Below are 115,343 nucleotides of genomic sequence, written 5' to 3' on the forward strand. Positions count from 1 at the left end.
CACCACTTCCGGCATTTCGCCGCGCTTGAGCTCGATCACCACGCGCATGCCGGACTTGTCCGACTCGTCGCGCAGGTCGGAAATGCCTTCGATCTGCTTGTCGCGTACCAGTTCGGCAATACGCTCCAGCAGGCGCGACTTGTTCACCTGGTAAGGAATCTCGTCGACGATGATGGCCTGACGATCACCCTTGCCGATGTCTTCAAAGTGAGTGCGGGCGCGCATGATGACGCGGCCGCGACCGGTGCGGTAGCCCTCTTTCACCCCGGCGGTGCCGTAGATGATGCCTGCTGTCGGGAAATCCGGTGCCGGAATGATGTCGATCAATTCGTCGATGGTCATTTCCGGGTTGGCCAGCAGCGCCAGGCAGCCATCCACCACTTCGGTGAGGTTGTGCGGCGGAATATTGGTAGCCATGCCCACGGCAATGCCGGAGGAGCCGTTGATCAGCAGATTGGGAATCTTGGCCGGCAGGATCAGTGGTTCGTGTTCGGAGCCATCGTAGTTCGGCCCGAAATCCACGGTTTCCTTGTCGATATCAGCCAGCAGTTCGTGCGCAATGCGCGCCATGCGAATTTCGGTGTAACGCATGGCAGCGGCACTGTCGCCATCCACCGAACCGAAGTTGCCCTGGCCGTCCACCAGCGGATAACGCAGGCTGAAGTCCTGCGCCATGCGCACGATGGTGTCGTAAACCGCCGAGTCACCGTGCGGGTGGTATTTACCAATGACATCGCCCACGATACGCGCGGATTTCTTGTATGCACGGTTCCAGTCGTTGGAAAGTTCGTGCATGGCAAACAGCACACGACGATGTACCGGTTTGAGGCCATCACGCACATCGGGAAGTGCACGGCCCACGATCACGCTCATGGCGTAATCGAGGTAGGAGCGGCGCATTTCCTCTTCGAGGCTGATTGGGATCGTTTCCTTGGCGAAAAGCTGATCTGTCATGGGTAAATGGCTATCTTTTCAGGAATCAAAAATAAGCTTTGATTCTACCACGTCCACCCCGTCAGCGCATGTCTTGTCGTGCGGGCGCACCCCGCCCCACGCTGCCTGCACAAGCCTTTGCTGCGGACAACCATGCCATCCCCTTGCCACTCAGTGACTTAGCACGCACAAGCAATGCCAGGCAGCCTGCAAGGACACCTGCCCCTGCCTTGTCGACCGACCCTGCAATAAGAAAAACGGGTCACCATGCAGCATGGCAACCCGTTTGGCAGTACCGGACATAGCGTGCCTAGCTGGATTGGTGCCCGCTACCGAATTCCCAGCTCATCGCCCAGGCGTAGAATGCAATCAGCATCATCACATTCAGCATCAGGCTGAACAGGATAAACAGCATGGGCATGAACATCAGCGAACCGTAGTGCATGATCACCGCAGCCAGAAAATAATGCAGCGGCGCAGCCACCAGCAAATAGGCCATGGAAATCCCGGTCAGCAGAATCTTCTCTACAATCGGCTTGTTCAGAATGTTGAAAGTGAGGCTGTGTATCCACGGCACCAGGAAAGTCAGGATCAACACCGTTTCCAGGCAGGTATGGTGATATTCCGGGAGAGAATGCGTAAAACCTGCCGGATACAGCGCGAAGAACAGGCAAGCACTGCCATGCACGATGACAATCAGTCGTAGCACATAGCGCATGGGTGTGTTTTCCTTGTTGATCAGGAAAGACAGCACCAGCAGCACCACGCAAGCCACGCAATTGAGCCACCACTGCCAGTAACTGGGTACCGAGGCAGACAACTCCAGCCACGGCAAGTAAACCATGGGATGAAGTGGCCAGCCATTAATGGCCTGACTGGATAGATCAGCAGGTAAGCCGGTAAAGGCCACCGCCCAAGCTGTCATCAACTGCCAGAACTGCATGACCTGCGGCAAAAATGCCAGCAAAAGCAGGTCAAACACCAATGGCATGCCGATGATCTCCACCCAGCGCACGCGGGTAAAACGCTCGGTACGCATGGCACGGTGGCTCTGGATGACACCACCGGCATAGCCGGTGCTGCGCATCGCATTGAGCAAGTCCGCACGCTGCTTGAGACTCATGGCAGGTCCCAGAACACGGAAGCCGAACCACCTGAGCGCTGGTAATACGTGCCGTGGTAGTAATCCACCGTGGCATGCACGCCCCAATGCGGGCCAATCCACTCTTTCCAGCCCAGGCTGTAGTACTGGCTGTCAAATATCTGCTGCGAGGCGCTGTTACCGACCGGCATATAACCTTCACTGCCGGAGTTCACCGACAGCACGATTTGACGCCAGCGGTCGCGACCATAGGTGACGGCACCGTAGCCCTGGGTGGAAATGACGCTGCCCGGATTGCTCAGGTTGCGGTGAATACCGCCTTCGACCACCCACGGGCCATCAAAGTAATAGATCAGGCCAACGGTATAGACCCGGTCACTGTAACCCTGGCGGTTGTCGTTGTAGGCAAAGCCGAAGGTGGACACCAGATTGCGATCGGCCAGCCATTTGCGATTAATGGCCGCGCCGTAGTGCTTGTCAGCCCAGAAAGTACCGGCACTGCTCTTGCCAAACTCCAGACGACCAAACCAGTCCTGGTTGATGTCATGATTCCAGCCGCCATTGAATGCCGTGCCGCTTTCACCGAAGCGATGGTCATTCTGCACGATCCAGTCAAATACATTGGCAGTATCGGTCTGCCATACGCCGGAGACAAAGGCACTGTTCCAGTCGCCATTGCCACCGCTGACATGATGACCGCCACCGCCCACTTCAATGCTGCGGCTCATGGAATACGGGCCAGCCACTTCCGGTGCCACAGCTGCCTCAGCTACCTCTGGCGCAGCAGCAGCCGGAGCTGCTGCAGTTTCGGCCGCAGCCGGGGTGGCTTCGGCAGCGGGCATGGCGTCTTCCGCCATAACCAGCGGACTGCTCAATACGCTGGCAAGCAGCAAGGCATAGTGTTGTTGTTTGAGTTTCATCATTCCCCTCACTGAGAAGTACCTGTAATCGGTAGATAGTCGATTTGCAAATCTTTGCCGGACTGCGCGGTAATGCGCCAGTCGGTGGCGGTTTCTTCAATACGCGCAGCACCTGCCGTCACTTGCGGCTTGCCGCTGACGCCAGCCTTGGGCAGCAACCAGCTCTGATCGGCCAGTGATTGCGGATTGTTCGCCTGAATGCGCAGGCGCCCATCGCTGGCACCGGCCAGCGGACGGGTTTTCCATGTAGTCAGTTCGCGTTGCGACAGGAAGCGCGCCAGTCCGGTCATGGTATACCAGCGGAACTTGCCACTGCCGTGCAATGCAGCCGTCTGGGCCAGCCACTTGGCAGCAGCATCCTGGAAGAAATACACACCGGGCGGGTGGAAATACACCAGGCGCGCCTCACCTCTATCCACCACAAACTGCGTCATGGCTTGCAACCATGCCTGCATGCGTGGCTGTCCGTAGTTGTTGCGCACACCTTCTTCAAACGAGGCCACCGCGCCATCAGCCGACACCGGGAAGGACCATGGACGACCATGCATGTCGGATGGGTCGATAAAGGAACGGGTCGGTCCCATCGACAGATTGGCCACCTGGTAATAAGCAATCACGCCATGCTTGCGCAGCCAGTCGGTCACCCAGCCCGGCTGGTTGCCGTTGGGGGCGGAGTACTCAGTCAGCGGCTGATGAATGACGTTTTCCAGATCCTGCTTGTTATGCTCCAGATAGGGGGTCCACTCGGCCCCGTTATGCTCGTTGATATTGAAGGCAAAGTAGTTGTGTGCCCAGCCGCCATGCGCACCAATCTCGTTACCCATACCCTTGAGACGACTGACCAGCGCCTGCGCCTTGGAGTTGTTGGCCAGGTCCATGCCCATGTGATCGCCTGGGCGATTGGTATCCGGACCGGTAGTAAAGTGAATGGAGTACGGGCCCTGCTTGAGGAAGCCGATTTTCTCCAGCATGTCGATATAGGGCAATGCATTGGCCGCATCGACGTGCCAGTTCATCACCAGGCCACCAATGCCGTCCGGCACCGCGGACAAGCGCGGCAGATGCAGCACCTGTCCATTGAAAAAGGACATGAAGGAATGCAGCCACAGGCCATCGGTTCGCACTGCCAGGTAACCTACCGGCAGATTGACGAACAAGACCTTGCCTTTGCCGTAGTCACGCAAACCAGCCAATACCGAACCGTCGCGCCCTTCAGCCATCAGCTTGCCTGGAAAGCTGCCGCGCGTTTCAAAATAGCTGAAAGCGGCATTGTCATAGCCATAGGTGGTGGCCTGCAGCCAGCCATTGCCACTGGCAGTATAAGGCTGGAAACGGCCAGGAGCGATGGCCAGATCACTGATGGTGGACGGCGGAACCAGCAGCAAGTCGTTGTGAATCATGCTCTTGCCGCGCTCGCGGAACAGCAGGTACTCCACGCCAACCAGGCGGGTCAGTTCAGCACGCTCGAGGAAACGGCCATCTGCATTTTCGGTGGCCGCGTCATAGTTCAGCCACAGTGCACCACCCTGGCGGACATAATCCTCCAGCACACCACCCAGGGCGGATGTGACGTGACGGTGAATACTGTCCGGCAACACCACACCACGAATTTGTGCACGTTGCGCTGCATCCAGCGCCACAAAGTCGGCAGCGCGCATGGGCGTCATCAGCACACCGCTTTCTGCGGCGGCATCTTGCCAGGTCAGCACGTATTTCCGCGAGGGCTCCGCATCGGGCAGCAACAACACAATACCCGCATCCGGTACTGGCGTATTGCGGATACGTTGCCAATGCCACGCCAGACTGGCCAACAAGGCCAGTACCAGCAGCAGCACAAACCAGACCCATTTGGGCCATTGCTGTACTTTCATCAAACCTTACTTCCCCTCTTGCTCTTCCAGACTGAAACGCTGTTCCAATCCCTGAAAAATAGCCTCTTCCAGCACATTCCAGCGCCGTCCGAGTCGCGATGGCGCCGCACGCTCCCACCATTGCCGCGCCACATCATCCCGCTGGTTTTTAAGCACCGCCAGGGTCAACAGGCCCCAGGCAAAATCCAGCTTCTTCTCATCCTGCATCAGCCAAGGCCGACCTTCGGCACTCAACCATTCATCCAGACCGGGCTGCCCCGATGGCAAGCGCATGCCAGCCATCAGTGGAAACAACTGCGCTGCGCTACGCGGGTAAAACGCCGCAGCTGGCTCGCCATGGGTAGCAGTACGCCAGGCATGCCGATGGGAATTCCAGAACACCCGCACCACGGCACGCTCCAACTGGTCGGCCTGCTGACAACCAAGCCCTGCATAGCGGCAATCATCGCGCAGCGCTTCCAGCACTTCGGTGTTATCCATCAGATAACCCAGATCCGCCCCGCGCGCGTAATAAAACACACCACTGGCAGCCCGCAGACGCAGCAGCGCCTTCCTGGCTTTGCGCAGCGATTGCTGCAGATTCAGGCTCATGTTTTCCGGTGCGCCATATACCCGATACAACAAGGACAGCCACAAAGCCATGGTGGAGTCATCGGCATCCGCATTGGCAAAACGGCGCCATTCCCCGTTTTTCCCTCTGATAAAACGGGGGAAGCTGCCGTTGGTTTCCTGCCGTGGCTGTAGCCAGGCAATCCATGCGGTGGCAACCGGACGCATATCCAGGCCCAGCTCGTCAGCTGCCAGCAAGGCCTTCATGGCGAAATACGGGTCGACCACACCACCTTCATGTTGCAAGTGGATGGCACCGTCTTCCAGCTGGTACCGCTGCAAATCCAGACTGGCTTCAGCCATGGCAGCTGCAGACCATAGCGACAAGGACAGACCCAGCCATGAAAGCCGCTTACGCCAGATCCGCACGTTCATGACGGATTGCGCCGCGGGTACGCGCCCACACTGTGCCATGCACCAGCATGGGTAGCTTAAGTCGGATGGAACTGGAAGAAATGCTGACCGGGCTGTGCATGCTGCCCAGCACGCAACGGCTGCCGATATAAACAAAACGCTCAGCCACAATCGGCCCCAGCAGCAAGCAGTCATTCAGGCAGGAAACCGACATATCGGACACCATGGCACCCTCAACGGTCACGGCATTACCGATATGGATGTTGCCACTGGCCTTGATACTGCCCTGGATGTAACAACCATGACCGATCTTCAAGGTGCCATGCACCACCAGATGGCCACGAATCACCGTGTCATCCGGAATGGTGAGATTGCCTTCCACCACCACCCGCTGGATGTCGTCGTTGAAGAACACGGTATGCTCCAGGGCCGTGATGTCGAACTCACGGTACGGACCCATCGGCATCACCATTTGCCAGGATAGACCCATGCGGATGACCGGCGCCTGAATGCGCTGGAAGCTGGCCGGGCCGGCGAAGCACATTTCTTTGTGCGCCACCATCCGTCCAAACAAGGTGGCATTGCGGCCGATCAGCATGTGATGGGCACTTGCCCAGCGCACGACCGAGTTATGATCACCCAGAATCAGATCACCCTCAGCCAGCAAGCTACGCAAAATAACCCCACCATGTGTTTCCACATTGCCGGCGCAATACACTTCCTTGAGAAAGCTGAAATCGGACGGAATAACCAATCCGGCCGTCGACAGCACTTCTTCCTCGACATTTTTTTCCAGCAATACACTCCAGGATGCCAGTCGGGCATTCCAGTAGCCTTGCAACTGGTTCAGCAGGTCGTGACTTTCCAGGTATTTGCGATAGTTTTCGGCAAATACATTGGACGAACCGGTATGCAGCCGATTAATACCCAGCGAGGTGACGTCAGTCTTGCGGATCAACTCCAGCAAGGCGGGCAACAAGGGCAGCAACATCAACAGCAATACGACTACAGCAAACAGCAATACCATCATTTGGCCTGCCCCCGATAACGCTTGGTCTTGTCCCAGTGCAGGTTTTGCGTCTTGCGGAAGGGCTCGATGATGAATTGCAGGATGGTGGCTTGCGAAATGGTCACCAGGCTGACAATAAAACCAAAAATGGAGAACGGCAGAATGCGCAGGCGGTTGCCGCTGCCATCCAGATAGCAGGCCGTGCCGATTTCAAAAAACGCGGCAAAGTTACCCATCGCGCTGTAACACACCAGACCCAGGATCAGGAAGAAACCGGGCGACGGCAACACGCTGTCGAAGTAGAACAGGATCAGCGTGATCAGCCAGCCCAGTAACAGAAACGGGGACATGGCATAAGTGCCCAGCAACAACAGGCCATCCGATTTTTCTCGGAACGGTACACCCTTGGTGCGCAGCAAACGGCCCACGTGGCGCGCCAGCGCCTGATTGTGGCCACGCGTCCAGCGCATCAGCTGACGGATACGCACCGGCCAGCTTTCCGGGACTTCTTCATAGCATTCGGAGCGGTTGGTATAGGCTGTCAGCCAGCCACCAATCAGCAGCCGGTAGGTCAAATCCGTATCTTCCGCCAGCACGTCATCATGCCAGCCGCCCACGCTTTCCAGCGCAGCAACACGAATGCCACCCACGGTGCCACCATATTGCGGCACCAGCTTCATGTTCATCCGCGCTTGCTGGTCTACCTGATAGCCGCCTGCCCGCTCCATGTCCAGCAAGCGAGTCAGCATATTGGCACCGGCATTGAGCGGTACCACCCGCCCCATCACCGCACCGACTTCCGGGTCGAAAAACGGTGCTACCAATTGTTTGAGCAAGCCGCGGCCCGGCACATAGTCGGCATCGAACACGATGAAAATATCGGTATCGATCATGGCCGTAGCATCTTTCAGCGCAGCGGCCTTGCCCGGTTTGCCGGAGGTGCGGTGAAACGGACGGATGATGTCAGGGCGACGTGCGGCAATCTGGTCGATGATTTCGCGCGTGCCATCCGTGGAACGGTCGTTGACCGGCATGATGATCATGCGACCATCCGGATAGTCCGACTCCAGCAGTGCCTCCATCGCATCGGCAATTACCGCTTCTTCGTTATGTGCGGCAATGAATACCGTCACCCGCGGCCATTCAGCTGTTTCAATATCCAGATATGGATGGCGCTGCTTGCCGAACAGACGGTTGAGAGTGAAGGCCATGTGTCGCACGGCATACACCATGATGAAGGCCACAATTACGTACAGAATGACGGCCAGGATGCGCAGAAACCACAGCGCAGGCGCAGAACGCTGGCCATGGTGTGGCGGGTCCTCCTCCGCGGTGGCACTGTTTTTGTCATCCTTGATCTGCTGTTCAATCACCGCCTGGGTGCGGCTCAGCGCAGCTTCACTGGTCGCGCCTTTTACCTGGACCGCCGGGCTGTGACGTTGCGCAGCAGGAACGCTGGCGTCCGCAGGCAAATCCGCCGCCTCTTCAATGGGCAGCGCCGCCAAGGCGGCGGCCGACTGGCTATTGGTTGCCGATGCGGGTTTGACAGACTTGGCGGCCTGCACCCCCATGCTGGCACCCAGCAACAATGTAAGCAGCAAGGTACGCACATTGCGGCCCGGCTTGTGTTCAGCTCGCAGTGGCAAGGGTCGCCTCCGCAGCCATTTCATGCCGCAACTGCGGCAGCGACACCAGAATGCTGGCAATGCGTCGCCCGGCAGAACCATCACCATACGGGCTATGTGCCTGCGACATATTGGCGTACACCATGGCGTCATCGAGCAGTTCGCTGGCGCAACGCACGATGTTCTCGGCTTCGGTGCCCACCAGGCGTGCCACACCGGCGGCCAGGGCTTCGGGGCGCTCGGTGGTGTCACGCGTGACCAGTACCGGCTTGCCCAGTGCTGGTGCTTCTTCCTGAATGCCGCCGGAGTCGGTGATGATCAGATGGCAACGATTCATCAGATAGACAAAAGGCAGGTACTCCTGCGGATCGATCAGATGAATATTGGAAACGCGAGACAATAGTTCGAACACCGGTTTGCGTACATTCGGGTTCAGATGCACCGGATAAACGATATCCACGTCCGGATAGCGCTGTGCAAGTTTCAGCAGGCCGTTGCAGAAGCTGGCAAATTTGTCGCCGAAATTCTCGCGGCGATGGCCGGTCACCAGAATCATGCGCGCATCTGCACGGATAAAGGAAAAACTCTCTTCCATACCGGCGCGCAGATCAGCATTTTTTTGCAGCTTTTCCACCGCCAGTTTCAGGGTGTCAACCACACTGTTACCGGTGATGAAAATACGCGACGGGTCGATTTTTTCTGCGTACAGGTTGCGGCAGGATTCTTCGGTCGGCGCAAAGTAGAAGCTGGTCAGCGTGTCGGTTACACGACGGTTCATTTCTTCCGGCCACGGCGAATACAGATCGCCGGTGCGCAGCCCTGCCTCGACGTGACCAATCGGCACCTTGCGATAGAACGCAGCCAGGCTGGCACCAAGCGTAGTGGCGGTATCGCCATGCACCAGTACCACATCGGGCCGTTCCTGCTCTAGCACCTTGTCGATACCTTCAATCAGCCGCGCAGTCAACGAAGCCAGACTTTGCCCCTGCTGCATCAGCTGCAGGTCGAAGTCCGGCTTGACCTCAAAGAAGTCCAGCACCTGATCCAGCATTTCCCGATGCTGTCCCGTCACACAAACCCGCGATTCAATATTGGGAAAAGTTTCCAATGCCTGAATCACCGGCACCATTTTTACGGCTTCCGGCCGTGTACCGAATACTGTCAAAACCTTGATCATGCGACTACCCCGTTTGCATAAATCTTCATCTACCCACATTGCGCACCTAACCTTTGCAATTGCTTGTGTTGTGCACTGAAACTGCCTGCCATCCCGACCTTGAAGGTCCATGATCGCTACCACCCTGTTCTGCTTCCGTATTGTTGTTGAGCAAACATCGTGCCCGTAAGTCGCGGAATCCAGCCGGGGTGGCTTATGTTTTTCTGTATTTTATTCGCAGACTGGCGAAATGATCTAAATAAAAATTAAACTCAACATGTTATTTAAAATAGACAGCTTTATTTAAATAGCCATTGAAATTTGCACATTTTTTTGCGGAAGCTAATGTAGCGCATGACAAGCGTATTTACAATGAAATTTGAATGCATCTTAAACAAAAAACAAGTAAATTGCTGTTTAAGCCATCAGATTGCCCCGCTCACCACTCGTTAGCTAGTCACGTTTCAGCAAAAATACCGCAGCCTAAGGCCACAACATGATGTCTTGATGACGCGTGGCTGACTCTGCACCCCACCAACACCCTCACCGCCACTGAAGCACGACGGATTGCTGACCTTATCAGGCAATAGCTGACGGTTTTTGTCAGCCATGCCTCATGCCTGCATTTGGCATGAATCAGTCAGTCTGTAAGCAAAAATGCAGCCTGACTGGCATAGTCCGTCCGAATGCTCTTTACTGAAGGTAAACGATCGTCACAAATAATCAGGACAGGTGGAGCACGCCATGCAATTTCTCGACAATATCAGTCTGACCCGCAAGTTTCTGGTCAACTTCCTGCTTAGTGGCGGAGTATTGATCGCGGCCATTGTGTTTTGTATCTGGCAAATCAGGGCGGTAGGAGCCGAAACGCATGAAATTGCCCAGGACTGGCTGCCCTCTGTGCAGTCGGTTGGTGAAATCAGCCAGTTGCGCTTGCGTTACCGGGTACGCAGCCTGGAATACATGCTGCCAAACAGCCCGGAAGAACGCGCCAAGATGGAAAAATCCATGTCCGAGCTGGATCAGCAATTACAAGCCGCCTTCAAACGCTACGAAACGCTGATCAACTCGGATGCGGAAAAAGCCGCCTACCAGCAAGCCGTATCCGCAGCAGGGGCGTATCGCGACGCGGTGAATCAGGCTGTACAGCTCATGAAGGACGGGCATGAAGACGAGGCGCAGGGCTTGCGCAAAGGCGACTGGGTGAAGAAGGCCAACAGCTTGCGTGACCTGACCGATGCACTGATCAAGCTGAATGCTGAAGGCGCGGCCAAGGCAGCCAGCCGGGCAGATGCTGATGTCAAATCCGGCATAGCCGGTGGCATATTGGCACTGATTGTTGGCGTCATCCTGTCTCTGGCCTTGTCGCTGCTGGTGGCGCGGCGCATTGCCGGCCGTCTCGACAACACCGTGGCGGCCGCAAGGCGCATTGCCGATGGTGACTTGCGCGGCAGTCTGCCGCCAGCCAGCAGTGATGAAGTTGGCAAGCTGATCGTGGCGATGGGCAATATGCAAAGCGCCCTGCGCGACGCCATGCAGGACTCGCGCCGCAATGCCGAGGTATTACTGGAATCCTCGCGCCAGCTCAACCGCTCGGTACAGCAAATGGAGCAATCGGCCAGCCTGCAAAGTGAAGCCGCCTCCACCATTGCCGCCAATACCGAACAACTGACGGTATCCATCAACCATGTGGCCAATGGCACCAGTGAAGCGGCGAGCCTGAGCAGCGAGTCCGACCAGCAGGCAGCCAACGGACTGGAGGCATTGCGCGCGCTTGGCAGCCAGATCAACGACATTTCCCTGGTGGTGGGCAATGCAGCGGAGCGGATTGCCCTGCTGCAAACCGAATCAGCCAAGATTTCATCCATCGTTGCCGTCATCAAGGACATTGCCGACCAGACCAATCTGCTGGCACTGAATGCCGCGATCGAAGCCGCCCGCGCCGGTGAACAAGGACGAGGCTTTGCCGTGGTGGCTGATGAAGTGCGCAAGCTGTCCGAGCGCACCGCGCAATCCAGCAATGAAATCATCGTGATGGTGAATGCCATTCAGCAATCCACCCGTGATGTGGTGCAGGGTGTTGACCAGGGGGTGGATCTGATCACTACCAGCGTCAGCAACGCCCATGCCGCAGGTGATACGGTTGCCACGCTGCGCGACAGCGCACGCCATGTGGCTGGCATTGTCAACGAGCTGAATACCGCCCTGCACGAACAGGCTGCTGCGGCAACCGAAGTGGCACAAAAAGTGGAAACCATCGTGCAGCATGCCGAAGAAGCCAGCGCCACCGCGCACAGCACTGCACAATCCGCCGATGCGGTTGAAAAAATCGCCACCGACATGGAAAAGCTGGTAGCCCGCTTCCAGGTGTGACCGGGCACAAAAAAGGCCACGCATCTTGCGTGGCCTGTTGACTTTAAATCCCGAAACCTCACTACTCCTTGAACATGGCCTTGATGCCACGCAGGGCCTGACGAATGCGCGCCTCGTTTTCGATCAGTGCAAAACGCACGTATTCATCACCCTGATCACCAAAGCCGATGCCGGGGGATACGCATACCTTGGCCTTTTCCAGCATCAGCCGGGCGAACTCCAGCGAACCCAGCGCACGCCATTGCTCCGGAATGCGCGCCCAGATATACATGGACGCCTTGGGGCATTCCACTTCCCAGCCGATTTCGTTCAAGCCCTTTACCAGTACATCGCGACGCTGCTGGTATTTGGCGGCGATGTCACGCACGCATTGCTGATCGCCTTCCAGCGCGGCAATGGCGGCCACTTGCAGTGGGGTGAAGGTGCCGTAATCGTGGTAGCTCTTCATCCTTGCCAGTGCGGCCACCAGGTCAGGGTTACCCACCATGAAACCGATGCGCCAGCCTGCCATATTGTAGCTTTTGCTGAGGGTGAAGAATTCGACGGCAATGTCCTTGGCACCCGGCACCTGCATGATGGACGGGGCTTTCCAGCCATCGAACACAATGTCGGCATAAGCCAGGTCGTGCACCACAAAAATGTCGTGCTTCTTGGCCAGTGCAATCACTTTTTCGAAGAAATCCAGCTCCACGCACTGCGCAGTGGGATTCGACGGAAAACCCAGCACCATCATCTTGGGCTTGGGGTAGCTGCCACGGATGGCCTTTTCCAGCTCGGCAAAAAAGTCGATGCCCGGCACCAGCGGCACCGAGCGGATTTGCGCCCCGGCAATCACCGCGCCGTAAATGTGGATGGGGTAACTCGGGTCCGGCACCAGTACGGTATCGCCACCATCCAGTGTGGCCAGCATCAGGTGGGCCAGGCCCTCCTTGGAGCCGATGGTGACAATCGCTTCGCTGTTGGGGTCGATGTCCACCGCATAGCGGTCCTTGTACCAGCGCGAAATGGCGCGACGCAGGCGTGGGATGCCCTTGGACGCGGAATAACCGTGGGTATCGGGGCGCTGCGACACTTCGTTGAGCTTGGCCACAATATGCGGCGGGGTGGCACCATCGGGGTTGCCCATGCTCAGGTCGATGATGTCCTCGCCGCGCTGCCTGGCAGCCAGTTTCAGTTCGGCGGTGATATTGAAAACGTAGGGAGGAAGACGATCGATGCGCGCAAAGCGGCGCTTGCCTGCAGAAGAAGCCATGTGAGCCTTTCACGTAAGCGCCCGGAACCGTCCGAGCGACGTTGCCCATGATGGGCAGAGACGATCCTAGTCCCGCCTGCTGCGATGCACAAGGATTTTTTGCCGTCGGCATTATTCTTGACAAGGCACTACTGGCAGCGCTGCAATGCGCACTTGCGTCCCCGCACCATGAAGCCTGGCTTATCCATGACAGACAAAACCGGCCTGGATCGCATCGATCTGAAAATTCTCGACATCCTGCAACGTGATGGCCGCCTGTCCTTCCAGCGCCTGTCCGAGCAGGTAAACCTGACCCCGCGCCCTTGCCTGGAACGGGTACGCCGTCTGGAAAAGGCCGGCATCATCAAGGGCTACAGCGCCATCATCAAGCTGCCGCACAGCACACCACCGCTGGTGATTCTGGCGCAGGTCACCCTGGCCGACCACCTTGTTTCCCAGCAAGCCTTCATTGCGGAAATCCAGCGCACCCCGCAGGTGCAGGATGGCTGGATGGTGAGTGGCACGGTGGATTTCCTGTTGCGCATTGCTTGCCAGCATATTGACGAATACCGCCAGCTGGCCGACGCCTGGCTGGCCAGTACGGCGTTTCGTATCGAGAAAATCCTCACCACTACCGAGCTCCAAACCATCAAGCGCGACGGTCGCAGCCTGGATACGGTGCCAGCACCTTCAGAAGCGTAAAGACAGGCAGGTGAGCCCTCCGTCCATCTTGCGGATTTCGCTGGTATCGGTCTGGATGATGGGCAAGTCCAGCTGCTGCAGCTGGCGCAAGGTATGCGGATAACCGCTGGGGGTGATCAGGGTGTCGTTGATCCACATGGTGTTGCCGGCGTATTCCTCGGCCGGGTCCAGCACGATATGGCGAAAATCACGGAAAGCCGGCTCATCCACAGCGGCCGCCGACAGCAGCACGGTATTGCGCCCCACATAATTCACCACCGATTTCAGATGCAGGCCAGACGCCACCGGCACCGCCCGCACGCTATAGCCGAACTTTTCCACTTCGCGGGCAAAGCGGCTGATACCGGCCTCATTGGTGCGGCTGGACAGGCCGATGAAAAAGCGCTTGTCCACCATCAGCACATCGCCGCCATCCATGTGCTCGCCCTCTCCCAGCCACACCGCGTGGCGAAAACGCGATACCAGCGGGGCGATGCTATGCACCTCGCCACGCCGGGCCGCCGCACCCGGGTGGGTGATGATGGCCAGCTCCGGCATCATCACCGCCACGTCTTCCACGAAATGGGCGTCGGGGAAATCCGGCAAGGCGGGCAGCGTGGTCACGGTCAGGCCCAGTTGCAGCAGGATGTCGATGTATTCGCGAAACTGCTGCCGGGTAAGTGCGGCATCCGGCACCCCGAGGCTGACCGTGGTCAGCCCGGCGGCAACGGTGTCGGCAGGCAGGCGGGTAATGGCATGAGTGAAGTACATGGCGAGTGCTCCGGTAATGGGCTGACAGGACAGGCGCTGCCTGTCTTCTTGCCCCCATTCTAGGCAGATCGTCATGCAAAAACGGTTGATATGCGGCCATCTCGCAGCCGAACTGCGCTGTGTTACCGCACTGGCGCAGCCTGGTCGGTCCAGGCCAGAATCTGGCGCGCGCAGCCTTCATCCGTCACCAGCCCGGACAGCCACTGTCCGTGCAACACAGCCAGAATGGCAGCTGCCTTGGCTTCACCACCGGCAAAGGCAATCACCGGCCGTTGCGGTGCATGCTGCAAAGCCAGGCTGGTGACACGTTGCTGGATATCGGCCTGGGCCAGCTGGCCCTGCTTGTCGATGGGGCGACCGATGATTTCTGCCACCGCATTTTGTGCCATCAGGGCGCTGACCTCGGCCGAGGTGAGAAAGCCGTCTTCTTGCAAGGCACAGTGTTCGCCAATGGTACCAATGCCGATGAAGGCCACATCTGCCTGGGCGGCCAAGCCTTCCACCACATGATAAAGCCGGTGGTTGCACCACAAGCTGCGGTCGGTTGCGCTATCGGCATACAGGGGGGCAGGCAGCAGGAAATACTTGCTCTGGGTTTTTTGCGAGGCGGGCAAGGCCACGTCGTAGCGGTTGGACGAACCGTCATGCGCAATGGTGCCGATCAAGGACACCAGGCGGTGTTGCGGGCAATCCAGCGGCGGCATTTCGTCGATGATGGCCTTGAGGGTACGGCCCGAACCCAGCGCCACCACCATGGGTTTGTCCTGGGTGAGATAGCGCTGGAAGATTTGCGCTCCGGCCGCCGCCAGCTTGTGTTGTAGCTCTGCAGGTGAATCCATGTCTTTGGGCACCACTTCGCACAGTGTCAGCCCGAAGCGTTGCTGCAAGGCAGCCGCCAGTTCCAGGCAATCGGCCACCGGGTGTTGCACCGACACCTTGACCAGACCGCCCTCCACTGCCGATGCCAGCAGGCGTTGTGCCACCTGGCGCGACACATTCAGCTGCTCGGCCACTTCGTTCTGGTTCTTGCCCGCCACGTAATACAGCCAGGCCGCGCGTGCCGCCTGATCCAGCTTGTCTTGTTTGGCCATCTCCCCTCCTGCCGTTTTCTGTCGGGCCCAGCCCTTGCTGTGTGGCGTTGTACCACCGCCCCCGCCCCCGGCGTCAAGCACCGCGTGATGACCTGCCCTGTTCCCGGCGGCCGGCAAATGACGCAACAAGCGGCGGAATACTGCGCTATACGTGCAACTTTCAAGCCTGCCTTGGCGATGCGTACTTATATGCAATGCAGCAAAAAATCTTGGCAAATCATGGTGCTATGCAGCATTTAACAGTTTTTACAAAAAGCGCTTGACAGTAAATTTCAAATTATCGAATATTTGCCCACAACAAGGGCATTTGCTCCAAAAGCAAAACATCAAGCCTGCAACGGAGACAACACAGTGAAACTCGCCAACAAGACGGCCATCCTCACCGGGGCTGCCAGCGGCATCGGCATTGCCGTCGCCCGCCGTTATCTGCAAGAAGGTGCCAGCTGCCTGCTGGTGGACCTGAAACTCAATGACGCCTTACAGGCATTGGCTGCCGATCATCCCGATCAGGTCGCGCTCTTGTCTGCCGACGTCACCCGGCGCGAAGACATCGCCGCCATTGTCAGCACTGCCGTACAGCACTTTGGCGGCATCGACATCCTGTATAACAACGCCGCCATCTTCGACATGCACCCGCTGCTGGACGAGTCCTGGGACAGCTTCGACCGGCTGTTCGCAGTCAACGTCAAGGGCATGTTCTTCCTGCTACAAGCCGTGGCGCGGCAGATGGTGGCGCAAGGCCGTGGCGGCAAGATCATCAATCTGTCCTCCCAGGCAGGTCGCCGTGGTGAAGCGCTGGTGGCCCACTATTGTGCCACCAAGGCCGCCGTGATCAGCTATACCCAGTCTGCCGCCCTGGCACTGGCGCCGCATGGCATCAACGTGAACGGCATTGCCCCGGGCGTGGTGGACACCCCGATGTGGAAGGATGTCGACGCGCTGTTTGCCCGCTACGAAGGCCGTCAACCCGGCGAGAAAAAACGTCTGGTCGGCGAAGCCGTGCCGCTGGGCCGCATGGGCCTGCCGGAAGACCTGACCGGTGCTGCCTTGTTCCTGGCTTCGGCCGATTCTGACTACATCACCGCCCAGACGCTGAACGTGGACGGTGGCAACTGGATGAGCTGAGCACACCCGCCCGGCCATCCTGAGATTTCCGTCCGCTTGCGGACTTTCCCCCGCTGTAGTGCAACCTTGCTGTACTGAAAAAATAAAGAGGAGACAGACATCATGCATCAGCAATACCAACGCCCGTCCCGTATGCGCCAGATCGTCCTTGCCGGCAGCCTGGCCCTGGCGTCCTTGTCCGCCAGCGCCGCCACCACGCTCACCATTGCCGCGCTCAACAACCCGGACATGATCGAGCTGAAGAAACTGGCACCGGCGTTCGAACAGCAAAACCCGGACATCAAACTCAACTGGGTGGTGCTGGAAGAAAACGTGCTGCGCCAGCGCGTCACCACCGACATTGCCACCAATAGCGGCAAGTTCGACGTGATGATGATTGGCACTTACGAAGCGCCCATCTGGGCCAAAAAGGGCTGGCTGTACCCGATGGACAAACTGTCCGCCGACTACGACCTGAACGACGTGGTGAAAACCGCGCGTGACGGCCTGTCCTACGGCGGCAAGCTGTACGCGCTGCCCTTCTATGTAGAAAGCTCGATGACGTTCTACCGCAAGGACCTGTTCAGCAAGCTGGGCCTGACCATGCCGGAAAAGCCGACCTACACCCAGATTGCCGACTACGCCAAGGCCTTGAAGGAAAAAGGTGGCGTGTATGGCATCTGTCTGCGCGGCAAGGCGGGCTGGGGCGAGAACATGGCTTTCCTGTCCACCCTGATCAACACCAATGGCGGCCGCTGGTTTGACGAAAAATGGCACCCCACCATCGACAGCCCGGAATGGAAAAAATCAGTCGGCTTCTATGTGGACCTGCTGCAGAAATACGGCCCGCCCGGTGCCAGCACCAACGGCTTTAACGAAAACCTGACGCTGTTTGCCAGCGGCAAGTGCGGCATGTGGATTGACGCCACCGTGGCGGCCGGCATGCTGTTCAACCCCAAGGAATCGCAAGTGGCCGACAAGGTGGGCTTTGCCATGGCTCCCACCGGTGTAACGCCCAAGGGCAGCAGCTGGTTGTGGTCGTGGTCGCTGGCCATTCCCAAATCGTCCAAGCAGGAAGCCGCTGCCAAGCAGTTTGTGCAATGGGCCACGTCCAAGGACTACATCAAGCTGGTCGCCAAGGACCTGGGCTGGACTTCCGTTCCGCCGGGCACCCGCATCTCCACTTACAAGCAGCCGGAATACCAGAAGGCCGCACCGTTTGCCAGCTTTGTGCTGAATGCCATCCAGTCGGCCAACCCCAACGATGCCACGCTGAAAAAAGTGCCGTATAGCGGCATCCAGTTTGTCGGCATTCCGGAGTTCCAGTCCTTTGGCACCGTGGTGGGTCAGTCCATCTCCGGCGCACTGGCTGGCAATACCACCGTGGATGCGGCGCTGAAGGCCGGTCAGGCTGCGGCCAACCGCGCCGTGGTGCAAGGTGGTTACCAGAAGTAAGTGCCTGACAATCAGGCAGGTGGCCCCATCCCCTGCCTGATTCATCCCGCCTGTTTTACCCGTTTGCTGGAGCAGTATTGATGAACTCACCCACCCGCGAGGCACTGCCCGCTGTTGACAGCGGCAGGCCACATGCCGCAAGCACAGCCGCGCCTGCACGCAAATCCGTCTGGGCACAGCGCTTCTTGCTGTCCCCTGCCGTCCTCAGCCTGTTGTTGTGGTCGGTCGTCCCCTTGCTGATGACCATCTATTTCTCGGTCACCCGTTACAACCTGCTCAGTCCGGATGAATCCGGCTTTGTCGGGCTGGATAACTACCGCTTTTTATGGAGCGACCCGTCCTTCCTGCCGTCAATCTTCAACACCCTGCTGCTGACCGGCGCGGTGCTGCTGATTTCTGTGGTGGGCGGCGTGTTGCTGGCGGTGCTGTTCGACCAGGAATTCTTTGGCCGTGGCATCGCCCGGCTGCTGGTGATTGCCCCCTTCTTTGTCATGCCCACCGTCAGTGCGCTGATCTGGAAGAACATGCTGCTGCACCCGGTATACGGCTTGCTGGCCGCTGCCATGCATGCACTGGGCCTGCAGCCCATCGACTGGCTGGGCCAGTACCCGATGTTTTCCATCATCATGATTGTCAGCTGGCAATGGCTACCGTTTGCCTTCCTGATTCTGCTGACCGCCATCCAGTCACTGGACCCGGAACAGAAAGAAGCCGCGCAGATTGACGGTGCCGGCCCCTTCTCCATGTTCTTTTACATCGTACTGCCGCACCTCAAGCGTGCCATCGGCGTGGTGGTGATGATTGAAACCATCTTTTTACTGTCGATTTTCGCCGAAATCTACACCACCACAGCGGGCGGTCCGGGTACGGCCACCACCACCCTGTCCTTCCTGATCTACTCCATGGGTCTGCAACAGTTTGACGTGGGCATGGCATCCACCGGCGGCATTCTGGCCGTGGTACTGGCCAATATCGTGTCGGTATTCCTGGTGCGCATGCTGGCCAGCAACCTCAAAGGGGAGAACGAGCAATGAGCGTCGCCCACAGCCGCCTGCGTTATGGCATCACCACTGCCGTGGCCTGGAGCCTGGCCATCCTGGTGTTCTTCCCCATCTTCTGGATGATGATCACCGCCTTCAAGACCGAAGAGCAGGCCTACCAGCTGAGCGTGATTTTCCAGCCCACGCTGCAAAGCTTCCGCGAGGTGTTTGCCCGCAGCGACTACCTGTCCTTTGCCGGCAACTCCATCGCCATCTCGCTGGGTGTCACCGTGCTCAGCCTGCTGCTGGCCATTCCGGCGGCCTACAGCATGGCCTTCTTCCCCGGTCCGCGTACCCAGAAAATCCTGCTGTGGATGATGTCCACCAAGATGATGCCGTCGGTGGGCGTGCTGCTGCCGGTGTATCTGCTGTGGAAGAACAGCGGGCTCTTGGATACCGTCAGCGGGCTGATCATCATCTATACGCTGATCAACCTGCCCATCGCGGTGTGGATGGCCTTTACCTACTTCTGCGAAGTGCCGAAGGAAATCCTGGAAGCCGCGCGCATTGACGGTGCCAATACCTGGCAGGAAATCATCCACCTGTTGCTGCCGATGTCCTTGCCGGGCCTGGCTTCCACCGGCCTGCTGCTGTTGATCCTGTCCTGGAACGAGGCCTTCTGGAGTATCAACCTGTCCAGCTCGCATGCCGCGCCGCTGACCGTGTTCATTGCTTCCTACTCCAGCCCGGAAGGCTTGTTCTGGGCCAAGCTGTCCGCCGCCTCCCTGCTGGCTGTCGCGCCCATCATGGTGCTGGGCTGGCTGGCACAAAAGCAGCTGGTCCGCGGCCTTACCTTTGGAGCGGTCAAGTGAGCCAGACCTTCACCCATCTGATCAGCGACTGCGACGGCGTACTGCTGGACACCGAAGCCATTGCCTTTGAAGTATTGCAACGCGAACTGGCCGCCAGCCTGCCCGGCATCGACGTGGCTGCCGCCATCCTGCCGCGCCTTGGCCTGACGCTGGATGCGCTGCTGGCCGATATTGCCCGTCATCACCCCTTGTCCTTGTCGGCGTCAGACATCGAGCAACTGCGTGACACGGTGGAAGGCGAAGTGGCCGAACGCCTGCAACTGATACCCGGCGTGGCCGCTGCCATGGCCGCCGTGCCGCTGCCGCGTGCGGTAGTCAGCAATAGCGCAGGCCACCGGGTACGTGCCGCGCTGGACAAGACCGGCCTGGCACCGCTGTTTGCGGGCAGGGTGTTCTGTGCCGACGAAGTGGGCGCAGCCAAGCCGGACCCGGCGCTGTATCTGGCCGCCAGCCAGGCCTTTGGCGTCGCTCCGCAGCACTGCCTGGTGGTGGAAGACAGCGTCACCGGCGTGCGCGCTGCGGTGGCCGCAGGCATGACGGTGCTGGGTTTTACCGGTGCCGGCCATGTAGCCGACGGCCAGGCCGACAAACTGCTGGCCTGCGGGGCCTGCACCACTTTTGATGACATGCAGCGCCTGCCCGAGCTGGTAGCCCTGCTGTGCCAACACCACAAACAATGACAAAAGCGGCGACCCCAGCCGCCCGAGGAGAATGAATATGGCAAGCGTCAACCTGCGTAATGTCAGCAAGCGCTATGGCGACAACCCGGAAGTGATGCGCGACATCAACCTGGATATTCAGGATGGTGAATTCGTGGTGTTTGTCGGGCCCAGCGGCTGCGGCAAGTCCACCCTGCTACGCATGATTGCCGGGCTGGAAGACATCAGCGGCGGTGATTTGCTGATTGGTGACGACCGCATGAATGCCGTGCCGCCCGCCAAGCGCGGCATCGCCATGGTGTTTCAGTCCTATGCGCTCTACCCGCATATGAGCTTGTACGACAATATGGCCTTCGGCCTGAAATTGGCTGGCAAATCCAAAAGCGAGATCGACGCTGCCGTACGCAAGGCTGCCAGCATCCTGCATATCGACCATCTGCTGGACCGCAAGCCCAAGGCCCTGTCCGGCGGCCAGCGCCAGCGTGTGGCCATTGGCCGCGCCATCACCCGCGAGCCCAAGGTTTTCCTGTTTGACGAACCACTGTCCAATCTGGACGCCGCACTGCGGGTGAAGATGCGGCTGGAGTTCTCCCGCCTGCATCAGGACCTGAAAACCACCATGATCTACGTCACCCACGACCAGGTGGAAGCCATGACGCTGGCCGACAAGATCGTAGTGCTGTCTGCCGGACGCATCGAGCAGGTGGGCAGCCCGAAAACCCTGTACCACCACCCGGCTAACCGCTTTGTGGCGGGCTTTATCGGCTCGCCCAAGATGAACTTTATCGACGGCACCGTCAGCGCCATCGACACAGAAACCGTCACCGTGCAGATCAACAACGGCGGCCTGCAACAGGTGTGCGTGGCAGCACGTGGCATCCAGCCCGGCGACAAGGTCAGCATTGGCGTACGACCGGAATACCTGCAACTGGACAGCGACCATCCGGTCATCAAGGCCACCGTCAGCACCGTGGAGGGACTGGGTGACTTCTCTTACATCTATGCCGCTTCGGCAAGTGCCGAGGAGCCGCTGATCAGCCGTATTCCGGATGCACTGGAAGTAGCCAATGGCAGCCAGGTCGGCTTTTCCATCAAGCCGCACCACTGCCATCTGTTCGACAGTCAGGGCGAGGCCATGCCGCGCACCGCGCCGCCGACACAACACTGATTGCAAGCATTGCAGCCCCCGCACCGCCCTTGCCCGCACGGCAGGGGTGCGGGGACGGCTGCGCCCTGAACTAGCCAAACACAGGAAGCACAGATCATGACTTCATCCCGACAACAACCCGGCTGGCTACATATCGGTGCCGGTTCCTTCCATCGCGCCCATCAAGCCTGGTATCTGGACCAACTGGCCAAACAGGGTCAACCCGCCTGGAAACTGGCGCTGGGTAATATCCGCGCCGACATGTCGCCGCTGCTGGAGCAACTGGCCGCGCAAAACGGCGTGTACACGCTGGAAACCATCTCCCCGGCCGGTGAGCACCGTTACGAAGAAATTCACGCCATTCAGGCCGTCATCCCCTGGGATGCCCGGTTATCTGCGCTGATTGCCGCCGGTGCAGACAGCAATACGCGGGTGATTTCCTTCACCGTAACCGAAGGTGGCTATTATCTGGACCAGCACTTGCAGCTGGACACCGCCAATGCCGATCTGGCGGCTGATCTGCAAGGCGGCCTCAATACCATTTACGGTGCGATTGCCGCCATCCTGCGTACCCGCATGGCGGATAGTGGCGCGCCGGTCACCCTGCTCAACTGCGACAACCTGCGTCATAACGGCGAGCGTTTTCACAGCGGGCTGAAGCAGTTTCTGCAATTGCGCGGCGAAACCGGTTTGCTCGCCTGGGTGGACAGCCATACCAGCAGCCCCAACTGCATGGTGGACCGCATCACCCCGCGCCCCACGCCGGAAGTTGTCGCGCGGGTACAGGCAGCCACTGGCAAGCACGACCCCTGCGCCATCATGGGCGAGTCCTTCATCCAGTGGGTGGTAGAGGACAACTTCATTGCCGGTCGCCCGGCGCTGGAGGCGGTAGGCGTGGAAATGGTGGAATCGGTACTGCCGTATGAGGAAGCCAAAATCCGTATTCTCAACGCCAGCCACAGCTGCATTGCCTGGGCCGGAACCCTGATCGGCCTGTCCAGCATTGATGAAAGCACGGCGGTACCGTCCATCCGCCAGATGGCGTTTGACTACGTCACCCAGGATGTCATCCCCTGCCTCTCGCCCAGCCCGCTCGATCTGGCCACCTACCGCGACACCGTGCTGGAGCGCTTTGGCAACCCGCACATCCGCGACAGCAATCAGCGCGTGGCGGCAGATGGATTCTCCAAAGTACCCGGTTTCATCGCCCCCACGCTGCAGCAAACCGTCGCCCGCGGTGCGGTGCCGGAAGCCACCTGCATGTTGCCCGCACTGTTCTTCCGCTTCCTGCAACGCTGGCAAGCCAATACACTGCCATACGCTTATCAGGACGGTATCATGGACGCCGCAGCCTGCCGCCAGATGCTGGCCGCGCCCGATCCGGTAGCCGCCTTCTGCGCCGACCCCATGCTATGGGGCAGCCTTGCCGGTACAGCCCAACTGGAAACCCCACTGCGCGCCGCACTGCTACGGGTAGACCAGTGGCTGGCCAGCACACAGGCGGGCTGATTCGGATAATCCGCTGGAGAGAGCGATGTATCTTGGAATTGATCTGGGCACCTCGGAAGTCAAGGTTGTCCTGCTGGATGAGGCTGGCAGCCTGCTGGCTGTTGCCGGGGAAAGCCTGAGCGTGACGCGACCACGGCCTGGCTGGTCCGAACAGCAGCCGGAAGACTGGTGGCAGGCCACCGGCAAGGCCATTGCCAAGCTGCGTGACAAGGCTGGTGCTGCCTTTGCCCAGGTACGCGCCATCGGCCTGTCCGGCCAGATGCATGGCGCAGTGCTGCTGGATGAGCACGACCGGGTCTTGCGCCCAGCCATCCTGTGGAATGACTTGCGCAGCGTGGCCGAATGTCAGGCACTCACAACGGCCGCACCGCGTCTGCACCAACTGGCTGGAAACCTGGCCATGCCAGGCTTTACCGCGCCCAAGCTGTTGTGGGTGGCCCGCCACGAGCCGGAGCTGTTTGCCGCCACCGCTACCGTACTGCTACCCAAGGACTACCTGCGCCTGCGCATGACCGGGGCCAAGGTGTGCGATACCTCGGATGCCTCCGGCACCTTGTGGCTGGATGTAGCCGAACGTGACTGGTCGGACGAATTGCTGGCCGCCTCCGGCATGCGCCGCAATCAGATGCCGCGACTGGTGGAGGGCCTGCAAGCTGCGGGCAGCCTGCTGCCGGAAGTCGCCGCCGCCTGGGGGCTGGGTGATAGCGTCATCGTGGCTGGTGGTGCCGGAGATGGCGCAGCCAGTGCAGTGGGTATTGGTGCGGTGGAACCGGGCGATGGTTTTTTGTCGCTGGGCACTTCCGGCGTGATGTTTGTGGTGGACGACAGCTTCCGCCCCAATCCGGCCTCGGCCCTGCACACCTTTTGCCATGCGCTGCCCGGCCGCTGGAACCAGATGAGCGTGATGCTGGCGGCCGCCAGTTGCCTGCGCTGGTTCTGCAAGCTCACCAGCGTGGACGAAGCCAGCCTGTTGCAGGAAATCGAAGCCATGCCAGACGATGCCCGCGCCAGTGCGCCGGTATTTCTGCCCTATCTGTCCGGTGAGCGCACTCCGCACAACGACCCCTTTGCGCCCGGTGTGTTCTGGGGCCTGACCCAGGCACACGACCGCGCTGCGCTGGGCTATGCAGTGCTGGAGGGCGTCAGCTTCGGCATGGTGGACGGGCTGGACGCGCTGCGTGCCGCCGGTAGCCAGGTCAGCCGGCTGTCGCTGGTGGGCGGTGGTGCACGCAGCCCGTTCTGGGCGCAACTGCTGGCAGATGCCTTGCAACTGGACATTGTCACCCATGTGGGCAGCGAGGCCGGTGGCGCACTGGGTGCCGCCCGGCTGGGCTGGCTGGCAGTGGGCGGTGACATCGCTACCGTCTGCACCCGTCCGCCGGTGCAGGCTATCTATCAGCCGGACAGTGCCCGCCATCAGGCGCTGCAGGCACGCCTGCAATTATTCCGTGACATTTACCGGAGCCGACCGGCTCCGCACCAAGAGGCCTGAGCATGAATTTGCTGGCACAACTCAAGCAATACACCACCGTGGTGGCCGATACCGAAAAACTGGCGCAGTGGCTGCAAGCGCTGCCAAACGATTGAGTCAGGAGAACAACATGTTTCTGGTTTGTGGAGAAGCGCTGTTCGACTTTTTTGTCGATCAGCCCGCCAGCGCCGGCAGCTGGCCACAACTGCGTTATCAGGCGGTGCCGGGCGGCTCGCCCTTTAATGTCGCCATCGGTCTTGCACGGCTGGGTCAGCGCGCAGCCCTGTTCAGCGGCGTTTCAGAGGATTTTCTTGGCCGTCAGCTGTTGACTGTGCTGGAGCAAGAAGGGGTGGATTGCAGCCACCTGCAACACCGCCAGCTGCCCACCACACTGGCGCTGGTGGGGCTGGATGCGGCAGGCAAGCCGCAATACAGCTTTTATGGTGACAAGGCACCGGAAGCCAGCCTGAGCCTTGCCGACTTACCGCAGCTGGACGACACAGTGCGGGGCATTCATGTCGGCTCCTATGCCTTGGTGAGCCACCCTACCGGTGACAGCCTGCAACAGCTGGTGGCACGGGAAAGCGGCAAACGGCTGATCAGCCTGGACCCGAACATCCGGCTGAACGTGGAGCCGGATCTGAACCGCTGGCGCAGCGTGCTGGACTTTCATGCCCGCCATGCCCATCTGATCAAGGTGAGTGACGAAGACTTGCAGCTGCTCTATCCCGACCTGCCGGTAGAAGAAGCCGCACGCCGTTGGCTGGGTGGGCAATGCAGCCTGATTATCCTGACCCGTGGAGGCGATGGCGTCAGCGTGTTCAGCCCGCGCCATGGCGAATGGTCCTTGCCCGCTCAGCCAGTTGATGTAGTGGATAGCGTGGGCGCGGGCGACACCTTCCAGGCTGCCTTGCTATGCCATCTGGCCGAACAGAATCTTGCCAGTCCGGCCGCGCTGGCCAGCCTGGATCAAGTTCAAATCAACGCCCTGCTACAATTTGCCATTCGCGCTGCCGCCATTACCTGCTCGCGTCGCGGGCCGGATTTGCCACGACGTAGCGAACTGATCTGATCAACACCGGGCAGGACAGAGGCATCAAGCTGTCACTGCGTCAGCAAATCATCCAGCTTGCCATTGTTCAATAGCTGCATATAGGCATTGTTCATTCTGTTCAATGCCGCTTTTTTTTGCATGCTTTTAAGAAAAGCCACATGCAAGGGGTCAATGACTACCGGCTGTGGCAATATACTGACGCTACTCTTGTCGATCTGGCCATTCATATATTTGCTCAGCACATAGTCCACCCCTTGCTTGCCTGTTCCTACCAGAATTGCGTCCACGCGCCCAGCCAGCAATTTGCGCATACGGCTTAATTGATCCGGATCACGGTCTATTGTAATTTTTCCGCTTGCAATCGCATTATCAATTTCATCACGGTAGCTGGATCCAGCCCCAGCCCCGATCACCTTGCCATACAAATCATCAACGCGATGATAATCAAACTCCTTGCCCTTCTTCACCACCAACACCACATTAGCCTGATAAAACGGCATGCTATAATCAAAATTATCAGCCCGCTTGCTATTCCAGGATATATTGGCCACACCACCAGCACCCACCTCAGCCAGATGAATGGCTCTTTTCCATGGATACAATTTGATGACATATTTATCACCAGTTACCATGGAGATTCTTCGCAGCAATTCCGGAAAAATACCTTTTTGTTCGCCACCTTCCATATAGGACACAGGCGCAAATTGATCACTGCCAAATATAAGCAGCTCTTCCGCCCCTGCGTGCCGCATGAAAAACAGGCACAACAATAATAAGTATTTGTTAAACGTGTTTAACCGAACCATTTATCCCTCACAACATGCCCAGTTATCAGAAACCGATAAGCGGTCATCCCACAATACAACTGCAATACCATGCAATCATCAGAATAAATAAGCATCGGCAAAAGACAAGACTCCTCCTTTCCAAGGCGGCAAATATGACAAAATCACCATTTATGAATTGAATTTTTGCAAAGAAAACCCTCACGTCATGCAAGGTGCGACTGTCAGCAGGGCGGATGGCATGACCTGCCCAACCAGGCGTAGTCATGCCAGCAGGCGCACAAGCCGACCCAGGCAAAACTGCCTCCCTACTCTGGGCTAGCCGGACATTCCCCGGAAGGATTATTTCTTATCGTTATATATCCGGGTATATTACGCACTCACCCTTACAAGCGGAGCGCCCGATGAAAGCAAGGCTGATTGCCATTTCCCTGTGCAGCATGCTGCTGGCAGGACATACCCTGGCCGGGGAAATCACCGTTTCTGCCGCAGCCAGCCTGACCAATGCCTTCAAGGATATTGCCCAGGGCTTTGAAGCGAAAAACCCGGGCAGCAAGGTCAACTTCAACTTTGCCGCCTCCGGCGCGCTATTGCAGCAAATGGCCAAGGGAGCGCCGGTGGATGTGTTTGCCTCCGCCGACCAGGAAACCATGGATAGTGCGGTCAAACAGAAACTGGTGAATAACGCCGACCGCAAAGACTTTGCCCGCAATGCACTGGTGCTGATTGTGCCTGCCGACAGCAAGCTGAAACTGCATCAGTTGTCCGACCTGCAACAAGCGGCCATCAAACACGTGGCGCTCGGGGTGCCTGCCAGCGTGCCGGTAGGCCGCTATGCCAAGCGCGCGCTTGAAAACGCCCATCTGTGGCCAGCGGTGGAAGCCAAGGTCATCAATACACAGAACGTACGCCAATCGCTGGACTACGTAGCCCGTGGCGAGGTGGAAGCCGGTTTTGTTTATCAGACCGACGCCGCCATCATGCCGGACAAGGTGAAAGTGGCGTTCAGCGTGCCGCTGGATGAAACCATCAGCTACCCGGTAGCACGCACCAGCACAGCAGCCAATGCTGCCGAAGCACAACGCTTTGTCACCTATCTGTTGTCTCCTGCCGCCCAGGCCATTCTGGCCCGCTACGGATTCAGCAAGCCCTGATCATGACTGACTGGATGAATGACCCGGCCTGGACCGCATTGGGCCTGTCACTGCGGGTGGCGGGCTGCGCCACTGTGCTTAACCTGCTGCTGGGCGTGGGCGTGGGCTTGCTGCTGGCGCGTGGCCGCTTCCCCGGCCGCAATCTGCTGGACACCCTGCTGACCCTGCCCATGGTGATGCCGCCCACCGTGCTGGGTTATTACCTGCTCACCCTCTTGGGCCGACGCGGCCCGCTGGGCGGTTGGCTGCAAGCACAGTTTGGCATCAACCTGATTTTCACCTGGCAAGGCGCGGTGATTGCCGCCGCGCTGGTGGCCTTTCCCCTGGTGTACAAACCGGCACGGGCGGCATTTGAAGCAGTGGACGGCCAGCTGGAACAAGCCGGACGGGTGCTGGGCATCTCGGAAATCGGCATTTTCTTTCGCATCACCCTGCCGCTGGCCTGGCGCGGCATTCTTGCCGGATTACTGTTGGCCTTTGCCCGCGCACTGGGTGAATTCGGTGCCACGCTGATGGTGGCGGGCAGCATTCCCGGCAAGACACAAACCCTGTCCGTCGCCATTTACGAAGCGGTACAGGCCGGACAGGATGACAGCGCCAATCGCCTGGTATTGGTGACATCAGCAGTCTGTGTACTGGTGTTGCTGCTGGCGGGCAAGCTGGCACCGGGCCGGATAGCGGAGCGCTGACATGACAACACCCCGCTTTGATCTTGCCATTCGTCACACCCTGCACAGTGGCCAGCGCAGTTTCTCGCTGGACATCGCATTGCAAAGCAGCTGCCAGCAACTGGTGGTGTACGGCCCCTCCGGCGCAGGCAAGAGCCTGCTGCTCAAGGCCATTGCCGGCCTGCATCGTCCTGATTCCGGACATATCCGGCTGGATGGCCGCTGCCTGTTCGACAGCGCAGATGGCATCTGCCTGAGTCCACAGCAACGGCAGCTGGGCTATCTGTTTCAGGACTACGCGCTGTTTCCGCACCTGAGCGTGCGGCAGAACATCGGCTTTGGCCTGCAGCGCGGCTGGCTCAATCCCGGACGCCGCCGCCAGCTAGCAGCGGTGGATTACTGGCTGGAAGCTTTCGGTCTGCAAACGCTGGCCGATCAACTACCAGCCACCCTGTCCGGCGGCCAGCGTCAGCGTACCGCCCTGGCCCGCGCCCTGGTAGCCCAGCCGCGTGCGCTACTGCTGGACGAACCCTTCTCGGCGCTGGACCCGGCCTTGCGCCTGCAATTGCGCGGCGAGCTGGCCGAGCTGCTGCAACGGCTGTCCATTCCCATGCTGCTGATCACCCACGACGCCGCCGACGTACGGGCCTTTGGCCAGCAAACCCTTTACCTGCAGGAGGGGCGACTGTGCCAGCCGCCGGCCAAGCTGATGGAGACTGCCCATGGATGAAGTGCAGCAGCAGGCCTTCCGTCTGCTGACCCGTGCCGTACTGGGCGTGCTGCGCAATGCACAGGACGGTGAGCTACCGCTCTTCGCCTGGACACTGGGCCTGCCGCAAGCGGACTTGCTTGAGGTGCTGTACGCCTGCGCACCGGAGCTTGGCCATATGGAAGCCTTGCCGGACGTGCAATACCAGCAGCTGCTGTCTCAGCGCCCGCCACTGCATCAAGCACTGCTGGACATGCTGCTGACCAACCGTTCGGCCGCAGAGAATGCGCAGCACGGACGCTGGCTGGCACATGCGCTGGCGGTGGCCAGCCTGGGCAGCCGCTATCTGTGGCAGGACCTGGGCTTGAGCAGCCATCGCGAGCTTAAGCAGCTGCTGCAGTTCTATTTGTACCCGCTGTTTGCCCGCAATCAGGCCGACATCAAGTGGAAACGCTTTCTGTATGCCGAACTGGGCGAGCAACTGGGCCATCCCGGCCTGAAACCACCGGAATGCGGCCGCGATCACCGTCACGCAGCCTGCCTGCCGGTTTTGCCCGGACAACAGAGATGAAACAACAGGACATCACCCTGCAAGGCGCATTGTGGCTGAACCTGGCCGGAGAGAAATTCGGCAGCCCGCAACATCTGGCCTTGCTTGCGCAAATCGATGTCTGCGGCTCCATCAGTCAGGCAGCACGCGACATCAGGCTGAGCTACAAAGCAGCATGGGACGCCATCGACCACATGAATAACCTGGCAGGTGAACCACTGGTGGAGCGTCTGTCCGGTGGCAAGGGTGGTGGCGGTACCCGGCTGACCGCACGCGGGCGTCAGCTGGTGGAGAACTATCAGATCATCGAGCGGGAACATCAACAGTTCCTGCGTAACCTGCAGCGTCAGGCCAGCGGCATGGCGGATGATCTGCTGCTTTTGGGAGGCATGAGCATGAAAACCAGCGCACGCAATCAGTTTCTGGGCAAGGTGGTGGCCATCAAGACCGGCGCGGTGAATGACGAAGTGGAACTGGAAATCACCGATGGCCTGCGGCTGGTGGCAGTTGTCACCCACGACAGCGTAGCCAGCCTGGGACTGGAAGCTGGCGTGACGGCCTATGCGCTGATCAAGGCATCTTCGGTGATTGTCGGCACCGAGGATGACGACATCCGCCTGTCGGCACGCAACCAGCTACGCGGCACGGTGAGCCGGCTGATTCCGGGCGCGGTCAATAGTGAAGTGGTGATCGAAATTGCTGCCGGGGTCAGCATTGCCGCCATCATTACCAATGGCAGTGCAATGGAGATGGGCTTGCAGACGGGGAGCCGCGCCACCGCCATTTTCAAGGCATCCAGTGTAATTCTGGGCGTGCCGGGCTAGGCTACGCGTACTGATGTAAAACAAAAGTCCCATGCCATCACAGCATGGGACTTTGCATGAGCAGAAAACCGGAAGTCAGACTTCCCAGTATTCCTTTTCCCGCCCGCAGGAACCCGGATTGAGCTTTTCATGCAGACGGCGCAATTGCTCTGCCTCGCCACGTACGCGGAACCAGCTGCCCTCTTCCTCCGCACGTTCTTCCAGCACCTGGCAGTGGCTGTAGATTTCGCCACGCAGTTGCTGAGCCGACCACGGCAGCAGGATTTCATCATCAGTCAGGTCTTGCTGAAAGAAGGCGACAATACGGGCGCGCAAGGCGGACACATCTTCCGGACGACGCGCACTCATCACCACGCAACCGGGGTAACGCTGTTCCAGCTCGGCACGCCAGCCGTTTTCATCCGCCACATGATCGATCTTGTTGAATACGCGGATACGCGGCACCTCATCGGCACCGATTTCATGCAGTACGGTATCGGTTACTTCCAGCTGGCGTTCGAAACCGGGGTCACTGGCATCAATCACATGCAGTAGCAGGCCGGCATCCAGCGCCTCTTCCAGCGTGGATTTGAACGATGCCACCAGGCCGTGCGGCAGGTTCTTGATAAAACCGACGGTATCGCTCACCAGCACGCGTGGCACGCTTTCCGGGTAGATGGCACGCACCGTGGTATCCAGCGTGGCAAACAGCTTGTTGGCCACCAGCACTGCGCTGCCGGTGAGCGCCCGCATCAGTGTGGATTTGCCGGCATTGGTGTAACCCACCAGCGACACCCCGGCCAGGCCCTGCCCTTGACGTTCCAGTCGGCGTGAACGCTGGGTCTTGCGCTCCAGCTCCATGGCCGTGATTTCGCGTTGCAACTCGGCAATGCGGTCGCGCACCTTGCGACGGTCCAGCTCAGTGTGCGATTCACCCGAGCCGCGCCCACCCATGCCGCTACGCTGACGGCCTTGCGGGCCAGCCAGCTTGGCTGCCTCGCGCAGGCGGGGTGCCATATAACCCAGGCGGGCAATTTCCACCTGCGCCTTGGCCGCACGCGAGCGGGCATTGCGATGGAAAATCTCCAGAATCACCATGGTGCGGTCCATCACTTCGCAACCGACAGCCAGCTCCAGGTTGCGTGCCTGTGACGGGGAAATTTCGTGATCCACCAGCAGCACGTCAATGTCTATCGCAGATGGGTCCAGCTGCGGCGGTGCATCGTCCAGTTCGTCAGCCCGCAAGCCGCGATTGACATACATGTGGATTTCTTCCAGCTTGCCCACCCCCAGATAAGCGGTACGGTCAAAGCCGTTACGCTTCTGGACAAAGGTATGCACCACCTGAAAACCCAGGGTTTTGGCCAGTTCGCTCAGTTCAGCCAATGAGGAGGCGAACTCGACATCGCTGACTTCCGGCAATTGCACCGACGCCACAATGGCGTATCTGGGTTTTTCTTTGACTTCTGTTTCTTCCATGAGCTGATTGCTTCACTTTACTTTGGCTGGCGAGCCCGGATTTTACCCGTAAATGCCCGCGCCCGCCGCCCAGATTGCAGCAAGCTTGACCCTGCAGGCTGACCGGCAGATACTGCGCAGCCTCTGGCGGCTTTACTGCCGCTTCAATCACCCTTCATCTGTCTGTCCCACTCATGCCATTCACCTCTCTGGGCCTGCAAGCCGCGCTGGCCGATTCTGCCGCCGCACAAGGCTATTCCACCCCCACGGCCATCCAGCGCGCTGCCATTCCGCTCATCCTGCAAGGTAGCGATATACTGGCCACCGCCCAGACCGGTTCTGGCAAGACCGCAGCATACTGCCTGCCGCTACTGCAGCAATGGTTGTGCGACCACACGACAGCCCGCCGCCAGCTGCGCGGGCTGATTCTGCTGCCCACGCGCGAACTGGCCATCCAGGTGGGCAATACCCTGCGTGAGCTGGCAGAAAGCCTGCCACGTCAACCCAAGGTGGTGGTGGCTTATGGCGGCGTATCCATCAACCCGCAGATGATGGCGCTGCGTGGCGGTGCCGACATGGTGGTGGCCACACCGGGCCGTTTACTGGATTTGCTACAGCAAAACGCCCTGCGCCTGACCACGGTCAGCACGCTGGTGCTGGACGAGGCGGACCGGCTGCTGGAACAGGGTTTTGCTGCCGAAGTCAGCCAGTTACTGGCGCTATTGCCACCTTACCGGCAGAACCTGCTGCTCTCCGCCACCTTCCCGCCCAAGCTGCGCAGCCTGGCAGAAACCCTGCTCAGGCAGCCGCAACGCATTGACATACCGCACAGCCCGGATAGCACACCCGCAATCCGGCAGCGGGCCATCGAGGTGGATACCGCCCGCCGTACCATGCTGCTGCGTCACCTGCTGCAAAACGAAAACCCGGAGCGGGTGCTGGTGTTTGTGGCCAGCCGCCACACAGCGGACCATGTCTGCAACAAACTGCAACAGGCTGGCGTGCGCGCAGCAGCCTTGCACAGTGACTGCAGTCAGAGCCAGCGCGGCCAGGCGCTGGCGGATTTCAAGACGGCACATCTGCAAGTGCTGGTAGCCACTGATGTGGCGGCGCGCGGCATCGATATTGCCCACCTGCCCATGGTGGTCAACTACGACCTGCCGCGCTCGCCAGCCGATTACACCCATCGCATTGGCCGCACCGGCCGCGCCGGTGCCAGCGGCGTGGCCATCAGCTTTGTCTGTGCCTACAGTGCGGCGCATTTCCGGCTGATCGAGAAACGCCAGCAGCAACAAGTTCCGCGCGAGCGCGTGGCAGGATTCGAACCGCAGGACCCGGTTGCCAACACACCTCTGCAAGACGGCAACGGCGGCATCAAGGGCAAGCGCATGAGCAAGAAGGACAAGCTGCGCGCAGCCCAGGCGGCCCAACCCGGAAACCAGCCCTGAAACCAGCCCCGGTCGGGGCTGCAATCAATCTGCAATGACAATTGAGTTTGCGATTTCCGTCATGTTAATATCATGAAGCCGCTACGAAAATCGCCAGCTCCACCCCTCTGAATCAGGTGCGGCCAGGCCGGCAAACACTTCTCCCCTCATCGCAGCACAGCACAGTACGCCGGTATTGGAGCGCTGATTGAAAAAGACTTTCGCCAGCAGTCTGGTCTTGCGCATGTGCGGATTGATTCTGCTATCCATCCTGGTTTTTGCCTTTGGCTGCTATCACCTGATCGTACAGCGCACCGTCGACAGCCTGGCCCAGTCGGAAATGCAGATTTCCGCCCAGCAATTGCAGTCGCGCACCCAGCATTTGCTGTCCAGCGTGCAGGACACCTTGCGCGCCAGCCAGTCCTGGGGCCGCAACAGCGCCTGGAACGGCCAGACGGAATGGCTGGCGGCCAATCGTCACGAGTTGCAGCGCTTCAATGATTTCTTTTTCCCCATCATCGAAAACCATGCCGAAATCGCCTCGGTCAACATGGCGCATCAGTCCGGGCGCGAAATCCTGCTGCTGCATGATGCCAACGGCGGCTGGACCAACCGCATCAGCGACCCGGCACACTGGGGACGTACCACCTACTGGTTTTTCTGGGACCGGCAACGCAGGCTGATCCGCAGCGAAACACGGCAGCAGGATTACGATGCCAGAACCCGCCCCTGGTTTCAGGGAGCCATGTCCGCCACCGATGACGGTGCCATTGTGTGGACCAAGCCCTATACCTTCTATACCACACGCCAGATCGGGCTTACCGTATCCACCCGCTGGACAGCCAGTGACGGCAGCCGCTTCGTGATAGGCCATGATGTCAACCTCAGCAGCCTGTCGCGGTTGGCCGGCAGCTTGCCTTCGGAGCACGCCAAAACCCTGGCCCTGCTGGATGAACAAGGCCGCTTGCTGGCCCTGCCCTATGCCGATGGACAATTGCAACCGGGCGAGCAACTCCACCCGCTGGCCACGGTGAACAACGGCCCGCTGTCACATGCTTATCCGCACTGGCTATTACGCAGTCAGCTGGCAGGCCAAGCCAGCCGCTTCACGGCAGAGGGACAGGAATGGTTCAGCCTGTTCCAGCCCATGACGCTAGACAAGCAAACCTGGTGGATCGCCGTGCTTGCTCCGGAGTCCTCTTTCCTCCCCGGCACGGCCAGTGACGTGATTCTGCTGGTGCTGATCAGCACTGCCGCACTGATTTGCGCCGGCATGGTGGCGCTGCGCATGGCGCAGCGCTTTGCCCGGCCACTGGAGTTATTGGCACAAGGCAGTGTGCGCTTTGGCCAACTGGAACTGCAACAGCCAGTCAGTCCGGATGCCTTGCAAGCCCCCTGGCTGGAAGTGCGCCAGCTGGCTGCTGCGCAAGAGCAAATGCGTCAGCAATTGCTGGTCAAGACTTCCGAACTGCAACAGGCCCGCGCCGAACTGGAACAAAAAGTGACAGCGCGCACCAGCGACCTGCAACATCAGGTGGCCCTGGTGGAAGCCTTGCTGGACACCATCCCCAACCCCATTTTCTACAAGGGTGCCGACACCCGGTTTATCGGCTGCAATCAGGCGTATGAACAAGCCTTTGGCATTGACCGCAGCAACTTCATCGGCAAGCGTGTGCTGGAGCTGGATTACCTGCCCGCTAGTTCCCGCCAGTTATTCCAGCAAGAGGACGAAGCGGTCATCACCAACTGCAGCCGCGTATCCCGCGAAGAACAACTGCGTTTTGCCGATGGCAAGCTGCATCACGTACTGTATTCGGTGACCGGTTTTCGCCATGAGGACAACACCCCAGGCGGGCTGATAGGCGTGATTGTTGACGTCAGCGCCATCAAGGATGCCGAACAGGAAGCCCGCACCGCCCGTCACCAAGCTGAAGCGGCCACCCGCGCCAAAGCCGACTTCCTGGCCAATATGAGTCATGAAATCCGCACCCCGATGAATGCGGTCATTGGCATGACTCAGCTTGCGCTGCAAACCCAGCTTGCCCCCCAGCAGCGCAACTATCTGGAGAAGGTGAATACCGCGGCCAACGGACTACTTGGCCTGATCAACGACATTCTGGATTTTTCCAAAATAGAAGCCGGGAAACTCAGCTGCGAGCAAACCGAATTTACGCTGGAAGAAGTCATTACCCGGGTTGCCGACCTGATGGCACTACGTGTACGCGACAAGGGGCTGGAGCTGTTGTTTGACATCGACAGCAAGGTTCCTGCCCAACTGATAGGCGACCCACTGCGCCTGGGGCAGGTACTGAACAATCTGGTGGGCAATGCCGTCAAGTTTACCGACTCCGGCGAAGTCACCCTGAGCGTCCGGCTGGAGCGGGAAGAGCAAGACAAGCTGACCCTGCACTTTGCGGTCAGCGATACCGGTATTGGCATGAGTGCAGCACAACAGGATGGCATTTTTCAGGCCTTTTCCCAGGCGGACAGCTCTACCACCCGCCGCTACGGCGGCACCGGCCTTGGGCTGAGCATCAGCAAGCACATCGTGCAACTGATGGATGGTGACATCACCGTCAGCAGCCAGCCAGGCCATGGAAGCTGCTTCAGCTTTACCTGCCAGTTTGGCAAGGCCAGTGCCAAGCAGGCTGCGCCAAGTACGCTGCCGGACATCCGCGGCATGCGCGCACTGGTGGTGGATGACAATGCCGCCGCCCGCGAAGTATTTGTCCACATGCTGCAAGCCCTGCAACTGGAAGCTGCGTCGGTGGACAGCGGCATGGCTGCCTTGCAGGCCTTGCAACAGGCTCAGGATGCAGGCCTGCCCTATCAGCTGGTGCTGATCGACTGGAAAATGCCCGGCATGGACGGCGTGGACACCCTCCGCCATATCCAGGCCAATGAAAACCTGCCCACACCGGTATGCCTGCTGGCCACCGCACACGATTGCGACAGCCTGAGCCAGGCGCTGGGCAATACCAAGGTTGACGGCATTTTCAACAAGCCCACCACCTTCTCCACCCTGCTGGATGCCATTCATACCGCCTGCCGCCATCAGCCTGCCTTACAGGCTGGCAGCAACACGCCGCGGCTGGATCTGGCGCAGTTGCGACAGCTACTGCAAGGGGCACAGGTTTTGCTGGTGGAAGACAACCAGACCAATCAGGAAGTGGCACTGGAATTACTGCGCCAGGTCGGGATACAGGCAGACCTGGCCGAAGACGGAGCCCAAGCCGTGGCAATGGCCGCCACCAAGGACTACGCACTCATCCTGATGGACTGCCAGATGCCGGTGATGGATGGCCTTGAAGCCACCCGCCAGTTACGTCTGGACGAGCGCCACAATAACAGCAAGATCGTCGCCATGACCGCCAATGTCATGGAAGGTGAAGAACAACGCTGCCTGGATGCCGGCATGGACGACTACATTGCCAAACCCATCGACATCCAGGTGTTTTATGCCACTCTGGTGCGCCACTTGCGCCCCGGCATGCCGCACAGCCTGCCCGGCAAGCTGGCCTTGCCCGGCAACAAACATGGCAGCGATGTCATTCTGAACCGCGAGCTCGCCCTGCTGCGCATGGGTGGGGACACCACCTTGTACCAGCGACTGCTGCATCGTTTCCGCGAACGGGAAAGCGATGCCTGCCAGCGGCTGCAACAAGCCTTGCAACGGGCAGATACCGATGGCGCCCGCCGCATCGTTCACAACCTCAAGGGCCTGGCTGGCAATCTGGGGGCTGAAGCACTGGCCGCAGCCTGCCGGCACGCTGAATACCATCTGGACAGCGACATCGACAGCCGCAACCAGGCCATCAGCCGGGTAGAACAGCAACTGCAGGCCCTGCTGGCACAGCTGGAACAGGAACAGACGGCAGCACCTGCCATTTCACCGGACGGGCATGACAGCGTCCGGGCACTGCTGGACACGCTGGAACAACAGCTGCGTGTCGATGATATCCGCGCCAGTAAAACTGCGGCCGAATTGTTCCGTAGCCTGGCCGATCACGCAGCCGCCGACGACGCGCAGCAACTATCGCGCCTGGCGGGTCAATATGAATACGAAGCCGCCTTGCAGCAGCTGGCCCAGCTGACTGCACGACTACAAGCAAGCTGACCATGCAAGCCAACCGAAAGCTCATTGCCCATGGCTGATCTCAGACAACGTCAAAGCATACTGATTGCCGACGACGTACCGGACAACATCGAATTGCTGGCCGCCATCCTGGAAGACGAATACACCATCAAGGTGGCTCCCAATGGTGAAAAAGCCCTCAAGATTGCTTATTCCGACACCCCGCCGGACCTGATCCTGCTGGATGTGATGATGCCCGGCCTGAGCGGGCATGAAGTGTGCCGCAGGCTGAAGTCCAACCCGGACCGTCAGCATATTCCGGTCATCTTTGTCACCGCCATGTGCTCGGTGGAAGATGAAAAGCTGGGGCTGGAAATCGGCGCGGTGGACTACATCACCAAGCCCATCAGCCCGCCGGTGGTCAAGGCCCGGGTACGCACCCATCTGGCGCTGTACGACCAGACCCGCGAACTGGAGCGCATGGTGGCCCAGCGCACCAACGAGCTACTGAGCTCGCGTCAGCAAATCATCCAGCGCCTGGGACGTGCGGCCGAGTTCAAGGATAACGAAACAGGCAATCATGTTATCCGCATGGCACACGCTACCCGGCTGATCGCCGAAGTGGCGGGCATGGGCAGCAAGGCGCAGGAAATCCTGCAATTGGCGGCACCCATGCACGATATCGGCAAGATCGGCATTCCGGACCACATCCTGCTCAAGCCGGGCAAACTGAATGCTGAAGAATGGCAGCTGATGAAACAGCACCCGCAAATGGGGGCGGACATCATTGGCAGCCACGATGACGAACTGCTGCAAACCGCCGGCATCATTGCACTGAGCCATCACGAACGCTGGGATGGCAGTGGCTATCCGTATGGCCTTCGCGGCGAGGCCATTCCGCTAGCCGGTCGTATTGTGGCCATTGCCGATGTGTTTGACGCCCTGTTGTCGGCCCGTCCCTACAAAAAAGCCCTGCCGCTCTCCGAGGCGCTGGACTATATGTACAGCCAGTCCGGCGCGCACTTCGACCCGCAATTGATTGAAGCCTTCCGCAAGGCATTGCCGGAAATCCTGCGGATTCGTGCCAACTATGCCGACGACGAGGGTCAGGGCAACTGAGTGCTGCCGGTTTTCGTGCAGGCAGAAAAACAAAACCCCCGGCTAGCGGGGGTTTTCTTTGGGATTGCTGTGTCCGGGCTTACAGCTTGAACTGCGATACCAGGGTACGCAAATCGCCACCGCGGCGTGACAGATCCTGAATGATACTGAGGATGCGCTGCACATTTTCGTCGCTCTCCAGCGCCTTGGCGTTGATACGCTCGGCACTTTGCGCCATCACCGTAGTAGCCGTGCTCTGTTCCTTGGTGGAACTGGTGATTTCCGACATGCGGCTGGCAATATCCTGCGTGCTGGCCTTGATGCGACCAACCTTCTCGGCCGCTTCACGCGACATCGCCACGCCAGTGGCAACACGCTCGTTGGTCTTGCTGGTATGGCCGATCGCCACTTCGGTCTGGCTCATCACGCTATTGATCATCTGCGCGATTTCCACCGTGGCCGATGCTGTGCGCTCGGCCAGCTTGCGCACTTCATCCGCCACTACGGCAAAGCCACGACCTTGTTCACCGGCACGTGCCGCCTCAATGGCTGCATTCAGTGCCAGCAGGTTGGTCTGGTCTGCAATGTCACGAATCACTGCCACAATGCCGCGAATCTGTTCGGAATGCGAAGACAGGTCGCCCATGGCACTTTGCAGGGCATCCACCGTCTGCACGATGGACTGCACTTCGCGCGCCACCTGCTCCATGGCCTGGTAAGAGTCTTCCGAGTTTTCACGGGTACTGGCCACCAGCACTTCGGTTTCACCGGCATTGTCCGCAATGTGATTGATGCTGACGGTGATCTCTTCAATCGTCGCAGCCGTGGCAGACAGCTCGTTGGACTGCACGCGGGAATCCGAGGCAATGCTTTCAGCGGCCTGATGCAGGGCGGCGGTATCGCGCGCCAGTGCTTCGGCATCGTTGCGCACCGACACGAACATGCCATGCAGCTTGTGCACAAAGGCATTGAAGGCTTCGGCGATCTGGCCGACTTCATCCTGCGAGCGTACCGGCAGGTGCAGGGTCAGGTCGCCATCGCCGCTGGCTACGTTACGCATGGCGTCGCGCAGTTCGGTCAGGCCGGACAGCATGCGGGCCACACCGATGGTTGCCAGCAAGGCCACCACCACCACACCAGCAATCAACACGGCTATCATCAGTTCAATCAGGTGAGTGACCGATACGGTTGCCGCAGCCACCGGCACCACCACGCCCAGCAGCCAGCCGGTCTTCCCAACCGGGTACAAGGCAGTCATGCTCGCCTCGCCATTCAGGCTGATGGTTTGCAAAGTGCCGTCCTTGCTGACACTGTTCAGATCAAAGCCCGGCATTACTTCGTTGATTTTCTTCATGCCCGAATCCTTGACCGGATGGGCAATCACCGAACCGTCACCGGTAATCAGGAAGGCAAAGCCATCGCCCGGCAGCTTGGAGGACACCACTTCGTCCGCGACGCGTGCCAGGGAAACGTCACCACCGGCCACGGCAAGCAGTTGACCATCTTTGCGCAGCGCCTTGGCAAAGGTGATGATGGGCTTCTTGGTGGCAGCATCAATATACGGTGCAGTGGCGATGGCTTCCTGCGAATTGCTGGCTGCCAGGTACCACGGGCGGCCTGTCGGGTCATACCCCGGCGGTACCGGCGTGGAGCCGGTGAATTGCGTCATTTTCTTGCTGGGCTCACCGACATACATGTCATCCAGCTTGCCAGCCACTTGCGACTGGTCAAGGATGGGTTTCATGTCACCCTCGGTAAAGTGCAGCAATGCAGAGCCGACGATATTCTGACGAGTGGATACCCACTCGGTAATGAAGCTGACCTTGTTATTGGCCGTCTGGACAATCTGGTCACTGATGGATGAAAGCAGTGCTTCTTTCATTTTCCAGTAGGCCACACCGCAGAACAACAGCGAAATGGCTACCAGAATCATCAGTACAAACGCAAGCATTCTGGAACGGAGAGTACGCATGGAGGATCCTGTTTTTATAATGTCTTAAAACCACACATTGCTGCCTGGCACGACCGCTTGTGGCGGTTATCGGCGTGCTGCAATGTTCCCGGCTTCAATTCGACACGTCAATACCATTTTCAAATGCATCCGGCATTTTCAACAAAAAAATGCACAATATTGACATTGATGAAGTAATGCACCGCTTGTTAATGCATACGCCTCCCCATGGCATCAAATAACACACTGTGTGAATAGATTTACGCCGTCCTTATTTAGTTATTGATCAATTTGAGTCAACAATCCAGTCAACTGCACCAAATAGACTGAAGGCATGAAAAAAGGACGCCAAGGCGTCCTGGTTTGCTGCCGGTGGTCTTCCCCACCATGGTCAATCAGCCTGCTACAGCTTCTTTCAACTGCTTGATCGGGGTGAACACCACCTTGCGCTTTGCCGGGATCAACACGGTTTCGCCGGTTTTCGGGTTGCGGCCATTACGTTCTGCCGTATTTTTCACCTTGAATTTGCCGGTGCTGGCCAGGGTGACTTCACCGCCGCTGACCAACTCATCACGAATGGTCTGCTCCAGCGCATCCATGAAACGCAGGACATCGACTTTGCTGCTGCCTGTTTTTTCGGAAAGAATGGCAATGAGTTGTTGTTTGGTCATGCAAGGCTCCTGCGCCGGGAAGGTGATTGGTGTCAAATTGGAAGGTTAACCAGCCAGACCCTGCTCCAGCAAGGAAAATTTGTCATATCTGCCGCAAGCTGCCACGCCTGCCCTGTCTGCGACAGGGTGTTTGTTCGTCGATAAAGCCTGCTTGCCCTGCTGATTTTGATTTTGTACAATTTCATAATCAATAGCGCGGAGCTTCATCATGACACCCACCATACACCCGGACCAGACTCAGTCATTCTACTTGCCCATGCCCGATCACTCGCTGAGCGGAGCCGGCATCGCCGCCGGCCACATCCTCACCATTGATGCGCAGCGCAGTCCGGTACAAGGCAATCTGGTACTGGCCACGGTGGATGGTGAATTCATGGTGCGTCGCCTGCAGCGCAATGGCCAGCGCCTGTGCTTGCTGGCAGCCCATCCGGACTACCCGCCGATTGAAGCGGATTACGGCCAGGATTTCGCCATATGGGGTGTCATCAGCCAGCCGGACAGTCACCTTACGGCATAGCAACAGACCGTAGTCTGCGGAGCGCCACTTGTTTGTCATTCGACAAGAGATTGATTTCCTGTAACTTGTCGCCACAACCCTCCCGTCTATAAAGACAGTATGTCATCCGACACAATTCAGGACAGGGAGCGCTTCGTGAACATTTCGCAACGACTGGCACTGACGCTGGGCATTGCCTTGCTGGCATTGATAGGAATCGGCGGCTTCGGCCTGTATCAGCAACAGCAGGCCAATGCCCGCTTCGAATACCTGACGGCCAATACCTTCCCCAGCATCATGGCGCTGGATGAAATGCTGGATGCACTGACCCAGATGCGCACCGGCACCTATCGCCATGTCATTGCGCAAAGCGACAGCCAGAAAGAAAAAGACCAGCAGGCCATCAATACGCAGGACAAACGCTTTGATGAAGCCGCAGCCCATTACGAAAAAGACCTGATCGTCGACGCCGAGGACCGCCAGTTGATGGAACAGGACCGCAAGCTGGTGGTCAGCTACCGCAGCGCCCGCGATGCCTTGTTGCAATTGTCACGCCAACACAAGACCCAGGAAGCGGAGCAAGCCATCACCGGCGGCAACATGCGCGCCGCTACCGCAGCCTTGAGCAAAAACCTGCAGCAACACATGCAATTCAACTACCGCCTGGCAGGCAAGCTGGCCGATGACAACCGCCAGGCCTATCAACAGGCCATCACCATGTCGATTGCCGTCATTGCTGCCTGCCTGCTGGGCTGTGCACTACTGGGCGGCAGCTTGTTCCGGCACATTCGCAGCAGCCTGCTGGGCATGCGCAATGTGATGTTCAATGTGCGTGAGGCGCTGGACTTCCGCCTGCGGGTGAAAGTGATGCGCCAGGATGAAGTGGGCGAAACCGCCATGGCATTCAATGCCCTGCTACAACAATTGCAGGACAGTTTCCAGGACATTCGCCGCAGCGTGGAATCCGTCGACCAGGCCATTGAGGGCATGGCCAGCAACACTACGCAAATTGCCCGCAGTTCCGAGCTGCAAAGCGAAGCTGCCGCCGCCATGGCAGCTGCCATCGAAGAGATGACCGTCAGCATCAACCATGTGTCCGACCGCGCGCTGGAAGCCAACCAGCAAACCAGTGCCGCAGGCGATACCGCCAGCCAGGGTGGGCAGGTGATTCTGGCCACAGTAAGTGGCATCACGGCGGTTTCCGAATCCATCCGCCAGGCAGCCAGCCAGGTGGCCAGCTTGCGTCAGGACAGCCAGACGGTGGCCACGGTGATGAACATCATCAAGGAAATTGCCGAACAAACCAATTTGCTGGCACTCAATGCGGCCATCGAAGCGGCACGGGCCGGTGAAATGGGCCGGGGCTTTGCCGTGGTGGCCGATGAGGTACGCAAACTGGCAGAACGCACAGCCAAGTCCACCACGGAAATTTCCACGGTTATTTCTCAGATGCAGCAAGGTACACAGGATGCGGTTGGCAGCATGGAGCGCGTGGTGGAGCGCGCCAATCAGGAAGCCGATGCCGCACGCGGTGCCAATACCGCCATCGAACGCATACAGGACAATACCCAGCAGGCCAGGGAATTGGTGCATGACATTTCCCACAGCATTTCTGAACAAACCAGCACCAGCACCACCATTGCCCAGCGCGTGGAACAAATTGCCCAGATGGCAGAGGAAAACTCGTCTGCCGCCAGCAGTTCGGCTGATGCCGCACGTGAACTGCACAAGCAGGCCAGGACCATACTCAACACCGTGGCGCAATATCAGGTGTAAACACCGCCGGCCTTGTCTGGCAGCGTTAGCCGTCTACAGATGGGTATGGCGCTCCGGGCGGGCGGCGGTTTCCATTTCGGCCAGCCCTTGCAAGATGCCACAGGCATCCAGTGCTTGTGTTTGCTGGCAGCGCTGGCGCAGTTCATCCAGCTGCGCCTTCAGCTGCACCAGCTCGGCAATACGCGCATCCACATGACAGATATGCGCATCCAGCACCTGGTTTACCCCGCCGCAATCGGACTGTGGGTCCACCATCAGCGACAACAGCTGATGAATTTCCTCGTGCGTCATGTCCAGCGCCCGGCAATTACGGATAAAGCGCAGCCGTTCCAGATGGCGCTCGCCATAACTACGGTAGTTGTTCGCCTCGCGCTGTGGCGGTGGCAACAGACCAGTCTTTTCATAAAAGCGCACGGTTTCACTGGTACAGTCCGCCAACCTGGCCAATTCACCAATTTTCATTGCACTCTCCTTTACCTTTAGCTGTTGACCTTGAAGTTGCTACAGGGTGTTAACTGTATGCCAATGCAACACAGGAGACCAGCATGCAAGCCAGATACAAGCGTGTACCCGCCCCGAACGACCAAACTTCCCACAAGCCGCATGGCCACGGACAGGATGGACACCAGCATGCTGACCACCACCATGACCATTGCTGCGGCAGCACCAGCGCCCCGCTGGAAACTCTGTCCGGAGCGCGCAGCGAAGGCACGCTGACGATTACACCCATCCGCATCCTGCAAATGGACTGCCCCACCGAAGAAGCGTTGATCCGCAAGCAGCTGACCACGATGAGCGAAGTTGTCGCGCTGGAATTCCGCCTGATGCAGCGCCTGCTCACTGTCACGCACCAGCCTGACGCACTGCCGAGCATTCTGGCTGCCTTGCGTGCGCTGGGGTTTGATCCGGAAACCGCAGCAGAGATCGGCACCCTGCCCCCAGCCAATTCCTCCACGCCCACCGCCCCCTGGTGGCCATTAGCCACGGCAGGTTTGCTGGCACTGGCCGCCGAACTGTGCGACTGGCTGAGCGCCCCTGGCTGGCTGGCGGCCCTGCTGGCCCTGAGCGCGATTGCGGTTTGCGGTATCACTACCTACCGCAAGGGCTGGATAGCGCTGCGTCACCTTACGCTCAATATCAATGCCCTGATGAGCATAGCCGTCACCGGCGCACTGCTGCTGCAGCAATGGCCGGAGGCCGCGATGGTGATGGTACTGTTCACCCTGGCCGAGCGCATCGAGGCAGGCTCGCTAAACCGGGCTCGCCATGCCATTGACAGCCTGCTGCAACTCACGCCACCCAGCGCCACCGTGCAAGCCGTCGATGGCAGCTGGCAGAACATGCCGGTTGACGATATTCCGCTTGACGCAGTGGTCCGCGTGGCACCGGGCGAGCGCATCGCACTGGACGGCGTCATCATCAGCGGCCACTCCACCGTCAACCAGTCCACCATGACCGGCGAAAGCATGCCGCTGGAAAAACAGCCGGGTGATAGCGTCTATGCCGGTACGCTGAATGAAAACGGTGCTTTTGAATACCGCGTCACCGCCGCAGCCAGCGATACCATGCTGGCGCGCATCCGCCATGCGGTGGAACAGGCGCAGGATGCCAAGGCACCGACCCAGCGCTTTGTCGACCGTTTCGCCCGCATCTACACGCCGACCATCTTCGTGTTGGCCACCCTGCTGGCCATACTGCCGCCACTATTCACCGGTGGCGACTGGCTGGCTTGGGTCTACAAGGCGCTGGTGCTGCTGGTGATTGCCTGCCCGTGCGCACTGGTCATTTCCACTCCGGTAACGGTGGTCAGCGGTCTGGCCGCAGCCGCCCGCCAGGGGATATTGATCAAGGGTGGCGTATGGCTGGAACAAGGCCGCAAACTGCGCGCACTGGCGCTGGACAAGACCGGCACCATTACCCATGGCAAACCGGAACAGACTGCATGGCAAGCGCTGGACAGCGGCAAGGACGATGCATGCCGCAGCCTTGCCGCCAGCCTGGCCAGCCGCTCCGACCATCCGGTGTCACGCGCCCTGCTGCGTGCGGCAGAACAGGATGGTATCGCCCTGCAACAGGTCACACAATTCAGCGCCATCACCGGTCGTGGCATTCTGGGGGTAATTGCCGGGCGTCAGCTATGGCTGGGCAACCTGGCGCTGGCCAGTCAACTTGGCCTGAATGCGCCCGAAGTTGACAGTTGGGTTGCCGCCCGTGAACAAGATGGCAACAGCGTGGTGATGCTGATGGATGAGGCGCAGGTACTGGCCCTGTTTGCCGTGGCAGACACCATCCGCCCTGCCAGTCGGGATGCCATTGCCCAGTTGCACAGCCTGGGCATACGCACTGTGATGCTAAGCGGGGATAACCAGCAAACCGCCAGCGCCATTGCCGCAGCTGTCGGCATTGACGAAGCCCATGGCGGCCTGCTGCCACAAGACAAGGCCGATATCATTGCCAGGCTGAGCCAGACGGGCATGGTGGGCATGGTGGGCGATGGTATCAATGACGCGCCTGCGCTCGCTCGTGCCGATATCGGCTTTGCCATGGGCGCAATGGGTTCGGATACCGCCATCGAAACCGCGGATGTGGCACTGATGGATGACGACCCGGCCCGCCTGCCTGTTTTTGTGCGCCTGTCCCGTGCCACCCACACCATTCTGGTGCAAAACATCGTACTGGCTCTCGGCATCAAGGCAGTTTTTCTGCTGCTGACCCTGCTAGGCATGGGCAGCATGTGGATGGCGGTATTTGCCGATGTAGGTGCCAGCTTGCTTGTGGTGGCCAATGGCCTGCGCCTGTTGCGCAAATAAAGGTTCAGGCACGCTGCTTGCTTGCTGCATGATCGAAACGCCTCCACTACCCCGGAGGCGTGCCAACCACCCTCACCCCGGGTGGCGGGACTTGCCCGCAGGAGCCACATCATGACACCCAGCACACCGCTTACCTTGTTGATTACCCGCCGTATCAAACCGGCGCGTCATGCCGACTTTCATGCCTGGATACGTGAAGGCGAAGGCCTGGCCAGCGCCGCGCCCGGCTACCTGGGCTCCGGCCTGTTGCAACCGCCGCCGGACGATGATCACTGGCAAATCCTGTTTCGCTTCCGCGATCAGGCCAGCCTGGATGCCTGGGCAGCCAGCCCGGCACGGCAGGCATGGCTGGTTAACGGTGAAGCGTTGATTCAACACAGCAGCGTGCATTGTGCCGAAGGCCTGGAGCAATGGTTTGGCCTGAAAGCGCCACCGCGCTGGAAGCAAGCGGTGATGATCTGGCTGGTGTTCTTCCCGGTCTCGCTTTGCTTCACCCTGCTGCTGGGCGACAAACTGGCCAGCCTGCCGGTACTGCTGCGTGTCCTGTGCAGCACGCTGATGCTGACGCCCATCATGGTGTTCCTGTTCATTCCGCTCAGCAGCCGCCTGCTGCACAAATGGTTGCAAAGCGACAGTAAGCCGCCAAGCGCACTGACTGCCAAACCCTGAACCATCTCCTGCCCCCTCCTGACCAGCCAACTAGCTGGTCAGGATCAACTTTGCTGCTTTTTTCCGGCCCGACTGCCGGATAGCCGTCGGCAATGGCACTTCCCTCGTTTATGATAAGGTTACTGAGTATTTTCCATGCCTATCATCAGAGAGTTCCGCCAATGCCCTCACCCTGGCACAGTTCGCTGGATCCCGCTCAACTGGCAAGCAGCTTGCAAGCCTGGCATGCCCACCACCCCGACCAGCGCCTGCTGGCCTTGCTGGCAGAAGCCGACCGTGAGCAACTGCCCAACCTGCAAACAGCCTGCCTGCATCAGGGCATAGAACTGGCAGGCGGTGTGTTTCCCCGCCTGATCAGCAATCAGGGTTTTGTTGACCATGGCGTCATGCTGCTGCCCTGCCCCGGCGGCAGCCAAAGTGCGCTATTGCGCATCCATACCGGGCAAGACCCGGCACAAACCGCCCAACACATGAGCGAGCGGATAACACAAATGCTGGCCGCATGGCCGACAGATCAGGGCAAACCTACCTTATTCATGATTTTCGATGGCATGCTGCCGGACATTGCTTCCATTCTGGATGCCCTGTACCTGCAACTGGCGGATCAGGTGTTTTACGGCGGGGTGAATGCCGGCAGTGCACAGTTCCAGCCCATTCCCTGCCTGTTCGACCAATACCAGAGCATGATGCACGGCGTGCTCTGCCTGTTGCTGCCCGCCACGGCCAATCCGGTCATCAACCATGGCTACCCGGCACCGGAGCACACCCTCACCGCCACAGCCACTGTCGGTAACCGCATTTTCCAGATTGACTGGCGACCGGCCTTCGACGCCTATCAGCACATCGTCAAACAGCAGTTCGGGGCGGAACTGAACCGTGAAAACTTCTACACCTTCGGCGTGCATTTCCCGCTTGGCATCATGCTGGCCAACCAGCAATTGCTGATTCGTGTCCCGGTAGCGCTGGAGGATGATGGTTCGGTATTTTGCGTGGGTGAAGTGCCGGAAAACGCGGTGCTGATGATGGTTCAGGCCCCGACAGTGCCGGGCGATGACTGCGTGCAGCAGGTGCTTGGCACCTTGCAGCAGCGTCATGGCTCGCTGGAAGGTAAAAACCTGCTGAGCTTTTACTGTGCGGGACGCAGTCAGCACTTTGGCCCTGCCGCCCTGGAAGAAATCCATGGCCTGATCCGGCACAGCCAGGCCGCCAGCGTGACCGGGGCGCTGACGCTGGGTGAAATCGGCAGTCCGCACGAGTGGGGTTATCCGCTGTTTCACAATGCATGCATCACGGCCAGCGTGTGGATGGATGCATGAACAAGGACCAGTTGCTTGCCGTACTGTACGACCTGTCGCTCACCATAGGGCGCGAAGTGACTGTAGACGCACTGCTCACCAAGGTCGTGCAACGCCTGTTGTTTCACACTGGCTGCCCGGTTGGCCTGGTCATTCACCACCCGGACGGGCTGGACGCCAACAGCGGCTGCCTGCTGAAGGTGATTGGCGATCATCAGCTGCAACAGCAAGCCAGCATTGGCATTGCTTTGCCTGCGGGACTACTGGGCCGCAGCATCCAGGCCGAAACAGACGCCAGACTGCTACAGCGCTTTACCGGCCAGGACCGCTACCATTACGGGCTGCGCCTGCCGCTGGACCAAGTCCACACCATCATGCTGCTGGCCCCGGAAACCATGTTGCAGCACATGCCGCTGGAGCATGTATTCCCGCCCATCCTGGCCAACCTGTCTCGCGCCATCAAGCTGTGTAAGGACAGTGAGCAACTGGCCATCAACCTGCAGGCAGAACGCAATCAGGTAATGGTGCAGCTTGACCGGGCACAACGCTTCAACCAGGCCTTGCTCAATGCCATGCCGATTGCCGTGTTCTACAAGGACGCCAGCGGGCGCTACCTGGGTTGCAACCCAGCCTTTTCCCGTACGGTGGGCATGCAGCAGGAGCACATCATCGGCAAGATGCCGCAAGAGGTGTGGCCGACCGAACTGGCCAGCATGTTCACCCAGAATGATGCCGAGCTGATTGCCAGCCGCCAGCCACAGATGTTCGAGTATGTCATCCGCACCCAGCAAGGGCAGTTGATGGATGTGGTTTACGCCAAGGACCTGTTCTACGACGAGGACAACAATATTGCCGGCATCATAGGTGCTTTCATCGACATCAGCGGGCGCAAGAAGGCGGAGGAATCGCTGCGCCAGTCGCTGATTCAGGCCATCAGTGCGCTGTCGTCCGCCATGGTGCACCGCGACCTGAGCACCGCCGGCCATGAAGTACGCGTCAGCGACCTTGCCGTGGCCATTGGCCGCCAACTGGGGCTGGATGAACATCGCCTGGAAGGCCTGGGCCTGGCTGCCATGGTGCATGACATCGGCCAGATCCAGATTCCATCCGAAATCCTCACCCGGCCACGCCGCCTGAATCATGAGGAATTCGAACTGGTCAAGCTGCATGCCGAAGCCAGCCATGAAATCCTCAAGGACATCGCGTTTCCCTGGCCCATTGCCGATATCTCCTGGCAGCACCATGAAAACATGGATGGCAGCGGCTATCCGCGCGGTTTGCGTGGAGAAGAGATCCTGCTGGAAGCACGTATCATCCACGTTGCCGACAGCATGGAAGCCATGTTGTCGCATCGGCCGTTTCGTCGCCAGCTGGGTCAGGCCCAGGCCCTGGCGCAATTAGAACAATACAAGGGCAGCGTGTACGACCCCGCCGTGGTGGACGCCTGCCTGACGCTATTTGCCGACCATGGCTATCAACTGCCGGATCATAAAAGAAAAGCCTGAGCATGGATGCCCGTAGCACAAGCAAACCCCTTACCGACTACACCTTGCAGGCCGCCATCCGGCAACTGCCGGATCGGGTCATCATCAAGGACACCCACTCCCGCTTCATCACCTGCAACCAGCGCTTTGCTGATGACCTGGGAATCCGCATCGAAGACATCGCCGGCAAGACCGATCATGACTTCTTCCCGCCGGCACTCGCCGCCAGTTATCAGGCGGATGACCGGAAAGTGATTGCCAGTGGTGTGGCCATGGTTCAGGAAGAGCCCTATGTGCTGGATGGCAAGCACTGTTGGCTGGAAACCAGCAAATCCCCCATTTTTGATACCGCAGGGTTATGCATAGGCCTCACCGTCATTTTCAAGGACATTACCCAGCAAAAACAGGATCGTGATGAAATGCAGCGCCGGGCCTGGGCGCTGCAAGCCAATAGCCGCACCAATCAGGCGCTGGTGCAGGCCAGCGATGAGCAGGCTTTGTTGCAGGCCGTATGCGATGCCATTGTCGCCGACCAACGCTACCCGCTGGCCCTGATTGCCGGCATGCAGGACCTGCAACAACAGCGCTTGCACGTGCTGGCTGCTGCTGGCAGTGCGCATGCGTACAGCACCCAGCTGGACATCGGCTGGAGTGCTGAGTCTGCTAATGAAGGGCCGATCGCCAGCTGCATCCGCCAGGGCAACACCATCAACATCAGTGCATTGCAACAACACCCGAGCTTCCAGCCATGGAAGTCCTTGGCCAGCCAGCACGGATTGCATGCCATTGTCGCCATTCCGCTGGTAGCCGGGCCGGACCTGATCTGCGCACTGGCGGTATACAGTGGGAGCGGACAGTCCTTCAGCCCGGTGGAAGTGCAGGTTTTTGAAGAATTGACGCGCAATGTGCAGTTCGGCATTCAGTCACGCCGCACCCGGGTGGCGTATCAACAGTCCTTGCAGGAGCAGGCAGCCCATGCCCAGGTACTGGAAAACGCACTGGAAAATGCACTGGCTGCCATTGCCTCGGTTCTGGAACAGCGCGACCCCTACACGGCCGGTCACCAGAAACACGTGGCGGAACTTGCCGTGCTGATAGGCCAGGAATTACGGCTGGATGCGCACCGGCTGCGTGGTTTGTACCTGAGTGGCGTGGTGCATGATCTGGGCAAGATTGAAGTACCTGCCGAGATTCTCAGCAAACCCAGCCGACTGCACCCGGTGGAATTTGCGCTGGTGAAGCGCCATCCGGAAGTGGGTTACCACATCCTGAAGAATATTGATTTCCCCTGGCCCATTGCCGACATCATTCGCCAGCACCACGAATATCTGGATGGCTCCGGTTATCCGCTGGGCTTGTCGGGCAAAAGCATCCTGCTGGAATCGCGCATCCTCACCGTGGCGGACATTGTCGAATCCATGTCGTCCGACCGCCCTTACCGCGCCGCACTGGGCATAGGCCAGGCCATTGCCCAGATACGTCTGATGCGAGGAACCCAGCTGGACCCGGATGTGGTGGATGCCTGCATCCGGGTGCTGGAGCGCGGAGACTTCACCCCGCATTTGCTGACGCTGGAAGCCGGGGACTGATGCCAGCCGCCAGCAAGGCCCAGGCGGTATCAATCACACTGCTTGCCAGGCAGGCAATGACTGGAGTGCACAAGCTCAGTGATAGGCCGCTACATCCTGCAAATGCTGGCGTGCATTGCCAGTCCAGTTTTTGCTGCCATACAGGTTCAGGCGTAAGATCGCCTTGGTTTGCTTGAGCCTGGCAAAGTCGAAGTCCCGCAAATCCAGCCAGACCGGGCTGATCGACGAGGCAGACTGAAACGCATAGCGCATATTTTTCATGTCAGCCGTGGTGGTCCAGTAGGTACCCACGCCCCGGTTTTCTGCCGGGTAACGCGAATACGGCTCATAGGCTTTTTCCACCGACAAATCCAGCGGGTCCGCCATCAGGCCGACAGGCATGGCCACACTGTGCATGATGGATGCCAGAAAACCGCGCGCTTCTTCGATATTGTCTGGTCGCGGCAAGGACTTGAGCAGCCAGTTGGCCCGCACCAGCCGGGCATCCGCCTGCCAGCCGGTGGGAATGGTTTCGGAAGTGGACGCCGCAAACTTCTTTTCCTGCTTCAGCATGGTGTCGTAGTCAGGCGGATTGGTCAGCACGGTAAACTGCCTGCCATAATGAATAAGCGTTTCACCCTTGACGATTTCGATGATGGCCGAATCGCCACTGGCATCCTCAATGGCAATGTGTTTGGTATCCGACGCATAGTCGATGGGCAGGCGTTTGGGCACCAGGCGCACACTGCGGATGGCGGCCACGGCTTCGGCTACCGTGGCATGGTTATCCAGGATAAAGCTTAGCCAGTGGCTGCTTTCCAGCACCGGCTTGGCCGGCTTGCCCGTCTGAGGCTGCTCGGCACCACCGGTAAAGTACAGGGTATGCGCCACCAGGCCCTTCTCGTTCATGCCATCCATCGGAAACACATTGTTAGCATAAACGGCCACGCTGCCATAGCGTGCTTTCCAGCGCACGGTATGCCCTGCATTGTCGCCAGTGGCACCAACACGGCTGACATCGCGCGGACTCACCACCAGCGATGGGCTGACCGGACCAAAGAAATCAAGATTGCGTGAACTGAGCATATAGCCCGGTTGCGTATTCCACAGCACACGGGTGCAGGCTTCGGCAGCAGGCAACAGGGAAACGGCAAGGGATGTGGCAAGAGCGAGAGGTGCAATACCTTTGGACATGAAAACCCCCGAGTAAAGTCGGTATCGCTCCGGAAAACTGCGCGGCGATACAGGCCATTAGTCTAGGGATGCTGTTTGCAGCAGCGGAACGTCATGCTGTCCGGTTTGCTATCTGGAAAGTTCGCATTGCTGGCGGGCCGATTCCTGATCGGCCACCAGTAGCAATCAGGCCTGGATGGTGCGCGCCACCCATGGCCAACCGGCAAGCGAGTTAGGCATGCTGCATGAAGAAATCCGCCACCTTGGCGGCACTCACCTTCTGCAACTGGCACAGCTGGCGATGGTCCAGTTGCCGGGCGCCATGCTTGCGCTGTGCCGTCTCCAGCAGATATTGCAATAGATGGGCCGCCATGCGCGCATCTGCCAGCGCACGGTGTGCACGCCCGGCATCGGGCAAGCCGGCCCAGCGGGTGAGCGTACCCAGCTTGTGATCCGGCGCCTGCGGCAGCAAGCGGCGCGCCAGTAGCAAGGTGCAGGCAAAATCCTGCCGTCGCTGCCTGCCAAGCAAGCCCAGCTCGTGGTCCCAGAACTTGCGGTCGAATGCCGCATTGTGCGCCACCAACGGCAGGTCACCGACGAAATCCGCCACCTCGCGCATCACGGTGGCCACCGGCGGCGCACTGCGCAGCATGGCATTGCTGATGCCGGTAAGCTGTTCGATCTGTGCCGGAACGCGCACACCCGCATTCATCAGGCTCTGGTAGTGATCCACCTCGCGCCCGCCCTGCCACAGCACGACGGCGATTTCAGTGGCGCGGCTGCCAACAGCAGGCGATAAGCCGCTGGTTTCAAAGTCGAGCACCGCATAGCAGGGGGATGTACCGCTCAATTCAGCGCCGCCTTGGCTGCCTCTTCCGGGCTCAGCCCGTCAAAGAACATATCGGTAAACCACTCGGCATTTTCTTCGATTTGCTGTTGTGCCTCATCCGGCTTGGCACCGGCAGCAACAAACAGGGCTTCCACCTCAGCACACCATTGCAACAGGGCGATGGTATCCGGGTCGAGTTCGTCTTCCTTGCGCTTGGACATGAGTTTCTTTCCGTTAAATGTTGAACTGGCGGCATTGTACACGGCAATCGCCGGATACAAGGCAGCAGTGGATGGATATTGCTAGAATCAGCGGCTGAACATGAACCGGGAAAAACCAATGTCCAAGCTAGTTGCTGTTGATCTGACCAAGAGCTATCGCCTGCTGAACCACGGCCCGACCGTGCTGGTTTCCTCTGCGCACGCGGGGGCGCAAAACGTGATGGCCGCCGCCTGGGCCATGCCGCTGGATTTCGACCCGCCCAAGGTGCTGGTGGTGGTGGACAAAGCCACCCACACCCGGCAATTGATGGAAGCATCAGGTGAATTTGTGCTGAATGTCCCCTGCCGCGCCCAGGCGGAGCAGGTGCTGACGGCGGGCAGTTGCAGTGGCAAGGAGGTGGACAAGTTTGCCGTCAGTGGCCTGACCGCCCTGCCTGGCGAAGCCGTTGCGGCACCACATGTGGACGGCTGCATTGCCTATCTGGAATGCCGCATCATCAGCGAGCCACACAACCAGCAGCGCTACGACCTGTTCATTGGCGAAGTGCTGGCCGCCAAGGCGGATCCGGACGTCTGGCACGACGGCCATTGGCAGTTTGATGGCCACGATGCCAAACGCAGCCTGCACTATATTGCCGGGGGCAACTTCTTCAGCATTGGCGAGCAGTTTGCCGTTGCCACCGCCCAGGCAGACTGAAGGGCCGCCCGCAGGCGGCCCGACCGGGCTCAGCGTACTGCGCTGACGAAGTCGTCAAACGCCGCCACCAGCCGCGCCACATCCGCAGCCGTGGTTTGCGGGCAAATCAGCAGCATATTGTGGAAAGGCGTGATCAGCAGCCCGCGATTGAGCAGGAACAGATGGATGATGTGCTCCATGTCGCTGTCCAGAATCGCATCCGCCTCGCTGCCATTGCGCGGCGGGGTGGCGGTGAACTGAAACTCGGTACGCGCTCCTACTTGAGTGACACACCAGGGCAGCGCATGACGGGTAATCACCGCCTGCAAGCCAGCGGCCAATTGCTCGGCCAGGGCAAACATATGGGCATAGGCTTGTTCGGTCATCACCTCGGCCAGATTAGCCCGCATCGCCGCCATGGCCAGCATGTTGGCGGTCAGCGTGGTGCCGATGCCACTATGCCCCGGCACCGCCTCACGCTTGGCCTGCTGGGCGCGCTTGGCCATCTCCTCGGAAAAACCGTACACCGCACACGGCACGCCCCCACCCATGGGCTTACCCAGCACCATCATGTCCGGTTTCAGGCCATGGGCGCGGGTATAGCCGCCCATGCCGGTGCTGATGGTGTGGGTTTCATCCATGATCAGCAGTGTGCCGTAGCGGCGGCATAGTGCCTGTGCCGCTTCCCAGAAGCCCGGCTCCGGCAGCACCATGCCGATATTGGTCATGGCAGGCTCGGCCAGCAAGCAGGCTACCTGGCCGTTTTTCAGTGCATCTTCCAGTGCGGCCAGATCATTAAACTCCACCACGCGGGTGTATTGGGTGAGGTCGTACACCTGCCCCAGCAAGCTGGCACGCTGTACCGGCTTGCCATCCACCAGATCGACAAACACATCGTCGATGGTGCCGTGATAGCAGCCATTGAATACTAATAACTGCTGCCGACCGGTGGCGGCGCGGGCCCAGCGCAGGGCAAAGCGGTTGGCATCGGTGGCGGTCATGGCAAACTGCCAGTATGGCAGGCCAAATCGGCGTGCCAGCTCGGCCGCTACCCAGACAGCATCTTCCGATGGCAGCATGGTGGTGATGCCGCGTGCGGCCTGCTCGACCACCGCTCTGGCGATCGGGGCCGGGCCGTGGCCGAACATGGCACCGGTATCGCCCAGGCAGAAATCGACATAGGTATTGCCATCCACATCTTCAAAACTGGCACCCTGCGCCTGCTTCACATACAGGGTAAAAGGCGTGGACCAGTCATCCATCCAGTGTAGTGGGACGCCAAACAGCAAATGCTGATTCGCTTGGACAGACAGCCGCTGCGATTGCGGACGTGCCGCAATAAAGCGTTCGCGCTCTGCCGCGTGCAGTTGCAATGCCTTGTCCCAGTTGATGCCGTGTCGTGTTGTCGTCATTGATTGCTCCTTGATCTTGTTCTGTGCGGACAAGCAGCCCGCCATCATGTCATACGTGCAGTTGCAGGTGCTCGCGTTCCCAGGCGGTAATGCCGCGATTGAAGGTTTCGAATTCCTTTTCCTTCACTGCGCAAAAAGCCTGCACAAACTGCTCGCCCAGAATGTCGGACAGCTCCGGGCAGTCCTGCATCAGCGCCACAGCATCTTCCAGACTGCGCGGCAGCTCGAAATCCAGGTTGTAGGCGCTGTCCGCCATCGGTTCGCTGGGAACCAGGCCTTGCACCATGCCCAGATAACCACAAGCCAGGGTGGCAGCCATCGCCAGATAGGGGTTTACATCCACCCCCGGCACCCGGTTTTCCAGTCTGCGCGCGGCAGGGCCGGACGGTGGAATGCGGATACCGCAGGTACGGTTGTCATAGCCCCAGCGCACATTGATGGGCGCGGCCGCATGACGGGTAAGCCGGCGATAGGAATTGACGTAGGGTGCCAGCATGGGCATCACCATGGGCAGGTATTTCTGCATGCCGGCAATATGATGGAAGAACAAGGGCGTCGGGCCGCCATCCGCTGCGGAAAAAATGTTCTGCCCATCGGCAGTACTGACAATGCTTTGATGAATATGCATGGCGCTGCCGGGTTCGCTTTCCATCGGCTTGGCCATGAAGGTGGCAAAGATATTGTGACGGTAAGCGGTTTCACGCACCGCACGCTTGAACAGGAACACCTGGTCGGCCAGTTCCAGTGCATTGCCATGCGTGAAATTGATTTCCATCTGGCAGGCACCCACTTCATGAATCAGTGTTTCCACATTCAGCTGCGCTTGCTGACAGAAAGTGGACAGCTCCTGAAAGAAGGGGTCGAAATCGTTGACGGCATCGATAGAGAAAGATTGACGCCCTACTTCGGAACGCCCGGCACGGCCGGTGGGCGGACGCAAGGGCTCGTGCGGATTGCTGTTTTGCCGGATCAGGTAAAACTCCATTTCCGGTGCCACCACCGGCCGCCAGCCACGGTCGGCATACAGTTGCAAGACTTTACGCAACACGGCACGCGGGGAAATCTGCACCGGCTTGCCGTCAAAATCTTCGCAATCGTGAATCACCACCGCCACAGGCTCAATGGCCCAAGGCACCAGCCGGATGGACATGGCATCCGGCACGCACACCATGTCCGGATCATTGGCACCGACAAAACGCTCGAATTCGGCAAACTCGCCGTTGACGGTGATGGTGAGCACCGCCTTGGACATTTTCATGCTCTCCTCCGCCAGGAACAGATCCTTGGGAACAATCTTGCCGCGCGCCACTCCGGTCATGTCCGGAATGACGCATTCCACTTCATGGATATTGTGTGCTCGGATGAAGCTGTGTAAATGCTCATGCATGTTTTATCCTTTATGATCAAATCTGCAAAAAGCCCTTTTCCCAACACCGCACCAACCCATGTGAATTCAAATGCAAATACCGGAATAAAAGCTGGAATTCATCATAGTAAGACAAAACATGCATGTCAATTTATGATCAAATAAAACTTGAAAAGTGAAGCATCACAGCACCATGATTGCTATGGTATCCTTTGTGACAAATTCCAATACCAACGACTCGCCGACAATGAAGACTACCGCCTCCTCTACACTACAGGACGAAACCTACACCACCTTGCGCCAGTGGCTGTCACTGGGTCGCTGGCTACCGGGCGAACGACTCAAGATCAAACAGCTGGCACAAGACATGCAGGTTGGCGAAATGCCGGTGCGTACTGCACTGCAACGCCTGGTGGCAGAGAAGGCACTGGCCAACATTCCCAATTGCGGCGTCACCGTGCCACAACTGAGCCGCACCCAGTTTGACGACATCCTGCAAACCCGCATGTTGCTGGAAGGCGAAGCGGCGGAAAAAGGCGCACGCAATCTGAGCAGCGCCGACCTCAAGCTGCTGGAAGAACTGACTGTCACCATGGATGAAGCCATCCGCAATCACGACGTCAAAGGCTATCTGACGGCAAACGAAGACTTCCACGTCACGCTGTACCGCGCCTCTGGCTCTGCCATGTTGCTGTCGCTGATTGAAAGCGTCTGGCTGCACGTCGGCCCCATTTCCAATCAGCTGCATCAGGACCCGCACGTGTGGAGCATCATGAACGACTGCCACGAAGACATGATGCGCGCCCTGCACCGCAAAGACCCTTCTGCCGTGCGCCGCGCCATCGAGCGTGACCTGTTCAATGCCGGCCAGTATCTGAAAACACTGTGCAATTAGGCCGTAGCAAGGCAGGCATGAAAAAACCGGGCATTGCCCGGTTTTTTACTTGTCAACAGTAGCAAACCCTTGCTAGGCCCCATACCAGGTCATGAATATCTCCACCCCCCTTGCCACACGCTCTTGTAACAGCTCCATGTCGTCTTCGCTCACCACGCCAACCAAGAAAGTCTGCTGATATTCTGCCTGTATCAGCGACAACAAATGCATGGCAGCAATCCAGCCATCAGCCAGACGCAAGCGACCAGCCTGCATTTCCGCCTCCAGATAAACCGCCACCCTGTTCCAACCCTGACGCGGGCCCGCTTCATAAAACTGCTGGGCGGCACCGGCTCGCACCAGCTCGCCCGCAATAATGCCGCGCATGGCCATCAGGTCCGGCCCCAGAATCACCTGCAGGTAATTTTCTCCGAATGCCTGCAAAGCCGCCGCAATATCCCCGCCCGGCACCAGCCGTGCATAGGCTTGTGACATGCGCTCTTCGGCCAGCATTTTCATCACGCTCAGGAACAACTCTTCCTTGGACTTGAAATAACCGTACAAAGTAGCCTTGGACCCCCCCACCCGGCTGCAGATTTCTGCCATGGATGTCGCCTCATAACCACGCTGCAAGAATAACTCCGCCGCCGTTGCCACCATTGCCTGACGGCGCTCTTCACTTTTTGTTCGCATTTTTGCTCCAAACTGTACCGAACTGTACGGTTTTACTTGACGGCACTCTCGCCGCGAATTATAACCGTACCGTACAGTACAGTTAAAGGCCCTGTCAAAATAATGGATACCCAATCAAGCATGCACCCCCGGCGCACACTGTTACAACTGGCCCTGCTAGGCAGTCTGTTTCTTACCGGTTGCGCCAGCATACCGGACCTTGGCCCGGCGGCCAGCAACAAGACCATGCAGGACATGGCCAGTCAGCAAACCCTGAAAGCCGGGAGCGCCGACTGGATGAACAGCAACTGGTGGCAAAGCTATCAGGACGGCCAGCTCGACGACATCATGCAAGAAGCATTGAGCCAGTCGCCGGACATGGCAGCTGCCCAGGCCCGCCTGGCGAAAGCCGCAGGTCAAGCCCAACAGACCGGTGCCAGCAATCTGCCCAGCCTGGACCTGGATACCTCGGTGACCAAGATGAAGCAAAGTTATAACAATGGCTTCCCGGCCGCCTTTGTTCCGCATGGTTACAACAACTCGGCCAAGGTCGAGCTGGATTTCAGCTACGAGATCGACTTCTGGGGCAAGAACCGCTCCGCCATCGCCGCAGCCAGTTCGGAACTGGCCGCAGCGCAGGCAGAAGCTGCACAAAGCCGCCTGACCCTGACCAGCTCCATTGCGGCAGCGTATGCCGAACTGGCCCGTTTATATGCCGAACAGGACGCCGCCGAACAGGCATTGAGCGTGCGCCAGCATAGCGCCCAACTGCTGCAACAGCGCTTTGACAATGGTCTGGAAACCATGGGCACCCTGCGTCAGGCCCAGTCCCGCCAGGCTACCGCCAGCGCCGACCTCAGTGCCGCCCGCCAGGCCATTGCCCAGCAAAAACTCAGCATTGCCGCACTGATGGGCGCCGGGCCGGATCGCGGCATGAGCCTGCGCCGCCCGGCTGGCAGCCTGCTGCATCCGCAAGGCTTGCCCGCTAGCTTGCAGGCAGATTTACTGGGCCGCCGCCCGGACCTGGCAGCTGCCAGGCTGCGCGCCGAAGCGGCTGCCAGCCGTATCAACGTTGCCCGCGCTGCGTTTTATCCCAATGTGAATCTGTCTGCCTATCTGGGCGTGCAATCACTGGGATTGAGCTATCTGACCAAGAACGGCTCCGACATCGGCGGGGTCGGCCCGGCCATTTCGCTGCCGATTTTCCGTGGCGGTGCCCTGCAAGGCAACTACCGCGTTGCCCGTGCCGAATACGATGCCGCCGTGGCCAGCTACAACCAGACCCTCACCCAGGCCTTGCACGACGTGGCCGATGTGCTGGCTCAACAACAGGAACTGGGCCCACAACTGGAACAGCGTCGCCTGGCACTGAAAACCGCCGAAGAGTCCTACCAGGTAATGCAAAACCGCTATCAAGGCGGTCTGGCCAGCTATCTGGACGTGCTGAATGCCGAAGACAACGTGATCAGCAGCCGTCGCAGCAGCACCAGCCTGGAAACCCGGCAGTTCCTGCTGGACGTCAACCTGATCAAAGCCCTGGGCGGCGGCTATCAAGCCTGAACCCCTACCGAATACAACAATTGCAGAGAACCATCATGAGCGAAAATATCCAAGCCCTCCCCGCCTCCGATGCCCCGCACAGCGACGCGCTGCGTCTGGCCAAGCGCAAGAAGCTGTTTGCCCTGCTTGGCGCAGTCGTCGGCGTTGCCGCCATTAGTGCCGGCACTTACTGGACCCTGGTAGCCTCCCATCATGTCAGCACTGACAATGCCTATGTCGCCGTCGAGATGGCGCAAGTCACTCCGGAAGTCAGCGGCACCGTACGGGAAGTGCTGGCGGTGGACACCCAGCAGGTAAAACGCGGTGACATCCTGGTAAAGCTGGATGATAAGGATGCCACCCTGAATCTGGCACAGGCGGAAGCCGAACTGGCGCGCGCCGAACGCCGCGTACAAGGTTATCTGGCCAGCGACGAAGGTTTGCAAGCACAAGTGCAGGCCCGCATTGCAGACCAGGCGCGCAGCAATGCCCAGCTGGTTTCTGCCCGTGCCGACCTGCAACGCGCCGAACTGGACCTCAAGCGCCGTCAGGCACTGGCCAGAAGCGGCTCGGTATCGGGTGAAGAACTGAGCAATGCGCAAAATGCATACAGCACCGCCAGTGCCAACCTGAGCGCCGCCGAAGCCGCCGCCAAACAGGCCGAAGCCAATGCCCGTGCCGCGCAAGGCTCGCTCAAATCCAACCAGACCCTCACTGTCAACACCACGGTGGAGACCAACCCGGAAGTAGCCCTGGCGCGCGCCAAACGTGACCAGGCCCGCCTGGACCTGGCCCGTACCATCATCCGCGCACCGGTAGACGGCGTGGTGGCCAAGCGTCAGGCACAAGTCGGCCAGCGCGTACAAGCGGGTAGCCAGTTACTGTCGGTGGTACCACTGCAGCAGGCCCACGTGGATGCCAATTTCAAGGAAGTGCAGCTGGACAAGGTGCGCATCGGTCAACCCGCCACACTGACCGCCGACCTGTATGGCAGCCGTGTCACCTACCACGGCAAGGTGGCCGGTTTGTCCGGCGGCTCGGGCGCAGCCTTTGCCACCATCCCGGCACAAAACGCCACCGGCAACTGGATCAAGGTAGTACAGCGCCTGCCAGTACGCATTGCACTGGACCCGGCAGAGCTGCGCGCCCATCCGCTGCAAGTGGGCCTGTCGATGGAAGTGACTGTTGATACCGCCAGCGAGTAAGCCATCATGACTGACAGCTCCCTTACTGCCTCACCCAAGCCACTGGAAGGCGGCACCCTGTGGCTGGCTGCCCTGGTGCTGGCTGCCGCCAACTTTGTGGCAGTGCTGGATACCACCATTGCCAATGTCTCTGTGCCCAATATCGCCGGCGGTCTGGCGGTATCTTCCAGCCAGGGCACTTACGTCATTACTTCCTATGCAGTGGCCGAGGCCATTACCGTTCCGCTCACCGGCTGGCTGGCCGCGCGACTGGGCACGGTGCGGCTGTTCATCGGCTCCATGGTGCTGTTTGGCCTGTTTTCCCTGCTGTGCGGCATGGCCGGCTCGCTGGAAATGCTGGTGCTGTTCCGCGTACTGCAAGGCCTGGCCGGCGGCCCGCTGATGCCGATGTCGCAAACCCTGCTGTTGCGGATTTTCCCCAAGGAAAAAACCGGGGCAGCCATTGGTTTGTGGAGCATGACCACGCTGATCGCGCCCATCATGGGGCCGATTCTGGGCGGGATATTGTGTGACCAGGTAAGTTGGCCATGGATTTTCTGGATCAACGTCCCCATTACCATGCTGTGCGGCTATGCCGGCTGGCAGTTGCTGAAAAGCCAGGAAAGCCTGCGCGAGAACCTGCGCGTGGATGCCGTTGGCCTTGGCCTGCTGGTGGTATGGGTGGCGGCGCTGCAAATCATGCTGGATGAAGGCAAGAACCTGGACTGGTTCAATTCCGTCGAGATCGTGGCGCTGGCGGTGACAGCCGCCATCGGCTTTGCTGCCTTCCTGATCTGGGAGTTGACCGAGAAAAACCCGGTGGTCAACCTGCGGGTCTTCCGTCATCGCGGCTACTGGGCCAGTGTACTCACAATCTCGCTGGCGTTCGGCTCCTTCTTTGGCGCGACGGTACTTACCCCGCAATGGCTGCAAAGCTATATGGGCTACACCGCTACGGAAGCCGGCCACGCCACAGCCATGAGCGGCATTCTGGCGGTGCTGGTGGCCCCGCTGGTGGCGCAGCTGTCCACGCGGGTGGACCCACGCCCGCTGGTGTTCATGGGCGTGATGTGGCTGGGTGGAGTCACCCTGTACCGCAGCTTCTCCACCACGGACATGGGCTTCTGGCAGGTGGCCTTGCCCTTGCTGTTCCAGGGCGTGGGCATGCCTTTCTTCTTTGTGCCGCTCACTGGCCTCGCCATGGCCAGCGTGGAGCCGGAGGAAATGGCCTCGGCCGCTGGCCTGATGAGCTTCATGCGCACGCTGTCCGGGGCTTTTGCCACTTCGCTGGTGACCACAGCATGGGAGGACAAGGCCAGCTACAACCATGCCGACCTAGTGGGTAGCATAGACCCGGGTGGCGACACCCTGCGCAATCTGCAGAACAGCGGCCTGAGCCTGGATGCTGCCAGCAACCAGCTCAACCAGCTGTTGCAGTCGCAAAGCATCATGCTGTCCACCAACCAGATTTTCTGGCTGACCGGCCTGTCGTTCGTGGTGGCCGCCTGCGCCATCTGGCTGGCTCCCCGCCCCACCCGTGTGGCGGATACCAGTCAGGCACACTGAACAGTTCTACACGCAGCAAAAAGCCCGGTGCATGCACCGGGCTTTTTCTTTCCGTTTCAGGAATGGCAGGGGCACGCCGGCCCCCAGCGTGGCTGAGTAATGTGCACCAGAACCAATAATGCTACAGAACCATGTCCATGGTACAGGGTAAACCGACAGTTCAAGCGAGATCATCCAGACCAGCTATGGGTGAGCGATTTCATCTATGTGTCTAGCTGATAATACTGGCAGTTTTTCATTAAATGTATTCGCTTGCAGAATCATCGAACGCCGTATCAGCAGTTCGATGCAAATGGATTTCGTACTGAATAGGCTGGTGCAAACGCTCTTGGCTCGGAAACCGGAACGTGAAAATGTATTGATCAATCATTCCGATCGTAGCTACTAGGTCTGTGTGGATTCTCTACTTTGCAAAGACTGGTCGAGGACGACATTAAGCCATCAGAGGGAAGCGAAAGGAGATACCTACGATAACGCGCTGACAGAAACGATCCATAGCTTGTTAAAGCCCGAGTTGATCCAACATCGAGCGCCCTGGAAAACGAAAGGATTCTTGGAGGTTTTCACCTTGGGATGGGTGTCTTGGTTTAATCATCAAAGACTACTTTAACCAACAAGCTTTATTTCGCCGATAGCAGCTGAGGCAAACCATTACCGACAACTTTCCATTCGGACCACCATACTCGGGGCGGTTCGCCCAGAAATAACGATTGCGTCGCAATTCACTCAGCCCTTTCTCGACCTGAAGAACGGGGATTGCAACTCACCGAATCAAAGGAGAAAAGCATGAAAGACGAGTACTCGATTGACTGGGTGCCAAACGCCGCGCGCCACGGTCAGCCATTTCAGCAATTCACTCTTTGGTTGAGCGCCAACCTGCAGATCACCGCCATTGTGAACGGTGCGCTGGCAGTAGTATTTGGCGTACATGGGGTTACTGCCTTATTGGGCTTACTGCTAGGCAATATATTGGGCGGAACAGTAATGGCGCTGCATGCCGCCCAAGGGCCACGGCTGGGTTTGCCGCAAATGATTAGCAGCAGGGTGCAGTTTGGCGTGAAAGGTGCGGCCCTGCCCTTGTTGCTGGCCATTATCATGTATCTGGGCTTTGCCACTACAGGCACCGTATTGTCCGGCCAGGCCATCAACCGCATCCTTGATACGGATGGTTCGCCTTTGGGCATGGTTGTATTTGGCGTGACTACCGGAGTGATCGCCATTGCCGGTTACAACGTGATCCACAAGCTTGGTCGCATCGCCAGTGTGGTAAGCATAGCCGGTTTCAGTTTTCTTGCCTGGCGCTTGCTGTCGGCACATCCGCTGGACACCTTGCTGACCGGCCCGGCTGGTGATATCAGCCAGTTATTACTAGCAATGTCGCTATCTGCCGGCTGGCAACTGACCTTTGCACCCTACGTGGCGGATTACTCGCGCTATCTGCCGGCAGATACGCCTTCCGGCAAAGTCTTCTGGCCTGTGTTTCTCGGCACAACCATTGGCGCACAGTGCGCGATGAGTTTTGGCGTACTGGTAGTTGGAGCGGGTGATTCATTCATCAAAAACCAAGTAGGTTTCATGGGCGAGCTGGCCGGGCCGATACTGGCCATGGTGATCTACTTTGCCATTGTGGCGGGCAAACTGACGGTGAATTGCCTGAACGCCTACGGCGGCCTCATGTGTTCGCTCACCATCGTTAGCGGCATTAACGGTGCGAGACGTTTTTCGCCAAAGGCGCGCTCCTTGGTAATTGCCTTGTTCATCGCACTGAGCGTGGTGCTGGCAATATTTGCCAGCCATGATTTTTTAGCCAACTTCAAGAACTTCGTCTTGCTCTTACTGGTGGCTTTTGTGCCATGGAGCGCAGTAAATCTGATTGATTATTACCTGATCTCCCGAGAAAAAGTAGACATCCCTGCACTGTACCAGCCGGAAGGACGTTATGGCACTTACAACCTGCCGGCGCTAGTGAGTTACGGGGTGGGCATACTATCGCAAGTGCCTTTCATCAACCAAGCCATTTACACCGGTTTTGCAGTCAAGCTGCTGGGCAATACCGATATTTCCTGGATTGTTGGTCTGCTGGTGACGGCGCTGGTGTACTACCCGTGGGCCAAACGCACCACGCGCGTGCCGGCGCAAATGGTATACCTGACAGTCTGAGCCTTGTAATCGTCCGGCGAGCACAGATTGAAGATTTGAAGTATTGGGGTAAACAGCTCATCGAGCCGCGAGTTCGGCCAGGACGGCAGCTTCTCTGATACACCCTTTAACCACGACCAGTTGGGTTGATTTGCATGAAACCTCTGCCTTTAAGTGGTCAATGCCGTTTTATGAAACAACGCCATTCGCAGTCCAGTGGGCCGACAAGGCGGGGTAATGAAATTGAGGAGTCACTGCGAATCGGCCATCAGAAGTACGGAGGCAATACAATGAATTATATACTTTATATTGGATTTGTATTGACGGCTGGAATATTGATTCCTATCCAGACCGCCATGAATGTTCAAATGACGAGAATTACTGGCAATGCACTTGTTACAGCACAAATAGTTTTCATGATTGCAGCAATTATCGGAATATTACTTCTTATTTGCATTCAGCACCCCAGTCTTAGCTTAGATAATTTTCGCTCCGCACCCCTAACTGCCTGGGGTGGCGGCTTTATCGCTGTCTTTTATATCAGCACTCTTGCATTTACAGCCCCAAAGCTTGGGCTCGGCCAAAGCACTGCCCTTGTACTAACCGGACAAATCATTTCTGCTGCACTTTTAGACCATTTTGGCGCATTCGGCACACCGACAATATTATTAAATCCGAATCGAATTATTGGCATCATATTTTTGATTGCTGGGGTTTTTATAATCAAATGGAAATAAAGATCAAATTCCTCAAATTGAAATTAGCACAACAGGAGAAAGTCAAATGAAGTCCCCCATTGCAATCGTAGGAGTCAGCTGTCAACTGCCGGGCGCGAAAACTGCGGCAGACTTTTGGAATAATATAAAAATGGGAAAGCGAACGATCACTCGACTTCAAGGAGCAGATAAACAGGGGCTACACATGGCTGTCGGCTTCCTAGACGGATCCGATGAATTCGATTATGAACGATTCGGAATTACAAAAAAAGAGGCGATACTAATTGACCCGCAACATAGGAAGTTTGCCGAATGTGTGGCTGACGCATTGGAAATGGTGGAACAGAAAAAATTTACCGATACTTCATTCAACCGACATGTAGGTGTTTATGCTTCTATGCCGATGAACACATATCTACCTACCACTCGCGGACATATAGATACCAGCTTACATACGCTTGATGGTCTGCAATCAACTCTAACCAATGACAAGGACTACATTGCGCTCAGATGCGCTTATATGCTGGACCTACGGGGGCCAGCCATTAATGTGCAAGCATCTTGCGCAAGTACGCTAATCAGTCTGCATCAGGCCTGTCTAGCACTGGAAAACGATGACTGCGACATGGCTGTAGTAGGCGGCGCAACGATAATGTGGCCTCAATTGCGGGCATACAAATGGATTGATGGCAGCATTTTTTCACGCTCCGGAGCCTGTCACCCATTCTCGACACTTGCAGACGGTACCGTGCACGGCAACGGGGCCGCCGTAGTAGTACTCAAAAAACTGAGCAAGGCCATAAATGACAACAACAAAATATTTGGCATCATTAAAGCAACCGGACTGAACAGCGACGGCGCCAGAAAGTCTTCATTTACGGCCCCCAGCGCTGACGGTCAAAAAGAACTGATTGGACGCGTATTAAAAGACATCGACGTAACATCGATCGGCCTGCTCGAGGCTCATGCCACAGGAACCGCCGTGGGGGACAAGGTTGAACTGCAGGTGCTTGAATCCTTGTTTTCCGGATTGTCACCTGCAACCTCCTATTGTGCCCTAGGCGCTAGCAAGCCCTACGTCGGACATCTTGAAGCCACATCCGGAGTTGTCAGCCTCATCAAGGCCTGTCACTCGATGCTGGAGGGTGTGCATACGCCAGACATCGTGGGCAACGACTGGTTGAAAACTAAAGAAAGCCCTTTTTACTTGCCGGCCAGATTGACGGAGTGGCCCTCTTCGAACTTGCACCCACGTCGTGCCTGTGTGAGTTCATTTGGCATGGGCGGAACGAATGCATTTGTTTTACTTGAAGAACCTTCGTTGGCCGAGCGTGCCAGCGTTGCGAATCATCAACCTCAGGCCATGCAATCGCAGCCGCGCGAAAAACTACTGTGGAGCGGCCTTAAAACTTCGACAAAGCGCCAATCTCACGAAAATCTTGGCGTGAATATCATCGACGAAGTTACATTGAAAGTCTATGAAATAGTAATTCAGGCAGAGAGTCACCCTTGGATCAACGACCATCAGTTGAACAATCAATCTCTAATACCAGCGACCTACTACATCCACCTGTTTAGATCAATCGCCGCCCATCTCGATCTACCATTCGAATGGGCACTCTCATCCGTTCAAATCCTGAAAAAACTAATTCTGGATGGACCCGTACCTCTAAGGCTTAGCGCCAACAAGCACGACGACTCATGGTCTTTGCGCATAGAAAGCCGGAGTAAGGATGAATGGGAACCGAGGGTACATGCCACCGCTAGAATCGTTAATAAAAAGAGCTTCGATGAAAAAATAACGTTAAACGCTCTATTGCAACTCAATCAGGAACCCGTATCAATTGAATACTTCCCTGATCAGGTCGTCAGCCATGGCATGGCATTTCAGAATCTCAGGCATGCAGTTCGAACTCCATATGGCGTACTCGGATTGATTTCAGATCCGGCCGGAAATCTTAAGAATCGTAGCGACAGTGAAGTTTGCCTACTTGATTCCTGCCTGCAGGTTTTCCGAATTGACCATGCAGATCGGGGGATTTTGCCCAATGATGGTTTTTTACTAACTTCAGTTGACTATATAGATATTAATAATGTCGATTGGTGTAGTGCGCAAACGCTCTGGTGTCTTGGGTCTGCCAGAGCTCATTCGGCTATCGAAAGTGAATTTATCACCGATTATTTATTTTTCTCCGAGATGAATGGTGAAGTAGTCGGGGTGATCAAGGGCGTCACCGAGCGAAAGCTTTCTGGGAAAGCCGTACCCAACACTCCAACATCAAATAATCATGTTCAGACTGAACTGCCAATCCAAAACCCAGACAGCGTAACGCCGACATTGATAGCCATTGTTTCAGAACTTGTTGGCATAGAGAAAGCACAGATCATGGAGTCTGACTCATTGGAATCGCTGGGTGTGGATTCGTTCGCAGCACTCGAGCTAAGTCTAACTCTGGAACAAAAACTGGGTAAAAAGATTAACCCCGACGACATCGACCGGAGATTCTCCATACAACAAATTGCATTCAAACTGAAGACCAAATAGTCGCTGTACACATCAATATAAATTAAAAGAACAAATTAGGCTTTGCACAATGAGGAGAAGATGAATTGATCCAGTTTGGCGTCGACAGGCAAATCCAAGAACTAACACAGCGTCTACCGACTATAAGAGAACAGCTCAAAATGTATGCTGCTCGCAATGGCTTAGGTATTGCATGGGAAGATCCGGAACGCGGTGAAAGCATCACATTCAGCCAACAAAACAAAAGGAAAAGGCAGCTTACGGCTTGCCTATCCAGCCTGCCTGCCCAAAGTGTAATCTGCCTAGTTTTGACGAGATCTAAAGATTTTCTGCCTTTATTGGCGGCATGCATACAAAATAATCTGGTTTTAGCACCGATCGGAGAAGATGCCCGCAAGATCAAAGAGGCAATCAAAATACTAAAGCCCAGGCTGATAATATCCACCAGCGATTTGGCCACATCATGCATCAAACAGACAAATATTGATAATTATATTGAATTACCTTCAGAATATGAATCCACCACAATGATGCACGACGATAGCGAAGCTCATATCAAGGCTATTGAAGAAAATCATGACTTATCGGATGCAACCTGCCTACTGATACAGACCTCAGGCACCACAGGACAAGCCAAATATGTGCAACTGAGCGAAAGGTCACTAGTCTCTAATGCTGCAGCACTTCAAGTGAGATATCAGTGCCAAACTGATGACAGAATTCATTGTACATTACCGTGGTCGCACATGAACGCAATAATGATGACTGGCTGTCTGGCGTTGCTTGCAGGAGCTACAGTCGTCTACAGAAATATAGTAAAAGAACCAGACCCAATATCTGCTCTTCATGAAGTAAATCCGAGCATCTCGAGCCTCACACCAACCTTATTGTCATTTATTCTAAGCAAAAAAAAGAGCACACAAAACCTTAAAATGATGCGCTTTATCTTTTGCGGCGCAGCACCGCTTAGTTCTATTTTATGGAAAAAGGCAGAAAATAGCCTTAGTTGCAAAATATATCAGGGCTATGGCTTATCAGAAACAACTTGCTGGATCGCCTCAACCGTACCAGAGGAGATGCCTGATTACGAGACCGTTGGAAAGGTACTCCTGGGGGAAATCTACATTCCAAAGCAGAACAGGATATGCATTATCACCCAGACTACGGAACTAAGCGATAGCAATAAAAGCAAGCTAGAACTGGGTCCGATTTTTTACAAAGGTCCGCTCCAGTTCAAGGGGTACAGAGGAAAGACCCAAGAGCCGATCCGGGATGGTGCATATTTCGACACGGGCGACATTGGTTATATTGACAATAACAACAATATTAGGTTCGTCGGAAGACAGAAAGAAATAATTATTCGATCCGGTATCAACATCGTGCCAGAGGTTGTAGATTCCCTGCTGCGAGAGCACCCCGAAATATTAGCCTGCAAGACCATAGGAATCCAGGATGATCTGCTCGGCGAAAGAGTAGTTACAACTTACATTTCTCGTAACTCTGCCCCACTTAATGAAATAGATCTCCGACGATTTATACGCAATAGAATTCAGGCTGACTACATACCTAATTCATTTATTCAGCTCAACTCATTCCCAATAAATGAAACAGGAAAAATCTCGACAGTAGAACTACGAAAAAAAATTAATGGTGATTACGCTCGGGCCGCACTCTTGGCCATAGACACGAATAGATTCAAACGTGCAAATTGTAGTGACCGAGAAAAAATTACAGCTCAATTTCAATCACGAATATTACGTGACTTGCCATTGCATTTTTTGACATATTGGGGCGCAGGACAACGCAACGAAATTAATGAGAACGACGTACGTGCCATGCAAAGAATTAAGGAAATGCTGGAAGTCACATGCTCGCAAAAACCTCTGATGGCTGAGATCACATTGATCTTTACTGATATACATGCAAAATTGAATGGGAAATCTGCCAACAGGGTTGACCTGTACTTTCAAAGAATAGAAAAACTAGCGGCACAACATGGGTTCAACTGCGTACGCGCCTCTGATATCTGGAATAAAAGTGGGATAAATCCTGAAGACTTACTGAATGGGGGTACAACCCTAAGTTTGGTAGAACTCTCCGACGAGCTTGGTTTAGGTTGCATGGCTCTGGAAATGCTGAGGAAGTCGGCCCAACGCCACGTCGAAATTGGAGACGCTGCAGATGGTTTACGTAACTACCTCTATATCTGCAGCATTGAAAAAAAACTATATGCCGATGAGTTTAGTGAATCTGTATTCCTCACGTACAACGACCCGTGCTTAAGCACCATTTGCCCAGATCTTCCAAAGATGTACATTTATTCGTTCTCAAAAGGCATGACCGCCAAGCCATGGTTCAGTTAATAGCTCTACCATTTAAAAGATAGGATATTCTCCGTGATCGACATTCAATCTCAAGCATTTGGTATTGAAACCAAGCGGGTCAGTTTCATGACAGGAGCCACTGGTTTTCTGGGCAGGCAATTCTTGCTTCGGTATTTAAAGTCAGACTTCGGAGATATCTACGTTCTGGTACGGGCCGACAGTGTGCACGCTGGGAGGGAGCGTGTGATTCGATCGCTTGAATTCGCAGCAGCTGACGTCGGCCTGACACTCAATGTCGATGACTTAAGAAAAATTAGAATAGTTGTTGGCGATATAGTTGACAATATTTGTGGAATCAACCCAAAAACACTAGAAATTATACGAGAAAATGGCGTAAATGACTTCTGGCACTATGCGGCAAGCCTAAAGTACGAAGACAAAAATAAAGAAGAAATTATTTCAGCAAACCTTGATGGTACAAGAAATGCACTACAGGCTGCACTAGCAATACGGGCAAACCGCTTCTTTTACATTTCGACCGCATATACATCTGGAAAAAAAACGGGGCCTATCGAAGAGTCCCTTCACTCTACGGCAGGCCCTTTCAATAACTGGTACGAATTTTCGAAATGTCAAGCAGAGCACGAGGTCTCAAATTTCTGTTCTAAACATTCAATTCAATATGCGCTATTGCGCCCATCAGTTGTGGTTGGTCCAGCTGCCACACACAAATGCGGGAACAACAATACCGGGTTATATGGGCTGATCGAAGCCATTCATCTATCCGCCAACTTATTAATCAGAGCGACGGCACCGATACGTTGCACCGGCACCTCTGACGGCCACATCAACCTCGTCCCAGTCGACTATGTAGTGAACGATGCTATAGCCATTCGCAATAAATATTTTAAGTCTGGTAAAGTATATCACCTAACTAACTCGACCAATTTCAACTTCCAGAGGTTATTTGATGTCATAACTTCAGGTTGTAAATTTTCTTTCTTTCTAAGCGACAACCCCACCAATCCTTCTGGTATTGAGCGATTCTTTGCTAGAAGGAGCAATTTTTATCTTCAATATACAAGCAATAGGAAGGAGTTTATCCGAGAAATTGCCCCTCAGCCCGGACTCTCATGGAATGACTTGGAGTGTTATGTCAAAAACTTTGTTGATGGGCTCTATGAGAAGGACAAATCTAATAGTGACTTCGAGGTTGTTCCCTTAAAAACGCGTAATGGAATAGACGTATCCGCTTACGTAATGGGGAATGGGCCAAGTACCATCGTTCTAGTTAATGCAGTTGGCATGAAGCCGGAGATTGTTTTGCCCTTTGCGAGGGGCTTGTCTAAGAGCCACCGCGTCATTACATGGGATTTGCGTCTGCCAATACATACAACACAATCCGATTATCACCACATCGTAACGTCAGCACATTTGAGAGACCTTCAGGATATCTGCTCGGCACTAGACATAAAGGAGGCAACTCTGGTCAGTTGGTGCACGGGAGTAGTTATTTGCCTTCACGCTTTAGCCAGCCAAGCTGACGTGTTTAAGGCTGGTGTCTTGTTGAACCCAGACGCCTTAAATAGTGGAATGACAAGTTCTTCATTGACAGCCTTTCAGACAAGTACGCGGAGGGTTCTACCCCGAATTGCCGAGAGCATGGAGACAGCAGAATTCTATTATGAACTGATGTTTTCACCTACGAAATTGATAGAATCGAATGAGGAAGCGAATCTTATTTCGAATTTTGTTAACCTGACAGACAATATGACATTGATGCGACTAATAAGTGCTCCATTTTCAAGCCCCAAAGCCATTTTCAACTATGCCAACACACTGATTGAATATACGAACATTAGCGAACGCAATCTTAAGTCGCTTTGCAATGACATCGTGCAACCCGTAATGATCTATACGAGTAAAAATGATACGACTGCACACTTTTCTAATGCTATCGAACTGGCAAAAATGATTCGAGGCGCCACCGGAAATGTCGTAGTCGACGAGTACGGTGATCACTTCTCTCATTATCACAATCCCGAGTTGGCATCTTTGGTAGATGAATTCAGCAGGACGAACTGCAACAAAGCATATTGATAACTTTATCCGTATCACATATTCACGAGGGTAATCAAGGGGAAACCCTCCCTCTCGTGCCACAATTTGGACCTCAATGGAAACGGGTGTTGCTGGTTGAGAAAACGAAGCCCTCTACGGAGGGCTTCGGCAGAACAATCTCACCCGCGAATTGGTTGAAGCTTGTTTTTACATGTTTCCGCTTAGTGCAGTTGTGTGCCCCCACCCAGGGCCTGATACAGCGTCACCTGATTCACCAGCCGGTTGTAACGGTTTTCCAGCAGGCTCACCTCGGCACTACGGCGCGTCTCTTGCGCATCCAGCCAGTCTTTCAGCGGTGCCGCACCCGCCTGATAGCGCAGGCGGTACAGCTGCTCGGCGCGCGCCGCCAGCACGGCCGCCTGGCTCAAGCGTTCGCCCTGCTGTTGATACTGGCTGCGGGCGGACAAGGCGTTGTCCACATCAGCCAGGGCTGAATACAAAGTCTGGCGGAAGTTCACCACCGCCAGCTGGTAGTCAGCTTCGCTGATGCTGTTGTTCAGCTTCATCTGCCGCCATTGCAAGAATGGCAAGGTCACGCCGGCACCCAGCGTAGCCAGCGGATTACTCAGCACCTGCGCAAGGCGGGTGCTGCTGCTGCCCAGACTGCCTGTGAGGGAAAAATCCGGGTAGTAGGACGCACGGGTGGCATCGCCACTGGCCAGTGTTTCACGCAGACGCAGTTCGGCCGCTCGCAAATCCGGCCGCCGCCCCAGTAGCGCGGCTGGCAAACCGGCTGGCACATCCGGCAGATCGGTCGCGGGCAGGCTGGCACGCAAAGCAATATCACCCTTGGGCGGGCCATCCAGCAAGATGGCCAGCGCGTTTTGCGTCTCAACCAGTTGCTGCTGGTAGTCGTGCAGACTGGCTTGCTGACTGGCCAGACTTTGCCGCACGGTCAGCACATCCAGCTCGGCTGCGGCACCGGCCTGCCGCTTGGCCAGTACCAGCCGCAAGGCTTGTTGCTGGTAGTCGACGCTAGCCTGGCCCAAAACCAGGCGCTGGCGCAGCCAGGCTTGCTTCCAGTACAGCTTGATGGTGCTGCCAATCAGGCTCAAGCGGCTGCTGGCCAGATCCTGCACCGTGGCGCGCGCTTCCCAGGCCTTGGCATCACGCTGGTGCGCAAGTTTGCCCCACAAGTCCAGCTCATAGCTGACCGACAAACTGGCCGAGTGGCTCTGGCTGTTGACGGCATCACCACCCAGCCGTTGACTGGCGGAACTGGACAGGCTGAACGATGGGGTGGGTGCCAGGTCGGTGTCGGCCAGGTCGGCTTGCAACATGGCCTGACGCACCTTGATGGCGGCAGCGGCCAGATCGTTATTGCGCTCCAGCACCTGCTGGATCAGCGCATTCAGTTCGGCATCGCCAAACTGTTGCCACCAGTCCCCTGCTGCCACGGGGTTGGTCGCCGCAGGCACGCTGCCCTGCCATTGCGCGGGCAGCGCGAGCGCCGGTGTTTGATACGGCGTAGTGGTAAGGCTGGCACAGCCGGCGAGTAGCAGGCAGGCCAGCAGGATGGGCTTGGATACTTTCATTCTGTCATTCTGTTATGAAGCGGTGCTCATTCACGGGACAAGGCTACTACCGGGTCCAGCCGCGCGGCATTGCGTGCCGGCAGATAGCCGAACAGCACGCCCACCAGGGTGGAGCAGGCAAAGGCCGCCACAATGGATGACACTGAGTAAACCATGTTGAAACTGGCAAGCCGGGCTACCAACACCCCCAGGCCCAGCGACAAGGCCACCCCCAGCGCACCGCCCAGCAGGCACACCAGCACGGCCTCGATCAAAAACTGCTGCATGATGTCGCGCTGACGCGCCCCCACCGCCATGCACACGCCGATTTCGCGGGTTCGCTCGCTCACCGACACCAGCATGATGTTCATCACGCCAATGCCGCCCACCACCAGCGAGATCACCGCAATCATGGATACCAGCAGCGTCATGGTGGCGGTGGTGCTGGCAATGGTCTGACGGATACTGTCGGTATTCATCACGAAAAAGTCCTGCGTGCCGTGACGACGGGTCATCAAGGCCACCAGGCTTTGCTCGGCGGCATCGGTGGCCACATTGTCACTCACCCGCACGGTGAGGGCTTTCAGGTAATCCTGCCCCAGCATGCGGTACATCACCGTGCTGTAAGGCAGCCACAGATTGAGGTTTTCGTCGGTGCCGAAAGCGCTTTTCTGGGTTTGCGTCACCGCTACCACCCGGCACGGCAGCTTGCCCAGCAGGATGACCTTGCCGATGGGGTCGTCACCATCGGCAAACAAGGCCTTGCGGCTGTTTTCGTCGATGACCACCTGCTGTGCCTGCTGGCTGACCGCGACGGCATCAAAGGCACGGCCCTGCGCCATGGATACGCCGCGCACCCGGAAATACTGCTCGCCCACGCCCTTCACCTGCGCCGTGACCGCTACATTGCGATAGCGCAGCGTCACGCTGTCGCTGACTTCGGGCGTCACGCTGTCAACAAAAGGCTGCTCGGCCAGCACGGCGGCGTCACGCGGCGTCAGCGTGTGGATGGCATCAGCCTTGCGGTCACCAAAATGCTTGCCGGGATAAATATTGATGGTATTGGTACCCAGCGCGCTGATGTCGCTGAGAATGCGCTGGCTGGAACCGGTGCCCAGCGCCACCACCGACACCACCGAGGCAATGCCGATGATGATGCCCAGCATGGTCAGCGCCGAACGCAACCGGTGCGCCATCAGCGCACGCCAGGCCATGCCGAAAGCCTCGGCAAATTGCTCGCGCAGCAGACGCCAGCCGGTAGCCTGCTGGCTGTCCGCAGACGCAGGCAATGCGCTAACGGGAGAGATGGCGCCACGACGGGTATCTGCCACCAGCTTGCCATCGCCGATCTCGATGATGCGGTCGGCGTGCTCGGCGACTTTGCTGTCATGCGTCACAAGAATGATGGTGTGGCCTTCGGCATGCAGTTCGCGCAGGATGGCCATCACCTGCTGGCCGCTGCTACTGTCCAGTGCGCCGGTAGGTTCGTCGGCCAGAATCACCTTGCCGCCATTCATCAGCGCCCGGGCGATACTCACCCGCTGCTGCTGGCCGCCGGATAGCTGACCCGGTTTGTGCCCGGCACGCTCAGCCAGGCCAAGACGCTGCAACAGACTGCTGGCACGCGCACGACGCTCGGCGGCCGGACTACCGGCATACACAGCAGGCAATTCGACGTTTTGCAGCGCATCCAGCTCGCCCAGCAAATGGTAGCGCTGGAAGATGAAACCGAAATGCTCTCGCCGCAGCTGGGCCAGCTGGTCGGGCGACATGTCGGCCACCGCCTGCCCTGCCACGCGGTAGCTGCCGCGGCTTGGCGCATCCAGGCAACCCAGAATGTTCATCAGCGTGGACTTGCCAGAACCGGACGCACCGATGATGGCCACCATTTCACCGGCCTGAATCTGCAAATTGATGTCATCCAGCACCGTGACCATGTCCTCGCCCGAGGCAAAATCACGACACACGCCGGACAATTCCAGCAAAGGATGGGACATGGTTTACATCCCCATCGGCGGCGGGCCGTTATGGCCGCTGCTGGTACTGGCCGTGGCACTGGCTTCGCCCACAATCACTTGCTCGCCTGCACGCAGTCCGGCCAATACCTGGGCATGCACATTATTGTTCAGGCCAATGCTGATCTGACGCGGCTGCACCCTGCCATCCGGCTGCAATACCCGCACCTGGTAACGGCCATCCTTGCCACGTACGCCCAACGCATTGGCCGGAATCGCCAGCACGGCATGTGCCTGTGTCAACACTACGCTGACCTGCGCCGTCATGTTGATACGCAAGCGATGGCCAGGATTGGGCACATCGAACAGACCATAATAATAAATGGCGGTCGAAGACGAGCTGCTGGAGCTGGTACTGGTGGATGTGCTGGTACTGGTGCTGTCACTGGAGTCGCTATACGACTGCGGAGCCGGGTCAATAGCACGCAAGCGCGCCTGATAGCGCCGGTCCGGCTCGCCCAGAATGGTGAAATACACCGGCAGGCCGGGCTTGACACGTACCACATCTCCTTCCGAGATTTCTGCCTTTACCGTCACCGTGTCCAGCTGCGCCAGCTTGACCATGGTCGGGGTGGACTGACTGGCATTCACCGTCTGCCCTTCTTCCACCGGCAAGGCCACTACCACCCCATCTATCGGGGCAAGAATGCGGGTATAACCCAGATTCAGCTGGGCGGTTTTCAGGCTGATGCGCGCCTGCTGCAATTGCGCCTGCAACTGCTCGGCATCCGCGTTTGCACCATCCAGCGTGGCTTTTGCACTATCGTAGCTTTCCTGCGAGGTGGCTTGCTGACCCAGCATTTGCTGCTGACGGGCAAAATCCTGCCGCGCTTTGAGCAAGGCCGCCAGTTTGGACTTGAGCTGGGACTGATAGCTGCTGACCGAGGCCTGGGCATCTTCCAGCGAATTTTCCTGGGTACGCGGGTCGATTTCTGCCAGCAAATCACCCTTCTTCACGCTTTGCCCCAACACCACCTTGAGGGACTTCACCTGGCCGGACACCTGGGCACCGACACTGACTTCGCGCAGCGCCTTGATGGTGCCGGTGGCCAGTACGGTATCTTCCAGATCCATATTGCTGACCGTGGCGGTCAGATAGTGATTCACAGGTGGGCGGGGATACAGCAGATAAGCGGCAGCAGCCAGCAGCAAGCCGATAACCATCAGCAGGCTGCGACGATGCGAAACGAAAAAACGGGGCATGAAGGGACAAGTTAACTTTTTGTTTTGATACCGAAGTATCCGGCTTTGCCCCCGCCATCGCGGTTAATGCGCTGTAAATTGATGTTAATTCCGGTAAAACCCGCTCTGGCGGTCAGTCAGCCAGTTCCGATAGCATTTTTGGCAAAACCCGCACTACAGGGTAAAGTATGGCGCACTCATGGCAGCCGCTTCCTGTTGCGCAACAGGCAGGGCCGCCCCCATACCCCATTGCATACAGGCTTCACATGCAACCGGCTCCTCGCCTTCGACATTTGCTTTTGGCCCTGACAGGCCTGTTGACCGGCCTGTTCTGTTCACTGGCCATGGCCGCCACGCCTGCTGCCCACAACTGGTTGGCCGCCCACCGCAACTGGCGGGTGGGCGTGGTACTGCAAGCCCCCTATGCCCAGATCAACCCGCGCAGCCATTTGCTGGAAGGGGCCGATGTCGAAGTGATGGTGCTGTTGGCCGGCAAAATGGATGTCAACCTGTCCTGGCGCACCTTCACCAATCAGCAAGCGCTGGACCGCGCGGTGGAAAACGATGAAGTCGATATCTCCCCCGGCATGCTGCAAACCCCGGCCAGCCTGCATCACTGGCTGTTCTCCCAACCCTACCTGCGGGTGCCGCACAAGATTGTGGGCTTCCCGGATGGCAGCGGTAATGCGGTAGACCTGGACCGGTTGTCGCTCAGCGAACGGTTGGCACTGGATGGCAATAGCGATGCACTGCGCTTTGTGCGGCGCAACTACCCGGAACTGCCACGCGTGGAGGTTGCGAGTGACCGCACCGCGCTGCAAACCGTGCTGCAACAATATGCCGAATACGCGATTGTTGACGAGGCACAACTGGCCACCTTGCTGAAGGAGCCGGAGTTCTCCCGCCTGGCCGTGGTGGGCGACCTGGGTTACACCCATTTGCTGCGCATTGCCGTACGGCGCGACTGGCCCGAACTGCCGCCGGTGCTGGACCGTCAGTTACAGGACATCCCCGGCATCCGCATGGAGCAGCTGTACGCGCGCTGGATGCTGCCCAGCTATCCGCGCCTGATCGACTCGCTCAGCTTCTGGCACCGCACCAGTCTGGCCTTGTTGCTGGCCGCCCTGCTGCTGGCCGGCCTGTTCGGCCACCAGCGGCGGCAACGACGCTGGGCGGAAAAGCGCCTGCTGGCGGCACGAATGGAGCTGGAAGCGCGGGATCTGGCAGAGGAATCGCTGCGCCTCACGCAGTTTTCCATCGACAACAGCACAGTAGGCATTCTGTGGGTGAACTGGGATGGCCGCATCCAGTACGCCAACCGTGCGGTGGAAAGCATGCTGGGCTACCCCACCGAACAGCTGCTCAACCTGTCCCTGCCGGAATTACAGCCTTCGCTGGATAACAGCAGCTGGCTGGATTTATGGAACCAACTACGCAGCAGCAAGGCCTTGAGCAGCTTTGAAACCACCAGCCTGAAAGCGGACGGAGAGGTCTTGCCCGTGGGCGTCACCCTGAGCTTTCTGAAATTTGGCCGTACCGAATACCTGGTGGTGTATCTGAATGACATCACCGAACGCCAGAAAGCCCGCGCCGCACTGGAAGAAAGCGAAGCCCGCTTCAAGGGCATGGCCAGCAATGTGCCAGGCATGGTGTTCCGGCTGGAACGCCCCGCTGCCGAGCATCCGGTGCGCCTCGCCTTTGTCAGTGACGCCAGTCAGGCCATGCTGGGCTACAGCCCGCTGGACCTGGTATGCATGCCGGATGGCTGGCAGGACGTGGTGGCCAGCGAGGACCGCAGCAGCTACCAGCAAGCCTGGCAGGATGCCGCCGCGCACAACCGCAACCTGGCCTGGCAAGGCCGCATGCAGCATCACAACGGACAATTGCGCTGGGTGGACATCAAGGCCACAGTACGCTGTTTTGACGATGGCCACGTGGTGTGGGACGGCATTGTCTGGGATATCTCGGCCAACAAGCACAACGAACTGCAACTGGCGGAATCGCGAGGTTTGCTGCGCAGCCTGTCGGCCCACCTGGAATCGGTACGCGAAGAAGAAAAAGCCCGCATCGCCCGCGAAGTCCACGACGAACTGGGCCAGATTCTCACCGTGTTGCGGCTGGAAACCTCGATGTGCGAGCTGAGTTTTGGCCAGAGCGACAGCAAACTGGCCGAACGCTTGCAGGCGATGAAAAAGCTGATCGAGCAAACCTTCCAGATCGTGCGTGACGTCGCCACTGCGCTGCGCCCGCCGGTGCTGGATGCCGGTATCGGCTCGGCCATCGAATGGCAGGCGCGCCGTTTTGAAAAGCGCAGCGGCATCCCCTGCCTGGTATCGGTGCCAGACAGCCCCATTGCCCTGAGCGATGCCCGTGCCATCGGCGTGTTCCGCATCTTGCAAGAAGCGCTCACCAATGTAATGCGCCACGCCGAGGCCAGCACAGTCAGCGTGGGACTGACCTGTCAGCAGGACATCATCACCTTGAGCATTGCCGACGATGGCAAGGGTTTCGACCCGCAAGCCCATCGCCAGCTGCGCTCCTTTGGCCTGGTCGGCATCCGCGAACGGGTGCTGTTGCTGGGCGGCAAACTGGATATCGACAGCCAACCGGAACAGGGCTGCACCCTGACCATCCGCCTGCCGGTAGAAGAAGGAAGGGAAGTCGCATGATTCGCGTCATCATTGCCGAAGACCACAAAATCGTCCGCGAAGGCATCAAGCAACTGATTTCGCTGGCTGAAGACATCAGCGTGGTGGGTGAAGCCACCAATGGCACGCAGTTGCTGGAACAGCTGCGCCAGACCAGTGCCGACGTATTGCTGCTGGACATTTCCATGCCCGGCACCAACGGGCTGGAAACCATTCCGCGCATCCGCGCGCTGGACAATCCACCCGCCATCCTGATGCTGTCCATGCACGACGAAGTGCAGATTGCCGCGCGCGCCCTCAAGGCCGGTGCCGCCGGTTACAGCACCAAGGACAGCGACCCGGCATTGCTGCTGACCGCCATTCGCAAGGTAGCCAGCGGCGGTCGTTACATCGACCCGCAACTGGCTGACCGCATGGTGTTTGAAGTCGGCCTGACTGACTCGCGCCCGGCCCACACCCAGCTATCCGAACGGGAATACCAGGTATTCGAGCGTCTGGTGCACGGCACCAACGTCAACGAAATTGCCCAGCAACTGAATATCAGCGCCAAGACCGTCAGCACCCACAAGGTGCGGCTGATGCAAAAACTGCAAGCGCATTCGGTGGCCGACATGGTGCGCTACGCCATCGACCACAAGCTCATCTGAGCGTGATGTCAGGAAAGTACAGGTAGCAGAATGTCAAAAAGGCAGCCATGGCTGCCTTTTGCGTGCCCGCACTCACCTAATCAGAAGGCGTAGGCAACACCTAGCTTCAATACTGGCCAGAAGTTGACCTTGTGTACATCATCGCTCAGTTTTTGTTTTTCAGCCGCTACATCAGCCTGGCAGCTTGCCGCACTGGCACCCGAGCAATTGGCACTCAGGTCCACGGTTGGTGAGCCGGTGAACATCACACCCACATCCCAGACAAACTTAAAACCGGATTTGCTGGATGCGGTATTGCCACCACCGATTCCCAGATAGGGTGCAATGGCCTGGTACTTGACGGTGCCGTTGATGCTGCCGACATCTGCAGCAGTGTAAGTATGGCCATTCAGGGTGTAGCTACCCTGGGTGGCATTGCCGGAAACATCAAATTTATTGCCGTTGTACACCAGGCCAGCGGAAAGACGGAAACTTCCTTCGAAAGGGAAATAGTCGGCAAATGCACCAGCATTGAACAGTTTCAGGCTGTAGCTATAGCTGACATCACCTGAGGTACGGTTGGAGACCGAATAGTTGGCACCGTACAGGCCAGCACGCAGATTCAGGCTATCCTTGTAAATAGGCGTGGCGATTTCAGCGCCCAGGCCCTGAGTACCGATATTGGCACCAAGACCAAACTCCGGAGCAGCTACGGCAGCCGTGCTGAGCAGCAGCGCGCAAGCCGCTGTACTGGCAACTACTTTAACAAGCGATTTCATTTCAACATTCCCCGAGCAAATTAAAGTGAATCATACAATGCGGAATGGATAATACTTTGTCATCAAAAAAATGCAAACCCCTGCACGGGGGCAGCAGCATAAGGGTTTCCTGACAGCAAAACGGTCTGATCACACGGTCCTCTCCACTCGCTCAAATATTTTGCAGATTCTGCACGCGCATCGCGCCGCTGCGCTAAAATGCCTGCCCTGTCATTACCGCTTGCGTTGAACCTGACACGCCCATGCTTGCCACCGCCCACAAACCAAATCAATCATGCGCATTCAGCAACTTCAGCAAACCCTGAGCGATCTTGGTGCTCGTCCCTGTCATATCGGCCGGATCAACCGTGCCTGGCTGCAAGGCCTGGCGCTGGATCACGGTACCCGCCACCAGCAAAGCCAGAATTATTTCCCGCTGGCCGTGCGGCAGGGCTTGCCCGCCCTTAGCCAACAGCTGGAACAACTGGCGCACATTCACAGCCGGCACGAAGCCGGCGATGGTTCGCTGCGTCTGCTGGTGGAATTGGCGGATAGCCAGATGGTGGAAAGCGTGCTGCTGCCACGTGACGGGCTGTGTGTGTCCAGCCAGGTGGGTTGTGCCGTGGGCTGCACCTTCTGCATGACCGGCAAATCCGGCTTGTTGCGCCAACTGGGTAGCGCGGAAATTGTTGCCCAGGTGGTGCTGGCGCGACGCATCCGCCCGGTGAAAAAAGTGGTGTTCATGGGCATGGGCGAACCGGCGCACAATCTGGACAATGTGCTGGAAGCCATCGACTTTCTGGGGCGCGAAGGCAATATCGCGCACAAAAACCTGGTGTTTTCCACAGTGGGCGACCCACGCGTATTCGAACGCCTGCCCACCATGCTGGTAAAGCCCGCGCTGGCACTGTCGCTGCACACCACGCGGGACGATTTGCGCGCCAGCCTGCTGCCTCGCGCACCGCGCATCAGCCCGGCGGAACTGGTGGATCTGGGAGAGCATTATGCCCGTGCGGTGGGCTACCCTATCCAGTATCAGTGGACGCTGCTCAAGGGCATCAACGACAGTCAGCAGGAGATGGACGCGGCCATTACCTTGCTCAAGGGCAAGTATGGCGTGCTGAACCTGATTCCGTACAACAGCATGGAAGGCGACAGCTTCCAGCGGTCGGACGCCGAGCATATCCGGCAGATGAAGCATTATCTGCACGGCCATGGCGTGCTGACCAAAATCCGCGATTCTGCCGGTCAGGATATCGACGGTGGCTGCGGCCAGTTACGTGCGCGTGCAGCGGATGTCATCGATACCAGCCGCTTGCGCCGTCGCCATGGTGACAGCGGCTGACAGATTTCATTGGCACGACAATTATCCTTCTTGTTAGAATGGTTATTTGCCAGACAATATCCCGTCCGGTCAATCAGAACAGCAAGAAAGAACCAGCGTGCGGCTTCGTTTCGAACAATGGCGTGATTTTCTCGATATAGATGCGGACAGCGTCAACACGCTACGCGAATTTTCCAGCCTGATTCGCCCTCATATGGACGTACTGATGGATGCGGTCTACGCCTATATCCGGGCCAATGCCGCAGCCAGTGCCACCTTCACCGACGAAGCCGCCCTGCAACGCGCCCGCGCGCACCAGCAGCATCACTGGCTGGAGCATGTGTTTGCCGGCAATTTCAATCAGGATTATCTGGAAGCCACACTGTCCATCGGCCGTACCCACCAGCGGCTGGGCGTGGACCTGCGCTTTTATTCCGGCGCCTATGTAGTGGTACTCAACCAGCTGGTGCAACTGCTGGATGAACTGGTGGCAGATGCCGCCACTCGCAGCCGCTACCTCACGGCCGTCAACCGTGCAGTATTTCTGGACATGGGGCTGGCCACTTACGCCTATTACGACACCCTGCTCAATGCGCTGGAAGACATGGCGCAGGAAGTCACCCTCAGCCTGGCCCGCGCCGGGGAATACCGTGACAACGAAACCGGCAAGCACATCACCCGCATGGGCAAGATGTGCGAGCAAATGGCACTGGCTCTGGGCAAGGACGCCACCTGGGCGCATGCGCTGCGCATGGCCAGCCCGCTGCATGATGTGGGCAAGATCGGCGTGCCGGATCGCATCTTGCTTAAACCGGGCCGACTGGATGAAGCCGAATTCCTGATCATGCGCGAACACCCGCGCATAGGCGGCACCATCATTCCGGAACATCCGGCACTGGTGATACGCATGGCACGGCGCATTGCCCTCACCCACCACGAAAAATGGGATGGTACTGGCTATCCGGCAGGCTTGTGTGGCGAGGAAATCCCGCTGGAAGGCCGCATTGCCGCCATTTGCGACGTATACGACGCGCTGGTGTCCTCCCGCCCTTACAAACCGGCCTGGACCCAGCAAGCCGCACTGGACTACTTACAGCAAGAAAGCGGCCGTCACTTCGACCCACAACTGGTGGATACTTTCTTGCGCATCGTGCCGGAAGTCGATGCCATCCAGCTTCGTTATGCCGAAGAAACCACCTGAGTCAGGATGGCCCTCAGGCCATCCTGAACGACCCAATCCCTTAGGATTGCTCCCATCTCTTGCCAGCCAGACCAAACAGATAACCACGCCAAAAACAACATTCAAACTACATTCAAGTTATTGTTTTTAATTAATTAATTCAAAGCCAGCCACCTTGATTGGCATAATAGCCTGCAGCCATTTGGCTGATAGCATTTTCAAAATTCAAGCCAGCCCGCCCCATCACTAGACTGAGGACCCCTTCAACCCTCAGGATTTTCGTGATGAAAACCATAACAAGACACAAGCCACTGCTGGCCATCAGCCTGGGCCTGCTGCTCAGCCTGCCAGCCAGCGCCGCGGTACTGACCCGCGACAATGGCGCACCCGTCGGCGACAACCAGAATTCGCAAACCGCCGGCCCCAGCGGCCCGGTATTGCTGCAGGACGTGCAATTGGTGCAGAAGCTGCAACGCTTCGACCGTGAACGTATTCCGGAGCGCGTGGTGCATGCGCGCGGTGCAGCGGCTTATGGGGTGTTTGAAGCCAGCGCCGATATCAGCGCCCTGTCACGTGCCAAGGTGTTTGCCAAGGGAAGCCAGACCCCGGTATTTGTCCGCTTCTCCACCGTGATTCACGGCCTGCACTCGCCGGAAACCCTGCGCGACCCGCGTGGTTTTGCCACCAAGTTCTATACCAGCGAGGGCAATTGGGACCTGGTAGGCAATAACCTGCCGGTGTTCTTTATCCGTGATGCGATGAAGTTTCCCGACATGGTGCACTCTCTGAAACCCGCACCGGACACCAATCTGCAAGACCCGAACCGCTTTTTCGACTTCTTCTCGCACCAGCCGGAAGCCACCCACATGCTGACCCGGCTGTACTCGGACTACGGCATCCCCAAGGGCTACCAGTTCATGGATGGCAATAGCGTGCACGCCTGGAAGCTGGTGAATGCCGCAGGCAAGTACGTATACGTGAAATTCCACTGGGCCAGCCGTCAGGGGCAGCACAACCTCACCATGCAGGAAGCCGCCGCCATCCAGGCGCATGACTTCAACCATGCCAGCCGCAGCCTGATGGACGCCATCAAGCACAAGCAATACCCGCAGTGGGATTTGTACATCCAGGTCATGCAGCCGGAGGACATGGCAAAGCTGGATTTCAACCCGCTGGATGCCACCAAAATCTGGCCGGGCATTCCGGAACAGAAAATCGGCACCATGACGCTGAACCGCCTGCCGCAAAATGTGTTCCAGGAAACCGAGCAAAGTGCCTTTGCCCCGTCCAATCTGGTGCCAGGCATTGAGCCGTCGGAAGACCGCCTGCTGCAAGGCCGCATTTTTGCCTATGCCGACAGCCAGCTGCACCGGGTGGGGACCAATGGCCTGCAACTACCGGTCAACCGTCCGCAAGTGAAGGTGGAAAACAACAATCAGGACGGTGCCATGAATGACGGCCAGCGTAGCGGCAATGTCAATTATGAGCCCAGCCGTTTCAGCCCGCTGCAACAGGACCCGGCAGCACGCAGCAGCCAGTTGCCGCTGGGCGGCAGCACCCAGCAGGCGGGTATTGGCAAAACGCAGAACTTCCGCCAGGCCGGTGAGTTCTATCGCAGCCTGAGCAAGCAGGACCAGGCCCGGTTGATTGCCAATCTGGCCGCCGACCTGGGTCAGGTGCGTAACGAGACCACCCGTTACACCATGCTGTCCTATTTCTACAAGGCTGACAGCGGCTATGGCCAGGCCATCAGCAAGGCGCTGAATGCCAATGTGGCTGAAGTGGCCCGGCTGGCCAAAGCCTTGCAGGACTGAAACGCGCCAGCACAAGCAACTGGCAGCCGACGCATGACATCGCTATAGTCGCTGCATGATTCTGCTGCGCACCCCGCTGCTGGAGCTGGCCCGCATCACGGCCAGTGCCAGCGGCTTTCCCCGCCACACCCATGACGAATACGTCATCAGCGCCAACCTCGGAGGGCAGGAGCAAGTGTGGCTGGAAGGCGAAAGCTTTGTCGTCAGCCCCGACATGCTCACCATTTACCCGCCGCAGGCGGTGCAATCCAGCCACAGCCTGAGCGATGCAGGCTGGGACTGCCTGTCGCTGTATGTCGACCCGGCAGCCTTCGGCCAGCTGTTTGACTGCCCGCAGCCTGATTTACCCAGCCATCTGCAACAGCCCGTCTTTGCCGACCAAATCAAGCACATTGCCAGACTGGATAGCAGTCTGCGCGAAGAGGCCGTCGTGCAGTTGCTACAAGGCCTGCTGGATATGCGCGCCGCCACACGCCCCAGGCCCGACAGCGGCAGCAGCCAGCTGGTACAGCATTTGCGCCAGCGATTGCTGGATGACTTGTCCGTTGCCACGCACCTGCAACAATTGGCCGATGAGGCAGGCGTGACAGCCGCCCACCTGGTACGCCGCTTCCAGCAGGCCACCGGCCTGCCACCGCTGGCCTGGCAGATGCAGCAGCGCATGGCACTGGCACGGCGCCTGCTGCGCACCGGACAGCCCATCATCGAAGTGGCACTGGCCACCGGCTTTGCCGATCAGGCCCATTTCAGCAAGGCTTTCAGCCGCTTTTGCGGCATGTCACCCGGCCGCTACCGCCAGATCAATTTTTGACAAGACGCCAGCCGGACGGCCCCGTATCATCGGGGCTGTTTTTTATTTCGTACGGATTTGTCGTCATGCTGGCCATTGCCACCAAGGGTTTTTTGCTCTCTATCTCGCTGTGCCTGGACATTGGCATCGTCAATGCCGCACTGATCAACACCGGCCTGCGCAAGGGACTGCGCCCGGCCTTGCTGATGGGGCTGGGCTCCTGTTTTGGTGACTTGTTGTATGCGCTGCTGTCCTTGCTGGGCATGTCGCTGCTGTTCAGCTTCACCCCGGTGCGCTGGGTGATGTGGCTGGGTGGTGGTGCGGTATTGCTGTGGCTGGCCTGGAAAATGACGCGCGCCGCCTGGCGGGAATTCCATCAGCCCAGCAGTCATGCCGCAGGACAGGCGGAAGACGGCACGCCGCGCAGTAGTCAGGCCGAGTTCTGGCGCGGCCTGTTGATGGCGCTGGCTTCCCCCTCCTCCTTGCTGTGGTTTGCTGCGGTTGGCGGCAGCATCATCGCCCAGTCCACCGACGGTAGCTCGCTGTCGGCCAGTGTGTTCCTCAGCGGCTTTTTCCTGGGTGGCGTGGTGTGGTCGTCTTTCCTGGCCTGGCTGGCCAGTCACGGCCAGAAGCTGGTCGGCCACCGCTTGCTGCTGTACTGCAATGCCGCATCGGCAGCGCTGTTTGCCTATCTGGCCTTGGGTGTCATCGTCAACGGCTATCAGACCTTGCTATAACAAAGCCATCGTCATCATCGAAAGTCCCTGCCATGTTGCGACTGCTACGCCTGCTGCTCTTGCCCCTGCTACTGCTGAACGCCTCTGCGCTGGCAGCCGGTTCAGGCCCGCTTGTGGGTGTGGTGCTGATGCACGGCAAGGGCGGCAGCCCGGAAAAGCATGTCACCGGGCTGGCCAATGCGCTGCGGCAACAAGGCGTGCTGGTGGCCAATCTGGAAATGCCATGGTCCGGCCGACGCGAATACGATGCCGATGTCGCCAGCGCGGTGGCGCAGGTGAATGCTGCACTTGAGACTCTGCGCCAACAGGGTGCGCGCAAGCTGGTGGTGGCTGGTCATAGTCAGGGTGGTCTGTTTGCGCTGTATCTGGCCGGGCGGCTGCACGTGGATGGCGTGATTGCCATTGCGCCGGGCAGCAATGTGGGTGCGGGCTTGCTGCACGACCGGCTGGATGACACGGTAGCCAGTGCCCGCACGCTGCTGGCAGCAGGCCATGGTGAGGAAAAAACCCGGCTGGCCGACTTTGAGGGCAGCAAGGGGCTGTACCCGGTCATCACCACACCGCGCATTTATCTGGACTGGTTCGACCCGGACGGTGCCATGAACCAGAGCAAGGCCGTGCAGCAAGTGCAGGCCGGCGTACCGGTGCTGTATATCTCGCCAGACGGCGACTACCCGGCCTTGCAGCGTGTGCGGCAAAGCATGTTCAATGCCCTGCCCGCCAACCCGGCCAGCCAGCTGCTGGTTCCGTCAGGCAGTCATCTGGAAGCGCCAGGCGCTTCCATCCCCGGCATTCTCGCCTGGCTGGACCGTATCACCAGCGCGGACTGAGGCTCAACCACCACTGACCGACAGCGCCGACAGGCCGACACCACCGGCACGTGCCACGCGGATTTGCACCGCAATCCTTTCCTTCATGCCTTCCACGTGGCTGATCACGCCTATCATCTTGCCGCTGGCGTTCAGGCTATCCAGCGCATCCAGCGCGATTTCCAGCGTTTCGGCATCCAGCGTGCCAAAGCCCTCATCCAGAAACAGCGAGTCGATGGAGGTTTTGTGGCTGACCAGGTCGGACAATGCCAGCGCCAATGCCAGACTCACCAGAAAACTCTCGCCGCCGGACAGGGTACGCGTGTCGCGGCTGACATCGGCCTGCCAGCTGTCGACGATTTCCAGCTCCAGTTCGCCCTCAGCCTTGCGGCGCAGCTGATAGCGCCCATGCAGGCGCGCCAGCTGGCGATTAGCCAGATACACCAGATGATCCAGCGTCAGGCCCTGGGCAAAGCGGCGGAACTTGTCGCCCTTGGCCGAGCCGATCAGGCCATCCAGCCGTTGCCACAGCTCGCAGTCCTGTTGTTGTTGACTGATTTGCGCCAGCAGGCCCTGCAAACCGGCCCGGCGCGCGCTATCGCCGTCAAGCAAGGCTTGCAGCGCACCAGCTTGACCACTCAGTTGCTGTCGCTCGGCATCCAGCACTGTCAGCTGTGCTTCCAGTTCTTCCCCCGTCAACGAGGTGAGAGGGGTGGCCGCCAATGCCTGCCATTGAGCCTGCGCCGCTTGCAGCAAGGCTTCGGCTTGTTGCACCGCCTTGTCCTGCTGCTGTTGCAGGGTTAGCAAGGCGGTGCGTTGTTCGGCGGACAGGCAGGCATTGATAAAGTCTGCCTCGCTGCCAAAGCGGCTGTGCTGCAAGGCCTGCTGCCACTGGCTGGCATCCTGTTGCAGTTGCAGCTGTTGTTCGGTCAGATCCTGCTGCAATTGCCGGCACTGCCCCTGACGTTGCGCCAGAGTGGCGGCCAATGCCGTGCGTTGTTGCAGGCAGTGTTCCAGTGCTGCCGCCAGGTCGGCCTGCTGCGCTGGCGCGCTCATGGCAGGCAGTTCCAGTTGCTGCCACCACTGTTGCCAGTATTGCTGTTGGGTCTGGGCCTGATTGTGCTGCTCTTCCAGCCGGGCCAGTTGCTGCTCCAGCTGCTGCATGTCGCTCTGCTGCTGTTGCCAGTGCTGCCATTGCTGCTGAAGCGCTTCCAGCCAGGCATCGACATGCTCTGGCATGGCATGGCCAGCATCGGCCAGGGCTAGTTGCAACTGCTGCTGCAAGGCAAGGTGCTGGCGCTGCAGTTCTGCCAGCGCAGATTCGGCCTGTTTGCATTGCTGCTGCAAGCTGTGCGACGTCTGTTGCTGCAATGTCAGTTCGGCCTGGGCCGCCTGGTATTGCTGCTGGCACTGCTGGCTATCTTGTACCGCCAGTTGCCAGCGCAAGGCGGCGGCCTCGGCTTGTTGCATGGCTTGCTCGGCCTGTTGCAGCTGCTGCATCGCCTGTGCCACACCGGCGTGCAGACGGACTGGCTGTTGCCAGTCAGTTGCCAGCAAGGCCAGCGGCGCGGCCAGTGTCTGCCAGTGCTGCACTGCCTGCTGCTGCCGTTCTTGCTGTGCCTGCCATTGCTGCTGCAAGCCAGCCAGTTGCTGCTGGGCGGTACTCAGTCGCAAATTGGCCTGATGCCCTTCCGCCTGCACTGCTTCCAGCCGGGTCTGGATTTCCGTCACGCCCTGCCTGGCTGCCGAAGCATCTGCCGCATGGTAACGCTCCACCAGCGGGTGCTGTTCCGAACCGCACAGGGGGCAAGGCTGGCCGGGCTGCAGCTGGGCGCGCTGGGCTTCCAGCCCCTGAATGCGCAATTCCATTTCCAGCAGGCGCTGGCGATCGCCCAGTTGCTCCTGTAACTGACGGTATTGCGCGCGCAATGCCTGCAGGGTCTGCTCGTACTCCGGCAGCAGCGCCTGTTTGCCAGCCATGTCCTGTGCCAGCGTGGCGATTTCCTGTGCACCCTGTTGCAATTGAACTGCCAGTTGCTCTGCCTGCTGCCAGTCTTGCAGGGCCTGCCCGGCCTGTTGCCAGTGCTGGCGCAGTGCCGGCAGGTCTGCCGCCCGCTCTGCCGCTGCCGCCGCCTCGGCCTGCATGGCAGCCTGCGCACTGGCTTTGGCTTGTTCGCAATGTTGTTGCTGCAGGTCAATTTTCTGCCGCTGGCCGCTCAGGGCCTCTTGCAGCTGGCTATAGTCATGTCCGGCCAGTGCCACGCGCTGTTGCAACTGGCCAAGATGGGCAAACTGGCTGCGCCACAAGGGTAGCTGGTTGCCCAGGCTGGCCATCTGAGGTGCCGACTGTTGCTGGGCCTGCCATTGCTGCCAGCGCAAGCGGCCTTGTTGCAGCTTTTGCTGCAGGTTGTCTACCAGTGCGCTGGCATGACACAAACCTTCCCAGTTCACTTGCTGCCATTGCCGCTCATCCTGCTGCAAAGCCGCTTCCTGGGCGTGCAGGCTGGCTTGGATTTGTACAAGGCGCTGCTGACGGTTCTGCCACTGCTGGTAAAGCGGCTGAATCTGCTGGGCGGCTTCGCCATCTGCCAATTGTTGACGCTGTCCGGCTGCTGCCTGCTGCGCCTGGCGGGCGCTATCCAGCTGCTGACTGGCACTGACTTGCTGTTGCGCCAGTTGGGCTAGTTGACGACGCCAGTCCAGTGCCTGTACCAGGCTTTGTTGCTGTACAGCCAGTTGCTGCTGTTGTTGCTGTGCGTCTGTCAGTTGTTGCTGCATGGTGTTGCGCTCGGCATCATCCAGCAGATCGACCGCACCGGCCTGAGTCTGCAATTGTTGCAGGGCCTGGCGGCTGTCCCTTGCCTGTTCGAACACGCGGCGCGACAGCTCGCCGTACAGTTCGGTGCCGGTCAGTTCTTCCAGCAATTCGGCCCGCTCATTCGGGCTGGCATTGAGAAAAGCAGCAAAACCACCCTGTGCCAGCAACATGGATTTGGTAAAGCGGGCGAAATCCAGCCCGGTAATGGCGGCAATCCGTTTGAGCTTTTCGTTGCTGTGGGTAGTGATGATGGTGCCATCGGCCTCGGCCAGTTCCACCCGTGCTGCCTGCAACGCACCATCGGCCTTGTCGCGAGCGCGGCGCTGGCTCCAGAACGCACGGTAGGCCTTGCCCTTGACCTCGAACTCCACCTCGGCCAGACAATCGGCGGTATGGCGGGTCATGATGTCATTGCTGTTGGCCGAGATGGTCTTCAGCCTTGGGGTTTCGTGGTAAAGCGCCAGGCAGATGGCATCCAGCAAGGTAGATTTGCCCGCACCAGTGGGGCCGGTGATGGCAAACAGGCCGTTGTCGCGGAATGGTGGCCGGGTAAAGTCGATTTTCCACTCACCTTGCAGCGAGTTGAGGTTTTTCAGCCGCAGGGTACGGATTTTCATGCCTGCTCCTCCTGCACCTGTTGCAACACTTGCCGATAGCGCTGGCGCAATGCCTCGGCCAGTGGCGCTTCCAGCGCTTCCAGCTGCAAGCGGCGTTCAAACACTTCCTGCGGGCTCAGTTCGTCCAGCGTGCTGCGTTCGGATTGCAAGTTGACGGTCTGCTGGCTGCGGGCTCGGCGCAGGCGCAGCAGCTCGGCAGGCTGTCCGTCCAGCATGGCCTGGATACGGCCTTGCAGGTCGGACAGGTAATCGTCCCCTTCTACCGTGATTTCCAGCCATAAATGCTGACCGGCAGTCAGCCCGGCCAAGGCTTGCGGTATGGCCTGCTGCAACTGCGCCAGCGTGCCACGCAGGCTGGCCAGCGGCTGGAAACATGGCACCGGCAGCTCGGTGATAGCAAGCCCTGCCGGGGCAGCGGTTTCTATCAGCAGCATTTGCTTGGCCTGACCCAGCTCATCAAAACTCAATGGCAAGGGCGAGCCGCTGTAACGGATATGTGCATGACCACCCACCCGTTGCGGGCGGTGTATATGGCCCAGCGCGATATAGTCGAACGGCGGGAAGGCATTGGTGGGGAAGGCATCCAGCGCGCCAACATAGATGTCGCGCACCGACTCGCTACTGCTGGCCCCCACGGTGGTGAGGTGACCGCTCGCAAGAATGGGCAGTTGCAGATTCAGGGCTTCACAGTGCTCACGGGCCAACTGATACAGGGCCTGATAATGCGCGGCAATGGCTTGCTGCAGGCCTAGCTGTTTTTCCTCGGCACTCTGGCCGGCCTGGCTTTGCAATACATCACGGGCACGAATGAAGGGCACGGCGCACAGCAGCGCAGCAGGATGGCCAGCAGCATCGTGCAGGGTGATCAGCTGGCGTGACAGGTCCTCCTGCACGGCCGGAATAACGGTACAGCCCAGATAAGCCAGCAAGGGGCGGCTTTCTTCCAGGGTAGCCACCGAGTCGTGATTGCCGCCCAGCAAGATCAGCTGGCACCGGGCATCATGCAAGCGCACCACCAGCTGGTTGTAGAGTTCGCGCGCATAACTGGGCGGTGCGCCGGTGTCGAAAATATCACCGGCCAGCAGTACCGCGTCTACAGCCTGCGCCTGCACTTGCTGCAACAGCCAGTCAATCAGCGCCTGATGTTCGGCCTGACGGCTACGCCCCATGAAATGCTGGCCCAGATGCCAGTCCGAAGTGTGAAGAATGCGCATGCCATCGCTCGTGCTGGAAAACAGCGCATTCTAGCAAGAGCCGCCACATCACGCGCGGCTCTTGTCCTGACTGGTCAATTGGCCGGAGCTGGCTCGGGCGCATTTTCCTCGGCCGGGGCTGCTAGCGGGGCTGCTGGCTGCGGAACCGGCGCGGCTGGACTTGCACCCAACAACCCGGCCATGGATGGCAGCGGGTGTCCATTGAGCACGGCGCCATCCCGGTTGAAGCTGAAATCGGCACTCAAGCGCTGGCCGTTATCACTCAGCCACCCCTGTTGCACTGCGCTAGTGATGCCGGTTTCCATCATTTGTGCGGCCTGGGCGGTGTCGGCACCACCGGCGGCTTGCGCAGTCATGTCATTGAGCAGTCCGCGATCCAGCTGCATGGCAGCCCTGCCGCTCAGACGGTCGCGCAGCAGTGGCAGAATGCTTTGCACGGTCTGCACACCTGTCGGCATGCCATTGCCGTCAAAGCGCAGCTCCAGACTGCCATGCAGTCCGCCCTTGTCGGTCTGGAAACCAAACTGGTCAATCCGGAAGGCAGGCGAACTAGCCAGCAGGCTGCTGGCACTGTCCAGCAGCGCCTGTGCGCTGGCCTGCTGCATGGCTAGCGCATCTGCATTGCCCGGATTGGCATACAGCTGATTGGCCTTGCTCTGCCAGTCGGCATAGCCCTGTTTGTTGATGTTGGCATAAGAGAAGTCCATCCGGGCATCCTTGATGGCAAAGGCATGGTTGATCGGCCCCAACTGCCCTTTTTCCGCCCGGCTGTGGTAGAGCATGTCTACCAGGCTGCCCTTGTCCTGCATGGCGGCATCCAGTGACAAGCCATTCAGCCGCAATACCGAATTGTTGTCGACCAGCAGCTCCATGGACTCCAGCTTTTGCTGCGCATCCATCTGCCAGTTGTCCTTGACCGATGCCATGGCCGCCTGATGCCCACCCGCCTGCAAATTACCCAGCACCAGTTGCAGCACACCACCCGCACCAGCGGGCAATGCCGCGCGCAGGGTGGCGCCAGCCATGTTCAGCTTGTACTGCATGGGCTTGCCATCTTCGGTCTGGATGGTGGCCAGCAGCTTGCGCACATCCAGTGCATTGCCATCCGGGCTGGCCCAATGCAGCTCATCCGCCTTGAGCGTGGTGTCCGTGCGACCCCAGAAAGTTTTGATGCTCCACGCCTCGATGGGCAGAGGATTGCCACTGCCATTGCCGCTGGCATCCAGCGGGGTGATGGTGTAGTCGGTACGCTCCCAGCGCTGCAGCGGGATGGCGAATTGGTTTACCTTGTAATCCACGGCAAACCGCAGAACCTGGCCAGCCAGGGGCAGGCTGTAGCTCACGCGGGCACTGGAGCCAAACCAGCCACGGTCGTAATGATCCACCTTGACTGTCCATGGCATCAGTTTGTTTTGCTGCAAGCTGTCTATATCATTCCGGATCTTGTCTTCCGTGCGCACACCCACAATACCGGGCAGCACCAGTACCCAGCCAAGGATGAGGCCTGCAGTCGTCAGTGCCGCCAGTTTTGTTGTTTTCATCTGTTTCCCTTCATGCTTTGACTTGTTATCCAACGCACTAAACATGCATAAAGAATAGTAAACAATTTAAAAAACAGGCAGCACAATGAAGAATTAATGATTAATGACAAATCAGCAACGGCTACCAGGCTCTGAACACGAGCCGGCTGCCAGTCCGCACCAAGTAAACCGGAAACCACCCCATGAAGCCCGCTCGCCGCGTGATTTGCCTTGGCTTGCTCATTCTGAGCTTCAACACAGCCGCCGATACCACCCAGACAGCCAGCATGGCGACCGAAGTTGCATTCGCCCCGGACCCATCCGCCCTGCAACTGGTGCTCAAGGGCATAAGCCAGGCCAGGCGCTCCATCCATCTGGCCGCCTATGTCTTTACCAGCAAACCCGTGGCCACCGCCTTGCTGGAGGCACGCCAACGCGGCGTGGAAGTAGCCGTGGTGGCCGACATGCAGGAAAGCCAGCGCCAGTACAGCGCCAGCCGCTTTCTGGCTAATCAGCAACTGCCGGTACGGCTAAATGGCAAATACGCCATACTCCATGACAAATTCATGATCATCGACCAGCAGCATGTACAGACCGGCAGTTTCAATTACACCGCAGCCGCCGCCAGCAAGAATGCAGAGAATGTGTTGATCATCTGGAATGCACCGGCACTGGCCGCACGTTACGAAGCGCAGTGGCAACGCTTGTGGCAGGAAGGAGAACCATTGACCGCTGCCGACCCCGCGCCGCGCTAATCAGCAGTCAGTGCCGCCAGTAGCGCAGTGGAATGGCAGACCTGGCAGTATTCACCGTGCAGATTGGCCAGCGACATGGCGTGCACCTCATCGGCACTGCGCCAGTTACCTGCCCAGTCGCTGCGACCAAAGGTGAAGCAGGCATCTTCAACCAGATACACCCGGTAGCCAAGATTACCTGCCATGCGTACCGTGGCCTCCACCGAGTTGCTGGTGGCCACCCCGGCGACGATCAGGGTATCGCAAGCCATTTGCTGCAAGCGTGCGTGCAAGTCGGTACAGATAAAGGCCGAATTGGTTTGCTTGGCCAGCACCCACTCCCCCGGCAGCGGAATGACTTCGGGCTTGAAGGCATGACCGGCCTGACCTGGGCGATAGGTAGAGCCAGCCTCTTGCGAGTCGTGCCGCACATGACACAAGGGCCGCTGCTGCTGCCGCCATACCGACAACAGTTTCCCGGCAACACTTTCAGCCTGCGGGTTGTTGCGTGTGCCCCAACTGGGGTCATCCACCGCACATTGCAGATCGACCAGCAGTAACAGGCTGTTATCAGGTAGATGAATCGGCTGCATGCACTGTCCCTCTTGGATTGATTTCCCAGCTTAACAGCCATGGCCTGCGACAGGCGACATTCATGACAATGGAAAATACGCTGCATATGAAAAAACCCACCGGACAGTAAGTCGGGTGGGTTTTTCAGCAGCCAAAGCACCGGGCTTCAGCTATCTCACAGGCAAAGCCCGTGAATTACTGCGGCTGTACGTTGGTAGCAGCCGGGCCTTTTTGACCAGCAGCTTTAACGTAGCTTACTTTCTGACCGTCTTGCAGCGACTTGAAGCCGTCTACCTTGATTTCGGAGAAATGTACGAACAGGTCGTCGCCGCCTGCATCCGGAGTGATAAAGCCAAAGCCTTTGGCGTCATTGAAAAATTTAACGGTGCCGGTTTCCATGATATATCCCTGACATAAAAAACATTAAAAATTGAGCACATGCCCAAACAACAAGAACTTCAAGGGATAGATATTTGAACAATTAGGCACTCTGGAAGGAGGGACACCACTGTAACGAAATAGGCACAACGCTTGAAATCTTGCAGCACCGTTATACGCACCTCACCGCTATCGGTCAAACACTATCTGCAAAATAAGCCAATTTATTTTCGCACCAGCATAAAAAACCCTGTCATGACCATTGAATGCGCCTGTCCGGCAAATGATCATCCGGCCAACAAAGCAGCTGACAGATAAAGCAAACCCCGGCAGAGGGGATGAATCTGCCAGCACCTTCATGGCAAATCATCGGGACTGGATACCTGCTGCAAGTGCTGACGCAGGAATTCCAGCCACAAGCGCAATTTGGCCTGCCGCTGCAAGGCTGGCGGATACAGCGCATAGATATCCGCAGGAACCGACTGCCACTCCGGCAATAGCTGTAATAACTGCCCCGACTGCAACAAGGAGCGCACATCCCATTCGGAACGCAAAATCACACCAAGGCCCTGCAAAGCCCATTGCACTGCGGTTTCGCCGTCATTGCACGACAAGGGGCCGCGCACCTTGATGCTTTCCTCACGCTCGCCACGCTGCAACACCCACTGGCCGTGGATATCATGATTCTCCCGAATCACAATGCAATCATGCTGTTGCAGGTCGCGCGGCTGCGCGGGTGCCAGTCGTGTTGCCAGATAAGCGGGTGCAGCGCACAGCACCCGACGGTTACGTAGTAGCAAGCTGGCGTGCAAGCGCCCATCCGGCGGCCGGCCAAAGCGAATGGCCACATCAAACCCTTCCTGGCGGGATGGCGGGCGATCACTTAACTGCAACTCCACTTCCAACCGTGGGTGGTGGCTGGCAAAGGCAGCCAGAATGGGCGCGATATAACGTCGACCGAAACCAAAGCTGGCATTTACCCGCAACAATCCGTGCGGCTGATTGGGATCACCGCGCACCCGCGCTTCCAGCTCCACAATCTCACCCAACAGGCGACGTGCCTCATCCAGGTACAACTGCCCTGCTTCGGTCAGCTGCAATGAACGGGTCGTCCGCTGCAGCAAGGCAATGCCAAGTCGCGCCTCCAGCGCCTGCAAGCGTCGGCTGATCACAGGCGGCGTCACCCCAAGCTGGCGCGCAGTGGCCACCATGCTGCCGCATTGGTGTAGCCGCAGAAAGAATTCCAGATCAGAAACTGCATTCATTATTACGCTCAAATTAATAATGGTTTATTTGCCTGGCAATTATATACACCAGAACAAAGAGTAGACTTGGTATCTTTCACTAAACCTCACCAAGGAGAAGCCCATGCCATGGCAAATCATGGAAGCGCTGCTACTGGGCGCAGGCCTGGGCGCACTGGGTGGCCTGCTGGGCATCGGTGGCGGGATATTGGCCATCCCGGTACTGGTCATGCTGTATGGCATGAACCAGGCGCTGGCCCAGGGCACGGCATTGGTGATGATGACACCCAATGTGCTGATCGGCTTCTGGCGCTATCGCCAACGCAACCCCTTCCCGCTGCGCACGGCAGCGCTGATCGGGCTGGCCTCCATCATCAGCACCTACCCTGCCGCCCAGCTGGCTGTCGGCATGAATGCCAGCCTGCTGCGGCAATGCTTTGCCGTCTTCCTGTTGTTGCTGGCTGCCTATTTTGCCTTTGATCAGTATTTGCGTCGCACAGCGACACGCACCCCCTGGCCGGAACAGTTGCTACCACTGGTCGGGGTGATTGGCGGCCTGTTTGCTGGTCTGTTCAGCGTGGGGGCCGGGATTGTGGCCGCGCCTATCCTGGTCAAGGGCTTTGGCAAGAAACAGGCAGTTGCCCAAGGACTGGCACTGGCACTGGTGGTGCCTGGCGCGCTGGTGGCACTGTGGAGCTATGGCCATGCCGGCCATATCAACTGGTGGCTTGGCTTGCCCATGGCCATTGGCGGCATCAGTACCGTTTCCTGGGGGGTAGCCTGGGCGCACCGTCTGCCGGAAAGACGCCTGAGGATAATCTTTGCCCTGATGCTGATCGCTACCGCCATTCTGATGCTGCTTCAGGCACGATAATCACCCGTCACAAGCCGCATATTGGCAATCAATCAGACGGTCAAAAATTTTTATCGGGGGCTTGACGCTGCAAAACAGCCTCGCTATCATGCCGATCTCTTTTGGAGGGGTTACCCCAGCGGTCAACGGGTCCGGACTGTAAATCCGGCGGCTCAGCCTTCGAAGGTTCGAATCCTTCTCCCTCCACCAGCATTCCCAAAAGGCCCGACATTGCGTTCGGGCCTTTTGCATGCCGTCTGCGGCGGCACCATCCAGCGGGAGACACAGCCATGGCCAACAAGAACGGCAAAGCAGGCAAACCCAACGCAAACCAAGGCACACGTCTGGCCGAGCAAAAGCGCTTCCAGCGTACTGAAGAAGCCTGCCGCCGCATCATGGACCAGCTGTTTGCCATGCAACGGGCCAACCGTTTTGCTGAAGGCGAACTGGCGGAGAAATACGCCATCATGGCCGGCATTTACTACCGCAAGGTCCGCAATGGCAAGGTGCTGGGACCGGCCGATTTCAATGCCGCAGTGGAAGTGTGCACTGCCGCCCGGCGTTGCCTGCAGCAGCTGGATGCCAGCCTGCAGTTCGACGGGCTGCCGGACAGTGCAGGCTGGCAGCAAATATTGCCGCTGATTGATGGCGTGCTGGCCGACTACCAGCAACTGAAAGCAGGCCGCCAGCCCTGACGCTCAGGGCAGCTGCCGCTTGAGCAGTGCGGCCAACTCACCCCGCGCAGCCATTGCCTGCAACCCCTTGTCCAGCTGCTGCCGCAGCAATTCGGCACCTGGCATGCGGCGCGAAATCATGAACGACGCGTCTACCGCCGGTCGGCCAGCCAAGGGACTGAGCACCAGCGGTGGCAGTTGAGCTGCGGATAGCACACCCAGGCGCAACAGTCCCTGCCACACCTCACGATATTCAACAAAACCACGACAGTGCCCGGCGCGCAACTTGCGCAGCAAGTCCGGATAATTGGCCGAGCCGCGGTCCACCTCCTCCGCCCGCAAGCCGAATGCCTGGTAATTGAAACCGTTCAAGCCACACCAAGGCAGGCGGTCGCTACCAGCCAGCATGGGCTGCATGGTCACACTGACCGGATGCAGCTGCAAATAAGGCTTGCTGAACAAAAACTGCCGCTCCCGATTGGGGGTACGGCTGGCCGCCATCACGATCTGCACCTGACTACCCTGCTCGGCCAGGGCCAGGCAGCGGGCAAATGGCATCAACCGCACTTGCAGGCCACCCTCCGGCCCCAGGATGGCGCGCAACACGTCCGGCGAAAAACCCTGCACTTCCGCAGTTGACGCCAGCTGGTAAGATGAAGGCGGCCATTGGTTATCACCGCCGCAGGCCACCACAGCGCCATACGCCGGCAGCACGAACATCAGGCATGGCCAGACACGGCTGATGCACTGCATTATGGTTGTGACTGCACGTTTCATCCTGGGGCGCACACCTCTTCAAGCGGACAGACTGGCAAGATACCATTAACACAACTGTCATTTCGATACGAAAAACATGAAAGACCCTCAGGCCCCGTACCAGCTGCTGGAAACAGAAGGCATTCGCTACCAACGCTTTGATCACCCTGCCGTGTATACTTGCGCAGAAGCCAGCATGCTGGCTCCGATACCGGACAGCCTGGCCAGCAAGAACCTATTCCTCAAAGCAGGAAAAACCGGACGCTACCTGCTGCTGTGCCTGCCTGCCAGCGCAAGGCTGGATCTCAAAGCCCTGGGCGAAATATTGGCCATCAAGAGCCTTGGCTTTGCCTCGGCCGAGCGGCTGCTGGCCACACTGGGCCTGACACCGGGCGCGGTCAGCCTGCTGGCGGTCATCAACGATAGCGCCGGGCTGGTTGATGTCATTATTGATAAGACCGTAGCGCAGCAGGACACAATCCTTTGCCATCCACTGGTCAATACCAGTACCCTGGCCATCAACACGGGCGACCTGCTGCGTTTTCTTGACAGCTGCGACCATACGCCGCGCGTGATGTCACTCCCCTGCATGCCGATCTGAACCGCACAGAGCGGACAGCAAGCCATGAAAAAGGCTGCCTGCGCCACCGACCAAAAGTCGACAGCACAGGCAGCCCCTGAGCAGATACAGCCTGCTTGAATGCTTACACACCAGCCTCGTGGGCTTGCACGTCGGCATGGTAGCTGGAGCGCACCATGGCACCGACCGCCGCGTGGGCAAAGCCCATTTCATAGGCTTTCTCTTCGAACATCTTGAACGTGTCCGGGTGTACGTAACGCAATACCGGCAGATGACCATCGGACGGTTGCAGGTACTGGCCAATGGTCAGCATGTCCACATTATGGGCACGCAGGTCGCGCATCACTTCGAGGATTTCCTCGTCGGTTTCACCCAGACCCACCATCAGGCCGGACTTGGTGCGCACTTCCGGGTTCTTGGCCTTGTAGTCCTTGAGCAACTGCAAGGAGTGCGCATAATCGGCACCCGGACGTGCCTGCTTGTACAGGCGCGGCACGGTTTCCAGATTGTGGTTCATCACATCCGGCGGCGTAGAGGTGAGGATGTCCACCGCGATATCCAGACGGCCACGGAAGTCCGGTACCAGGGTTTCGATCTGGGTGCCGGGCGATGCGGCACGCACGGCGCTGATACAGTCAGCAAAGTGCTGTGCACCACCATCACGCAGGTCGTCACGGTCTACCGAAGTCACCACCACATACTTCAGCCGCATGGCGGCCACGCTCTCGGCGAGGTGCTTGGGCTCGTTTTCGTCCAGCGGATTCGGACGGCCGTGACCCACATCACAGAAGGGGCAGCGACGGGTGCAGATATCACCCATAATCATGAAAGTGGCCGTGCCCTTGCTGAAGCACTCGCCAATATTCGGGCAGGTGGCTTCTTCGCACACGGTATGCAGCTTCTGGTCACGCAGAATCTGCTTGATCTCATGAAAACGCTGGCCGGCGGGCAGCTTGGCGCGAATCCATTCCGGCTTTTTCAGCTTTTCATCCAGCGGCACAATCTTGATGGGAATGCGTGCGGTTTTGGCGGCGCCTTTATGCTTGACCCCTGCCTCGTTATCCAACTTCATGCTGTCTCCTTCACCACGGTCAGGTGTTTTTCCAGCTGGGGCAGCAGCAGCTCGGCCACTTGCGCCAGGGTTTTATCCACCCCCAAATCCTTCATTTGCGTCACCCTCAGGCCTTCGTAGCCACAGGGGTTGATCCAGCCAAACGGTGTCAGATCCATGTCCACATTCAGTGACAGGCCGTGATACACCGCCCCGTTCTTGATGCGCAAGCCCAGCGAGGCAATCTTGGCACCGTCCACATACACGCCGGGCGCGTTGACGTCGCCATTGGCGGTAATGCCCTGCCCGGCCAGCATGTCGATGACCGACTGCTCGATACGACGCACCAGTTCGCGCACGCCAATATGCATGCGCTTGAAATCAATCAGCAGATACACCACCAGCTGGCCGGGGCCGTGATAGGTGACCTGACCACCACGATCGGTCTTTACCACCGGAATATCAGTCAGGCGCAGCAGGTGTTCCGGCTTGCCCGCCAGGCCCTGGGTGTAGACAGGATGGTGCTCCACTACCCATAGCTCATCCGGCGTTTCGGCCGTGCGGGTATCGGTAAAGGCCTGCATGGCCCGCCAGGTGGGTTCGTAGTCCACCAGGCCCAAATGCTTGATCAGACGCTGCACGCGTTTGGCTCCACGTTGGTTTAAAGCACCATCTTGACCATGGGGTGGCCAGTGAGCGACAGGTAGATATTGTCCAGTTGCTGGCGCGAGGTGGCATTCACGGTAATGGTCAGGGCATAGAAACGTCCACCCGAGCTTTCCCGCAGGGTGACATCATGCTCGGCCAGGTCCGGCGCGTGCACACGCACCACTTCGGTCATGGTGACGACAAATTCGTCATGACGCTCGCCCATCACCTTCAGGGGGAAGCGACAGGGAAATTCAATGATTTCCTGCTTTTCAGTGCTGTTTTCAGCCATGTTCAACTCGATTCTGCAAAGGCAAAAAGCCCGCATCACCCGATGCAGGCCAGTGCCGGACCCCGGCTGGCGGGGCGTCAATCAAAAGCCGGTTTACTTCCAGCCCAGCATCAGCTTGATGCTGTCCCACAGGCGGCTGAAGAAACCACCCTCTTCCACGGTTTGCAAGGCGACAACCGGACGCTCCAGCAGCGGCTTGCCATCCAGACTCACCACCAGCTTGCCTACTGTCTGACCGGCCTTGATCGGGGCGATCAGCGGCTGCATGGTGGAAAGGTCTGCCTTCAACTGGCCAGCCTGGCCCTTGGCCACGGTAGCAAAGACATCCTGAGAGAAACCCACCGGAACCGATTTGGCCGCGCCCTTGTACACCAGTACTTCGGAAACCGGCTTGGATGCACTGTAAAGTTTGGGCGTTTCGAAAAACTGCAAGCCGTAATTCAGCAGTTTGGCACTTTCGTTGGCGCGCGCCTCAGGACTGGCGGTACCCACCACCACCGAGATCACCCGACGGCCATCACGATGGCTGGAGGTAATCATATTGTAGCCGGCGGTGTCGGTATAACCGGTTTTCATGCCGTCGACGTTGGGGTCGCGGTACAGCAGCAGGTTACGGTTGGGCTGGGTGATGTTGTTATAGGTGAAGGACTTGATGGAGTAAGTCGGGTAGAACTCCGGGAAGTCGCGAATCAGCGCAGCGGACAGGATGGCCAGATCATGCACGGTGGTGTAGTGATCGGCATGCGGCAGGCCGGTGGCATTGCGGAACTGGGTATTCTTCATGCCCAGTTTCTGCGCCTGCTGGGTCATCAGCTGGGCGAACACGTCTTCGCTGCCGGCAATGGCTTCGGCCAGGGTCACGCAGGCGTCGTTACCGGATTGCACGATCATGCCCTTGATCAGGTCATCCACCCTCACCGGCACTTTCGGGTCGAGGAACATGCGCGAGCCGTCGGTTTTCCAGCCACGGTTGGATACGGTCAGCATCTGGTCCAGCGCCAGGCGCTTTTCCTTCACCGCCTTGAAGGTGAGGTAAGCGGTCATCAGCTTGGTCAGCGAGGCCGGTTCCACGCGGGCATCCGGGTCTTGGGCGGCCAGCACCTGGCCACTATTGAAATCGACCAGATAAAAAGCCTTGCCGGCAATTTCCGGTACAGGCGGTACAAAGGCAGTGGTCGCGGAGGCAGCAACAGGCATGGCCAGGCTGGCGGCCAGCAAAATTCGGGTGATGGTGGTTTTCATTGAGATCGACAACGGGTGAGGGGTACAAACAATAGCCGATGATTATACACGTCCAGACTGCAACGTTGACCGTAAATGCCCGGTTTTGGCGCAATTGGCCGTCAATAAATACCCGGTTGCGGCAATGCAGCATGAAAATGGCAACATGGCTTCCCGGCGGCTTGGAGTTCCTGCTACTCTGACAGTTCAATAAAAAAGCACGACAAGGACATCGGCATCACCATGCAAGACAAGCAAGACTACCTGGAGCGCATCCTCACCTCCCGCGTCTATGACGTCGCAGTGGAAACCCCGCTGGAAACCGCCAACAACCTGAGCCGCCGTACCGGCAACACCATTTTGCTGAAGCGTGAAGACCTGCAACCGGTGTTCTCGTTCAAGCTGCGCGGTGCCTACAACAAGATGGCCAAGCTGACGCCGGATCAGCTGGCCAACGGCGTGATTACCGCCAGTGCGGGCAATCACGCCCAGGGCGTGGCGCTGTCGGCCAAGAAAATTGGCTGTGAAGCCATCATCGTGATGCCGGTGACCACCCCGCAGGTGAAGATTGACGGCGTGACCAGCCGTGGCGGCAAGGTAGTCTTGCATGGCGAATCATTCAGCGATGCCTATCAGCACGCCATGAAACTGGTGGCTGAAACCGGCAAAACTTATATCCCGCCGTTTGACGACCCGGACGTGATTGCCGGTCAGGGCACCATCGGCATGGAAATCCTGCGCCAGCACCCCGGCCATATCGATGCCGTGTTCGTGGCGATTGGCGGCGGCGGACTGGCCGCAGGCGTGGCCAGCTTCATCAAGCGTCTGAAACCGGAAATCAAGATCATCGGCGTGCAGCCGGTGGATTCGGACGCCATGAAGCAGTCCATCGAAAAGGGTGAACGCGTTGAATTGAAAGACGTGGGCCTGTTTGCCGATGGTGTGGCCGTCAAGCTGGTGGGCGAGGAAACCTTCCGCATCTGCCGCGAGCTGCTGGACGAAATCATGCTGGTGGATTCGGACGCCATGTGCGCCGCCATCAAGGATATTTTCGAAGACACCCGCTCCATCGTGGAACCGGCCGGTGCGCTGGCCGTGGCTGCCGCCAAGGCCTATATCGAGCGCGAGGGCTGTACGGGGCAGACGCTGGTGGCCATCAATTGCGGCGCCAACATGAATTTCGACCGCCTGCGCCATGTGTCGGAACGCTCCGAGCTGGGCGAGCGTCGCGAAGCCATCATCGCCGTCACCATTCCGGAAAAGCCGGGCAGCTTCAAACAGTTCTGTTCGGTCATCGGCAACCGCAACATCACCGAATTCAACTACCGCTTTGCCGACCCCGGCACCGCCCATGTGTTTGTCGGGGTGCAGATCAGCGGCAAGCAGGATTCGGAGCGCATCATTGCCGAACTGAAAGCCAACGGCCTGGAAGGGCTGGACCTGACCGACAACGAGCTGGCCAAGCTGCACATCCGCCACCTGGTGGGCGGCCATGCCCCGCAGCTGAAGGACGAGCGCGTGCTGCGCTTTGAATTCCCGGAACGTCCGGGTGCGCTGATGCGTTTCCTGGAAGGCATGCAGACCAACTGGAACATCAGCCTGTTCCACTACCGCAACCACGGTGCCGATTATGGCCGCGTACTGGTAGGCATTCAGGTGCCATCCAGCGATAATGCCGAGTTCCAGCGTTTCCTGGATGGTCTGGCCTACCCCTATGTGGAAGAAACCGACAACCCGGCCTACAAGCTGTTCCTGGGCAAGACCATCCGCTAACCCTGCCTGCCGGCGCACCCAGCTGGCAGCAGTATCTTGCACAGGCACCCCTACATGATTCAAGCCGTATTGTTCGATCTGGACGGCACCCTGGCCGACACCGCACGCGACCTGGGCGCCGCCCTCAACCGTCTGCTGGCCGAAGAAGGCCTGCCGCCGCAGCCCTATTCCGCCATCCGGCCGATTGCCAGCCACGGCGCTCGCGGGCTGGTGAGCCTGGGCTTTGGCATTGATCGCGAGCATCCGCGTTTTGAAGAATATCGTCTGCGTTTTCTCGATCACTACGAGCACAGCTTCGCTGACGAAACCGTGCTGTTCGATGGCATCAACAGCATGCTGGACGGCATTGCTGCCAAGGGCCTGACCTGGGGCATCATCACCAACAAGCCGATGCGTTTTACCGACCGGCTGGTGCCTGCCCTGCCCTTTGCCAGCCGCCCGGCCGTCACCGTCAGTGGCGATACCGTAGGCGTACCCAAGCCGGACCCGGCACCCATGCTGCATGCAGCAAGCCAGATCGGCATTGCACCGCAGCACTGCCTGTATGTGGGCGATGCCGAACGTGATATCCAGGCTGGCCGCGGGGTGGGCATGAAAACCGTGCTGGCCAACTGGGGGTATATCTCGGAGCAAGACCAGCCAGCGCAATGGGGTGCAGACATCAGCATCGACCACCCGCTGGAATTGCTTAAGCACCTGTAAACAGGCAACAGCCAACTATTACCACCCGCATTCGCCATTGGCCGATGCGGGTTTTCTTTTGCCAGATTGAGCACCAAAAAGAAACAATATCTTGAACAAATACATCTATTTCACATTATTGGTAATCAATACACTGCATCCATCCGCTGACTGACAGCACAAACCGACAAGGATGCCTACCATGAAACACTTCACCCTCACCCTGCTGGCCCTGAGCTTTAGCAACGCCGCACTGGCCGCCCACCACAGCAGCTACCCCAGCAACACCGATGTCAGCGCCTGGCAGGCCGAACAAGCAGCCATCCGTGCGGCAGATGCCCGCCTACCGGCAGAACGTCAGGCCGAAATTGCCCGCGACAATGCCACTTGGCAGGCCGCGCTGCTGCAGAAAAACCAGCACAACGCCGGGATCAATCACTAAACGACAAGTACAGATCAACAAGGCTGCCCATCATGACTCGCTACCAACTGCATATCACGGCGCACCACACCAGCCTGACTCAGGCGGCACAGTCGGCCCACAGCATGCCGACAGGCTGGCAGTCGGCACTGCCCGTTGACAGTCACACCCTGCTGCCCACGACTGCCGGGCTGGAGATGGCCATCATGCAGGTGGAAGACGCCATCAGTGCCAGCTGGCCACAGCACCTGGCACTGGACACGGTGTACAGCAGCGATGCGGAACTGCAGCAACTGGCCACCCTGTGCGGCTTGCCAGATACGGCGGGCAACCGGCTTGAGCGCCAACAGGTAGAAAGCCTGTTCGCGCGCCTGGCCAATGCAGTGGAAGGCGGGCTGACCAGTGGGCTACCCGCCACACAGGCAGGCATGGGCCAGCTGTTGATTGTGCGTGAACTAATGCACCACCTGGACATTGCCAGTATCACCCTGCTTGAGCCCGCTGCCTGACAAGGGCTGCAGGCAAAGAAAAACCGCCGTCAGGAAACTGGCGGCGGTGTGATGTCCATCCAGCTGCGTCAGCAGCGTGAAAACCGGATCAGAAGGGGTAAACCACTTCTGCCGGCTTGAACTCGCAAGGCTTGTCGGACGGAGCAGCGTCGTGCATCTCGGCCTTGCTGTCGGAAATCTTCTTCCAGGAACCACCCAGGCTGCAGGCAAAATCCTGGCCCAGTTCCAGTTCACCAAACGTCGATGGCAGTACCGGCTCTTCACAGTGCGGGCACAGATTACCGGCCGGGCCTGTCAGTTGGGCTCGGCTGGATACCTCGTCACACCAGCAACATTTGATTTGATCTTCAGTCATCTTTACTTCCCGTTACCTTGGCTTGTCATGTCGAAATGACGCGAATGGAACGGGATTATACCCGGCTTGCAGCAAACCGACGAATGCCTTGTACGGCATCAGGCAGCGCGACAGGCCGCGCGGGATGAAAACAGGGCCACTGCCGGACGTGCGTAATAGAAACCCTGCAACAGCGCCGCACCGGACTCCACCACCAGCTGGTGCTGGGCTTCGGTCTCCACCCCTTCGCACACCACCTGGGCACCCAGGGCGGCAATCATGCTGATCAGCCCCGGCAATACCGTACGCGCTCGCGGGTTCATCATGGACTGCGTCAAAAGGCTGCGATCGAGCTTGACCAGGTCCGGCGTCAATTGCCATAGCCGGTCAAAATTGGAATGTCCGGCACCGAAATCATCAATGGCGATACGAAAGCCCTTGCGTTTGTAGCTGTTAATGGCAGCATCCAGCAAGGCTAGGTCTTCTATTTCCGATTCGACAATTTCCAGCACCACCTGCTCCGGCATCAGCCCGCAATAGTGCAGCAGGGTTTCGAAGGTGGTGCCGTGCTTGCCGCTGGCAATGCTGAGCAAATGCCGCCCATGCACATTCAGGAACAGCAATTCACCGGCATCTGCCTGACTGGAAAAATTCAGCGCATGCACCACCCGGCTCAGGCGGTCCAGATATACCAGCTCCTCGGCAGAACTGGCGCGGGCAAAAAAGCGGTCAATGGCCATGGGCTGGCCGTCGCGGTCGGTTACCCGCAGCAAGGCCTCGTGCGCAAACGGCTGCAGGCTGTGCGCATGCATGATGGGCTGAAATGCACTGTACAAACGTAAACCACCATACATGGCGAACGCGCCATGGTCGGAAAAATTAAGCGTGGGACTGTGCCGGGCAACCCCGGCAGGCCATTGATTGAAATAGCTCAACAAACGGTTTAACTGCATGCATGTCCTATCTTGATTGGGCAGCTTCACGTCCGAACCATCACAAGCAGCCCTGACCTGCTTCAGGCTGGGCGCAGCCGGTGCAGGATATTGTCATCATCGGCACTGGCCACATAAGTGGCAAAACCATGACGTGCATAACTTTCCTTGAGTGCCAGCAAACGTTCAGGCCGAGCGGCATAGTCAGGTGGCAGCACAAATCCGATTTGCAGCGACGGCATGGCCAGTTGATCGACGATCTGGCGAAACACCCGGCCGTGATCCTGGCTCACCCGCTCCAGCAAGGCCCCGGAAACAGGCAATAACAAGCCTTCGCCCTGGTGCGGGCCTTGCAGGTAATTGAGCAGATGCAGGCAGCGGATGAAGCGGTCCAGCACCACCGGCGTTTCGCTCACCCCGGTCAGGCGGGAGAGCACCTCGCCACCGATAGGCTCGCCACCGGGTGCAACAGCATGCAGGCTGGCCAGCACGCCAAGCGGCTGACCGGCAGTGTCACTGACAGACACAAAGCGGCTGGCAAGCCTTACCTTGAGGAACTCCCCCACCACTTCTCCATCAGCGGTATTCCATAATGGAAATTCCATGAAGTACGCAGGATGGATGGTATGCAGAAAACGTGTGAGCAATGGATTCATGTGCGGCCTGACCGGCGGCAGGCATTTAAGCGTATGGGTGCAGGTCTGGCGCAGACCTTGTCTTCCCTGCACTCTAGCCGCAACTGGGGCAGAAGAAAAATCATCAATCTTCAATTTGACATGCATTTATCTGCTATCGACTGCACAAATCCGTCGCAAGAGCGTTCCGGAATACAAATCGACATGCCGGTATTGATATGACGCAAACTCTGCAAAAGTCATGCTGGACGCAATTTTTCTGCGCCGGGATACTGCCTGCGTTAATCCTCCTCCATCCTATGGAACTTGTGCCCACCCCTTGCCGGGTGGGCAATTTTTATGTTGGCAGTGCTTTCCTAGGCAGCGGTCAGTGGCGCCTGCCACGCACTGGTCGGACTTCTCCTCCCTGATTGCAGCACAGTGGCCAACACCTGCACATTTCACCTGCAAGCAGCAGTTGCCCCCGGCCAGCTCCCCTGTCAAGCCGTCTTGTGTTTATCATGATCAGCCCGCCCGGATGCGCCAGCACCTAGCCATTACCCGCCTACCAAGACAAGGCCACGCGATGATCAGTGAAGAAATCACCCTGCGCAAACTGCAAACCCTGGCTGCTTTTGTCGCCACCGGCAGCCTGCCGCGCACCGCCGAACGCATGCAGATGAGCACGGTGAGCGTGCACCGTGCCCTGCATTCGCTGGAAGACGCCATGCGCTGCCCCTTGTTCCGCCACGAGGGTCGCAGGCTGATTGCCCTGCCTGCCGCGCTGGCGCTGGCCGAAGCGGCCGAGGACGCCGAGCGGACACTGGAAAGCGGCATTCGCAAAGCGCGGGAAAAAGCCGGGTTTGGCGCGGCCCAGCTGAAAATCGGTGCCATGTATTCACTGACGGTGGAGTTGATTCCACGGCTGGTGATGGGGGTGAAGCTGCGCCGCCCGGAACTGGCCATCGAATTGCAGCTGGGTTCCAACGCCCAGTTGCTGGACAAGCTGCATACACAGAGCGTGGACGCCCTGCTGATGTCGCTGCCAGATGAAGGCAGCCCGCCTGGCTTGCTGGCGGTGCCGCTGTTTGAGGACCAGCTGTATCTGGCCTCCTCGCTGACCAGCCCTGCGCCGGTCAGCCCCACCGCCGATCTGGCTGATTACCGCCATGAAAAATTCGTCGCTCTCAGCGACGGTTTTGCCACCAGCCGCGACTTCCAGCGCCTGTTCAGCAACGCGGGCTACCAGCCGGATGTGGTGATGCGGGTGGATGACATTTTCTCGCTGATGAACCTGGTGGCGGCCGGGGTGGGCCTCAGCCTGTTGCCTGGCCGGGTCAGTTCCTTGTTTGCCGGGCGCATCCGCTTCACCCCGCTGGCCCAAGAGTGGCACAGCACGCAGCGTATCGGCCTGCTGCTGCAGGAATGTCGCGAGCGCGACCCCAATCTTCTGGCCTTGCTGGCCGAAGCCCGCATGCTGGGGCAGCAGATGTCGACCAATGGCCTTGCGGCCAAACCATTAGCCTCAGGCTAATAATCGTGCAATCAGCTTGATTGATGGCCAGCCTGCCAGCGCCTACCTTGCAGGCATTCTCATCTGCAACAGGAAGCAAGCATGCTGGCATCCTCAACGCCCTCACCGGTCTGGCATCGCCGCCGTGACGAAAAGCGCCGCCGCATCGAACTGGCCAGCCCTCTGGCCAATGGCTGCATACTACCCACCGACCAGCTGACCGCCGCACTGGAAATCCTGATCGCTCCCGGCGACAGGGTGGTACTGGAAGGCAATAACCAGAAACAGGCCGACTTCCTGTCACGCAGCCTGGCCCGTGCCAATCCGGCCCGCCTGCATGACCTGCACATGATTATTCCCAGCGTGGGGCGGCCCGAGCATCTGGACATTTTCGAAAGCGGCATTGCCCGCAAGCTGGACTTTTCCTTCTCCGGCCCGCAAAGCCTGCGTATCGGCCAGCTATTGCAGGATGGCTGCCTGGAAATCGGCGCCATTCACACTTATGTCGAGTTGTATGCCCGGCTGTTTGTCGACCTCACCCCCAATGTCGCGCTGGTGGCTGCCTATCAGGCCGACCGCCACGGCAATCTCTACACCGGCCCCAGCACCGAAGACACCCCGGCGCTGGTGGAGGCCACCGCCTTTCGTGACGGCATTGTCATTGCCCAGGTAAACGAGATTGTCGAAGACCCGTCCGGACTCACCCGCGTGGACATTCCGGCCGACTGGGTGGATTTCGTGGTACTGGCCGACCGCCCCTTCTTTATCGAACCGCTGTTCACCCGCGACCCGCGCCTGATCAAGCCGGTACATGTGCTGATGGCGATGATGGCGATTCGCGGCATTTACGAACGTCATCAAGTGCAATCGCTCAACCACGGTCTGGGCTTCAATACCGCCGCCATCGAATTGCTGCTGCCCACCTATGGCGAGCAACTGGGGCTGAAGGGCAAAATCTGCCGTCACTGGACGCTGAACCCGCACCCCACGCTGATACCGGCCATCGAAAGCGGCTGGGTGGACAGCGTACACTGCTTTGGCGGCGAACTGGGCATGGAAGCCTATGTGGCGGCCCGTCCCGATGTGTTCTTCACCGGGCGGGACGGTTCGCTGCGCTCCAATCGCGCCTTCTGCCAGATGGCCGGGCAATACGCGGTGGACATGTTTATCGGCTCCACCCTGCAAATGGATGGCGATGGCCATTCCTCCACCGTCACCCATGGCCGCCTGTCCGGCTTTGGCGGTGCCCCCAATATGGGGCACGACCCACATGGCCGACGCCATGCCAGCCCGGCCTGGCTGGACCTGATTCAGACCGATAGCCTGCTGGCCCGTGGCCGCAAACTGGTGGTGCAAATGGTGGAAACCTTCCAGGGCAACGGCCAGCCCACCATCGTGGAAAGCCTGGACGCGGTGGAAGTGGCGCGCAGCAGCGGCATGCCGCTGGCACCGGTGATGATTTACGGCGATGACGTCAGCCATGTCCTGACCGAAGAAGGCATTGCCTACCTGTACAAGGCCGAATCGCTGGAACAGCGCCGGCAGATGATTGCCGCCGTGGCCGGCATCACTCCCATTGGCCTGCGCCACGACCCGGCCAACACCACCCGACTGCGCCAGGCTGGACTAGTGGCCCTGCCGGAAGACCTGGGCATCCGTCGCAGCGATGCCAGCCGCTCGCTACTGGCCGCCAAGAGCATGGCGGACCTGGTCACTTGGTCGGACGGGCTGTACCAGCCCCCAGCCCGCTTCAGGAGCTGGTAATGCTGCCCGCCCTCGCCCCCGATCAGGCCGGGCAACTGGCCGGCCAGCTGGCGCTACTCGCCTGCCAGTGCCTGCTGGACGAAGCACATCTGGCCCCCAAACCCGGACTGGTGGACAGCCGTGGCAGCGGCGCGCACAGCGACCTTAACCTGGAGCTGATGTGCCGCTCGGCCCGCGCCTTGCAACCGGCCTTCTTTGCCATGGCCCACGCAGCCTGGCAGCAAGCGCCATCGACCACCCTGCGCGAACAGCTAGGCAGCCTGGGCCGGGCGGGTGAACAAGCCATGCTGCAGGCCAGTGGCGGCGTCAACACCCATCGCGGCGCCATCTGGGCCATCGGCCTGCTGGTGGCCGCCGCCGCCATGGACAGCAGCCAACGGCAAAGCGATGCCGTCTGTCAGCGCGCCGCCGCACTGGCGCAACTGCCCGACCGTCTGCTGCCAGCCCAGCCACGCAAGGGGGATCAGGCATGCCGCCGTTATGGCGTGGGCGGAGCCCGCGGCGAAGCGCAGCAAGGGTTTCCGCACATCACCCAGCTGGCGCTGCCCACCCTGCATGCCAGCCGCGCGCATGGCGATGGCGAGACCCATGCCCGGCTCAATGCACTGCTGGCCATCATGAGCCGACTGGACGACACCTGCCTGCTGTCACGCGGTGGCATGGCGGGCTTGACCCTGGTGCAAAGCGGCGCACTGGCTGTGCTGGACGCAGGCGGAGTGGCCACCTTGCCCGGCCGCCGCAGGCTGTATCAACTGGAAAAAGCCATGCTGGCGGAGCGGCTGTCACCGGGCGGCGCGGCCGACCTGCTGGCCGCCACCCTGCTGCTGGACCGGCTGCCACAGATCGCAGCTGACTGACGCAGGCAACGGATACACAGGAATGAAGGAGTAAGCATGGAAAAACTGCATCTGGAATACCCGGCCGGGGCCCCGGCCACACAGCGTGTACTGGTGGGCGTGGTGGCTTCTGGCGACCTGGAGATACTGATCACCCCAGCACCTGCCGGTCGCTGCCACATCACGATACATAGCGCCGCCGATGGTAGTGCCACCCGCTGGCGCGCACAGCTGGAGCGTCTGTTTGCCGACGGCAAGGCCGCCGCCATGCAGATGGAAATCAATGATTTTGCTGCCACTCCAGGCGTGATCAGCCTGCGGCTGGCCCAGGCACTGGAGGAGTTGTCCGCATGAGCCATCGACAAGACATCACCTGCCTGCTGCAAGGCCACAGCTTTATCGAACTGAGCGCCCGCGAACGCGCCCACAGCCTCCTGGACGCTGGCAGCAGCCGCGAACTGGCCGGCCCGTTTGACCGGCAATACTCACCCTGGCTCAGCGCGCAGGGCATTGTGGCGCAGGCCGATGACGGCGTGGTCATCTGCAAAGGCCTGCTGGATGGCCAGCCTGCGGTGGTTGCCGCCATCGAGGGCGGATTCCAGGGCGGCAGCCTGGGCGAAGTGGGCGGAGCCAAGCTGGCCTGCGCACTGGAGCTGGCGGCAGCCGACAACCGCCAGAGCATTCCCACCCGTGCAGTCATCCTGTTTGAAACCGGCGGTGTGCGCCTGCAAGAAGCCAACCTGGGCCTGGCGGCCATTGCCGAAATCCATTCCGCCATTGCCGACCTCAGCCGCTATCAGCCGGTGGTCGGCATCATCGCCGGCACCGTGGGCTGCTTTGGCGGCATGTCGATTGCCGCCGGCATGTGCAGTTATCTGATTGTCACCCGCGAAGCCAGGCTGGGGCTGAACGGCCCGCAAGTGATCGAACAGGAAGCCGGTATGGCGGAATACGACTCGCGCAACCGGCCCTTCATCTGGAGTCTGACCGGCGGCGAACAGCGCCAGGCCTGCGGCTTGGCTGATGCCTTGGTAGAAGACGACACCCCGCTTATCCGCCAGCAGCTGCTGGACTTTATTGCCTGCGGCCTGCCCGCAGAGCCTCGCCACCGGCGTAGCCAGCACATGCTGCAAAGGCTGCTGACCATGGACAGCACGACCCAGGCCGACGCCGCCTCTGCCCGTCAACTTTTTCAGTCAGGAGCCCGCCCATGAGCCAGGCATCCATCAGCCAGCGCGGTCGCGACTGGTTCCACGCCCTGTGTGGTCAAGCTTCCCTGCAGCAAGGCTTGCCGCCATCCCTGCTGGTGGCCGATGGCGAACTTGCCGGTCAGCCCGCCCGTTATGTAGCCGTGGTGGCCGACCCGGAGAACCCCTTTGTCCGTGCCCGTCATGGCGAAGTAGGCCTGCTGGAAGGCTGGGCGCTGGCTGCCACCATCGACGCCGCAGTGGATGCCGACCAGCAGCACGCGCACAAGCGCGCCATCGTCGCCATCATCGACGTCCCCAGTCAGGCCTATGGCCGCCGTGAAGAGGCCTACGGCATCCACCAGGCACTGGCCGCTGCTGCCGCTGCCTATGCCCGCGCCCGGCTGGCAGGCCACCCGGTCATCGGGCTGATTGTCGGCAAGGCCATGTCCGGTGCTTTCCTGGCCCATGGCTATCAGGCCAACCGCCTGCTGGCGCTGAACGACGCCGGGGTGATGGTGCACGCCATGGGCAAGCAGGCTGCCGCCCGCATCACCCTGCGCACGGTGGAGGAACTGGAAAAACTGGCCGCCAGCATCGCCCCCATGGCCTATGACATTGCCAGCTACGCCAGCCTGGGCCTGCTGTGGCGCTTGCTGAAAGCCGAGCAGCCAGACCAGCCCACCCCGGCCGATGTGCAGCTGGTACATACCGCGCTGACCGAGGCCTTGCGTGACATCCAGGCCGACCCGCAACCCGACCTGCGCCAGCGCCTGCACGGCGAACACCGCCAGGCCACCCGCCAGGTGCGCGCGCTATTGCAGCAACAGTGGACACAGAACGGAGGGTAAACGGTAACAATCACGGTGCATGGGCATGACTGCAGTAACAGGTGAACACAATATGACAATACAAAGGAGAGACACACCATGATCATCTACGGAACTGCCTTGCTGGCAGCCTGCCACTTGCTCGGCCTGTTTCTGGGCGACCTGCTGGGCAGCCTGATCGGCGTCAAGTCGAATGTCGGGGGCGTGGGCATTGCCATGCTGTTGCTGATTTTCGCCCGGCTCTACCTGCACAAGCGCGGCTGGCTGCCACAGGAAACCGAACAGGGCGTCGCCTTCTGGGGTGCCATGTACATTCCGGTGGTGGTGGCGATGGCGGCCACCCAGAACGTGGTGGCAGCGTTGCGTGGCGGCCCGGTTGCCGTACTGGGCGCACTGGGTGCGGTGCTGGTATGCGGCTCGGTCATCGCGCTGCTCAATCGCGGCAGCAGCCAGCACGCATGGCAGCCGGAAGCCGAAACCCCGCAAGACCCACTGGCCTGACACAGGAGCAACATCATGCAAATGCTGGAAAAAGTATTGGCGCACAACGGGCTGGTCACGGCCTTCCTGCTGGTGGGCATCATCACCTGGCTGTCCGCGCGGCTGTCGCGCCGATTGA

The 115,343-nt window shown here is 58.6% G+C and carries 102 protein-coding genes and 1 tRNA gene (2 of these 103 cut by a window edge); 62 read left to right on the forward strand and 41 right to left on the reverse strand.

All coding sequences use genetic code 11. The features are described 5' to 3' along the window. From gyrA to wecB, 8 genes are all read right to left on the reverse strand, one after another. Nucleotides 1-954: the 5' portion of a DNA gyrase subunit A gene (gyrA, locus tag HWX34_RS16930; protein ID WP_178973355.1), read on the reverse strand. It extends 1,746 nt beyond the left edge of the window; only the first 954 of its 2,700 coding nucleotides appear in the window; its start codon is at nucleotides 952-954; its stop codon lies beyond the left edge, outside the window. Between the two features lie 289 nt (nucleotides 955-1,243). Beyond that, nucleotides 1,244-2,056: a hypothetical protein gene (locus HWX34_RS16935; RefSeq protein ID WP_178973356.1), complete on the reverse strand. Its 813-nt coding sequence runs from the start codon at nucleotides 2,054-2,056 to the stop codon at nucleotides 1,244-1,246. Next, entirely contained in the window at nucleotides 2,053-2,958 is a 906-nt protein-coding gene (locus HWX34_RS16940) for a YaiO family outer membrane beta-barrel protein (RefSeq protein ID WP_178973357.1), read from the reverse strand. Before HWX34_RS16940 ends, HWX34_RS16935 begins: the two co-directional genes overlap by 4 nt. A 5-nt stretch (nucleotides 2,959-2,963) precedes the next feature. Then, nucleotides 2,964-4,826, reverse strand: coding sequence for a hypothetical protein (locus HWX34_RS16945; protein ID WP_178973358.1), 1,863 nt, complete (start codon nucleotides 4,824-4,826; stop codon nucleotides 2,964-2,966). A 6-nt stretch (nucleotides 4,827-4,832) separates the two neighbouring features. Next, on the reverse strand, nucleotides 4,833-5,738 hold the full coding sequence (locus HWX34_RS16950) for a hypothetical protein (RefSeq protein WP_178973359.1): 906 nt from the start codon (nucleotides 5,736-5,738) through the stop codon (nucleotides 4,833-4,835). Nucleotides 5,739-5,787: 49 nt separating this feature from the next. Further along, nucleotides 5,788-6,819, reverse strand: coding sequence for a hypothetical protein (locus HWX34_RS16955; RefSeq protein ID WP_178973360.1), 1,032 nt, complete (start codon nucleotides 6,817-6,819; stop codon nucleotides 5,788-5,790). Further along, on the reverse strand, nucleotides 6,816-8,444 hold the full coding sequence (locus HWX34_RS16960; RefSeq protein ID WP_218645230.1) for a glycosyltransferase family 2 protein: 1,629 nt from the start codon (nucleotides 8,442-8,444) through the stop codon (nucleotides 6,816-6,818). Before HWX34_RS16960 ends, HWX34_RS16955 begins: the two co-directional genes overlap by 4 nt. Next, nucleotides 8,428-9,600: a non-hydrolyzing UDP-N-acetylglucosamine 2-epimerase gene (gene wecB / locus HWX34_RS16965; RefSeq protein WP_178973361.1), complete on the reverse strand. Its 1,173-nt coding sequence runs from the start codon at nucleotides 9,598-9,600 to the stop codon at nucleotides 8,428-8,430. Before wecB ends, HWX34_RS16960 begins: the two co-directional genes overlap by 17 nt. A 723-nt stretch (nucleotides 9,601-10,323) precedes the next feature. On the opposite strand from wecB, the gene HWX34_RS16970 reads away from it, so the two are divergent. Continuing rightward, the gene (locus HWX34_RS16970) at nucleotides 10,324-11,952 is read left to right on the forward strand and encodes a methyl-accepting chemotaxis protein (protein WP_178973362.1); all 1,629 of its coding nucleotides are present in this window, start codon (nucleotides 10,324-10,326) and stop codon (nucleotides 11,950-11,952) included. A 61-nt stretch (nucleotides 11,953-12,013) separates the two neighbouring features. On the opposite strand, the gene alaC is transcribed toward HWX34_RS16970, so the two are convergent. Next, on the reverse strand, nucleotides 12,014-13,204 hold the full coding sequence (gene alaC / locus HWX34_RS16975) for an alanine transaminase (RefSeq protein ID WP_178973363.1): 1,191 nt from the start codon (nucleotides 13,202-13,204) through the stop codon (nucleotides 12,014-12,016). Between the two features lie 186 nt (nucleotides 13,205-13,390). Between alaC and HWX34_RS16980 the strand changes: the two genes are divergently transcribed. Beyond that, the gene (locus HWX34_RS16980; RefSeq protein ID WP_178973364.1) at nucleotides 13,391-13,885 is read left to right on the forward strand and encodes an Lrp/AsnC family transcriptional regulator; all 495 of its coding nucleotides are present in this window, start codon (nucleotides 13,391-13,393) and stop codon (nucleotides 13,883-13,885) included. Here HWX34_RS16980 and HWX34_RS16985 read toward each other — a convergent pair. Further along, entirely contained in the window at nucleotides 13,874-14,635 is a 762-nt protein-coding gene (locus HWX34_RS16985) for a dimethylarginine dimethylaminohydrolase family protein (protein ID WP_178973365.1), read from the reverse strand. The genes HWX34_RS16980 and HWX34_RS16985 overlap by 12 nt on opposite strands. A gap of 122 nt (nucleotides 14,636-14,757) precedes the next feature. Then, nucleotides 14,758-15,726, reverse strand: a complete 969-nt coding sequence (locus HWX34_RS16990; protein ID WP_178973366.1) for a sugar-binding transcriptional regulator — start codon at nucleotides 15,724-15,726, stop codon at nucleotides 14,758-14,760. 351 nt (nucleotides 15,727-16,077) lie between these two features. Here HWX34_RS16990 and HWX34_RS16995 point away from each other — a divergent pair, with 351 nt between their 5' ends. From HWX34_RS16995 to HWX34_RS17035, 9 genes are all read left to right on the forward strand, one after another. Beyond that, the gene (locus HWX34_RS16995; protein WP_178973367.1) at nucleotides 16,078-16,851 is read left to right on the forward strand and encodes an L-iditol 2-dehydrogenase; all 774 of its coding nucleotides are present in this window, start codon (nucleotides 16,078-16,080) and stop codon (nucleotides 16,849-16,851) included. Nucleotides 16,852-16,953: 102 nt separating this feature from the next. Beyond that, nucleotides 16,954-18,285 (forward strand): sugar ABC transporter substrate-binding protein, encoded by a 1,332-nt coding sequence (locus HWX34_RS17000; protein WP_255497345.1) that lies wholly within the window; start codon nucleotides 16,954-16,956, stop codon nucleotides 18,283-18,285. 80 nt (nucleotides 18,286-18,365) lie between these two features. After that, complete coding sequence (locus HWX34_RS17005) at nucleotides 18,366-19,319, forward strand: carbohydrate ABC transporter permease (protein ID WP_178973368.1); 954 nt, start codon at nucleotides 18,366-18,368, stop codon at nucleotides 19,317-19,319. Further along, nucleotides 19,316-20,137, forward strand: a complete 822-nt coding sequence (locus HWX34_RS17010; RefSeq protein ID WP_045844785.1) for a carbohydrate ABC transporter permease — start codon at nucleotides 19,316-19,318, stop codon at nucleotides 20,135-20,137. The genes HWX34_RS17005 and HWX34_RS17010 overlap by 4 nt, the downstream gene beginning before the upstream one ends. Continuing rightward, nucleotides 20,134-20,817, forward strand: a complete 684-nt coding sequence (locus tag HWX34_RS17015; RefSeq protein WP_178973369.1) for an HAD-IA family hydrolase — start codon at nucleotides 20,134-20,136, stop codon at nucleotides 20,815-20,817. The genes HWX34_RS17010 and HWX34_RS17015 overlap by 4 nt, the downstream gene beginning before the upstream one ends. A 37-nt stretch (nucleotides 20,818-20,854) precedes the next feature. Then, nucleotides 20,855-21,964: an ABC transporter ATP-binding protein gene (locus HWX34_RS17020; RefSeq protein ID WP_178973370.1), complete on the forward strand. Its 1,110-nt coding sequence runs from the start codon at nucleotides 20,855-20,857 to the stop codon at nucleotides 21,962-21,964. Between the two features lie 96 nt (nucleotides 21,965-22,060). Further along, complete coding sequence (dalD, locus tag HWX34_RS17025) at nucleotides 22,061-23,452, forward strand: D-arabinitol 4-dehydrogenase (protein ID WP_178973371.1); 1,392 nt, start codon at nucleotides 22,061-22,063, stop codon at nucleotides 23,450-23,452. A 25-nt stretch (nucleotides 23,453-23,477) separates the two neighbouring features. Next, nucleotides 23,478-24,944: a xylulokinase gene (xylB, locus tag HWX34_RS17030; RefSeq protein WP_178973372.1), complete on the forward strand. Its 1,467-nt coding sequence runs from the start codon at nucleotides 23,478-23,480 to the stop codon at nucleotides 24,942-24,944. A gap of 109 nt (nucleotides 24,945-25,053) precedes the next feature. Continuing rightward, nucleotides 25,054-25,995, forward strand: coding sequence for a carbohydrate kinase (locus HWX34_RS17035; protein ID WP_178973373.1), 942 nt, complete (start codon nucleotides 25,054-25,056; stop codon nucleotides 25,993-25,995). 32 nt (nucleotides 25,996-26,027) lie between these two features. Here the strand turns inward: HWX34_RS17035 and HWX34_RS17040 are convergent, their stop codons facing one another. After that, nucleotides 26,028-26,783 (reverse strand): ABC transporter substrate-binding protein, encoded by a 756-nt coding sequence (locus tag HWX34_RS17040; RefSeq protein ID WP_178973374.1) that lies wholly within the window; start codon nucleotides 26,781-26,783, stop codon nucleotides 26,028-26,030. A gap of 383 nt (nucleotides 26,784-27,166) precedes the next feature. Here HWX34_RS17040 and modA point away from each other — a divergent pair, with 383 nt between their 5' ends. The 5 genes from modA to HWX34_RS17065 are packed head-to-tail and all read left to right on the forward strand — an operon-like array spanning nucleotide 27,167 to nucleotide 30,667. Continuing rightward, entirely contained in the window at nucleotides 27,167-27,916 is a 750-nt protein-coding gene (modA, locus tag HWX34_RS17045) for a molybdate ABC transporter substrate-binding protein (RefSeq protein ID WP_178973375.1), read from the forward strand. Between the two features lie 2 nt (nucleotides 27,917-27,918). Further along, complete coding sequence (modB, locus tag HWX34_RS17050; protein ID WP_218645232.1) at nucleotides 27,919-28,605, forward strand: molybdate ABC transporter permease subunit; 687 nt, start codon at nucleotides 27,919-27,921, stop codon at nucleotides 28,603-28,605. Nucleotide 28,606: 1 nt separating this feature from the next. Next, nucleotides 28,607-29,314 (forward strand): ATP-binding cassette domain-containing protein, encoded by a 708-nt coding sequence (locus tag HWX34_RS17055; protein WP_178973376.1) that lies wholly within the window; start codon nucleotides 28,607-28,609, stop codon nucleotides 29,312-29,314. Beyond that, nucleotides 29,307-29,864, forward strand: coding sequence for a nitrogen fixation protein NifQ (locus HWX34_RS17060; protein ID WP_178973377.1), 558 nt, complete (start codon nucleotides 29,307-29,309; stop codon nucleotides 29,862-29,864). The genes HWX34_RS17055 and HWX34_RS17060 overlap by 8 nt, the downstream gene beginning before the upstream one ends. Further along, on the forward strand, nucleotides 29,861-30,667 hold the full coding sequence (locus HWX34_RS17065; protein ID WP_178973378.1) for a TOBE domain-containing protein: 807 nt from the start codon (nucleotides 29,861-29,863) through the stop codon (nucleotides 30,665-30,667). The genes HWX34_RS17060 and HWX34_RS17065 overlap by 4 nt, the downstream gene beginning before the upstream one ends. A 75-nt stretch (nucleotides 30,668-30,742) precedes the next feature. Here the strand turns inward: HWX34_RS17065 and hflX are convergent, their stop codons facing one another. Beyond that, nucleotides 30,743-32,125, reverse strand: a complete 1,383-nt coding sequence (hflX, locus tag HWX34_RS17070; protein ID WP_178973379.1) for a GTPase HflX — start codon at nucleotides 32,123-32,125, stop codon at nucleotides 30,743-30,745. Nucleotides 32,126-32,298: 173 nt separating this feature from the next. Between hflX and HWX34_RS17075 the strand changes: the two genes are divergently transcribed. From HWX34_RS17075 to HWX34_RS17085, 3 genes are all read left to right on the forward strand, one after another. Further along, nucleotides 32,299-33,552, forward strand: a complete 1,254-nt coding sequence (locus tag HWX34_RS17075; RefSeq protein ID WP_178973380.1) for a DEAD/DEAH box helicase — start codon at nucleotides 32,299-32,301, stop codon at nucleotides 33,550-33,552. Nucleotides 33,553-33,739: 187 nt separating this feature from the next. Continuing rightward, nucleotides 33,740-37,648 carry a response regulator gene (locus HWX34_RS17080; RefSeq protein ID WP_178973381.1) on the forward strand — a complete coding sequence of 1,303 codons (3,909 nt, stop codon included), beginning with the start codon at nucleotides 33,740-33,742 and terminating at the stop codon, nucleotides 37,646-37,648. 30 nt (nucleotides 37,649-37,678) lie between these two features. Beyond that, complete coding sequence (locus HWX34_RS17085; protein ID WP_178973382.1) at nucleotides 37,679-38,725, forward strand: two-component system response regulator; 1,047 nt, start codon at nucleotides 37,679-37,681, stop codon at nucleotides 38,723-38,725. Between the two features lie 79 nt (nucleotides 38,726-38,804). Here HWX34_RS17085 and HWX34_RS17090 read toward each other — a convergent pair whose 3' ends face one another. From HWX34_RS17090 to HWX34_RS17100, 3 genes are all read right to left on the reverse strand, one after another. Beyond that, entirely contained in the window at nucleotides 38,805-40,676 is a 1,872-nt protein-coding gene (locus HWX34_RS17090) for a methyl-accepting chemotaxis protein (RefSeq protein ID WP_178973383.1), read from the reverse strand. 374 nt (nucleotides 40,677-41,050) lie between these two features. Then, the gene (locus tag HWX34_RS17095) at nucleotides 41,051-41,326 is read right to left on the reverse strand and encodes an HU family DNA-binding protein (RefSeq protein ID WP_178973384.1); all 276 of its coding nucleotides are present in this window, start codon (nucleotides 41,324-41,326) and stop codon (nucleotides 41,051-41,053) included. Nucleotides 41,327-41,371: 45 nt separating this feature from the next. Beyond that, nucleotides 41,372-41,536: a hypothetical protein gene (locus tag HWX34_RS17100; RefSeq protein WP_178973385.1), complete on the reverse strand. Its 165-nt coding sequence runs from the start codon at nucleotides 41,534-41,536 to the stop codon at nucleotides 41,372-41,374. On the opposite strand from HWX34_RS17100, the gene HWX34_RS17105 reads away from it, so the two are divergent. Together HWX34_RS17105 and HWX34_RS17110 are read left to right on the forward strand one after the other, a co-directional pair. Next, complete coding sequence (locus HWX34_RS17105; protein WP_178973386.1) at nucleotides 41,535-41,843, forward strand: LexA family transcriptional regulator; 309 nt, start codon at nucleotides 41,535-41,537, stop codon at nucleotides 41,841-41,843. The two genes, HWX34_RS17100 and HWX34_RS17105, sit on opposite strands and share 2 nt — an antisense overlap. A gap of 135 nt (nucleotides 41,844-41,978) precedes the next feature. After that, complete coding sequence (locus HWX34_RS17110) at nucleotides 41,979-43,598, forward strand: methyl-accepting chemotaxis protein (RefSeq protein WP_178973387.1); 1,620 nt, start codon at nucleotides 41,979-41,981, stop codon at nucleotides 43,596-43,598. Between the two features lie 33 nt (nucleotides 43,599-43,631). Here the strand turns inward: HWX34_RS17110 and cadR are convergent, their stop codons facing one another. Continuing rightward, nucleotides 43,632-44,060, reverse strand: a complete 429-nt coding sequence (cadR, locus tag HWX34_RS17115) for a Cd(II)/Pb(II)-responsive transcriptional regulator (RefSeq protein ID WP_178973388.1) — start codon at nucleotides 44,058-44,060, stop codon at nucleotides 43,632-43,634. 83 nt (nucleotides 44,061-44,143) lie between these two features. On the opposite strand from cadR, the gene HWX34_RS17120 reads away from it, so the two are divergent. The 5 genes from HWX34_RS17120 to HWX34_RS17140 all read left to right on the forward strand — a co-directional run bounded on the left by HWX34_RS17120 (nucleotide 44,144) and on the right by HWX34_RS17140 (nucleotide 51,445). Beyond that, a complete protein-coding gene (locus tag HWX34_RS17120; protein WP_178973389.1) occupies nucleotides 44,144-46,408 on the forward strand; it encodes a heavy metal translocating P-type ATPase in 2,265 nt (754 codons plus the stop codon). A gap of 111 nt (nucleotides 46,409-46,519) precedes the next feature. Continuing rightward, nucleotides 46,520-47,077 (forward strand): antibiotic biosynthesis monooxygenase, encoded by a 558-nt coding sequence (locus HWX34_RS17125; RefSeq protein WP_178973390.1) that lies wholly within the window; start codon nucleotides 46,520-46,522, stop codon nucleotides 47,075-47,077. Nucleotides 47,078-47,238: 161 nt separating this feature from the next. Then, nucleotides 47,239-48,393, forward strand: a complete 1,155-nt coding sequence (locus tag HWX34_RS17130) for an FIST signal transduction protein (protein ID WP_178973391.1) — start codon at nucleotides 47,239-47,241, stop codon at nucleotides 48,391-48,393. Then, nucleotides 48,390-49,877 carry an HD domain-containing phosphohydrolase gene (locus HWX34_RS17135; protein ID WP_178973392.1) on the forward strand — a complete coding sequence of 496 codons (1,488 nt, stop codon included), beginning with the start codon at nucleotides 48,390-48,392 and terminating at the stop codon, nucleotides 49,875-49,877. The genes HWX34_RS17130 and HWX34_RS17135 overlap by 4 nt, the downstream gene beginning before the upstream one ends. Before the next feature lie 2 nt (nucleotides 49,878-49,879). Then, complete coding sequence (locus tag HWX34_RS17140; protein WP_178973393.1) at nucleotides 49,880-51,445, forward strand: HD domain-containing phosphohydrolase; 1,566 nt, start codon at nucleotides 49,880-49,882, stop codon at nucleotides 51,443-51,445. Between the two features lie 75 nt (nucleotides 51,446-51,520). Here the strand turns inward: HWX34_RS17140 and HWX34_RS17145 are convergent, their stop codons facing one another. The 3 genes from HWX34_RS17145 to HWX34_RS17155 all read right to left on the reverse strand — a co-directional run bounded on the left by HWX34_RS17145 (nucleotide 51,521) and on the right by HWX34_RS17155 (nucleotide 53,647). Continuing rightward, nucleotides 51,521-52,618, reverse strand: a complete 1,098-nt coding sequence (locus HWX34_RS17145) for a linear amide C-N hydrolase (protein WP_178973394.1) — start codon at nucleotides 52,616-52,618, stop codon at nucleotides 51,521-51,523. Between the two features lie 211 nt (nucleotides 52,619-52,829). Further along, nucleotides 52,830-53,447, reverse strand: coding sequence for a PolC-type DNA polymerase III (locus tag HWX34_RS17150; RefSeq protein WP_178973395.1), 618 nt, complete (start codon nucleotides 53,445-53,447; stop codon nucleotides 52,830-52,832). After that, nucleotides 53,444-53,647, reverse strand: a complete 204-nt coding sequence (locus HWX34_RS17155; protein WP_045844807.1) for a hypothetical protein — start codon at nucleotides 53,645-53,647, stop codon at nucleotides 53,444-53,446. Before HWX34_RS17155 ends, HWX34_RS17150 begins: the two co-directional genes overlap by 4 nt. A gap of 118 nt (nucleotides 53,648-53,765) precedes the next feature. Here HWX34_RS17155 and HWX34_RS17160 point away from each other — a divergent pair, with 118 nt between their 5' ends. Continuing rightward, on the forward strand, nucleotides 53,766-54,344 hold the full coding sequence (locus HWX34_RS17160) for a flavin reductase family protein (RefSeq protein ID WP_178973396.1): 579 nt from the start codon (nucleotides 53,766-53,768) through the stop codon (nucleotides 54,342-54,344). Between the two features lie 29 nt (nucleotides 54,345-54,373). On the opposite strand, the gene HWX34_RS17165 is transcribed toward HWX34_RS17160, so the two are convergent. Both HWX34_RS17165 and HWX34_RS17170 read right to left on the reverse strand, forming a co-directional pair. Then, entirely contained in the window at nucleotides 54,374-55,735 is a 1,362-nt protein-coding gene (locus HWX34_RS17165) for an aspartate aminotransferase family protein (RefSeq protein WP_178973397.1), read from the reverse strand. A gap of 49 nt (nucleotides 55,736-55,784) precedes the next feature. After that, nucleotides 55,785-57,122, reverse strand: coding sequence for a glutamine synthetase family protein (locus HWX34_RS17170; RefSeq protein WP_178973398.1), 1,338 nt, complete (start codon nucleotides 57,120-57,122; stop codon nucleotides 55,785-55,787). Between the two features lie 226 nt (nucleotides 57,123-57,348). Between HWX34_RS17170 and HWX34_RS17175 the strand changes: the two genes are divergently transcribed. Continuing rightward, nucleotides 57,349-57,996, forward strand: a complete 648-nt coding sequence (locus HWX34_RS17175) for a GntR family transcriptional regulator (protein WP_178973399.1) — start codon at nucleotides 57,349-57,351, stop codon at nucleotides 57,994-57,996. Between the two features lie 72 nt (nucleotides 57,997-58,068). Here HWX34_RS17175 and HWX34_RS17180 read toward each other — a convergent pair whose 3' ends face one another. Further along, nucleotides 58,069-58,668, reverse strand: a complete 600-nt coding sequence (locus HWX34_RS17180; protein ID WP_178973400.1) for a TetR/AcrR family transcriptional regulator — start codon at nucleotides 58,666-58,668, stop codon at nucleotides 58,069-58,071. 120 nt (nucleotides 58,669-58,788) lie between these two features. Here HWX34_RS17180 and HWX34_RS17185 point away from each other — a divergent pair, with 120 nt between their 5' ends. The 8 genes from HWX34_RS17185 (at nucleotide 58,789) to HWX34_RS17220 (ending at nucleotide 72,739) form a co-directional block, all read left to right on the forward strand. Next, on the forward strand, nucleotides 58,789-60,207 hold the full coding sequence (locus HWX34_RS17185; protein WP_255497369.1) for an efflux transporter outer membrane subunit: 1,419 nt from the start codon (nucleotides 58,789-58,791) through the stop codon (nucleotides 60,205-60,207). Nucleotides 60,208-60,242: 35 nt separating this feature from the next. Further along, nucleotides 60,243-61,391, forward strand: a complete 1,149-nt coding sequence (locus tag HWX34_RS17190) for an HlyD family efflux transporter periplasmic adaptor subunit (protein ID WP_178973402.1) — start codon at nucleotides 60,243-60,245, stop codon at nucleotides 61,389-61,391. 6 nt (nucleotides 61,392-61,397) lie between these two features. Beyond that, a complete protein-coding gene (locus tag HWX34_RS17195; protein ID WP_178973403.1) occupies nucleotides 61,398-62,936 on the forward strand; it encodes a DHA2 family efflux MFS transporter permease subunit in 1,539 nt (512 codons plus the stop codon). A gap of 786 nt (nucleotides 62,937-63,722) precedes the next feature. Beyond that, nucleotides 63,723-65,096, forward strand: a complete 1,374-nt coding sequence (locus tag HWX34_RS17200) for a cytosine permease (RefSeq protein ID WP_178973404.1) — start codon at nucleotides 63,723-63,725, stop codon at nucleotides 65,094-65,096. A 134-nt stretch (nucleotides 65,097-65,230) separates the two neighbouring features. Next, on the forward strand, nucleotides 65,231-65,812 hold the full coding sequence (locus HWX34_RS17205; protein WP_178973405.1) for a DMT family transporter: 582 nt from the start codon (nucleotides 65,231-65,233) through the stop codon (nucleotides 65,810-65,812). A gap of 46 nt (nucleotides 65,813-65,858) precedes the next feature. Continuing rightward, on the forward strand, nucleotides 65,859-68,336 hold the full coding sequence (locus HWX34_RS17210) for a beta-ketoacyl synthase N-terminal-like domain-containing protein (protein ID WP_178973406.1): 2,478 nt from the start codon (nucleotides 65,859-65,861) through the stop codon (nucleotides 68,334-68,336). Nucleotides 68,337-68,401: 65 nt separating this feature from the next. Beyond that, nucleotides 68,402-70,678: a class I adenylate-forming enzyme family protein gene (locus HWX34_RS17215; protein WP_178973407.1), complete on the forward strand. Its 2,277-nt coding sequence runs from the start codon at nucleotides 68,402-68,404 to the stop codon at nucleotides 70,676-70,678. A gap of 33 nt (nucleotides 70,679-70,711) precedes the next feature. Then, the gene (locus HWX34_RS17220) at nucleotides 70,712-72,739 is read left to right on the forward strand and encodes an alpha/beta fold hydrolase (RefSeq protein ID WP_178973408.1); all 2,028 of its coding nucleotides are present in this window, start codon (nucleotides 70,712-70,714) and stop codon (nucleotides 72,737-72,739) included. Between the two features lie 182 nt (nucleotides 72,740-72,921). Here the strand turns inward: HWX34_RS17220 and HWX34_RS17225 are convergent, their stop codons facing one another. From HWX34_RS17225 to HWX34_RS17235, 3 genes are read right to left on the reverse strand one after another with little or no spacing between them, the layout of a single operon-like run. Next, nucleotides 72,922-74,295, reverse strand: a complete 1,374-nt coding sequence (locus tag HWX34_RS17225; protein WP_178973409.1) for an efflux transporter outer membrane subunit — start codon at nucleotides 74,293-74,295, stop codon at nucleotides 72,922-72,924. 26 nt (nucleotides 74,296-74,321) lie between these two features. Next, entirely contained in the window at nucleotides 74,322-76,271 is a 1,950-nt protein-coding gene (locus HWX34_RS17230) for a MacB family efflux pump subunit (RefSeq protein WP_178973410.1), read from the reverse strand. A gap of 3 nt (nucleotides 76,272-76,274) precedes the next feature. After that, nucleotides 76,275-77,492, reverse strand: coding sequence for an efflux RND transporter periplasmic adaptor subunit (locus tag HWX34_RS17235; RefSeq protein ID WP_178973411.1), 1,218 nt, complete (start codon nucleotides 77,490-77,492; stop codon nucleotides 76,275-76,277). 278 nt (nucleotides 77,493-77,770) lie between these two features. Between HWX34_RS17235 and HWX34_RS17240 the strand changes: the two genes are divergently transcribed. After that, nucleotides 77,771-80,140 (forward strand): PAS domain S-box protein, encoded by a 2,370-nt coding sequence (locus HWX34_RS17240; RefSeq protein ID WP_218645234.1) that lies wholly within the window; start codon nucleotides 77,771-77,773, stop codon nucleotides 80,138-80,140. Next, a complete protein-coding gene (locus tag HWX34_RS17245; protein WP_045844818.1) occupies nucleotides 80,137-80,766 on the forward strand; it encodes a response regulator transcription factor in 630 nt (209 codons plus the stop codon). The genes HWX34_RS17240 and HWX34_RS17245 overlap by 4 nt, the downstream gene beginning before the upstream one ends. Nucleotides 80,767-80,846: 80 nt before the next feature. Here the strand turns inward: HWX34_RS17245 and HWX34_RS17250 are convergent, their stop codons facing one another. Further along, entirely contained in the window at nucleotides 80,847-81,524 is a 678-nt protein-coding gene (locus HWX34_RS17250; RefSeq protein ID WP_178973412.1) for a hypothetical protein, read from the reverse strand. A gap of 274 nt (nucleotides 81,525-81,798) precedes the next feature. Here HWX34_RS17250 and HWX34_RS17255 point away from each other — a divergent pair, with 274 nt between their 5' ends. The 6 genes from HWX34_RS17255 (at nucleotide 81,799) to HWX34_RS17280 (ending at nucleotide 88,178) form a co-directional block, all read left to right on the forward strand. After that, nucleotides 81,799-82,848, forward strand: coding sequence for an RNA methyltransferase (locus HWX34_RS17255; RefSeq protein ID WP_178973413.1), 1,050 nt, complete (start codon nucleotides 81,799-81,801; stop codon nucleotides 82,846-82,848). Between the two features lie 97 nt (nucleotides 82,849-82,945). After that, a complete protein-coding gene (locus tag HWX34_RS17260; RefSeq protein WP_178973414.1) occupies nucleotides 82,946-84,028 on the forward strand; it encodes an HD domain-containing phosphohydrolase in 1,083 nt (360 codons plus the stop codon). A 263-nt stretch (nucleotides 84,029-84,291) separates the two neighbouring features. After that, the gene (locus tag HWX34_RS17265) at nucleotides 84,292-85,821 is read left to right on the forward strand and encodes a catalase (protein ID WP_178973415.1); all 1,530 of its coding nucleotides are present in this window, start codon (nucleotides 84,292-84,294) and stop codon (nucleotides 85,819-85,821) included. 55 nt (nucleotides 85,822-85,876) lie between these two features. Beyond that, entirely contained in the window at nucleotides 85,877-86,632 is a 756-nt protein-coding gene (locus HWX34_RS17270) for an AraC family transcriptional regulator (RefSeq protein ID WP_178973416.1), read from the forward strand. Nucleotides 86,633-86,697: 65 nt separating this feature from the next. Further along, the gene (locus HWX34_RS17275; protein ID WP_178973417.1) at nucleotides 86,698-87,348 is read left to right on the forward strand and encodes a LysE family translocator; all 651 of its coding nucleotides are present in this window, start codon (nucleotides 86,698-86,700) and stop codon (nucleotides 87,346-87,348) included. Nucleotides 87,349-87,380: 32 nt separating this feature from the next. Next, on the forward strand, nucleotides 87,381-88,178 hold the full coding sequence (locus tag HWX34_RS17280; protein WP_178973418.1) for an alpha/beta fold hydrolase: 798 nt from the start codon (nucleotides 87,381-87,383) through the stop codon (nucleotides 88,176-88,178). A 3-nt stretch (nucleotides 88,179-88,181) separates the two neighbouring features. Here HWX34_RS17280 and HWX34_RS17285 read toward each other — a convergent pair whose 3' ends face one another. From HWX34_RS17285 to HWX34_RS17295, 3 genes are all read right to left on the reverse strand, one after another. After that, nucleotides 88,182-91,592, reverse strand: coding sequence for an AAA family ATPase (locus tag HWX34_RS17285; protein WP_178973419.1), 3,411 nt, complete (start codon nucleotides 91,590-91,592; stop codon nucleotides 88,182-88,184). Next, nucleotides 91,589-92,806, reverse strand: a complete 1,218-nt coding sequence (gene sbcD / locus HWX34_RS17290) for an exonuclease subunit SbcD (RefSeq protein ID WP_178973420.1) — start codon at nucleotides 92,804-92,806, stop codon at nucleotides 91,589-91,591. The genes HWX34_RS17285 and sbcD overlap by 4 nt, the downstream gene beginning before the upstream one ends. Before the next feature lie 74 nt (nucleotides 92,807-92,880). After that, a complete protein-coding gene (locus HWX34_RS17295) occupies nucleotides 92,881-94,347 on the reverse strand; it encodes a DUF945 family protein (RefSeq protein ID WP_178973421.1) in 1,467 nt (488 codons plus the stop codon). Nucleotides 94,348-94,529: 182 nt separating this feature from the next. On the opposite strand from HWX34_RS17295, the gene HWX34_RS17300 reads away from it, so the two are divergent. Then, nucleotides 94,530-95,081 carry a phospholipase D family protein gene (locus HWX34_RS17300; RefSeq protein ID WP_178973422.1) on the forward strand — a complete coding sequence of 184 codons (552 nt, stop codon included), beginning with the start codon at nucleotides 94,530-94,532 and terminating at the stop codon, nucleotides 95,079-95,081. Here HWX34_RS17300 and HWX34_RS17305 read toward each other — a convergent pair. The 3 genes from HWX34_RS17305 to HWX34_RS17315 form a co-directional block, all read right to left on the reverse strand. After that, entirely contained in the window at nucleotides 95,078-95,653 is a 576-nt protein-coding gene (locus tag HWX34_RS17305; protein WP_178973423.1) for a cysteine hydrolase family protein, read from the reverse strand. The two genes, HWX34_RS17300 and HWX34_RS17305, sit on opposite strands and share 4 nt — an antisense overlap. A 175-nt stretch (nucleotides 95,654-95,828) precedes the next feature. Further along, entirely contained in the window at nucleotides 95,829-96,032 is a 204-nt protein-coding gene (locus HWX34_RS17310; protein ID WP_045844829.1) for a cold-shock protein, read from the reverse strand. 335 nt (nucleotides 96,033-96,367) lie between these two features. Next, a complete protein-coding gene (locus tag HWX34_RS17315) occupies nucleotides 96,368-97,276 on the reverse strand; it encodes a LysR family transcriptional regulator (RefSeq protein WP_178973424.1) in 909 nt (302 codons plus the stop codon). Nucleotides 97,277-97,379: 103 nt separating this feature from the next. Here HWX34_RS17315 and HWX34_RS17320 point away from each other — a divergent pair, with 103 nt between their 5' ends. The 3 genes from HWX34_RS17320 to HWX34_RS17330 all read left to right on the forward strand — a co-directional run bounded on the left by HWX34_RS17320 (nucleotide 97,380) and on the right by HWX34_RS17330 (nucleotide 98,803). Beyond that, entirely contained in the window at nucleotides 97,380-98,129 is a 750-nt protein-coding gene (locus HWX34_RS17320; RefSeq protein ID WP_178973425.1) for a sulfite exporter TauE/SafE family protein, read from the forward strand. A 103-nt stretch (nucleotides 98,130-98,232) separates the two neighbouring features. Next, nucleotides 98,233-98,318, forward strand: a tRNA-Tyr gene (locus HWX34_RS17325). Between the two features lie 80 nt (nucleotides 98,319-98,398). Beyond that, nucleotides 98,399-98,803, forward strand: coding sequence for a hypothetical protein (locus tag HWX34_RS17330; protein WP_178973426.1), 405 nt, complete (start codon nucleotides 98,399-98,401; stop codon nucleotides 98,801-98,803). A 3-nt stretch (nucleotides 98,804-98,806) separates the two neighbouring features. On the opposite strand, the gene HWX34_RS17335 is transcribed toward HWX34_RS17330, so the two are convergent. Further along, nucleotides 98,807-99,535, reverse strand: a complete 729-nt coding sequence (locus HWX34_RS17335; RefSeq protein ID WP_178973427.1) for an ABC transporter substrate-binding protein — start codon at nucleotides 99,533-99,535, stop codon at nucleotides 98,807-98,809. A 100-nt stretch (nucleotides 99,536-99,635) separates the two neighbouring features. Between HWX34_RS17335 and HWX34_RS17340 the strand changes: the two genes are divergently transcribed. Further along, on the forward strand, nucleotides 99,636-100,139 hold the full coding sequence (locus tag HWX34_RS17340) for a prolyl-tRNA synthetase associated domain-containing protein (protein WP_178973428.1): 504 nt from the start codon (nucleotides 99,636-99,638) through the stop codon (nucleotides 100,137-100,139). Nucleotides 100,140-100,242: 103 nt separating this feature from the next. Here the strand turns inward: HWX34_RS17340 and lipA are convergent, their stop codons facing one another. The 4 genes from lipA to HWX34_RS17360 form a co-directional block, all read right to left on the reverse strand. Continuing rightward, the gene (gene lipA, locus HWX34_RS17345) at nucleotides 100,243-101,190 is read right to left on the reverse strand and encodes a lipoyl synthase (protein WP_178973429.1); all 948 of its coding nucleotides are present in this window, start codon (nucleotides 101,188-101,190) and stop codon (nucleotides 100,243-100,245) included. After that, complete coding sequence (lipB, locus tag HWX34_RS17350; protein WP_045844836.1) at nucleotides 101,187-101,810, reverse strand: lipoyl(octanoyl) transferase LipB; 624 nt, start codon at nucleotides 101,808-101,810, stop codon at nucleotides 101,187-101,189. Before lipB ends, lipA begins: the two co-directional genes overlap by 4 nt. Nucleotides 101,811-101,830: 20 nt before the next feature. Further along, a complete protein-coding gene (locus HWX34_RS17355) occupies nucleotides 101,831-102,109 on the reverse strand; it encodes a YbeD family protein (protein ID WP_045844888.1) in 279 nt (92 codons plus the stop codon). Nucleotides 102,110-102,202: 93 nt separating this feature from the next. Continuing rightward, complete coding sequence (locus tag HWX34_RS17360) at nucleotides 102,203-103,351, reverse strand: D-alanyl-D-alanine carboxypeptidase family protein (protein ID WP_178973430.1); 1,149 nt, start codon at nucleotides 103,349-103,351, stop codon at nucleotides 102,203-102,205. Nucleotides 103,352-103,573: 222 nt separating this feature from the next. Here HWX34_RS17360 and ilvA point away from each other — a divergent pair, with 222 nt between their 5' ends. The 4 genes from ilvA (at nucleotide 103,574) to HWX34_RS17380 (ending at nucleotide 106,714) form a co-directional block, all read left to right on the forward strand. Further along, nucleotides 103,574-105,103: a threonine ammonia-lyase, biosynthetic gene (gene ilvA, locus HWX34_RS17365; RefSeq protein WP_178973431.1), complete on the forward strand. Its 1,530-nt coding sequence runs from the start codon at nucleotides 103,574-103,576 to the stop codon at nucleotides 105,101-105,103. A gap of 54 nt (nucleotides 105,104-105,157) precedes the next feature. Next, the gene (locus HWX34_RS17370) at nucleotides 105,158-105,805 is read left to right on the forward strand and encodes an HAD family hydrolase (RefSeq protein ID WP_178973432.1); all 648 of its coding nucleotides are present in this window, start codon (nucleotides 105,158-105,160) and stop codon (nucleotides 105,803-105,805) included. 181 nt (nucleotides 105,806-105,986) lie between these two features. Further along, nucleotides 105,987-106,226: a hypothetical protein gene (locus HWX34_RS17375; protein WP_178973433.1), complete on the forward strand. Its 240-nt coding sequence runs from the start codon at nucleotides 105,987-105,989 to the stop codon at nucleotides 106,224-106,226. 32 nt (nucleotides 106,227-106,258) lie between these two features. Continuing rightward, a complete protein-coding gene (locus HWX34_RS17380) occupies nucleotides 106,259-106,714 on the forward strand; it encodes a hypothetical protein (protein WP_178973434.1) in 456 nt (151 codons plus the stop codon). Nucleotides 106,715-106,802: 88 nt separating this feature from the next. Here the strand turns inward: HWX34_RS17380 and HWX34_RS17385 are convergent, their stop codons facing one another. The 3 genes from HWX34_RS17385 to HWX34_RS17395 all read right to left on the reverse strand — a co-directional run bounded on the left by HWX34_RS17385 (nucleotide 106,803) and on the right by HWX34_RS17395 (nucleotide 108,585). Continuing rightward, nucleotides 106,803-107,069 carry a hypothetical protein gene (locus HWX34_RS17385; protein WP_045844841.1) on the reverse strand — a complete coding sequence of 89 codons (267 nt, stop codon included), beginning with the start codon at nucleotides 107,067-107,069 and terminating at the stop codon, nucleotides 106,803-106,805. A gap of 98 nt (nucleotides 107,070-107,167) precedes the next feature. After that, nucleotides 107,168-108,001, reverse strand: a complete 834-nt coding sequence (locus HWX34_RS17390) for an EAL domain-containing protein (RefSeq protein ID WP_178973435.1) — start codon at nucleotides 107,999-108,001, stop codon at nucleotides 107,168-107,170. A gap of 62 nt (nucleotides 108,002-108,063) precedes the next feature. After that, nucleotides 108,064-108,585 carry a hypothetical protein gene (locus tag HWX34_RS17395; RefSeq protein ID WP_178973436.1) on the reverse strand — a complete coding sequence of 174 codons (522 nt, stop codon included), beginning with the start codon at nucleotides 108,583-108,585 and terminating at the stop codon, nucleotides 108,064-108,066. Between the two features lie 21 nt (nucleotides 108,586-108,606). Between HWX34_RS17395 and HWX34_RS17400 the strand changes: the two genes are divergently transcribed. The 9 genes from HWX34_RS17400 to madM all read left to right on the forward strand — a co-directional run. Beyond that, nucleotides 108,607-108,837, forward strand: a complete 231-nt coding sequence (locus HWX34_RS17400) for a hypothetical protein (protein WP_178973437.1) — start codon at nucleotides 108,607-108,609, stop codon at nucleotides 108,835-108,837. A gap of 295 nt (nucleotides 108,838-109,132) precedes the next feature. Next, nucleotides 109,133-110,128 (forward strand): LysR family transcriptional regulator, encoded by a 996-nt coding sequence (locus HWX34_RS17405; RefSeq protein WP_255497383.1) that lies wholly within the window; start codon nucleotides 109,133-109,135, stop codon nucleotides 110,126-110,128. 81 nt (nucleotides 110,129-110,209) lie between these two features. Beyond that, nucleotides 110,210-111,871 carry a malonate decarboxylase subunit alpha gene (gene mdcA / locus HWX34_RS17410; RefSeq protein ID WP_178973438.1) on the forward strand — a complete coding sequence of 554 codons (1,662 nt, stop codon included), beginning with the start codon at nucleotides 110,210-110,212 and terminating at the stop codon, nucleotides 111,869-111,871. Continuing rightward, complete coding sequence (locus tag HWX34_RS17415) at nucleotides 111,871-112,728, forward strand: triphosphoribosyl-dephospho-CoA synthase (RefSeq protein ID WP_178973439.1); 858 nt, start codon at nucleotides 111,871-111,873, stop codon at nucleotides 112,726-112,728. The genes mdcA and HWX34_RS17415 overlap by 1 nt, the downstream gene beginning before the upstream one ends. Before the next feature lie 36 nt (nucleotides 112,729-112,764). Further along, nucleotides 112,765-113,061: a malonate decarboxylase subunit delta gene (locus HWX34_RS17420; protein WP_178973440.1), complete on the forward strand. Its 297-nt coding sequence runs from the start codon at nucleotides 112,765-112,767 to the stop codon at nucleotides 113,059-113,061. Next, the gene (locus tag HWX34_RS17425; protein WP_178973441.1) at nucleotides 113,058-113,921 is read left to right on the forward strand and encodes a biotin-independent malonate decarboxylase subunit beta; all 864 of its coding nucleotides are present in this window, start codon (nucleotides 113,058-113,060) and stop codon (nucleotides 113,919-113,921) included. Before HWX34_RS17420 ends, HWX34_RS17425 begins: the two co-directional genes overlap by 4 nt. Next, nucleotides 113,918-114,745 carry a biotin-independent malonate decarboxylase subunit gamma gene (mdcE, locus tag HWX34_RS17430; RefSeq protein ID WP_178973442.1) on the forward strand — a complete coding sequence of 276 codons (828 nt, stop codon included), beginning with the start codon at nucleotides 113,918-113,920 and terminating at the stop codon, nucleotides 114,743-114,745. The genes HWX34_RS17425 and mdcE overlap by 4 nt, the downstream gene beginning before the upstream one ends. A 78-nt stretch (nucleotides 114,746-114,823) precedes the next feature. After that, on the forward strand, nucleotides 114,824-115,225 hold the full coding sequence (gene madL, locus HWX34_RS17435; RefSeq protein ID WP_178973443.1) for a malonate transporter subunit MadL: 402 nt from the start codon (nucleotides 114,824-114,826) through the stop codon (nucleotides 115,223-115,225). A gap of 15 nt (nucleotides 115,226-115,240) precedes the next feature. Further along, on the forward strand, nucleotides 115,241-115,343 hold the start of the coding sequence (gene madM, locus HWX34_RS17440; RefSeq protein WP_218645235.1) for a malonate transporter subunit MadM. The gene runs 659 nt beyond the window's last position; only the first 103 of its 762 coding nucleotides appear in the window; the start codon lies at nucleotides 115,241-115,243; the stop codon falls past the right edge of the window.

The sequence above is a fragment of the Aquitalea sp. LB_tupeE genome, assembly GCF_013391415.1.
Taxonomy (GTDB): Bacteria; Pseudomonadota; Gammaproteobacteria; order Burkholderiales; family Chromobacteriaceae; genus Aquitalea.

Bases quoted from the DNA above. Each gene is read 5' to 3' on its own strand.
- HWX34_RS16935 (WP_178973356.1), bottom strand. From the start codon at position 2,056: ATGAGTCTCAAGCAGCGTGCGGACTTGCTCAATGCGATGCGCAGCACC.
- HWX34_RS16940 (WP_178973357.1), bottom strand. From the start codon at position 2,958: ATGATGAAACTCAAACAACAACACTATGCCTTGCTGCTTGCCAGCGTA.
- HWX34_RS16945 (WP_178973358.1), bottom strand. From the start codon at position 4,826: ATGAAAGTACAGCAATGGCCCAAATGGGTCTGGTTTGTGCTGCTGCTG.
- HWX34_RS16950 (WP_178973359.1), bottom strand. From the start codon at position 5,738: ATGGCTGAAGCCAGTCTGGATTTGCAGCGGTACCAGCTGGAAGACGGT.
- HWX34_RS16955 (WP_178973360.1), bottom strand. From the start codon at position 6,819: ATGATGGTATTGCTGTTTGCTGTAGTCGTATTGCTGTTGATGTTGCTG.
- wecB (WP_178973361.1), bottom strand. From the start codon at position 9,600: ATGATCAAGGTTTTGACAGTATTCGGTACACGGCCGGAAGCCGTAAAA.
- HWX34_RS16970 (WP_178973362.1), top strand. From the start codon at position 10,324: ATGCAATTTCTCGACAATATCAGTCTGACCCGCAAGTTTCTGGTCAAC.
- alaC (WP_178973363.1), bottom strand. From the start codon at position 13,204: ATGGCTTCTTCTGCAGGCAAGCGCCGCTTTGCGCGCATCGATCGTCTT.
- HWX34_RS16980 (WP_178973364.1), top strand. From the start codon at position 13,391: ATGACAGACAAAACCGGCCTGGATCGCATCGATCTGAAAATTCTCGAC.
- HWX34_RS16985 (WP_178973365.1), bottom strand. From the start codon at position 14,635: ATGTACTTCACTCATGCCATTACCCGCCTGCCTGCCGACACCGTTGCC.
- HWX34_RS16990 (WP_178973366.1), bottom strand. From the start codon at position 15,726: ATGGCCAAACAAGACAAGCTGGATCAGGCGGCACGCGCGGCCTGGCTG.
- HWX34_RS17000 (WP_255497345.1), top strand. From the start codon at position 16,954: ATGCATCAGCAATACCAACGCCCGTCCCGTATGCGCCAGATCGTCCTT.
- HWX34_RS17005 (WP_178973368.1), top strand. From the start codon at position 18,366: ATGAACTCACCCACCCGCGAGGCACTGCCCGCTGTTGACAGCGGCAGG.
- HWX34_RS17010 (WP_045844785.1), top strand. From the start codon at position 19,316: ATGAGCGTCGCCCACAGCCGCCTGCGTTATGGCATCACCACTGCCGTG.
- HWX34_RS17020 (WP_178973370.1), top strand. From the start codon at position 20,855: ATGGCAAGCGTCAACCTGCGTAATGTCAGCAAGCGCTATGGCGACAAC.
- dalD (WP_178973371.1), top strand. From the start codon at position 22,061: ATGACTTCATCCCGACAACAACCCGGCTGGCTACATATCGGTGCCGGT.
- xylB (WP_178973372.1), top strand. From the start codon at position 23,478: ATGTATCTTGGAATTGATCTGGGCACCTCGGAAGTCAAGGTTGTCCTG.
- HWX34_RS17035 (WP_178973373.1), top strand. From the start codon at position 25,054: ATGTTTCTGGTTTGTGGAGAAGCGCTGTTCGACTTTTTTGTCGATCAG.
- HWX34_RS17040 (WP_178973374.1), bottom strand. From the start codon at position 26,783: ATGGTTCGGTTAAACACGTTTAACAAATACTTATTATTGTTGTGCCTG.
- modA (WP_178973375.1), top strand. From the start codon at position 27,167: ATGAAAGCAAGGCTGATTGCCATTTCCCTGTGCAGCATGCTGCTGGCA.
- modB (WP_218645232.1), top strand. From the start codon at position 27,919: ATGACTGACTGGATGAATGACCCGGCCTGGACCGCATTGGGCCTGTCA.
- HWX34_RS17055 (WP_178973376.1), top strand. From the start codon at position 28,607: ATGACAACACCCCGCTTTGATCTTGCCATTCGTCACACCCTGCACAGT.
- HWX34_RS17060 (WP_178973377.1), top strand. From the start codon at position 29,307: ATGGATGAAGTGCAGCAGCAGGCCTTCCGTCTGCTGACCCGTGCCGTA.
- HWX34_RS17065 (WP_178973378.1), top strand. From the start codon at position 29,861: ATGAAACAACAGGACATCACCCTGCAAGGCGCATTGTGGCTGAACCTG.
- hflX (WP_178973379.1), bottom strand. From the start codon at position 32,125: ATGGAAGAAACAGAAGTCAAAGAAAAACCCAGATACGCCATTGTGGCG.
- HWX34_RS17075 (WP_178973380.1), top strand. From the start codon at position 32,299: ATGCCATTCACCTCTCTGGGCCTGCAAGCCGCGCTGGCCGATTCTGCC.
- HWX34_RS17085 (WP_178973382.1), top strand. From the start codon at position 37,679: ATGGCTGATCTCAGACAACGTCAAAGCATACTGATTGCCGACGACGTA.
- HWX34_RS17090 (WP_178973383.1), bottom strand. From the start codon at position 40,676: ATGCGTACTCTCCGTTCCAGAATGCTTGCGTTTGTACTGATGATTCTG.
- HWX34_RS17095 (WP_178973384.1), bottom strand. From the start codon at position 41,326: ATGACCAAACAACAACTCATTGCCATTCTTTCCGAAAAAACAGGCAGC.
- HWX34_RS17105 (WP_178973386.1), top strand. From the start codon at position 41,535: ATGACACCCACCATACACCCGGACCAGACTCAGTCATTCTACTTGCCC.
- HWX34_RS17100 (WP_178973385.1), bottom strand. From the start codon at position 41,536: ATGATGAAGCTCCGCGCTATTGATTATGAAATTGTACAAAATCAAAAT.
- cadR (WP_178973388.1), bottom strand. From the start codon at position 44,060: ATGAAAATTGGTGAATTGGCCAGGTTGGCGGACTGTACCAGTGAAACC.
- HWX34_RS17120 (WP_178973389.1), top strand. From the start codon at position 44,144: ATGCAAGCCAGATACAAGCGTGTACCCGCCCCGAACGACCAAACTTCC.
- HWX34_RS17125 (WP_178973390.1), top strand. From the start codon at position 46,520: ATGACACCCAGCACACCGCTTACCTTGTTGATTACCCGCCGTATCAAA.
- HWX34_RS17130 (WP_178973391.1), top strand. From the start codon at position 47,239: ATGCCCTCACCCTGGCACAGTTCGCTGGATCCCGCTCAACTGGCAAGC.
- HWX34_RS17135 (WP_178973392.1), top strand. From the start codon at position 48,390: ATGAACAAGGACCAGTTGCTTGCCGTACTGTACGACCTGTCGCTCACC.
- HWX34_RS17140 (WP_178973393.1), top strand. From the start codon at position 49,880: ATGGATGCCCGTAGCACAAGCAAACCCCTTACCGACTACACCTTGCAG.
- HWX34_RS17145 (WP_178973394.1), bottom strand. From the start codon at position 52,618: ATGTCCAAAGGTATTGCACCTCTCGCTCTTGCCACATCCCTTGCCGTT.
- HWX34_RS17155 (WP_045844807.1), bottom strand. From the start codon at position 53,647: ATGTCCAAGCGCAAGGAAGACGAACTCGACCCGGATACCATCGCCCTG.
- HWX34_RS17160 (WP_178973396.1), top strand. From the start codon at position 53,766: ATGTCCAAGCTAGTTGCTGTTGATCTGACCAAGAGCTATCGCCTGCTG.
- HWX34_RS17165 (WP_178973397.1), bottom strand. From the start codon at position 55,735: ATGACGACAACACGACACGGCATCAACTGGGACAAGGCATTGCAACTG.
- HWX34_RS17170 (WP_178973398.1), bottom strand. From the start codon at position 57,122: ATGCATGAGCATTTACACAGCTTCATCCGAGCACACAATATCCATGAA.
- HWX34_RS17175 (WP_178973399.1), top strand. From the start codon at position 57,349: ATGAAGACTACCGCCTCCTCTACACTACAGGACGAAACCTACACCACC.
- HWX34_RS17180 (WP_178973400.1), bottom strand. From the start codon at position 58,668: ATGCGAACAAAAAGTGAAGAGCGCCGTCAGGCAATGGTGGCAACGGCG.
- HWX34_RS17185 (WP_255497369.1), top strand. From the start codon at position 58,789: ATGCACCCCCGGCGCACACTGTTACAACTGGCCCTGCTAGGCAGTCTG.
- HWX34_RS17190 (WP_178973402.1), top strand. From the start codon at position 60,243: ATGAGCGAAAATATCCAAGCCCTCCCCGCCTCCGATGCCCCGCACAGC.
- HWX34_RS17195 (WP_178973403.1), top strand. From the start codon at position 61,398: ATGACTGACAGCTCCCTTACTGCCTCACCCAAGCCACTGGAAGGCGGC.
- HWX34_RS17200 (WP_178973404.1), top strand. From the start codon at position 63,723: ATGAAAGACGAGTACTCGATTGACTGGGTGCCAAACGCCGCGCGCCAC.
- HWX34_RS17205 (WP_178973405.1), top strand. From the start codon at position 65,231: ATGAAACCTCTGCCTTTAAGTGGTCAATGCCGTTTTATGAAACAACGC.
- HWX34_RS17210 (WP_178973406.1), top strand. From the start codon at position 65,859: ATGAAGTCCCCCATTGCAATCGTAGGAGTCAGCTGTCAACTGCCGGGC.
- HWX34_RS17225 (WP_178973409.1), bottom strand. From the start codon at position 74,295: ATGAAAGTATCCAAGCCCATCCTGCTGGCCTGCCTGCTACTCGCCGGC.
- HWX34_RS17230 (WP_178973410.1), bottom strand. From the start codon at position 76,271: ATGTCCCATCCTTTGCTGGAATTGTCCGGCGTGTGTCGTGATTTTGCC.
- HWX34_RS17235 (WP_178973411.1), bottom strand. From the start codon at position 77,492: ATGCCCCGTTTTTTCGTTTCGCATCGTCGCAGCCTGCTGATGGTTATC.
- HWX34_RS17245 (WP_045844818.1), top strand. From the start codon at position 80,137: ATGATTCGCGTCATCATTGCCGAAGACCACAAAATCGTCCGCGAAGGC.
- HWX34_RS17250 (WP_178973412.1), bottom strand. From the start codon at position 81,524: ATGAAATCGCTTGTTAAAGTAGTTGCCAGTACAGCGGCTTGCGCGCTG.
- HWX34_RS17255 (WP_178973413.1), top strand. From the start codon at position 81,799: ATGCGCATTCAGCAACTTCAGCAAACCCTGAGCGATCTTGGTGCTCGT.
- HWX34_RS17265 (WP_178973415.1), top strand. From the start codon at position 84,292: ATGAAAACCATAACAAGACACAAGCCACTGCTGGCCATCAGCCTGGGC.
- HWX34_RS17270 (WP_178973416.1), top strand. From the start codon at position 85,877: ATGATTCTGCTGCGCACCCCGCTGCTGGAGCTGGCCCGCATCACGGCC.
- HWX34_RS17275 (WP_178973417.1), top strand. From the start codon at position 86,698: ATGCTGGCCATTGCCACCAAGGGTTTTTTGCTCTCTATCTCGCTGTGC.
- HWX34_RS17280 (WP_178973418.1), top strand. From the start codon at position 87,381: ATGTTGCGACTGCTACGCCTGCTGCTCTTGCCCCTGCTACTGCTGAAC.
- HWX34_RS17285 (WP_178973419.1), bottom strand. From the start codon at position 91,592: ATGAAAATCCGTACCCTGCGGCTGAAAAACCTCAACTCGCTGCAAGGT.
- sbcD (WP_178973420.1), bottom strand. From the start codon at position 92,806: ATGCGCATTCTTCACACTTCGGACTGGCATCTGGGCCAGCATTTCATG.
- HWX34_RS17295 (WP_178973421.1), bottom strand. From the start codon at position 94,347: ATGAAAACAACAAAACTGGCGGCACTGACGACTGCAGGCCTCATCCTT.
- HWX34_RS17300 (WP_178973422.1), top strand. From the start codon at position 94,530: ATGAAGCCCGCTCGCCGCGTGATTTGCCTTGGCTTGCTCATTCTGAGC.
- HWX34_RS17305 (WP_178973423.1), bottom strand. From the start codon at position 95,653: ATGCAGCCGATTCATCTACCTGATAACAGCCTGTTACTGCTGGTCGAT.
- HWX34_RS17310 (WP_045844829.1), bottom strand. From the start codon at position 96,032: ATGGAAACCGGCACCGTTAAATTTTTCAATGACGCCAAAGGCTTTGGC.
- HWX34_RS17315 (WP_178973424.1), bottom strand. From the start codon at position 97,276: ATGAATGCAGTTTCTGATCTGGAATTCTTTCTGCGGCTACACCAATGC.
- HWX34_RS17320 (WP_178973425.1), top strand. From the start codon at position 97,380: ATGCCATGGCAAATCATGGAAGCGCTGCTACTGGGCGCAGGCCTGGGC.
- HWX34_RS17330 (WP_178973426.1), top strand. From the start codon at position 98,399: ATGGCCAACAAGAACGGCAAAGCAGGCAAACCCAACGCAAACCAAGGC.
- HWX34_RS17335 (WP_178973427.1), bottom strand. From the start codon at position 99,535: ATGCAGTGCATCAGCCGTGTCTGGCCATGCCTGATGTTCGTGCTGCCG.
- HWX34_RS17340 (WP_178973428.1), top strand. From the start codon at position 99,636: ATGAAAGACCCTCAGGCCCCGTACCAGCTGCTGGAAACAGAAGGCATT.
- lipA (WP_178973429.1), bottom strand. From the start codon at position 101,190: ATGAAGTTGGATAACGAGGCAGGGGTCAAGCATAAAGGCGCCGCCAAA.
- HWX34_RS17355 (WP_045844888.1), bottom strand. From the start codon at position 102,109: ATGGCTGAAAACAGCACTGAAAAGCAGGAAATCATTGAATTTCCCTGT.
- HWX34_RS17360 (WP_178973430.1), bottom strand. From the start codon at position 103,351: ATGAAAACCACCATCACCCGAATTTTGCTGGCCGCCAGCCTGGCCATG.
- ilvA (WP_178973431.1), top strand. From the start codon at position 103,574: ATGCAAGACAAGCAAGACTACCTGGAGCGCATCCTCACCTCCCGCGTC.
- HWX34_RS17370 (WP_178973432.1), top strand. From the start codon at position 105,158: ATGATTCAAGCCGTATTGTTCGATCTGGACGGCACCCTGGCCGACACC.
- HWX34_RS17375 (WP_178973433.1), top strand. From the start codon at position 105,987: ATGAAACACTTCACCCTCACCCTGCTGGCCCTGAGCTTTAGCAACGCC.
- HWX34_RS17380 (WP_178973434.1), top strand. From the start codon at position 106,259: ATGACTCGCTACCAACTGCATATCACGGCGCACCACACCAGCCTGACT.
- HWX34_RS17385 (WP_045844841.1), bottom strand. From the start codon at position 107,069: ATGACTGAAGATCAAATCAAATGTTGCTGGTGTGACGAGGTATCCAGC.
- HWX34_RS17390 (WP_178973435.1), bottom strand. From the start codon at position 108,001: ATGCAGTTAAACCGTTTGTTGAGCTATTTCAATCAATGGCCTGCCGGG.
- HWX34_RS17395 (WP_178973436.1), bottom strand. From the start codon at position 108,585: ATGGAATTTCCATTATGGAATACCGCTGATGGAGAAGTGGTGGGGGAG.
- HWX34_RS17400 (WP_178973437.1), top strand. From the start codon at position 108,607: ATGCAGAAAACGTGTGAGCAATGGATTCATGTGCGGCCTGACCGGCGG.
- HWX34_RS17405 (WP_255497383.1), top strand. From the start codon at position 109,133: ATGCGCCAGCACCTAGCCATTACCCGCCTACCAAGACAAGGCCACGCG.
- mdcA (WP_178973438.1), top strand. From the start codon at position 110,210: ATGCTGGCATCCTCAACGCCCTCACCGGTCTGGCATCGCCGCCGTGAC.
- HWX34_RS17415 (WP_178973439.1), top strand. From the start codon at position 111,871: ATGCTGCCCGCCCTCGCCCCCGATCAGGCCGGGCAACTGGCCGGCCAG.
- HWX34_RS17420 (WP_178973440.1), top strand. From the start codon at position 112,765: ATGGAAAAACTGCATCTGGAATACCCGGCCGGGGCCCCGGCCACACAG.
- HWX34_RS17425 (WP_178973441.1), top strand. From the start codon at position 113,058: ATGAGCCATCGACAAGACATCACCTGCCTGCTGCAAGGCCACAGCTTT.
- mdcE (WP_178973442.1), top strand. From the start codon at position 113,918: ATGAGCCAGGCATCCATCAGCCAGCGCGGTCGCGACTGGTTCCACGCC.
- madL (WP_178973443.1), top strand. From the start codon at position 114,824: ATGATCATCTACGGAACTGCCTTGCTGGCAGCCTGCCACTTGCTCGGC.